Annotated in this window: 103 protein-coding genes (2 of these 103 only partly in view); 52 read left to right on the plus strand and 51 right to left on the minus strand. The window is 36.4% G+C overall.

Going from position 1 to position 115,343, the window contains the following annotated elements:
- On the minus strand, positions 1–949 hold the 5' portion of the coding sequence (locus ACHZAX_RS15775; protein ID WP_101308858.1) for a M23 family metallopeptidase. The gene continues 20 nt to the left of window position 1, outside the view; 949 of the gene's 969 nt are visible here — the first part of the coding sequence; it begins with the start codon at positions 947–949; its stop codon lies beyond the left edge, outside the window.
- Between the two features lie 130 nt (positions 950–1,079).
- Between ACHZAX_RS15775 and alaS the strand changes: the two genes are divergently transcribed.
- Entirely contained in the window at positions 1,080–3,713 is a 2,634-nt protein-coding gene (gene alaS / locus ACHZAX_RS15780; protein WP_320019797.1) for an alanine--tRNA ligase, read from the plus strand.
- Positions 3,714–3,807: 94 nt separating this feature from the next.
- Here the strand turns inward: alaS and ACHZAX_RS15785 are convergent, their stop codons facing one another.
- From ACHZAX_RS15785 to ACHZAX_RS15815, 7 genes are all read right to left on the minus strand, one after another.
- Positions 3,808–4,140, minus strand: coding sequence for a hypothetical protein (locus ACHZAX_RS15785; RefSeq protein WP_320019798.1), 333 nt, complete (start codon positions 4,138–4,140; stop codon positions 3,808–3,810).
- A gap of 1 nt (position 4,141) precedes the next feature.
- On the minus strand, positions 4,142–4,627 hold the full coding sequence (locus tag ACHZAX_RS15790) for a Panacea domain-containing protein (protein WP_320019799.1): 486 nt from the start codon (positions 4,625–4,627) through the stop codon (positions 4,142–4,144).
- Between the two features lie 60 nt (positions 4,628–4,687).
- Positions 4,688–5,473 (minus strand): cytochrome c biogenesis protein CcsA, encoded by a 786-nt coding sequence (ccsA, locus tag ACHZAX_RS15795; protein ID WP_320019800.1) that lies wholly within the window; start codon positions 5,471–5,473, stop codon positions 4,688–4,690.
- A gap of 40 nt (positions 5,474–5,513) precedes the next feature.
- A complete protein-coding gene (locus ACHZAX_RS15800; protein WP_320019801.1) occupies positions 5,514–6,770 on the minus strand; it encodes a cytochrome c biogenesis ResB family protein in 1,257 nt (418 codons plus the stop codon).
- 132 nt (positions 6,771–6,902) lie between these two features.
- On the minus strand, positions 6,903–8,414 hold the full coding sequence (nrfA, locus tag ACHZAX_RS15805; RefSeq protein WP_320019802.1) for an ammonia-forming cytochrome c nitrite reductase: 1,512 nt from the start codon (positions 8,412–8,414) through the stop codon (positions 6,903–6,905).
- 113 nt (positions 8,415–8,527) lie between these two features.
- Positions 8,528–9,127 carry a cytochrome c nitrite reductase small subunit gene (gene nrfH, locus ACHZAX_RS15810; protein WP_320019803.1) on the minus strand — a complete coding sequence of 200 codons (600 nt, stop codon included), beginning with the start codon at positions 9,125–9,127 and terminating at the stop codon, positions 8,528–8,530.
- 38 nt (positions 9,128–9,165) lie between these two features.
- Complete coding sequence (locus tag ACHZAX_RS15815; RefSeq protein ID WP_101308863.1) at positions 9,166–10,425, minus strand: alginate export family protein; 1,260 nt, start codon at positions 10,423–10,425, stop codon at positions 9,166–9,168.
- A 522-nt stretch (positions 10,426–10,947) separates the two neighbouring features.
- Between ACHZAX_RS15815 and ACHZAX_RS15820 the strand changes: the two genes are divergently transcribed.
- Entirely contained in the window at positions 10,948–14,019 is a 3,072-nt protein-coding gene (locus ACHZAX_RS15820) for a cytochrome c biogenesis protein (protein ID WP_320019804.1), read from the plus strand.
- A 237-nt stretch (positions 14,020–14,256) separates the two neighbouring features.
- Here the strand turns inward: ACHZAX_RS15820 and ACHZAX_RS15825 are convergent, their stop codons facing one another.
- Both ACHZAX_RS15825 and ACHZAX_RS15830 read right to left on the minus strand, forming a co-directional pair.
- Positions 14,257–14,703, minus strand: a complete 447-nt coding sequence (locus ACHZAX_RS15825; RefSeq protein WP_320019805.1) for a cupin domain-containing protein — start codon at positions 14,701–14,703, stop codon at positions 14,257–14,259.
- Between the two features lie 26 nt (positions 14,704–14,729).
- Entirely contained in the window at positions 14,730–15,563 is an 834-nt protein-coding gene (locus ACHZAX_RS15830) for an FKBP-type peptidyl-prolyl cis-trans isomerase (RefSeq protein ID WP_320019806.1), read from the minus strand.
- A gap of 64 nt (positions 15,564–15,627) precedes the next feature.
- Here ACHZAX_RS15830 and ACHZAX_RS15835 point away from each other — a divergent pair, with 64 nt between their 5' ends.
- Positions 15,628–15,912 (plus strand): hypothetical protein, encoded by a 285-nt coding sequence (locus ACHZAX_RS15835; protein ID WP_320019807.1) that lies wholly within the window; start codon positions 15,628–15,630, stop codon positions 15,910–15,912.
- A gap of 76 nt (positions 15,913–15,988) precedes the next feature.
- Here the strand turns inward: ACHZAX_RS15835 and ACHZAX_RS15840 are convergent, their stop codons facing one another.
- From ACHZAX_RS15840 to ACHZAX_RS15850, 3 genes are all read right to left on the minus strand, one after another.
- Entirely contained in the window at positions 15,989–16,531 is a 543-nt protein-coding gene (locus ACHZAX_RS15840; RefSeq protein WP_320019808.1) for a hypothetical protein, read from the minus strand.
- 181 nt (positions 16,532–16,712) lie between these two features.
- A complete protein-coding gene (locus tag ACHZAX_RS15845) occupies positions 16,713–17,477 on the minus strand; it encodes a DUF805 domain-containing protein (protein WP_320019809.1) in 765 nt (254 codons plus the stop codon).
- 139 nt (positions 17,478–17,616) lie between these two features.
- A complete protein-coding gene (locus tag ACHZAX_RS15850) occupies positions 17,617–18,792 on the minus strand; it encodes an ATP-binding protein (protein ID WP_320019810.1) in 1,176 nt (391 codons plus the stop codon).
- Positions 18,793–19,753: 961 nt separating this feature from the next.
- Between ACHZAX_RS15850 and ACHZAX_RS15855 the strand changes: the two genes are divergently transcribed.
- The 6 genes from ACHZAX_RS15855 (at position 19,754) to ACHZAX_RS15880 (ending at position 27,925) form a co-directional block, all read left to right on the plus strand.
- Entirely contained in the window at positions 19,754–20,497 is a 744-nt protein-coding gene (locus tag ACHZAX_RS15855) for a DUF6261 family protein (protein WP_320019811.1), read from the plus strand.
- A gap of 279 nt (positions 20,498–20,776) precedes the next feature.
- Positions 20,777–21,646, plus strand: coding sequence for a hypothetical protein (locus ACHZAX_RS15860; RefSeq protein WP_320019812.1), 870 nt, complete (start codon positions 20,777–20,779; stop codon positions 21,644–21,646).
- A gap of 118 nt (positions 21,647–21,764) precedes the next feature.
- On the plus strand, positions 21,765–23,096 hold the full coding sequence (locus tag ACHZAX_RS15865) for an NAD(P)-binding domain-containing protein (protein WP_320019813.1): 1,332 nt from the start codon (positions 21,765–21,767) through the stop codon (positions 23,094–23,096).
- A 119-nt stretch (positions 23,097–23,215) separates the two neighbouring features.
- Positions 23,216–24,799, plus strand: coding sequence for a hypothetical protein (locus ACHZAX_RS15870; protein WP_320019814.1), 1,584 nt, complete (start codon positions 23,216–23,218; stop codon positions 24,797–24,799).
- Entirely contained in the window at positions 24,778–26,238 is a 1,461-nt protein-coding gene (locus ACHZAX_RS15875) for a hypothetical protein (RefSeq protein ID WP_320019815.1), read from the plus strand. Before ACHZAX_RS15870 ends, ACHZAX_RS15875 begins: the two co-directional genes overlap by 22 nt.
- Before the next feature lie 79 nt (positions 26,239–26,317).
- The gene (locus tag ACHZAX_RS15880; protein ID WP_320019816.1) at positions 26,318–27,925 is read left to right on the plus strand and encodes a TonB-dependent receptor; all 1,608 of its coding nucleotides are present in this window, start codon (positions 26,318–26,320) and stop codon (positions 27,923–27,925) included.
- A gap of 292 nt (positions 27,926–28,217) precedes the next feature.
- Here ACHZAX_RS15880 and ACHZAX_RS15885 read toward each other — a convergent pair whose 3' ends face one another.
- Positions 28,218–29,654 (minus strand): sodium:solute symporter, encoded by a 1,437-nt coding sequence (locus ACHZAX_RS15885; protein WP_320019817.1) that lies wholly within the window; start codon positions 29,652–29,654, stop codon positions 28,218–28,220.
- Between the two features lie 121 nt (positions 29,655–29,775).
- Between ACHZAX_RS15885 and recR the strand changes: the two genes are divergently transcribed.
- The 4 genes from recR to ACHZAX_RS15905 all read left to right on the plus strand — a co-directional run bounded on the left by recR (position 29,776) and on the right by ACHZAX_RS15905 (position 35,829).
- The gene (gene recR, locus ACHZAX_RS15890; RefSeq protein ID WP_101311619.1) at positions 29,776–30,399 is read left to right on the plus strand and encodes a recombination mediator RecR; all 624 of its coding nucleotides are present in this window, start codon (positions 29,776–29,778) and stop codon (positions 30,397–30,399) included.
- 303 nt (positions 30,400–30,702) lie between these two features.
- A complete protein-coding gene (locus tag ACHZAX_RS15895) occupies positions 30,703–32,019 on the plus strand; it encodes a dihydrolipoamide acetyltransferase family protein (protein ID WP_320019818.1) in 1,317 nt (438 codons plus the stop codon).
- Positions 32,020–32,345: 326 nt separating this feature from the next.
- Positions 32,346–35,291, plus strand: coding sequence for a hypothetical protein (locus tag ACHZAX_RS15900; protein WP_320019819.1), 2,946 nt, complete (start codon positions 32,346–32,348; stop codon positions 35,289–35,291).
- A complete protein-coding gene (locus ACHZAX_RS15905) occupies positions 35,281–35,829 on the plus strand; it encodes a GNAT family N-acetyltransferase (protein ID WP_394698287.1) in 549 nt (182 codons plus the stop codon). The genes ACHZAX_RS15900 and ACHZAX_RS15905 overlap by 11 nt, the downstream gene beginning before the upstream one ends.
- On the opposite strand, the gene ACHZAX_RS15910 is transcribed toward ACHZAX_RS15905, so the two are convergent.
- On the minus strand, positions 35,810–36,274 hold the full coding sequence (locus ACHZAX_RS15910) for a type I restriction enzyme HsdR N-terminal domain-containing protein (protein ID WP_101311622.1): 465 nt from the start codon (positions 36,272–36,274) through the stop codon (positions 35,810–35,812). The genes ACHZAX_RS15905 and ACHZAX_RS15910 overlap by 20 nt on opposite strands.
- 63 nt (positions 36,275–36,337) lie before the next feature.
- On the opposite strand from ACHZAX_RS15910, the gene ACHZAX_RS15915 reads away from it, so the two are divergent.
- From ACHZAX_RS15915 to ACHZAX_RS15950, 8 genes are read left to right on the plus strand one after another with little or no spacing between them, the layout of a single operon-like run.
- Positions 36,338–37,108, plus strand: coding sequence for an AMP nucleosidase (locus ACHZAX_RS15915; RefSeq protein ID WP_320019821.1), 771 nt, complete (start codon positions 36,338–36,340; stop codon positions 37,106–37,108).
- Positions 37,109–37,119: 11 nt separating this feature from the next.
- On the plus strand, positions 37,120–38,121 hold the full coding sequence (gene holA, locus ACHZAX_RS15920) for a DNA polymerase III subunit delta (protein WP_101311624.1): 1,002 nt from the start codon (positions 37,120–37,122) through the stop codon (positions 38,119–38,121).
- A gap of 53 nt (positions 38,122–38,174) precedes the next feature.
- Positions 38,175–38,849: a T9SS type B sorting domain-containing protein gene (locus ACHZAX_RS15925; RefSeq protein WP_320019822.1), complete on the plus strand. Its 675-nt coding sequence runs from the start codon at positions 38,175–38,177 to the stop codon at positions 38,847–38,849.
- Between the two features lie 2 nt (positions 38,850–38,851).
- Entirely contained in the window at positions 38,852–39,805 is a 954-nt protein-coding gene (locus ACHZAX_RS15930) for a PorP/SprF family type IX secretion system membrane protein (protein WP_320019823.1), read from the plus strand.
- Positions 39,806–39,809: 4 nt separating this feature from the next.
- On the plus strand, positions 39,810–41,894 hold the full coding sequence (locus ACHZAX_RS15935; RefSeq protein ID WP_320019824.1) for an OmpA family protein: 2,085 nt from the start codon (positions 39,810–39,812) through the stop codon (positions 41,892–41,894).
- 10 nt (positions 41,895–41,904) lie between these two features.
- A complete protein-coding gene (locus ACHZAX_RS15940) occupies positions 41,905–42,510 on the plus strand; it encodes a rhomboid family intramembrane serine protease (RefSeq protein ID WP_101311628.1) in 606 nt (201 codons plus the stop codon).
- A gap of 3 nt (positions 42,511–42,513) precedes the next feature.
- Positions 42,514–43,011, plus strand: a complete 498-nt coding sequence (locus ACHZAX_RS15945; protein WP_101311629.1) for a D-glycero-alpha-D-manno-heptose-1,7-bisphosphate 7-phosphatase — start codon at positions 42,514–42,516, stop codon at positions 43,009–43,011.
- Positions 43,012–43,013: 2 nt separating this feature from the next.
- Positions 43,014–43,871: an aminotransferase class IV gene (locus ACHZAX_RS15950; RefSeq protein WP_320019825.1), complete on the plus strand. Its 858-nt coding sequence runs from the start codon at positions 43,014–43,016 to the stop codon at positions 43,869–43,871.
- A 20-nt stretch (positions 43,872–43,891) separates the two neighbouring features.
- Here the strand turns inward: ACHZAX_RS15950 and ACHZAX_RS15955 are convergent, their stop codons facing one another.
- Positions 43,892–44,485 carry a YqgE/AlgH family protein gene (locus ACHZAX_RS15955; protein WP_101311631.1) on the minus strand — a complete coding sequence of 198 codons (594 nt, stop codon included), beginning with the start codon at positions 44,483–44,485 and terminating at the stop codon, positions 43,892–43,894.
- A gap of 148 nt (positions 44,486–44,633) precedes the next feature.
- Here ACHZAX_RS15955 and ACHZAX_RS15960 point away from each other — a divergent pair, with 148 nt between their 5' ends.
- Positions 44,634–46,577: a Na+/H+ antiporter NhaC family protein gene (locus ACHZAX_RS15960; protein WP_320019826.1), complete on the plus strand. Its 1,944-nt coding sequence runs from the start codon at positions 44,634–44,636 to the stop codon at positions 46,575–46,577.
- A 191-nt stretch (positions 46,578–46,768) separates the two neighbouring features.
- Here ACHZAX_RS15960 and ACHZAX_RS15965 read toward each other — a convergent pair whose 3' ends face one another.
- Both ACHZAX_RS15965 and ACHZAX_RS15970 read right to left on the minus strand, forming a co-directional pair.
- Positions 46,769–47,254: an arsinothricin resistance N-acetyltransferase ArsN1 family B gene (locus ACHZAX_RS15965; protein WP_101311633.1), complete on the minus strand. Its 486-nt coding sequence runs from the start codon at positions 47,252–47,254 to the stop codon at positions 46,769–46,771.
- 821 nt (positions 47,255–48,075) lie between these two features.
- A complete protein-coding gene (locus ACHZAX_RS15970) occupies positions 48,076–50,520 on the minus strand; it encodes an alpha-ketoacid dehydrogenase subunit alpha/beta (protein WP_218972984.1) in 2,445 nt (814 codons plus the stop codon).
- Between the two features lie 287 nt (positions 50,521–50,807).
- On the opposite strand from ACHZAX_RS15970, the gene ACHZAX_RS15975 reads away from it, so the two are divergent.
- The gene (locus ACHZAX_RS15975; RefSeq protein WP_245870239.1) at positions 50,808–51,119 is read left to right on the plus strand and encodes a hypothetical protein; all 312 of its coding nucleotides are present in this window, start codon (positions 50,808–50,810) and stop codon (positions 51,117–51,119) included.
- Between the two features lie 93 nt (positions 51,120–51,212).
- Positions 51,213–51,380, plus strand: a complete 168-nt coding sequence (locus ACHZAX_RS15980; protein ID WP_154675801.1) for a hypothetical protein — start codon at positions 51,213–51,215, stop codon at positions 51,378–51,380.
- 122 nt (positions 51,381–51,502) lie between these two features.
- Here the strand turns inward: ACHZAX_RS15980 and ACHZAX_RS15985 are convergent, their stop codons facing one another.
- The 7 genes from ACHZAX_RS15985 to ACHZAX_RS16015 form a co-directional block, all read right to left on the minus strand.
- Entirely contained in the window at positions 51,503–52,510 is a 1,008-nt protein-coding gene (locus ACHZAX_RS15985) for an FAD:protein FMN transferase (protein WP_320019827.1), read from the minus strand.
- A gap of 105 nt (positions 52,511–52,615) precedes the next feature.
- Entirely contained in the window at positions 52,616–53,875 is a 1,260-nt protein-coding gene (gene nqrF / locus ACHZAX_RS15990; RefSeq protein WP_101308274.1) for an NADH:ubiquinone reductase (Na(+)-transporting) subunit F, read from the minus strand.
- A gap of 157 nt (positions 53,876–54,032) precedes the next feature.
- Positions 54,033–54,650 (minus strand): NADH:ubiquinone reductase (Na(+)-transporting) subunit E, encoded by a 618-nt coding sequence (nqrE, locus tag ACHZAX_RS15995; protein WP_101308273.1) that lies wholly within the window; start codon positions 54,648–54,650, stop codon positions 54,033–54,035.
- Positions 54,651–54,670: 20 nt separating this feature from the next.
- Positions 54,671–55,315 (minus strand): NADH:ubiquinone reductase (Na(+)-transporting) subunit D, encoded by a 645-nt coding sequence (locus ACHZAX_RS16000; RefSeq protein WP_101308272.1) that lies wholly within the window; start codon positions 55,313–55,315, stop codon positions 54,671–54,673.
- A 7-nt stretch (positions 55,316–55,322) separates the two neighbouring features.
- Positions 55,323–56,030 carry an NADH:ubiquinone reductase (Na(+)-transporting) subunit C gene (gene nqrC, locus ACHZAX_RS16005; RefSeq protein WP_101308271.1) on the minus strand — a complete coding sequence of 236 codons (708 nt, stop codon included), beginning with the start codon at positions 56,028–56,030 and terminating at the stop codon, positions 55,323–55,325.
- Between the two features lie 113 nt (positions 56,031–56,143).
- Entirely contained in the window at positions 56,144–57,328 is a 1,185-nt protein-coding gene (locus tag ACHZAX_RS16010) for an NADH:ubiquinone reductase (Na(+)-transporting) subunit B (RefSeq protein WP_320019828.1), read from the minus strand.
- A gap of 23 nt (positions 57,329–57,351) precedes the next feature.
- Positions 57,352–58,707: a Na(+)-translocating NADH-quinone reductase subunit A gene (locus tag ACHZAX_RS16015; protein ID WP_320019829.1), complete on the minus strand. Its 1,356-nt coding sequence runs from the start codon at positions 58,705–58,707 to the stop codon at positions 57,352–57,354.
- A gap of 208 nt (positions 58,708–58,915) precedes the next feature.
- Between ACHZAX_RS16015 and ACHZAX_RS16020 the strand changes: the two genes are divergently transcribed.
- The 7 genes from ACHZAX_RS16020 to ACHZAX_RS16050 all read left to right on the plus strand — a co-directional run bounded on the left by ACHZAX_RS16020 (position 58,916) and on the right by ACHZAX_RS16050 (position 66,782).
- Positions 58,916–60,205, plus strand: coding sequence for a type IX secretion system plug protein (locus tag ACHZAX_RS16020; RefSeq protein ID WP_320019830.1), 1,290 nt, complete (start codon positions 58,916–58,918; stop codon positions 60,203–60,205).
- A gap of 141 nt (positions 60,206–60,346) precedes the next feature.
- The gene (locus tag ACHZAX_RS16025; protein ID WP_101308267.1) at positions 60,347–60,706 is read left to right on the plus strand and encodes a hypothetical protein; all 360 of its coding nucleotides are present in this window, start codon (positions 60,347–60,349) and stop codon (positions 60,704–60,706) included.
- Positions 60,707–60,721: 15 nt separating this feature from the next.
- Positions 60,722–61,696 carry a biotin synthase BioB gene (gene bioB / locus ACHZAX_RS16030; protein ID WP_320019831.1) on the plus strand — a complete coding sequence of 325 codons (975 nt, stop codon included), beginning with the start codon at positions 60,722–60,724 and terminating at the stop codon, positions 61,694–61,696.
- Between the two features lie 182 nt (positions 61,697–61,878).
- Positions 61,879–62,643 carry a hypothetical protein gene (locus ACHZAX_RS16035; protein ID WP_320019832.1) on the plus strand — a complete coding sequence of 255 codons (765 nt, stop codon included), beginning with the start codon at positions 61,879–61,881 and terminating at the stop codon, positions 62,641–62,643.
- Positions 62,644–63,008: 365 nt separating this feature from the next.
- Entirely contained in the window at positions 63,009–64,463 is a 1,455-nt protein-coding gene (gene nhaC / locus ACHZAX_RS16040; RefSeq protein WP_320019833.1) for a Na+/H+ antiporter NhaC, read from the plus strand.
- 159 nt (positions 64,464–64,622) lie between these two features.
- The gene (gene pruA / locus ACHZAX_RS16045) at positions 64,623–66,254 is read left to right on the plus strand and encodes an L-glutamate gamma-semialdehyde dehydrogenase (RefSeq protein WP_320019834.1); all 1,632 of its coding nucleotides are present in this window, start codon (positions 64,623–64,625) and stop codon (positions 66,252–66,254) included.
- A gap of 222 nt (positions 66,255–66,476) precedes the next feature.
- Positions 66,477–66,782: an FtsB family cell division protein gene (locus ACHZAX_RS16050; RefSeq protein ID WP_101308262.1), complete on the plus strand. Its 306-nt coding sequence runs from the start codon at positions 66,477–66,479 to the stop codon at positions 66,780–66,782.
- 26 nt (positions 66,783–66,808) lie between these two features.
- On the opposite strand, the gene ACHZAX_RS16055 is transcribed toward ACHZAX_RS16050, so the two are convergent.
- Complete coding sequence (locus tag ACHZAX_RS16055) at positions 66,809–68,080, minus strand: glycosyltransferase family 2 protein (protein WP_320019835.1); 1,272 nt, start codon at positions 68,078–68,080, stop codon at positions 66,809–66,811.
- A 221-nt stretch (positions 68,081–68,301) separates the two neighbouring features.
- The gene (locus ACHZAX_RS16060) at positions 68,302–68,892 is read right to left on the minus strand and encodes an OmpH/Skp family outer membrane protein (RefSeq protein ID WP_124992356.1); all 591 of its coding nucleotides are present in this window, start codon (positions 68,890–68,892) and stop codon (positions 68,302–68,304) included.
- 278 nt (positions 68,893–69,170) lie between these two features.
- Between ACHZAX_RS16060 and ACHZAX_RS16065 the strand changes: the two genes are divergently transcribed.
- The gene (locus ACHZAX_RS16065; protein WP_320019836.1) at positions 69,171–70,082 is read left to right on the plus strand and encodes a proline dehydrogenase family protein; all 912 of its coding nucleotides are present in this window, start codon (positions 69,171–69,173) and stop codon (positions 70,080–70,082) included.
- Between the two features lie 51 nt (positions 70,083–70,133).
- Here the strand turns inward: ACHZAX_RS16065 and ACHZAX_RS16070 are convergent, their stop codons facing one another.
- From ACHZAX_RS16070 to ACHZAX_RS16085, 4 genes are all read right to left on the minus strand, one after another.
- Positions 70,134–70,853: a peptidase associated/transthyretin-like domain-containing protein gene (locus ACHZAX_RS16070; RefSeq protein WP_320019837.1), complete on the minus strand. Its 720-nt coding sequence runs from the start codon at positions 70,851–70,853 to the stop codon at positions 70,134–70,136.
- Between the two features lie 18 nt (positions 70,854–70,871).
- Positions 70,872–71,444 (minus strand): nitroreductase family protein, encoded by a 573-nt coding sequence (locus ACHZAX_RS16075; protein ID WP_101308257.1) that lies wholly within the window; start codon positions 71,442–71,444, stop codon positions 70,872–70,874.
- A gap of 326 nt (positions 71,445–71,770) precedes the next feature.
- Positions 71,771–72,355 carry a superoxide dismutase gene (locus tag ACHZAX_RS16080; RefSeq protein WP_101308256.1) on the minus strand — a complete coding sequence of 195 codons (585 nt, stop codon included), beginning with the start codon at positions 72,353–72,355 and terminating at the stop codon, positions 71,771–71,773.
- Positions 72,356–72,486: 131 nt separating this feature from the next.
- Positions 72,487–73,089 (minus strand): superoxide dismutase, encoded by a 603-nt coding sequence (locus ACHZAX_RS16085; RefSeq protein WP_101308255.1) that lies wholly within the window; start codon positions 73,087–73,089, stop codon positions 72,487–72,489.
- A gap of 189 nt (positions 73,090–73,278) precedes the next feature.
- Here ACHZAX_RS16085 and ACHZAX_RS16090 point away from each other — a divergent pair, with 189 nt between their 5' ends.
- Positions 73,279–74,580, plus strand: coding sequence for an MATE family efflux transporter (locus tag ACHZAX_RS16090; RefSeq protein ID WP_320019838.1), 1,302 nt, complete (start codon positions 73,279–73,281; stop codon positions 74,578–74,580).
- On the opposite strand, the gene ACHZAX_RS16095 is transcribed toward ACHZAX_RS16090, so the two are convergent.
- A complete protein-coding gene (locus ACHZAX_RS16095; protein WP_320019839.1) occupies positions 74,577–75,266 on the minus strand; it encodes a nucleoside phosphorylase-I family protein in 690 nt (229 codons plus the stop codon). The two genes, ACHZAX_RS16090 and ACHZAX_RS16095, sit on opposite strands and share 4 nt — an antisense overlap.
- Positions 75,267–75,377: 111 nt before the next feature.
- Between ACHZAX_RS16095 and folE the strand changes: the two genes are divergently transcribed.
- Complete coding sequence (gene folE, locus ACHZAX_RS16100; protein WP_101308252.1) at positions 75,378–76,007, plus strand: GTP cyclohydrolase I FolE; 630 nt, start codon at positions 75,378–75,380, stop codon at positions 76,005–76,007.
- 295 nt (positions 76,008–76,302) lie between these two features.
- Positions 76,303–77,193: an ACP S-malonyltransferase gene (gene fabD / locus ACHZAX_RS16105; RefSeq protein WP_320019840.1), complete on the plus strand. Its 891-nt coding sequence runs from the start codon at positions 76,303–76,305 to the stop codon at positions 77,191–77,193.
- 54 nt (positions 77,194–77,247) lie between these two features.
- Here fabD and ACHZAX_RS16110 read toward each other — a convergent pair whose 3' ends face one another.
- The 3 genes from ACHZAX_RS16110 to ACHZAX_RS16120 form a co-directional block, all read right to left on the minus strand.
- The gene (locus ACHZAX_RS16110; protein ID WP_101308250.1) at positions 77,248–80,223 is read right to left on the minus strand and encodes a PEP/pyruvate-binding domain-containing protein; all 2,976 of its coding nucleotides are present in this window, start codon (positions 80,221–80,223) and stop codon (positions 77,248–77,250) included.
- 256 nt (positions 80,224–80,479) lie between these two features.
- On the minus strand, positions 80,480–81,520 hold the full coding sequence (locus ACHZAX_RS16115) for a 2-oxoacid:ferredoxin oxidoreductase subunit beta (protein ID WP_320019841.1): 1,041 nt from the start codon (positions 81,518–81,520) through the stop codon (positions 80,480–80,482).
- 2 nt (positions 81,521–81,522) lie between these two features.
- On the minus strand, positions 81,523–83,367 hold the full coding sequence (locus tag ACHZAX_RS16120; protein ID WP_320019842.1) for a 2-oxoacid:acceptor oxidoreductase subunit alpha: 1,845 nt from the start codon (positions 83,365–83,367) through the stop codon (positions 81,523–81,525).
- A 402-nt stretch (positions 83,368–83,769) separates the two neighbouring features.
- Here ACHZAX_RS16120 and tnpB point away from each other — a divergent pair, with 402 nt between their 5' ends.
- Positions 83,770–84,132, plus strand: coding sequence for an IS66 family insertion sequence element accessory protein TnpB (gene tnpB, locus ACHZAX_RS16125; protein ID WP_320019843.1), 363 nt, complete (start codon positions 83,770–83,772; stop codon positions 84,130–84,132).
- A gap of 74 nt (positions 84,133–84,206) precedes the next feature.
- Positions 84,207–85,676: an IS66 family transposase gene (tnpC, locus tag ACHZAX_RS16130; protein WP_320019844.1), complete on the plus strand. Its 1,470-nt coding sequence runs from the start codon at positions 84,207–84,209 to the stop codon at positions 85,674–85,676.
- 167 nt (positions 85,677–85,843) lie between these two features.
- Here the strand turns inward: tnpC and ACHZAX_RS16135 are convergent, their stop codons facing one another.
- The 4 genes from ACHZAX_RS16135 to ACHZAX_RS16150 all read right to left on the minus strand — a co-directional run bounded on the left by ACHZAX_RS16135 (position 85,844) and on the right by ACHZAX_RS16150 (position 91,876).
- Positions 85,844–86,299, minus strand: coding sequence for a transposase (locus ACHZAX_RS16135; RefSeq protein WP_320019845.1), 456 nt, complete (start codon positions 86,297–86,299; stop codon positions 85,844–85,846).
- On the minus strand, positions 86,274–86,768 hold the full coding sequence (locus ACHZAX_RS16140) for a helix-turn-helix domain-containing protein (protein WP_320019846.1): 495 nt from the start codon (positions 86,766–86,768) through the stop codon (positions 86,274–86,276). Before ACHZAX_RS16140 ends, ACHZAX_RS16135 begins: the two co-directional genes overlap by 26 nt.
- Positions 86,769–87,097: 329 nt before the next feature.
- Positions 87,098–88,690 (minus strand): RagB/SusD family nutrient uptake outer membrane protein, encoded by a 1,593-nt coding sequence (locus ACHZAX_RS16145; protein ID WP_320019847.1) that lies wholly within the window; start codon positions 88,688–88,690, stop codon positions 87,098–87,100.
- An 18-nt stretch (positions 88,691–88,708) separates the two neighbouring features.
- Positions 88,709–91,876 carry a SusC/RagA family TonB-linked outer membrane protein gene (locus ACHZAX_RS16150; RefSeq protein ID WP_320019848.1) on the minus strand — a complete coding sequence of 1,056 codons (3,168 nt, stop codon included), beginning with the start codon at positions 91,874–91,876 and terminating at the stop codon, positions 88,709–88,711.
- A 444-nt stretch (positions 91,877–92,320) separates the two neighbouring features.
- On the opposite strand from ACHZAX_RS16150, the gene ACHZAX_RS16155 reads away from it, so the two are divergent.
- Positions 92,321–92,857: a gamma carbonic anhydrase family protein gene (locus ACHZAX_RS16155; RefSeq protein WP_101308245.1), complete on the plus strand. Its 537-nt coding sequence runs from the start codon at positions 92,321–92,323 to the stop codon at positions 92,855–92,857.
- Between the two features lie 76 nt (positions 92,858–92,933).
- Here ACHZAX_RS16155 and murI read toward each other — a convergent pair whose 3' ends face one another.
- The 8 genes from murI to ACHZAX_RS16195 all read right to left on the minus strand — a co-directional run bounded on the left by murI (position 92,934) and on the right by ACHZAX_RS16195 (position 100,903).
- A complete protein-coding gene (gene murI, locus ACHZAX_RS16160) occupies positions 92,934–93,761 on the minus strand; it encodes a glutamate racemase (protein ID WP_320019849.1) in 828 nt (275 codons plus the stop codon).
- A gap of 64 nt (positions 93,762–93,825) precedes the next feature.
- The gene (locus ACHZAX_RS16165) at positions 93,826–94,341 is read right to left on the minus strand and encodes an OmpH/Skp family outer membrane protein (protein WP_101308243.1); all 516 of its coding nucleotides are present in this window, start codon (positions 94,339–94,341) and stop codon (positions 93,826–93,828) included.
- A 30-nt stretch (positions 94,342–94,371) separates the two neighbouring features.
- Positions 94,372–94,893 (minus strand): OmpH/Skp family outer membrane protein, encoded by a 522-nt coding sequence (locus tag ACHZAX_RS16170; protein WP_101308242.1) that lies wholly within the window; start codon positions 94,891–94,893, stop codon positions 94,372–94,374.
- 75 nt (positions 94,894–94,968) lie between these two features.
- Entirely contained in the window at positions 94,969–97,494 is a 2,526-nt protein-coding gene (bamA, locus tag ACHZAX_RS16175) for an outer membrane protein assembly factor BamA (RefSeq protein ID WP_320019850.1), read from the minus strand.
- 24 nt (positions 97,495–97,518) lie between these two features.
- Positions 97,519–98,265, minus strand: coding sequence for an isoprenyl transferase (locus ACHZAX_RS16180; protein ID WP_101308240.1), 747 nt, complete (start codon positions 98,263–98,265; stop codon positions 97,519–97,521).
- A 3-nt stretch (positions 98,266–98,268) separates the two neighbouring features.
- Positions 98,269–98,934, minus strand: a complete 666-nt coding sequence (gene porG / locus ACHZAX_RS16185) for a type IX secretion system protein PorG (protein WP_320019851.1) — start codon at positions 98,932–98,934, stop codon at positions 98,269–98,271.
- Between the two features lie 211 nt (positions 98,935–99,145).
- Complete coding sequence (locus ACHZAX_RS16190) at positions 99,146–100,030, minus strand: NAD kinase (protein ID WP_101308238.1); 885 nt, start codon at positions 100,028–100,030, stop codon at positions 99,146–99,148.
- Between the two features lie 207 nt (positions 100,031–100,237).
- The gene (locus ACHZAX_RS16195; RefSeq protein ID WP_101308237.1) at positions 100,238–100,903 is read right to left on the minus strand and encodes a CBS domain-containing protein; all 666 of its coding nucleotides are present in this window, start codon (positions 100,901–100,903) and stop codon (positions 100,238–100,240) included.
- A gap of 113 nt (positions 100,904–101,016) precedes the next feature.
- Between ACHZAX_RS16195 and ACHZAX_RS16200 the strand changes: the two genes are divergently transcribed.
- On the plus strand, positions 101,017–101,730 hold the full coding sequence (locus tag ACHZAX_RS16200) for a pyridoxine 5'-phosphate synthase (RefSeq protein ID WP_320019852.1): 714 nt from the start codon (positions 101,017–101,019) through the stop codon (positions 101,728–101,730).
- A gap of 306 nt (positions 101,731–102,036) precedes the next feature.
- Positions 102,037–102,846: an alpha/beta fold hydrolase gene (locus ACHZAX_RS16205; protein ID WP_320019853.1), complete on the plus strand. Its 810-nt coding sequence runs from the start codon at positions 102,037–102,039 to the stop codon at positions 102,844–102,846.
- On the opposite strand, the gene ACHZAX_RS16210 is transcribed toward ACHZAX_RS16205, so the two are convergent.
- Positions 102,847–103,260, minus strand: a complete 414-nt coding sequence (locus ACHZAX_RS16210) for a hypothetical protein (RefSeq protein WP_394698288.1) — start codon at positions 103,258–103,260, stop codon at positions 102,847–102,849. It lies immediately after the preceding gene.
- A gap of 283 nt (positions 103,261–103,543) precedes the next feature.
- Here ACHZAX_RS16210 and ACHZAX_RS16215 point away from each other — a divergent pair, with 283 nt between their 5' ends.
- A complete protein-coding gene (locus ACHZAX_RS16215; RefSeq protein ID WP_320019855.1) occupies positions 103,544–103,741 on the plus strand; it encodes a hypothetical protein in 198 nt (65 codons plus the stop codon).
- Positions 103,742–103,795: 54 nt separating this feature from the next.
- Here ACHZAX_RS16215 and ACHZAX_RS16220 read toward each other — a convergent pair whose 3' ends face one another.
- The 3 genes from ACHZAX_RS16220 to udk all read right to left on the minus strand — a co-directional run bounded on the left by ACHZAX_RS16220 (position 103,796) and on the right by udk (position 106,461).
- Positions 103,796–104,911, minus strand: coding sequence for a hypothetical protein (locus ACHZAX_RS16220; RefSeq protein WP_320019856.1), 1,116 nt, complete (start codon positions 104,909–104,911; stop codon positions 103,796–103,798).
- A 106-nt stretch (positions 104,912–105,017) separates the two neighbouring features.
- On the minus strand, positions 105,018–105,740 hold the full coding sequence (locus ACHZAX_RS16225; RefSeq protein WP_320019857.1) for a 3'-5' exonuclease: 723 nt from the start codon (positions 105,738–105,740) through the stop codon (positions 105,018–105,020).
- 103 nt (positions 105,741–105,843) lie between these two features.
- Complete coding sequence (udk, locus tag ACHZAX_RS16230; RefSeq protein ID WP_101308231.1) at positions 105,844–106,461, minus strand: uridine kinase; 618 nt, start codon at positions 106,459–106,461, stop codon at positions 105,844–105,846.
- Positions 106,462–106,551: 90 nt separating this feature from the next.
- Here udk and ACHZAX_RS16235 point away from each other — a divergent pair, with 90 nt between their 5' ends.
- The 11 genes from ACHZAX_RS16235 to ACHZAX_RS16285 all read left to right on the plus strand — a co-directional run.
- Entirely contained in the window at positions 106,552–106,854 is a 303-nt protein-coding gene (locus tag ACHZAX_RS16235; RefSeq protein WP_320019858.1) for a Dabb family protein, read from the plus strand.
- Between the two features lie 48 nt (positions 106,855–106,902).
- The gene (locus ACHZAX_RS16240; protein WP_320019859.1) at positions 106,903–107,880 is read left to right on the plus strand and encodes a type I phosphomannose isomerase catalytic subunit; all 978 of its coding nucleotides are present in this window, start codon (positions 106,903–106,905) and stop codon (positions 107,878–107,880) included.
- A gap of 153 nt (positions 107,881–108,033) precedes the next feature.
- Positions 108,034–108,648, plus strand: coding sequence for a ribosome biogenesis GTP-binding protein YihA/YsxC (yihA, locus tag ACHZAX_RS16245; protein ID WP_101308228.1), 615 nt, complete (start codon positions 108,034–108,036; stop codon positions 108,646–108,648).
- A 174-nt stretch (positions 108,649–108,822) separates the two neighbouring features.
- On the plus strand, positions 108,823–109,755 hold the full coding sequence (locus tag ACHZAX_RS16250; protein WP_101308227.1) for a ribose-phosphate pyrophosphokinase: 933 nt from the start codon (positions 108,823–108,825) through the stop codon (positions 109,753–109,755).
- Positions 109,756–109,873: 118 nt separating this feature from the next.
- Complete coding sequence (locus ACHZAX_RS16255) at positions 109,874–110,446, plus strand: 50S ribosomal protein L25/general stress protein Ctc (protein WP_320019860.1); 573 nt, start codon at positions 109,874–109,876, stop codon at positions 110,444–110,446.
- Between the two features lie 164 nt (positions 110,447–110,610).
- Positions 110,611–111,252: an aminoacyl-tRNA hydrolase gene (pth, locus tag ACHZAX_RS16260; protein WP_245870237.1), complete on the plus strand. Its 642-nt coding sequence runs from the start codon at positions 110,611–110,613 to the stop codon at positions 111,250–111,252.
- Positions 111,253–111,265: 13 nt separating this feature from the next.
- Entirely contained in the window at positions 111,266–111,643 is a 378-nt protein-coding gene (locus ACHZAX_RS16265) for an RNA-binding S4 domain-containing protein (RefSeq protein WP_101308225.1), read from the plus strand.
- 28 nt (positions 111,644–111,671) lie between these two features.
- The gene (locus ACHZAX_RS16270; protein WP_320019861.1) at positions 111,672–112,211 is read left to right on the plus strand and encodes a DUF4924 family protein; all 540 of its coding nucleotides are present in this window, start codon (positions 111,672–111,674) and stop codon (positions 112,209–112,211) included.
- A gap of 20 nt (positions 112,212–112,231) precedes the next feature.
- On the plus strand, positions 112,232–113,098 hold the full coding sequence (locus ACHZAX_RS16275; RefSeq protein WP_320019862.1) for a DMT family transporter: 867 nt from the start codon (positions 112,232–112,234) through the stop codon (positions 113,096–113,098).
- Position 113,099: 1 nt separating this feature from the next.
- The gene (gene lnt / locus ACHZAX_RS16280; protein ID WP_320019863.1) at positions 113,100–114,623 is read left to right on the plus strand and encodes an apolipoprotein N-acyltransferase; all 1,524 of its coding nucleotides are present in this window, start codon (positions 113,100–113,102) and stop codon (positions 114,621–114,623) included.
- A gap of 67 nt (positions 114,624–114,690) precedes the next feature.
- On the plus strand, positions 114,691–115,343 hold the 5' portion of the coding sequence (locus tag ACHZAX_RS16285; RefSeq protein WP_101308222.1) for a hypothetical protein. Its footprint extends 394 nt past the window's final position; only the first 653 of its 1,047 coding nucleotides appear in the window; its start codon is at positions 114,691–114,693; the stop codon falls past the right edge of the window.

Consider the following 115,343-nt stretch of genomic DNA (forward strand, 5'->3'; position numbering starts at 1 on the left):
TGTTGGCGGCATAAGCAACCATACTGTCATACTCGTCGGCTGTTAAATCGTTAAAAAAATAGTTGATCGGATCGATCGTCTTGTTATTCTTCCTTACTTCATAATGGATATGAGGTCCCGTTGAAGAGCCAGTATTTCCAAGGAAGGCAATAACTTCTCCCCGTCTTACTTTCTGTCCGGCTTTCACGTTGTAGCCATTGAGGTGAGCATATACGGTTTTGTATCCAAAACCGTGGTCAATTACAATTTTTTTGCCGTATCCCCTCTCTGTATTCTTATAGGTAACCACACCATCACCAGTTGCATATATTGGTGTTCCAATGGTTCCATTAAAATCCATTCCATCATGGAATTTACGGGTTTTATAAATAGGATGAATCCTCCATCCGTAACCGGATGAAATTCTTCCGAAATCTTTTATGGCAATCGGCATAATAGCAGGTATAGATGCAAGCATTTTAAACTTGTTCTTTACCATTACCTCAACGTCATCGTAAGATTTGGTCTGAACATACATTGATTTAGCTATACGGTCAATCTTTTTATTGGTTGAAATAACCAATTCAGAATTTTCAAGATTCTCTAAATTACTGTATCGGTTTACTCCTCCATAACCCGCTTTTCGAATATTTGAATGAATCGGTTCCGCCTCAAAAATCACACGATAAATATTATCATCCCGCTGCTCAAGATCCGTTAAAACGTTTTGAAGTTTTGCCAACTCTGAATTAAGACGGGTATATTGTGCAATTAACTGCTGATTTTCACGAATGAGAGATCTCTCTTTTGGGGATCCGAAAAAATAAAACAATACCACAACCATTACAATGGCAAGGACTGAACTTGAAGCCATGTGTTTAAGAACGTTAATTATTTTCGTCTTAAAATTGGCCTCTACTTTTTCGTAACTAATAGACTCTGGGTTAAACTGATACTTAGTCTTCGCCATGTAAAATTTTTAGATTTTTTTTATAGAAAAAAGCCTAAACTTTTTCCCTCCACAGCTAACAAAATTAAGGAAATAATCTAACTTTGCAAGCTAAGTATACAAATCAGATTGATATAAAACATAATAGCACATGAATTCTAACGAAATCAGACAGGCATTTTTGGATTTCTTTGCCTCAAAACAACATAAGACTGTTTCTTCGGCACCAATGGTTATTAAAGATGATCCAACTTTAATGTTCACCAATGCGGGAATGAATCAATTTAAGGATATATTTTTGGGTAACACTCCAATAAAATACAAGCGAATTGCCAACTCTCAAAAGTGCCTGCGCGTTTCTGGAAAACACAACGATTTAGAGGAAGTCGGTCACGATACCTACCATCATACCATGTTTGAAATGTTGGGCAACTGGTCGTTTGGTGATTACTTTAAAGAAGATGCTATTAATTGGGCGTGGGAACTTTTAACTGATGTATTCAAACTGCCGCAAGATAGATTGTACGCTTCTGTTTTTGAAGGAAGTGCTGATGATAAATTAGGCCGTGATGATGAAGCTGCAGAATTATGGGCCAAGTTTCTTCCTGCCGAACAAATTATAAACGGAAATAAGAAGGACAATTTCTGGGAAATGGGTGATACAGGGCCATGTGGACCTTGTTCCGAAATTCATGTTGATTTACGTAGTGATGAAGAACGGAAAATTGTTGCCGGTCGTGATTTGGTAAATAAAGATCACCCGCAGGTAATTGAAATTTGGAATCTTGTATTTATGCAATACAATCGCAAAGCGGATAGTTCTCTGGAAGCTTTGCCTCATCAGCATGTAGATACAGGGATGGGATTTGAGCGTTTGTGTATGGCTATGCAGGGAAAAACATCAAATTACGATACTGATGTATTCCAGCCAATTATTCAGACAATTGCAAAAATGAGTGCCAAAGAATATGGTAAGGATGAGGAAATTGATATTGCTCTTAGAGTAATTGCCGACCATATTAGAACCATTGCTTTTGCTATTACCGACGGACAATTGCCCTCAAACAATAAGGCAGGATATGTAATCCGAAGAATTTTGAGAAGAGCCGTTCGTTACGGCTACACTTTCCTTGGCTTTAAAGAGCCATTTATGCATCGTTTAATTCCGGTACTGATTGAGGTGATGGGAAAACATTTCCCTGAACTGATTAAGCAACAAAACTTAATCGAAAAGGTAGTAATGGAAGAGGAAAACTCTTTCTTAAGAACTCTCGAAAACGGAATTCGCCTTTTGGATCAAATTATTGATAAAACAAAATCGGAAGATTACAAAGTTGTATCGGGTAAGGTGGCTTTTGAATTGTACGATACCTATGGTTTTCCATTGGATTTAACGGAATTGATTTTGAAAGAAAACGATTTGGTTATCAACCGCAAAGAATTTAACGAAGAAATGGAAGCTCAAAAAAATCGTTCGCGTTCAGCAACATCTGTTGATACCGGCGATTGGATTGAGATTTTAAAAGATGACGTAGAAGAATTTGTTGGTTACGATTATCTGACAACTGATGTAAGAATTACCCGTTACCGTAAAATTTCTTCGAAAGATAAAGACCAATATCAAATGGTTTTCAACATTACTCCCTTTTATGGTGAAAGCGGCGGACAAGTTGGAGATACCGGATACATTGAAGCAAATGGAGAAAGAATTTCTATTGTAGATACAAAAAAGGAACATGGATTAATTGTTCATTTTGCAAAAGAATTACCAAAAGATCCTACTGTTGTATTTAAGGCTGTAGTCAGCGAAAGTAAAAGAACTTTAATTGCAAATAACCATACAGCAACTCACCTAATGCACCACGCACTCCGCGAAGTATTGGGCGGGCATGTGGAACAAAAAGGATCTCTTGTAAATGCTGATCATTTGCGATTTGATTTTTCGCATTTTCAGAAACTAACCGAGGAAGAAATTGCCAAGGTAGAAGAAATTGTGAATGCTAAAATTCGTGAGAACATCTCTATCGAAATAAAGAATAACATACCAATGACTGAGGCTGTAAACCTTGGTGCAATGGCTTTATTTGGCGAAAAATACGGCGATTTGGTTCGCGTTATTAAATTTAATGATTCAGTGGAGCTTTGCGGAGGAACACATGTGAGTGCTACCGGTCAAATCGGGTATTTCAAAATTACATCGGAAAGTGCAATTGCTGCCGGAGTAAGAAGAATTGAAGCAATTACGGCTGTAAAAGCAGAACAATTTATCAACGATAAGTTGAATACCTTAAAAGAGATTGAACGCATTTTTAAATCAAATCAGAATCTGATTAAGAATATTACTGATTTAATGAATGAGAATTCAGGTTTGAAAAAGGATTTGGATGGGTTCGTAAAAGATCGTTTGAAAATCGTTAAGAATGATTTGAAAGGAAATATCTCGGTAACGAATGATATTAATATTATTGCTGAGCCAATTGCTGTTGCCAGCGCCGGTGACATTAAAGATATTGCTTTTCAGCTAAAAGGAGAAGTTGATAATCTTGTGTTTATTTCGGGTGCCGATTTGGATGGAAAAGCAAACATTACCATCATGTTCTCGGATAATCTGGTAAAAGAATACGGTTTAAATGCAGGAGCAATTATTCGTGAAGCTGCCAAAGAAATTAAAGGCGGCGGTGGCGGACAACCTTTCTTCGCATCAGCTGGAGGTAAAGATCCAAAAGGACTTGAAAAAGCAATTGAAGTTGCCAAGAAAATGGTTCTTCATAAAATTGAAGGATAATTTTTAGCTCACAGCCAATAGCTTTCAGCTACAAGCATAAAAAAAACGCCGTTTCTATTGAAACGGCGTTTTTTATATTATAATTTTATTTACTTTATTCAGAATTAACTTCTGCTGTATTAAAATGCCCTCGCAATACAATAAATGATAAACCTAAAACATTTAAAGTTGTTGTTCCTAACAACGTAACTAGAACAGTATCTGATAATTTTAAAACAGAACTTAAACAGACTATAGCTAAAACTAAAAACAACCAAAAAGTTACTACAATTGCAGTCCATTTAGCTAACCATTTCCTATCATAAGTATCGGAATCAAACCTATTATTTTCTAGTTTTTTACGCTTAATTTGCACTTCTAAATCAGAGGAATCAATATCTTTTTCTTTAGAAATCTTTTGATTTTCAATTAAGCCTTTTAAATCCATTTCAGATGTTTAGATCAGTAAAATAATCCATAATAAACTCATCCGAAATCTGGGTAACGCCCCATTTGAAATCTTTCAACTCTTTCGTCCTTTCCCACGGGCCTCCTTTCATATGTGACCAATCAGATAACTGTGAAGCAGAATAGCCAGCATAAGTATCAATAATTTGCTCCAATTTTAATGACAATTTCTTATCCTTTTTAATTTCATTGAATTTAGGGTCATCTAATGGGAGAATATTGGAGTAATCTACTTTTTTTCTTGTTCTTGGAAAAACAGGACCATATGGCCAAGCTTTAGGAGCTTCTGTTGAAATATGCCTATCTTCAACAGCTAAAAAATAACCATAAGCAATATATAGTAGCTTTTGAACTTTTGTCACATTCAAAACTATCCGCTTATTATATGCTAAAGATAACATGTATTCAGCTATAATAACACTATCATATTGCAATTCAGTATTTTGCATATCATCCTTCTCTTTCACTCTACAAATTAAGACATTTTTTTCCTTTTGTACACATAAAACTAAATAAAAATGTATCAATCAAGGAGCTTGACTGTAAGTATGCACACTAAACTGCGCAGACGGCAGGTAGTTAACTCCAAACCAACAAATCAGAAGAATCACAAATGCAAGTGCCAATATCCACAAAGAAGATTTAAATTTTGACGGCATTTGGAACCGACGATGGATGTAGACCAAATAACCCAACCATGTGATAAATGCCCAGGTTTCTTTCGGATCCCATGTCCAATAGTGTCCCCAAGCTTCTTTTGCCCATAAAGCTCCAAAAAGCAATCCCAGCGTTAGGAATGCAAATCCCAGATAAACCAGATTATCTGCCATGAGCATGATTTTAGGCTGTAATTCGGTTTTGTATTCCTGATACAAACCACGAATCGCAACCAAGGAAGATGCAGCCAAAAAAGCATAGGCACAGATGTAGACCACCACATGAGGTACAAACCACGGGCTTTGTAATGCAGGCATTAAGGTTTTAGAAAAATTCTCAGGATGCAGATAATTAATAAAAAGAAAGAGCATTGACAAAGCCAGGCTGTAATACAGCATCCAGTTGTAACGCCAACGCCAATAGGTTAAAAAACCAATTATTGGTAGAAAGAAAGCATACCACAAACGTGTTTCGCCCAAAGTCCGTAATGGTGGCCGCTCCAGATTAATCCATAAAAAACCTATAAAAATGGCTATACCTGCAATTCCTGCAAGAACCAATATATTTCTAATCAGCTCTCGTTTGGGAATAAACGCAGCCAACAACCATGTGCTTGTACTGATTCCTGCTGCCAATAAAAAATGATTCCATATCATTAGTTAAAACTTTAAATACGACTATAAAAAACAGTAAATTTTAATTCGAAACACCCTTAATCGTTTCCTCGTTTTTCACTTTATTGCCACGCCAAAACATGTAAACCGAACCGATCATCATCATAAAAACTCCTATATATACAAATATCTGCCAAGGATCTTTCACTACCTCTACAATGCTTTTTGTGGAGTAAATTCCCATCTTCTCATCGTAGCTAAGTTGATATATTTTCCAACCATTTACAGTAAATGACTTATTCACTTCCAAAGTTTGTTCCTGTTTTTGTCCATCGGGAGTGTAAATGCTAACTTCTGATGAAAACTTTTTAGGTTCGGGTACTGTCATCAGCAATGAAAATCGTTCATCAATCTTTAAAGACTCATGTGGACGATTAAAGCTGCCACAACTGATCCATCCTGTAATAGTATCTTTGGCTGGAGTTATAAGTCTCACCTTAGCTGCCGGAGCAGCTCCCAAATCAACCATGGAATAGTACTTATCCCCGGCCCTTCCTGATGTCAAAAAAAACTCATCAACCTTAATCTCCCAATCGTGGAGCTGACAGGCAAGCTTATTTTCGATCATGATCATTGATGGCTTGGTGGCTTCGTAAAGCATTCCTGTTGTGTTATCAACAACTGCCAATTTAGGATGAAACTCTTCAATTTTAAAATCGTTCAGCTTTATTGCCAGTGGTAATTCAAAATAATTTCCTTTGTCATCGTAAGCTCTTCCTTCAATTCGGTTCTCGATTAAATCCATACGAAGCCGCTGTAAATCTCCGGAACCCAATCCGGCCGCAAATACTGTTATCCAAAGTCCTAAATGGCTGCATACAAATCCCCAGTTTTTCCATTTTAACGGAAATAGTTTTCGAACCACTACCATTCCTAAAATAAATAGTAAATAAAAATTGATGAATAAAAAAGGAATAGAAGTTGTCAATCGATTAAAACCAAGGCTTGTTACAATTCCCTTGTTATCCATAGGAATTTGAGGGGTAATCCCCATGATCACCACCAAAACACTTAAGCCGGCAATTGCACCGATTGATGCAGGAATCCCGGAAAGGAATTTGAATATTGGTTTCTTCCTTATCAAGACATAAACAAGAGCAATCAATAAAATATATACAGTTCCAAGAATCAGATTTTGAGGAAATACAATTGAACCAAAAGAAGCACTACCAACAGTAAATTCCAGAACAAATCCAACAAGAAGCAAGCCAAAAGCAAACAAAAAGCTCTCAGAATATCCCCAAGGTGATTGCCATAAGGGTTTTGTATTTTTATTCATATTAATTTCGGCGGATAAAAAAAATGATCTTATGCTTAAAATGATTTGAACCTGAAACCAATCTAAGTTTTCTAAATATAAAAATTATGCCGCCCAATATGGACGGCATGCCTAATAAAACATCTATTTAGATTACATTTTAACCTGATAGGTACTTTCGCGTTCTTTCGCTTTTTTCTCCCACTCAGGAACCATAGTTTTCAAGAACTCTTGTTTTTCCTGATTTAACTTATCAATATCAAGACCAATAAATTTCTGAGCTTTTGCTTTTGTAGCGATATCCGGATAAGCAAGCTCTTCGTTAAAACCGTATTTAGCGAAAATTCTTGCCAATGAAATTCTTGCATCCTGAGCACGAACGATACCTGTAGAAATTACACGTCCAATTTCTGTTGGGGCATGAAAAGATCCTCCATGAGAGGCTGCAGCATAATCCCAACGCCATTGAGCGTGACGAATATCCATCAATACAGATTTCATCTCAACTTCTGAAGCACCTAATTCCCAAGCTTTTGCTGCCTCAACATGAGCACGAACGAGTAGTTCTTCTAATTTATCGCGGTTTCCAATAATTTGATCCTGACGGGTATAAACATTCTGAATCAACTTATCTGTCTCTTCGCGGTGACAAACCTGACATGAATTGGCTACATTGTTTAAAGGAGATTGAATATGGTGATCAGTAAATTTCTGTCCACCTTCCGATTTATACGGCATGTGACAGTCAGCACAAGAAACACCTCGGTCAGCATGAATGCCTTTCGAATAAATCTCATATCCCGGATGCTGTGCTTTCAACATTGGCGCTTTACTCAATTTATGAGTCCAGTCACTAAACTCAATCTCATCGTAATACTCTTCCATTGCCTCTACACTAGTTCCTTTATCCCAAGGCAAAGTCAGATAATTAGCTCCTTCAACACGTTTCTTATCGAAGTAATACTCAACGTGACACTGAGCACATACTAAAGAACGCATTTCCTGATGAGTTGCTTTGTTGATATCCTTTCCCTGACGGTCGAATGCTTCAATTAAAGCCGGACGGGAAATTCTTAAATTCATAGTTTCAGCATCGTGACAATCTGCACATCCAATAGGATTTACAATTTCGGCTCCTTTACCTGCCCATTTTCCTTTGTAAAATTCGGCAACACCAATTTCGTTCATTAAGCGAGGTACATCCGGAGACTTACAGGTCCAGCAAGTTGCCGGCATAGGTCCGTCATTTTCATCTTTTGGCCCTCCGGTTCGTAAAATATTTCTCACATCATCAATTGCATAGTAGTGACCGCGGCCCTGATTATATTCTTTCGAAAAACCATATCCAGCCCAAAGTACAACTAGTCTAGGATCAACTTCCAACATGTCGATCATAGCACTACCGTTATATTTACTGCGGAATGTGGTATCAGCTGTTTTGTAATAAGATTCAAATTCTCTTGGGAAATTCTCACCCCAAACTTCGTTGCGGGGCTCCCACTGATCGTGCTTAACTTGAGGAGTATAAGCAAAAACTGATTCTGCTCTTCGTTCCATGATTGATGAAGCTAACAATCCAAGCAGAAATACAACCACCAATGTTACAAGGAAGATCGCCCACCCTAACATTGGTTTTTTGCCTATAGATTCTTGTATTGGTTTCATATGTTTATAATTTTAAGTTTTTGTCATATGTAACTTACCATGCCTGGATATTCATCTTCCTGTGTGTCAAAATACTTTGGCACGGACGTTTCATATGCTTAATTATTTAGGTTTTATTCGTTTTCTAATTTTGATTCTTTCATATATTCCTGTAACCAATCCGGCACCGGACTTTCCGGTAGTGGAACTCTGGCGTTTGGAACACTGGACAGGCTATTAACCCGTCCGTGGGGAACCTCTCTGTGACATTCCCAACATACACGATCCTGTGTATTGTGAGCATGCATAGGTACCTGTGATGCTAGTTTAGGATCAGTAAGTGTTTGACTGTGGCAGCGAATGCAATTGTTGTGAACAACCTTCTTGCCTTCCTCCAAAATAAAGATTACTTCAGGTTCCATTCGCAGGGCAAACATACTTGCATGCCGCAAGCCATCTTTGGCCTTAAAGAAGTACTTGTTGAATACATTGTTATGCGGAACATGACAATCATTGCAAGTAGCTACTTCGCGATGAGAACTGTGCTGGTATGTGGCAAATTGCGGAGCCATAACATGACAGTTTACGCAAGTCTCAGGATTGTCGGACAGATAGGATGCTGCCTTTGAAAGGTAGAGCACATAAAAGCCAAGTCCGACAAATATTCCCAGAGACACCAAAACAGGAAGTTTCCATTGTGGAGGTGGTGTTAGAAATTTGAATAGTTTTCTCATTAGCAAAAGTTTTGATGTATAGGGTTTTTCTTTTGACGCTATTTTTTCAAGAAATCAGGAGTAAAAACAAGCATTACCCATCCCCAGTTCTGAGTTTCGTCTTTGTCGCCACCTTTTAATACCTGCATAGAATCTGTTGCGAATAAATGAGAATAACCAGCCTTAAATAGTACATTATCTGAATATTTATAACCAACTGAAAGATCAAGCTCAGTACCTAAATACTTATCTTGCTTATCCACTCCGCTGTATAAATCGGCTTGTGTTGAAAACAGATGAATCGCCGCAGCAAAAGATAATTTATCCTTAGCATAGTCTAATCCTCCATAAATATCCTGAAGTCCTACACTGCCAACATGGTTTCCAACATAGAAATAATCCATATGACCATTGAATTTATGGTTGGTTCCGAATAATGGATTAAATGCTTTATTTTTTCCTGAGGCGTTTGAGTCATTTCCCGAAAGAACTTCAACTCCAGCGTTACCTTTCCAAGCTTCCCCAATAGGAAACTTCATTCCAAGATTGAACATATACGCACTTAGATTGTTATCATTCCAATCTTTACCTGACTGCCCATACAATGAACCTGTAAACGAAATTTTACCCGGACGATAGCTCATGATTGTACCAAAAGTTTGCTGATACTTGTTTACAAGATCAACTTTATCATCTACCTCATTACTGTGTTGAAAACTTAAATTCATAAACAACAAGCTGAAATCAAATTGATCGCTCTTGCGATTGTACCATGCAAACTGCATGTTCTTATAATTAGTAAAGTACAATTGTTTTGATAAGGTTTCAGCATCGTTATTCACTGCCAAACCAACATGGAACTGACCATTTTCATCTGTTTTATACTTTAACAAAGCCAAATCGTGACTTCTGGCCTGCTGCGCCCAACCAACATTACCTAAAATTCTTGAATCATCGTAAACCAACTCCTGACGGCCCACTTTTAGGGATAAACTTTCATTAAAAATTATCTCTCCCCATGCTTCGTGAAGCATCAACTGGTTTTTATCAGACATATTTAATTGTGCAACATCTCCCCAAACCCGAACATCCTGCAGGGATAATCCTACACGAAATTTTGAATCGTTGTAATTTAAATTAAGACGGGTACGCTGAGAGGTAAACAAAGCGGCATCGTCAGTTGAATTAAATAATGATTTTAACCCGTGGCGATACTCTGTGCGTGGCCGGAGTTCTCCCTTAAAAGTCAACTGTGCCATTGATAGCATAGGCACCAATCCCAAAAATAGGATTAAGGATAAGCAAAATAGTTTTTTCATAGTTTAGGTATAGATTATCTATTTAAAAAACTGTTCATCAAAACAGTTATAATAAAGATTACAATGCAATACTAACCAGATTAATGATCTATGTCAACATTAAAAGATTATTTAAATTTATTATATTTAAATTTTAATATCTTTTTATCCTTTACTATTCTTTATATTCAAGCTTTTCATATCAATAAAGACAAATATGATACATATGTAATTTATCTTTAATCTTAATAAATACTGGTTTTATTGTATCTAGATACAATATTTACCGAAGCACAGCAGATATTTATCTACTATAACAAAGATAAATATCAGATCAAAAAAAAGAGATCATCTTACTAACAACAAGTTACACGATTTACATGAGAAAATGTATTGTAATGTGCACGATAAGTGCAATTTGAGGTGTTTTGTAATTATAAAGAAAAGCGTATCTTGAACTCCCATATTCGGAAACTGACGAAACATAAGGCTTTCATCCGAATGTCAATAAAATTCTTTAAACGAAATAAAATTTTATCAACTATGAATAAGTTTCTGAATTTCCTATTCTCTATGCAAATGATGGGAGTACTCATCATTTTATTTGCTTTCTCAATTGGAACAGCAACCTTTATAGAAAATGATTTTGGCACTTCAGCTGCCCGTGTATTGGTTTATGATGCCTGGTGGTTTGAGTTAATGCTACTTTTACTTTGCATAAATTTGGTTGTGAATATCTTCCGATACAAGCTCTACAAAAAAGAAAAGTGGTCTATATTCCTGTTTCATGCAGCCTTCATTATTATTTTTATAGGCTCGGCGGTTACCCGATATATTGGTTACGAAGGCAATATGCACATTCGCGAAGGACAATCAACCAACCAGATCACCACGATGAGTTCCTACATCAATATTCAGGCACGAACCAATAGCAAGATCAGTCAATTAAGCGAAAAAATTACTGTTTCATCGGTAAAGACAACTGAATTTAGTGATGATTTGAATATCGACAACAAAAACGTTGAGGTATCACTTAAAACAATGATTCCCAATGCTCAATCGACCATTGCACAAGACCTTAATGGTAAACCCATTATTGAGATGGTTGCGGTTGGTTCAACAGGAATGGCAGGAATGCAGAATTTGACTCTGGCTTATAACGAACAAAAAGACATCGGTACTAATCTCTTAGCATTTGGGGGCAATCCCAATACAAATACTATTGTTTTCGATTACTCGGATAGTTTAAGAATAATTTCTCCCTTTGAATTTTCGGAAGTAAGTATGATGGGCGGAGATCCAATTCCGATGGAAGCTAATAAATGGCACGTGGTATTCCCTAAGAAATTATACGATTTAAACGGCACCAAAATAGTAATCAAAAACTTTTTCCCTGCGGCAATTTACAAATACATACAAGGCGGAGATAAGAATGCCCCTACAGTATTGGTATTTGATGTGAAAAGTGGAAATGAGCAAAAGGAAATGATTGTGAAAGGATCAAGTAATTATGTTGGCGTACCCAGTAATTTGATGATAAACGGTATTGATGTTGCAGTGGCTTACGGTCCAAAAACAATTGAAATTCCATTTTCGCTGAAACTAAACAAATTTATCTTAGACCGATATCCCGGCTCGAACAGCCCGTCATCATTTGCAAGCGAAGTTACTCTTGTGGATAATGAAAAAGGGATTGAACAAAACCATCGTATTTTCATGAATAACATTCTAAAATACGAAGGATTTAGATTTTTTCAGGCATCGTATGATACGGATGAAAAAGGAACTGTTCTTTCGGTAAATCACGACCAGTGGGGAATGAGAATCACCTACTTTGGTTATTTTATTCTGATGCTGGGGATGGCCTGGTCGTTGATTAGTCCGGCTACCCGTTTTAAAGTATTGGGTGCAAAATCGAAAAGTATGAAAGTTATTGCCGTAACAGCTTTCCTGATTGCAGGCAGTCTGTTTCCTGCTTCGGCACAAAATGAAATACTGCCAATTGTTCCACTAAAGCAATCGCAGGATTTTGGAGCTTTGTTGGTGCAAGATAACGGCGGTCGTTTCGAACCCATTAACACCATGGCCAGCGAGGTGATTCGTAAAATCACAAAGAAAAGCAAGTTTCAGGGATATACTGCCGAGCAGGTTTTTCTTAGCATGATTGTAAATCCACAACAGTGGCAAACAGTTGCCATGATTAAGGTTGGAAATTCCGAATTGGCTAAGGAACTTGGCATTTCGGGCAAATACGCATCGTTCGGACACTTTTTAGACCAACAAGGTCAATATAAACTTTCGAAGAAAGTGCAGGATGCTTATTCAAGAAAACCATCGCAGCGCACAGGTTACGATAAGGAAATTATTTCGGTTGACGAAAGGGTTAACATCAGCTATATGGTGTTTACTGGTGAATTCTTAAAAATATTCCCTGATCCGAACGATGACATGCATGCCTGGTACAATCCTACTGCTGAACTGGCTTTTTCCGGCGATGATTCTTTGTTTGTAAAAAAATCAATGTTGTTGCTGGGACAAGCCTTAAACAGCGGCGATTTTGCAAATGCAGACAATTATATTGCAGGAATAAAAACCTATCAAAACCGTTTTGCCCAAAATGTGATTCCATCGCCTGCCAAACAAAAAATTGAGATTCTATACAACAATACCAACATCTTTAAAAGGTTATTCCCCTACTATTTATTAATTGGTTTCTTTTTAGTCGTGTTTCTGGTGATCCAGATTATCAACCCGAAATTTTCGGTAAAGTGGATTATGCGTGCAGCCATACTGATATTAGGAATTGGCTTTATCTTACACACAACCGGATTGGCTGCCAGATGGTATATTTCCGGTCATGCTCCCTGGAGCAACGGTTTTGAATCGATGACTTATGTGGCATGGGCTTGTTTGCTTTCAGGATTTATATTTGTGAAGAAATCGGATTTTGCCTTAGCTGCAACATCTATTCTTGCAGGTTTAACTCTTTTTGTTGCACATTTAAGCTGGATGAATCCAGAGGTTACCAATTTGGTTCCGGTTCTTAAATCGTACTGGCTAACCATTCACGTAGCCATTATTACTGCCAGTTACGGTTTTCTTGCTCTGGCGGCAATTTTAGGAATGATCAACCTCTTCCTGTTCAATTTACAGAATAAGAATAACATCGATAGAATTAAAAACACGGTAACAGATCTTAGCCGGATTAGTGAAATGACTATGACCATCGGCTTGTATTTTCTAACTATCGGAACTTTTTTGGGTGGTATTTGGGCCAACGAATCGTGGGGACGATACTGGGGTTGGGATCCTAAAGAAACATGGGCACTGGTAAGTGTTTTGGTATACAGTTTTATATTGCACATGCGCTTTATTCCCGGCTTAAAATCGGTTTACTCCTTTAATATTGCTTCGGTTTGGGGCTACAGCTCAATCTTAATGACTTATTTTGGTGTAAATTACTATTTGGCAGGTATGCATTCGTACGCAAAAGGTGATCCTGTTCCGGTGCCAACCTGGGTGTACTACACCGTTGCAATTGTTCTGATTCTAAGTTTAACAGCTTACTTCAATTACAAAAAACACAATACCGAGCCAGAAGAGGTGGAGGCGTAAAATAAATATATTTCAAAGTTTAAAGAGCTTCACTTGCGTGAGGCTCTTTTTTATTGCCATTTATATTCATCCTCGGATTGAATTTTGAGGCAATTGATGAAGATATATTCCCAAAGAGTAAAACAACTATTTTGCACCCCTCTGTCCTGCGGACATCTCCTCTTAAAAGGTGGAGAAAACAAACAAAAAAAACGGGAATCATTTTTGATTCCCGCCTTGTCTTTTTCAAGCTTTTCTTTATGCCTTATTGGTAGTAATTACAAAAATAATGAGCGGTTCGCCGGTGGTATTTCGTACCGAATGAAATCCCTCATTGCTTACTGCAGTGATGTTTCCTTTCGTGATTTTATGGGTTCTTACTTTACCATCTTCACCTGCCTTATCGGAATACTCTCCTTCGCCATGCATCACTACATAAATCTCTTCTTCGCCTCTTGAGCCGTGATCGTGAAATCCGGCCTGATCGTATTTATTCAAAAAGACCATGAAACAACCAATCCGATTGTTAATCAACTCATCCGCATCAAACATCTGCAAGAGGTAAACAACACCATTGCCGCCATACATTGGCTGACGGGTATCTACACGAACAACCGACCTTTTGTCCTGTCCAAATGGAACAACCGAAAGGTCGATGTACTTCGATACAATATCAATTACCTGATTGGCATCCTTTATCTTCATAGAATCGAATGGAATTTGGTTCCCGTTTAGTTTACAGAGATCAAATTAATATCAAAAATAAGGACTGATCCCCCAGGGATTTTTGAATAGTTGTAACTTCCATATGCCAAGGCTGCAGGAACAAACAACTTCCCCTTACCTCCCTCTTTAAAATAGGTAATACCTTCTTTCCAACCTTTAATTACCTCATCCAATCCAAAAGGAACTCCAGCAGATCCACTTTCGTCGAAAACAGATCCACTCAAAAAATAACCTTTGTAGGCCACTGTTACATTCGACGTACCTGTTGGCTGTGCTCCCGTTCCTTCCTCTTCAATTGTATAATACAAACCTGAATCGCTTCTTACTGCACTTATGCTGTTTGCTTCCAAATAAGCCAATATATCTTCATCATTCTTCTCTGCAATCATTTCAGGAGTGTATACCTCAATCTCAAAAATCAGTACAGAACCACCAGGTATTCCATTAGAGTCTTTACTTCCGTAACCTAAATGTGCCGGAATTAAAAGCATTCCTTTACCGCCTTCTTTAAAATGGGTCAATCCTTCAGTCCAGCCAGGAATAACACCTTGTAAATTGAAGGAAACTAAATTCTCCTTGCTGTCATCTAAAATTGTACCATTGGTATAATAACCTTTGTAGGTAACTGTTACATTAGAACTACTTGTAATGGTGGCTCCTGTACCCTCCTCCTCAATTACGTAATACAGACCCGATGCAGTTTTTTCTGCAGGTAAATTATTTGCGAGCACATAAGCAGCAATCTCTTCTTCATTCTCTGCCCTGTAATCTTTTTCATCATCGGAACCCGAACAGGATACTAAAAAGGCAAAACACAGGGCTAATAAGCTATACTTCATATGATTTTTAATTTGTTTTTAATTTGCCATATGGAACTTACCATGCTGGAATAATTATCCCTCAATGTCAAAACACCTTGGCATGGACGTTTCATATCTATCTTTTTTTATTGAAAAAACAAATATAGTAAAAAGTGGGAATGTTCGGGATTGTGACATTTTAAAACCTCAACCTGGCTCTCTCCTAAAAGGCGAGGGAGCAAAACCAAAGCTGTTTTCCCTTCTCCTTCAGGAGAAGGATAGGTTGAGGTATCGGAATAATTTTAAAACCTCTCCCCAACCCTCTCCTAAAAGAGAGGGAGTTAAAAAAAACAAAGCTGTTTTCCCTTCTCCTTCAGGAGAAGGATAAGATGAGGTATCAAAGCTGTGGAAGAGATGTGTTTAATGCCCCAGCTGAAGTGGGAGACAAGGGAAAAAGAGCCTGTTCAGCTCTTCACAAATTCAACATTCTTTAAAACCCAATAACCCCAAAAACCTTCTTTTATTGTTATTTCAACATTTTTTGATTGCATTACTCTTTTAAATGTAGAATGATGGTAAGTAATTTTATGCTGACGGTTTTTTATTGTTACCAAAATTACAGGTTCGAGAGCCCTGTTACCTCGTTGATGATTATCTTGAAGCTTTACACTTTCTATTGGTACAATTTCTATAGACAGCGGTTTTGTTGATAAGATATCATTTGTAAATACAAATAAATAAACTGCAATACATCCAATTGTTAGATTATGAAATAAGGCCCAAATAATACCAAATTCCCTCTTGTAGTATTTAATAAAAATAACGGTTACAACTATGGATGCAAGAACACCAACTAAAGCCAATGTTTTTAAGGGTACTAACAAATAATTTGACTCTAAATAGATGGTTCCAAGACAAGCCAAACCAACTAACGAAATGTTTTGATAGTACAATCCAAACTTCTCTCTTGCTTTAAACAATCCCATAAAATCAACTAACTTATTCATTTCGTTTATTGTTATACCCACAAGTCGAAGACTTGCGGGAGTTGTGGGGGTATTCGCTCCTGAAAATTTGTAATTTACAGCTAAGGTGTTTAGGATTTATAATCCGATTGGCAACAAAAGAAATTATAAATTTCAATCTCCGAAATCTCAGATCACAAATCTGAGAGAGCTTGGGTTCAGTTTACTCTAAATTATCATTACTATTTTTGGGTCTAATTACCCTAGATATATTAATATCAGTAAGTTCTTTTTTAGACAACACCGCTTCTTCTCCCCAAAAATCACTACTTGATATTCCATTTTCGCTAAGAGCAAAACTTGCATCAGAATCCGTCATATAAGCATAGCTTGCTATTGTTACAAAATACAAGCTATCCGCAACAATTCTATCTACTTTAAAAATGTTGTAATTATATCCGGTGGTATCTTCATAGGTGTAAATAAAGGAATCATTCACTTGAGGATTTTCAATTCGTTCCAATCTTACCTCAATATCCTGTTGCTTTTTAACATCCATGAAATACACTATTGAACTTATTAAAAGAATTAAAAAAATACTATTTGTAACTATGCGTTTCTTGAATACATCCTTTTCTATTTCTCGCGGATCGAATCCAAATGTGTTCATTCCCCTTGTGCCCTTTTCAAATATTAAACTCAACTCGAAAATGATATTGTAGATTGGAATAAGTCTGGCAAAGTACCAAGAACCTTTTTTATCAACATCATGTAGGCGTTTTACTGTTGTAAGTGCATCATAAATAATAAAGCCGAAAAACGCAACAAGTATTGTTACAGCATGAACTCCTCCAATAATTTCATTGTCGGTAGAATCTTCCATAAACTTTAATACAAGTACCGTATTCATTAAAATTGTAAAGGAAATTAGCTTTTGAAAGATATAATCGGTTCTTCTTAATCTGTCATTAGTATTGAATATGCTCATGCCTTTTTTTAATTGATTATTACTTAAGGTTTTTAAATAGAAAGCCTAGCCAGACTTTATCTAATAAGAAATTTCAAACTCTAAAACTTCAGATTACAAATCTGAGGGAGCAGGGATAATTTTATGAGTAGTGGTATTTTCATGAAATTTCCTCTCCAAAACTTTGGGTGCAGTATTCTTTTAAACTTAATTCTTTCCCAAATAATTCGGGATGTCTTTCAATGGAATCAAGTACGGCAATAATCTCATCTTTTGCATCTTGCGTGAAAACTATTTTACTGCGCATGGTATGTTGATCAAGAATTTCTTCCCATAAAAATCTATCATATCCTTTAATAATGGTTCCTTTGGGTGGTTTCTCAACCTTAAAGTTTGGTTCATTAACCCATCCCAAGTCATGAATAACTTGTTTCAATTGAGCGTTTGTAAATTTATATTTCGTTTTGGCTTTAACAACTTTTTCTAAACTACTTATGGTCATGTGATCACCACCACGTGTAATTTCACCAACAATTTTATATATAGGTTTTCCTTCCGTGTCACTGATTTTACCAATTTCACCAGCACTTATTGCATTCAGAATAATATTAAAAACACCATCTTGTGATTTATCAATTTCCACATTACTACCCGATAGTGTTTTATCCTTACCATTAAAACCGTATATTTTATTCTGCTGGGGATTCACGATCAATACTTCTCTTGGATTAATATCCACCATCTCAGGTAAAAGGTTAGACCATATTTCCATAAACTCCTTGCTCTTCTCATTAGCCTTTAATTGCAAAAAACGATTAAATTCTGACGAAGAACTATTTGCATGTTCATTTTTAGCAGAATCTCGATAATATATATCTCCTTTATTAATTTTGTAATCAATGAAATCTTTAATTGGAATTAGTGTGTCAATCGACTTTTGGATATGAAGCGAATAAAATTTTCTGGTAGTAATCTGGAAAGGCTGTAGATCTATCGAAAGTCCTGTCTGTAATATCTTTTTAAACTTTTGCGAAACCAAATTTAAATCAAGTTTTTTCAACAAATCTTGATCAATTGTTTTTAAACCACAGTCTTCAATTTCTCCAGTAACTTTATCCTCTCTAAATCCTAATAGGATAATTCCTCCATGTCCATTTGCAAATGATATAATGTCTTTTGCAAAATTCTTCATAAAAGTTTCTAATTCAGAGTCACCAGCCTTTACAACTAGCATCATTTTGTAATCAAATAGATTATTCTCCTTAGGTGCATTGCCATAATCTTTGAAATCTTTAATTACCTCTTCCGATTTTATTGCTAATTCTTTTAGTGTCATGGTTTATAATTTATATTTAAACCCAAAATCTTAAAATTTTGTCATGAGACCCAATTTTAGGCTACCTCAATCCAATTGGTTTATTTTATTTGTATCTGGGTGGTTTATCACCCCTACTTTGTGTGAATAAATCAACCTAATCAATTGTTTGCGCTCTAAATCTACCAAATTATATTCACCTTACCCACTCCTTAATAATCAAAACACAAAAACATACCTACAAACTAGCTTCACCATAAACCTCTTTACAAACCAAATCCAATAATTCACAATCCCACTCTATTTATAAAGCTTAAATTCTCACCAACTCATCCGAATTCAAAATAACAGCCCTCTTTTAACAACAAACACATCCGCCCTGCAAAACTCAGCTGCAGAAAAGGCGTTCAACAAGGCTGTTGACTGTAAATTGAAGGCAAAATCGGCCTTCAACGAGTTTGTAGTGTTAAATTTCAGGGGCAAAAAACCATTTTCCGCATCTGTAAAGCAGATTTAAGAGGCCGAATGGGTAAAAACCTCATCTGCAAAGGCAAATGTAAGGGGCAAACTGCTGTTTTTCGCGTATGAAATCACTTTTTCAAGACAAAAGAAGGGTGAACAGCCTTGCCGAACTCTCTTTTTACTGTTAAAAGCGTCTATACGGGTTTGCGGAAGTGATTTTTTGCCTTGCAAAGATGAATTAACGGGCAGCAAACAGTCCTCCCGAAACAGAAATAATACAAACAGCCTCATCGAAGGGGATGTTGAGAGCAGAACATCTGCAGACATCTTTGTTTTACATTAAAAAACAACAAAAATTTTACAAGATAGAGATTCATGTAAAATAAACAAGCTGTCAAAGTTGCCAACTTTCAAAATTGACACTTAGCATAAATTAATTAACAGTTACGCTTATTGTTTAGCAATATTTTTCTAAATTAGACCTTCGTTTAGTCCAAAACCGAATTAAAACTTGAATATTATGAACCAAAAAATTTTTCATTACTGCAACACGTCCGAAATAAGTACGCTTGCAACCAATCTTTTAATTGCTTTTTCGAAAGGCGATTGGAGTGCAGATATGGCTTTAAGCTCCATTCTTGCAAATCTGGGCACCGAAAATGTGATTTTTACAAAATCGATTCGTTTCTCGAAGAGTGGTCCGCAGCCAAAAATCCTTCATGAAAAAGATGAGATTGCAGACCAACTCTTTATCTGTACCAAGCAGTTTATTTGGGCAAATACCTATGCGCCCGAAAAAGACATCGCCGAAAAGGCACAGCGTATTTGGAGTATTTTCGATTCGAACAATCTGAATCTGCACCGCCAGAGCTACGAAAGTCAGATGGCCTTAACAAAATCATTAATCGAGAATATCAATCATCCTGATGTTCGTCCGTCTTTAGAGATGCTGGCTGGTGTTCCACGCCGATTTGACGCTTTTACGGCTGCTTCGGAAGATTTCAGAAGTACTTTTGTAGAATTCCAACAATCTGTTGCCGATTTAGAAAAGGTGACTCCTGCATCTACTCAAAAAAATGTGATCCGTAAAATTATTAACGATCAGCTGACTGCTTATCTGGATAGCGTAGCAGTTGCTCTACCCGAAAAGTATGCCGCAATTAATGGTGTAATTGCCCAGCATATCGAAAGTATTAATACCAAAGCCCGCGCACGCAAAACCCGAAATACTGCAGAAGAACCTGAGCTGAACATTACAGAATAACGAACTATTATTTGGACTAAAAGGAAAGAAGGAACGGATTTGATCTGTTCCTTTTTTTATGGCTATTCGAGAATACCTCTCCCCAGCCCCTTCCTGAAGGAGAGGGAGTTTTACAAATCCTTTCGAAAAAAAAACGAAGCTGTCTTCTTGCCCTACCTCATTTATATCCCCTTTCACTTCTTGACCTTACAATCTTATTTAGAAATAGACGCTATCTAAATTACTGATGCCCAACAATATTTTAATCCGAATTACGTAAATTCATCTAAAACCATACCTATGTCGAGATTTATACATGTTCTATCCTTAGTCTTATTTGTACTGATTGTTTTAATTGCAATTGCAGTTCTTTGCTACTATGGATTCACCTACTATCATCTGAATGTTGAGGAGCGTTTCTATCATCCCGATCATCAAATATTGAAACCAAGTGGTATTGTTGGGCATGGTTTGGGAATTATTGGTTCGCTGCTGATTATTATAGGTGTGTTTATGTATATGGTTCGAAAACGAATTGCGCGCTTTTCGAGAATTGGAATTCTAAAATACTGGCTTGAATTTCATATTTTCCTGTGCTCGCTCGGACCTGTTTTGATTCTCTTTCATACAGCCTTCAAATTTGGAGGAATTGTCTCCATTTCGTTTTGGAGTATGGTGGCAGTTGTTATTAGCGGTATTATTGGGCGATTCATCTATATTCAAATTCCCAGGACAATAGAAGGCCGGGAATTGAGTTTATTAGAAGTAAGAGATACAAAAACTGACGTTGGTGCACTGCTGAAGAAAGAGTACAATCTGAATGAAGAAAGCCATCAAATTATTGTGGCATCGGTAGCCGGAAATTCTGATAACAATTCAGGTTTGCTTCTGTTCCGATTACTAAGAAAAATGGCAAAAGATAGAAAGACCTATAAAAAAATAGATTCTGAACTGAAACGAAACAAACTCTCCCGCGCCGAACGAAAAAAAATTAAGCATTTGGTGATTCATGAAATTGCTTTGAACCGTAAGATTGATCGGCTTAACTACATGCAAAAGCTTTTTAAATACTGGCATGTTGCCCATCTGCCTTTTGCACTGGTGATGTTGGTTATTTTACTCATTCATGTAGCAGTTACCATCATTTTTGGATACAAATGGATATTCTGATATTAATAGATATGAGATTCCAGCTGTGAGAAATGAGATTGATATACTCAAATAAAACTCCAATATCTTTCTTCATAAGATGGATAAGAGAAACTAATTAAAAAACATTCTATATAAAATGGATTTGTTGCTGGAAGAGATAATAATTTACGGTTCGGTTTTCTTGCTTTGTTTGTTGGTTGTGTTCATTTACATCCGAAAGCAAAAAAGAGAATCGCGCATTGTTGAGCAAAAAATTACGCAAGCCAAAGCCAACGGATTGTACGAACCGGTATCACTCCATCCGGTAGTCGATCAGCATTCCTGCATAAAGAGCGGTGCCTGCATAACGGTTTGTCCCGAGAAAGATATTTTAGGAATCCGAAACGGAAAAGCTACCGTAATTAACGCATCGCAGTGCATTGGGCATGGTGCATGTTTTCATGCCTGCCCTACTCAAGCCATTAGTTTGTGCATTGGTACCGAAAAACGTGGCGTAGAATTACCTCATGTCGATCAGAATTTTGAAACCAATGTGCCGGGCATTTTTATTGCCGGCGAATTGGGTGGTATGGGACTGATAAGAAATGCCGTTGAGCAAGGCAGGCAGGCAATCGAGAATCTGACATCCTGCATCAAAAAAAACAGCAAAGCGGAATACGATGTACTTATTGTTGGAGCAGGACCCGCAGGAATATCCGCATCCTTAATGGCAAAAAAGAACAATCTAAAGTTCATCACTCTGGAGCAGGATAGTCTGGGCGGAACAGTTTTCTCTTTCCCTCGATCGAAAATTGTAATGACCTCCCCTATGGATCTTCCCCTTTACGGAAAAGTGAAGTTGTTCGAAACAAGCAAAACAGAATTGCTCGAACTGTGGGGAGATGTAATGAACAAAAATGAAATCAGCGTAAGCGAAAATACAAAGGTTGAATCGATAGAAAAGAAGCACGAATTTTTTAGTATTCGCACAAAAAATGGAGAAGAATATACCTCTCAGACAGTACTAATCAGCATTGGCCGGCGTGGTAGTCCGCGCAAGCTGAATGTAAATGGTGAACAGCTGGAAAAGGTAGCCTACCGATTACTCGAGCCCGAAAACATCTCCAACAAGAATATTTTGGTGGTTGGCGGCGGCGATTCGGCCATTGAATCGGCTCTGCTTTTGGCAGATCAAAACAAGGTGACCTTATCGTACCGAAATAATTCTTTTAACCGCCTAAAACCTAAAAACAGTGAGCGAATTCAAGATGCAATCGCTCAGAACAAAATAAACGTGGTCTACAATTCCAATATCGATCTGATACAGGAAAATTCTCTTACGCTTTCGATTACTGATTCAGAAGATAAAATTGCCCTTGACAACGATCTGGTCTACATTTTTGCCGGTGGCGAATTACCCTCTCAATTCCTGAAAAACTCAGGCATACAAATCACCAGGAAATTTGGCGATGCAATGCTAAAACACTGACAAATAAAGTCTGGAAGAGTCTTGAAAAACCGAAAGGTCGAACAAATTATGAATGATGAATTTCACTCCTAACTTATAATTCATAACTCTTAATTGACAACTCATCATTAATAAAACAAATGCACAGATATTCCCTCATCATATTACTCTTGCTTGTTTCACAAGTTGTCCTTGCTCAATTGTCGCCGGGTGATTTATCAAAGCCCCATGCCAATTTGGAAGGTCTTTCGAATTGCACCCAGTGTCATGTTATTGGCGAAAAGGTAAGTAACAGCAAGTGTTTGGATTGCCATACATTACTCAAGAAACGCATTATTTCAAACAAAGGCTATCACGCTTCGGGCGAAATTAAGGGAAAAGAGTGCGTTGAATGTCACAGCGATCATCATGGACGAAAATTTGAAATGATCCGCTTCGATAAAAATACTTTTAAACATGATTTAACGGGTTACAAATTACAGGGTGCACATCAGAAACTGGATTGCAAAGAATGCCACCAAAGCAAGTTCATCGCCGAAAAAAAGAATGCCGAGAAGGAATACACTTATCTGGGATTGGAGCCAAAATGTGTAAGTTGCCATACCGATGTTCATCAGCAAACACTTTCGTCCAGCTGTAATGATTGTCATGATCAGAATCAGTTTGTGCCTGCTTCAAATTTCAATCATAAAAGCACCCAATTCCCTTTACTGGGTAAACATGAGAATGTGGCCTGCGAAAAATGCCATCAGACAGAGATAAAAAACAACCAGCAGTTTCAGCAATTTGCCGGCATCAAATTCAATTCCTGTACTTCCTGCCATACCGATGTGCACAACAACAAATTCGGACCGAATTGCACCGATTGTCATACAGTAAACTCATTTAGAAGCCTAACTGCACTGAGTAATTTCGACCACAACAGTACTAATTTCAAATTAAGCGGAAAACACAAAAATGTAGATTGCAAAAGCTGCCACAAAAGCTCATACACCACTCCCATTGCACACAACAGGTGTTCCAATTGCCATCAGGATTATCACCAAGGACAATTTGCAGCAAAGAAACTTTCACCGGATTGCAATAATTGCCATAGTGTTAACGGATTTGCAGGCTCGGGTTATTCCATCGATCAGCACAACAAGAGTCAGTTTCCTTTGCGGGGAGCACATTTGGCGACTCCTTGCTTTGCCTGTCATCAGCAAAATGAAAAATGGCAGTTCCGAAACATTGGCAAAACATGTGTCGATTGCCATGAAAACATACACAAGAATATCATTAGCGATGGATTTTACCCTAACCAAAACTGTACTGCCTGTCATCAGGAAAATGCATGGAACCAAATCGAATTCGATCACAATTTAACCGCCTTTAAATTAAAGGGCGCACACACTAAACAAGATTGCCGCACCTGTCATTTTACTAAGAACAATCAGGGCGAAGCCACACAAAAATTTAGCGGATTCAATCAAGAGTGCTTAAGTTGCCATCAGGATGAACATCAGAAGCAATTCGAAAAAGAAGGCAAAACAAATTGCCTAAACTGCCACCATCATGAGGATTGGAAAATTACCAATTTTAATCATGATAAAACTGACTTTAAACTGGAAGGAAAGCATGCCACCATAAATTGTTCGGCCTGTCATAAATCTCTGGAAACAAATCAAACTTTTTATACACAATATAAATTTAAAGATTTCTCATGCGCTACTTGTCATCAATAATCTTGATTTTATCATTTTCGCTCAATGCTTATTCTCAATCACCACACGGGAAAAACATGAAAATGGATTGTGAAACCTGTCATACCCAGGAAGGTTGGGAGGTTAACCCTAAAACATTTGCTTTCGATCATCGAAAAACAAACTTCCTGCTCGAAGGACAACACCAAATGGTCGATTGTAAATCGTGCCATACCGATTTGGTATTTTCCGAAACAAAGAATGAGTGTATGCAGTGCCATACCGATGTGCACGCCGGTACACTAGGTTCTGATTGTGCCCAATGTCATACTTCTCAATCGTGGCTGGTGAGCAACACCACCGAAATTCATCAGCAAACCAGCTTCCCGCTTGTTGGTGCACATGCCACTGCCGATTGTTTCGACTGCCATACCTCCAATAATTTTGCACAATTTGAACCCATGCAGGTTCAGTGCATCGATTGTCACCGTAAAGATTATATGGCAACAACAGCACCTAATCATATTACCAGCAATTACCCAACCGACTGCGAAGATTGTCACGAAATGGGTGCTTTCCAATGGTCATCGGGTGGTTTTAACCACGATTTTTTCCCTTTAACAGAAGGTCATGCCATTAGCGATTGTTTCCAATGTCACACAAATAACAATTTCTCATCCTTATCAACAGATTGTATTTCGTGTCATCAGACCGATTACAATTCAAGCACCAGTCCCAACCATGTTTCGGCCGGACTGCCGCAAAATTGTGAATTGTGCCACAACACCAAGCCGGGATGGAAACCAGCCAGTTTCGACAATCACAACGACTACTATGTGATACAGGGAGCACACAACAGAATTGCAGCAGATTGTTTTGCCTGCCACGAAGGCTCCTATTCCAACACACCAAATTCCTGTGTTGGCTGTCATCAGGCCGACTACAATCAAACTTCTGATCCGGCACACAGCACATCAGGCTTTTCAACTGATTGCGTAACCTGTCATTCGCAGGATGCCTGGGAACCTGCAGCCTTAAATCACAACGATTTTTACGTGATTCAAGGAGCACACACCAAAATTGCCACGGATTGTTTTGCCTGCCATCAGGGAAGCTATGTGAATACTCCGAACACTTGTTTCGGTTGTCATTCTGCGGATTACAATCAAACCACAGATCCAGCTCATCAAGCAGCCAATTTCCCAACAGAATGTACCGATTGCCATACCGAAAATGCATGGGAACCTTCCACTTTCGACCACGACGGACAGTATTTCCCAATTTACAGCGGAAAACATCGTGATGAGTGGAATTCATGTACTGATTGTCATACCAACACAAGCAATTACGCCATTTTCTCGTGCATTACCTGTCATGAACACAACCAATCCGATACCGACAGACATCACAGTGATGTAAACAACTACGTGTACAACAGCACCTCTTGTTTGTCCTGTCATCCAGATGGAAGAGAAGATTAACCCGCGAAAAAACGTAAAGAACAAACCTAATTGTAAGGTGATATCAAAAGATGATTAATAGAGCTAAACGGAGATAGAAATGAAAATTTTACCAGCAATTGTCGTAATTATTTTGCTTTGCCTAAGCACCCCGCTTCGGGCACAGGAAAAGTTTTTGGAAGGCGAAGTCTCCTACAAAAGCTCACAAAATATCTATGTGAAATTTTTAAATACCGAAGCAATTTCCATTGGCGATACGCTGTATATTAAAAAGGATTCTGATTTTGTTCCCGTATTGATGGTCAATAATAAATCGTCGATATCGGTAATTGGAATTGCGATCGGAAGCATCAAGCTTGCCAAAGGCGATAAAATTATTGCCTTTGCGGCAGATGAAAAAACACCCGAAAAAGATATTATTCTGACTGAAGATCCCGAATATAATATTGAGACTGTTGAAAAAACAACACCAGCACCCAGAACCAAACAGGAATTGAACAGAGAGGAACAAATTCGCGGTAAAATTTCAGCCTCGTCCTATTCCAACCTGTCCAGTTCATCGGGAGGCAGCAATCACCGAATGCGTTACAGCTTATCGATGAATGCCAAAAACATCGACAATTCGAAATTTTCAGCCGAAACCTACATTCGCTTTTCGCACAATTCGGGCGAGTGGGATGAGGTAAAATCGGATATTTTTAATGCCCTTAAAATTTACAATCTGGCCATTTGTTACGATGCCAACCAGAGCACAAGCATTTGGCTGGGGCGAAAAATAAATCGGAAAGTCTCAAACATTGGCGCCGTTGATGGGGTGCAGGTAGAAAAGCAATTTGGCAATTTTTCGCTGGGAGCTATTGCAGGCTCGAGGCCCGATTACGAAAACTATTCCTTCAATTTTGACTTGATGCAGTTTGGCGGCTATCTGGAACACAGCATGAAAACCAAAGTGGGAAGCATGCAAAATACGGTGTCGTTTTTCGAACAAAAATACAAATCGAATACCGACAGACGGTTTGCCTACTATCAGCACAGCAATTCGCTTTTAAAGAACCTGTTCCTGTTTGCCTCTTTCGAAGTTGACCTGTACAAATTGGAAGAGGAAGTTTCGAAAAACACCTTTGACCTCACCAGCATGTATCTTTCTTTGCGATATCGGGTATCGAAACAATTATCCCTTTCAGGATCGCTCGACAGGCGTAAGAATGTGGTGTACTACGAAACCTTTAAAAGTCTGGCCTTTCAGATACTGGAAAATGAAACCCGTCAGGGAATTCGCTTTCGGGTAAACTACCGGCCAACAAATCGAATTTCGCTGGGTGCAAATGTCGGCCATCGTTCCCGCAAAAGCGAAGTGGAAGATTCAAAAAACCTGTATGCCTTTGTATCGTACCGCAATGTTCCGGGAATTAACAGCAATGCCACGCTGTCAACCTCCGTTTTGCAGACTCATTATCTGGATGGAACGATTTACAAACTAAGACTAACGCGCGATATTATTCCGGGGAAACTCTTTGCAGGCCTCAACTACAGCTATGTTAATTACCAATACAAATTCAACGATAATGAACTGATTCAGCACATTGGGGAAGCAAACATATCGTGGCGAATCAATAAAAAACTCTCTTTCTCAGCCAATTACGAAAGCACATTTCAATCGACGCAAAATTATTCAAGACTGTATTTGAATTTGATTCAAAGGTTTTGATTTGGTCTAAAACCTCTCCCCAACCCTCTCCTGAAGGAGAGGGAGTTTTACAAATCCTTTCGAAAAAAAACGAAGCTGTCTTCTCTTCTCCTTCAGGAGAAGGATAGGATGAGGTATCGGAAAGTTCTAAAACCTATCCCCAACCCTATCCTGAAGGAGAGGGAGTTTTACCAATCCTTTCGAAAAAAAAACGAAGCTGTCTTCTCTTCTCCTTCAGGAGAAGGATAGGATGAGGTGACAATTGTAGTTTTCATCATTTGTCCCCTGCTTTAGCTGGGGCAATATAATTGAATTATTTCCTTCGCACCAACCACAATCCCAAAAACGTTAACGCACCGTTAATCATCAGCAATTCAAACCCAATGGCAATTCCAAACCAATCCATCGAATTATCTTTTAGGATGTAACAAATGATCGGTGATAAAATGGCGACAACAGGTACTAAATTATCTCTCACTTTCAGTTTGGTAAACAAGCCAAAGGCGTATAATCCCAACAAAGGACCGTAGGTGTAGCCGGCAATGGTAAAAATGGCGGCAATTACCGAATCGTCGTTAATGGCACGAAATATCAATATCACAACAAGCAGCAACAAGGAAAACAACAGATGCGATCTAAATCTTAACTTTTTGGTCTGCGCCTCATCATTTTCGTCAGCGCCTAAAATATCAACCGTAAAAGATGTGGTTAGTGATGTTAATGCCGAATCGGCGCTCGAATAAGCAGCAGCCATCAGTCCAATTAAAAAGAACAAGCTAACCACTGGCCCCAAATGCTGCGTTGCCAGTATAGGGAACAGATCATCTCCCCTTTCAGGAATTGCAATGCCTTGGTGTTGGGCAAAAATCAGCAGCAAAGCACCCAAAATCAGAAATAACAAGTTTGCCGGAATAAAAGCAAAGCCATACCAATACATGTTCTTTTTGGCTTCGCCCAGATTTTTACAACTCAGGTTTTTCTGCATCATGTCCTGATCCAAACCAGTCATTACAATGGTAATGAAAGCTCCGGTAAAAAATTGTTTAAAAAAGTTCTGCTTGCTTTGCCAGTCTCCAAACTCAAAAACTTTTGAATAATCGCTTTCGCTGATGGTATTGGCTAAACCAGTGATATCCATATTTAGTTGATCCATTATCAGGTAAATACTGATACCAACTGCCAAAAGCATAAAGAGAGTTTGAAGTGTATCGGTCCAGACAATTGTTTTTATTCCGCCCTTGAAGGTGTACAGCCAAATCAGCAATATGGTTATTGAAACAGTTACAAAAAACGGTACATCCCAGGCATCAAAAACCGTAATCTGCAGCACATTTGCCATTAAAAACAAACGAAAGGAAGCGCCAATGGTTCTGGATAATAAAAAGAAAGAGGCTCCTGTTTTGTAGGAATTTTTACCAAACCGACCATCCAAATAGGAATAAATTGAGGTGAGATTTAACTTGTAGTACAGTGGCAGCAGAATATTTGCCACAACTACATACCCCAGCATGTAACCAAACACCATCTGCATGTAGGTAAAATCAATGGATTTAACCCAACCCGGAACCGAAATAAATGTAACGCCGGAAAGTGATGCTCCCACCATACCGAACGCCACCACATACCACGGCGATTGTTTGTTGCCAACAAAGAATCCTTTGTTATCGGCCTTTCGGCCTGTAAAATATGATATGACTAACAGAAGGGAAAAATACCCGACAACAACAAGCAGAATAGAAACTGGTGACACAGGCTGAATTTTAAAATGCAGATCAAAAATACACAAACCTAAGAGGTTTCGAAAACCTCTCAGGTTTAAATTCAATTCTAAATTGTTACTTTTGAGGTAGACTAAAGAATCAATCGTAAAAATGAGTTACACCAATTTCCCTTCCAAGCTTCTTGAGAATGCTGTTGCTGAGTTTTCAAAACTTCCGGGCATAGGACGAAAAACGGCATTGCGCCTTGTTTTGCATTTACTGAACCAACCCAAGGAAGATGTAAATCTTTTCGGTTCATCCATCATCCAATTGCGCAATGAAATTAAGCACTGCAATTCCTGCTTCAACATTTCCGACACTTCTTTGTGCGACATTTGTGCCAACCCAAAGCGCGATCATGAAACCATTTGTGTGGTAGAAAGCATCCGCGATGTAATGTCAATTGAAAGAACCCAGCAATTCAATGGAATTTACCATGTTTTGGGTGGAATCATCTCCCCTATGGATGGAATTGGTCCCAGTGATCTGAAAATTGAGCCATTAATTCAGAAAGTTAGCGAAGGCAAGGCCAAGGAGGTTATTTTAGCCTTGAGCACAACCATGGAAGGAGATACAACCAACTTTTACCTCTATAAAAAACTGAACAAATTTAAAGTGCCCATAACAACTATTGCAAGAGGTGTTTCTATTGGCGATGAGTTGGAGTATACCGATGAGATTACACTGGGAAGATCAATATTACACAGAACCCTTTTCGATCAAAATTTACAATAAGCAGTTAGGAGTTAGGAGTTAGGAGTTAGGAGTTAGGAGTTAGGAGTTAGGCAAATTTCGGAGTTTCTAACTAAATAGGTAAGACTTTTCAATACTTGTTACTTGAAACTTTTTACTTTTTACTTAATTCTTATTACTTGAAACTTGATCCTTGTTACTTGATCCTTGTAACTTTTTACTTTTTACTTAATCCTTGTTACTTGCAACAATCCCTTTTCGGATGTATTTGTCCGTTTCTGTAATTTTATTAATTTCGTGTAGTATTTAGACTAAATAAACACAATCAAAAAACACAACGCTAACATGGCTAAAATAGAAATCCTGATTCCCGCAATGGGTGAAGGAATCACAGAAGCAACAATTACTCAATTCCTTAAAAAAGTTGGTGATTTTGTTGAGGAAGAAGACCCAATCATAGAAATTGCAACCGATAAAGTTGATTCAGAAATTCCCGCTCCTAAAGCAGGTAAAATCGTAAAATTCCTTTTCAATGAAGGTGACACTCCACAAGTGGGTGATGTGGTTGCCATTATTGCAACCGAAGGAGAAGAAACGGATACTGAAAATACAGAAGAAATCTCTATACAGAAAGAACAGGAACCAATATCAGAAGATTTTGCGGCACCAGTTTTTTTAGAAACAATAACTCCTCAAATCAGCAGTAAAACAGAAGGAGGTAATTTTATTTCTCCATTGGTGAGAACAATTGCTCAGGCTGAAAATATTGGAACAGATGAATTAAACCAAATTCCAGGAACAGGAGAAGCCGGCAGAATCACGAAAAAAGATATTCTTGAATATCTGAAAAATAAAAAATCACAACCAGCCAAAATCATTCCTGCAGAACCGATTGTTGCTCCAATTAGTTCGGATTCCGTTGCTGTTACTGCTCACAAAAGCTACGAAGGCGAAAATGTTGAGATCATTGAAATGGATCGCATGCGTAAACTCATTGCACAATACATGCTCAGTTCAAAACAGACCTCTCCGCACGTTACTTCCTTTATTGATGTAGATGTTACCGGTTTGGTAAATTGGAGAAATAAAGTGAAAGATGAATTTCTGAAAAAAGAAAATCAAAAATTAACCTTCACTCCTATTTTTGTTGAAGCGGTTACCAGTGCTTTAAAAGATTATCCTATGGTTAATGTTTCTGTTGACGGCGATCGGATTATTCGGAAAAAATACATCAATATCGGAATGGCAACAGCTCTTCCGAGCGGCAACTTAATTGTTCCGGTTATTAAAGCAACCGATGAATTAAATCTGATAGGCATTACCACAAAAGTGAATGACCTGGCAGAGCGGGCAAGAAACAACAAACTGCAGCCCGACGAAATAAAAGGCAGTACGTTTACCATTACAAATCTTGGTGCATTTGGCAGTACAACAGGAACACCAATCATTAACCAACCCGAAGTAGCTATTTTAGCGGTTGGCGCCATAAAAAAGAAACCGGCAGTTATCGAAACTCCTCATGGAGATACAATTGGTATCCGGCAAATTATGGTGTTGTCACTCTCGTATGACCATAGAGTTGTTGATGGAGCTCTTGGAGGTCTGTTTCTGAAAAGAATTGCTGAAAACTTAGAAAATTTCGACACAAAAAGAACGATTTAGTATCAATAAAAACAGAGAAAAAAGCCATTGAATCTTCTTCAATGGCTTTTTTATACCCATTCCTTGGCTATTACTCAAAACATCAAACAAAATTATTTATTTTGTACAGTATAAATGTGCAGCAATGATTACTTTAGCAAGAATTTAAAAATGGCATAGAAAGTTGTAAGTTTTTATTAACAATTCTGCTTTTTTATTACATTTGCTATTGGAGTTTGACCCTTATCTACTATATTTAGTTATTGTTAATTAATTTAAACCATATAAACTGTTCAACAGCCCATAAACTGAACAAAAAGACACCTTTTGCACTAAAGGTTTTTTTTATGGTTCTTATCTCTGTTTTAACAGGGATAACTAACTCTCACTCTCTTTTCGCTTCTCCTAAACAGCAAAAAATTAAATCGAAAAGGCAATATCAAATTGCAGAAAAATTTCTGGACAATAGAAACTATTCAAAAGCAGCACTCATTTACAAAGAGTTACTCAATGAATCCTCCCGAAATGCTGATTTAAATTTCAAACTGGGATTGTGCTATCTGAACATTGTATCAGAAAAAGAAAAATCTGTTGACCTGTTGGAAAAAGCCATTCAATACACCAGCTCGAAAAACAATGTTTCGATGGATGTATACTTCAATTTAGCGAAAGCATATCATGCCAATTACCAATTTAAAGAAGCTTTAAAAGTTTACAAGGATTTACTACAGATTATTTCACCTCAGAATACATCCTTTCGAAATGATATTCAGCGCAATATGCAAATGTGCAAAAATGGTATTGAATTGATGAAGAATCCGGTAAACATCTCCATCATCAATCTGGGAAATAAAATAAACACAGAATTTTCTGAACACAGTCCGGGAGTTACAGCTGATGAAAGCACCATGGTTTTCACTTCCAGGAGAAACGGTACCGGAAGCAAAATTGATTCTGACGGTCAATATTTCGAAGATATCTATATCACTCATCGCATAAATGGAATTTGGTCGGATCCGGTGGGGATCGCAAAGCTAAATACCATCGACCACGATGCCTCCATCTCCATTTCGGCTGATGGACAAGAACTTTATATTTACAAAGCCGGCTATGTTAACAGCCGGGAGTCCGAAGGCGGAGATATTTATAAAAGCAGGTTGAATGGCACTGAGTGGAGCGAACCGGAAAAACTAGCTCCTGTTATCAACTCATCAAGCAAGGAAAGTCATATTTCAATTTCTGCTGATAACAGAACAATATTCTTTTCCAGCAATCGTCCGGGCGGATTTGGCGGCATGGATGTTTACACCGTTACCAAACTTCCGAACGGCAAATGGGGACGTGCAAAAAATCTTGGCCCTGCTATCAATACCGAATATGATGATGATGCTCCCTTCATTCACCCCGATGGAAAAACCTTATATTTTAGTTCTGCCGGACATAAAACGATGGGCGGATTGGATATTTTCAAAAGTGTAAACATCAAAGGCCGCTGGACTGCACCGGTTAATGTCGGTTACCCGATTAACTCAACAGATGATGATATTTATTACACTCCAACACCCGATGGCAAAAGAGCGTATTTTGCTTCCTACAGAAAAGGCAGCTTTGGAAGAACGGATATATTTTTAATCAAAACTCCTGACGAAAATACAGCAGGATTATTTGTACTAAAAGGAAAAATTATCAATTCGAGTGGCAACGTGGTTGTAAATTCTAAAATCACAGTGAGTAAAGATGGAAATGTAATCGGAATTTATACACCAAATGCCGCAACGGGTAAATTCCTGTTTATTGTTGATGCCGGTAAAAAATACGATATCGAAATTGTAGCTGAAGGTTACAGAACCCTTCGCACCGTTTTAAATATCCCACCCGAATTTGCAAACAAAGAAAACCACAGTGTTATAACCCTGCTTCCGTTAACATTGAGAACCAAGGATGAGCCGGACTATCCAAACGCTTTGGAACTGATCGATTTGGATGAAAGTAAACTAAATGATATTGGTTCACTTCCTCCTGGCAAAGATTCTATTCCTGAGGATAAAAAATTCATTACTCCTGAAGTTAACGGTGATACAATCAGTGCGAATGAAGAAATTAAAAAGGATATAGTAAGTACAAAAGACGAATCTGGTAGTACCACGATTCTTCCCGGTAAAAATCTGACTCCGATAAAAAATCCGGTAACAATACCGGAAATGAAAAAAGACGAACCAACTAAAAAAACTGAAAATATTAATATTGAGGCGAAAGATGAATTAATTAAACAGTCAATTATTAACGCTCAAAATTCAAAAGTTGAGGTATTAAACTCCGGCGATTTAGCATTCACGTTGGATTTAGGGAATTTTAATTCTCCGCAATCAGAACTTTTTGAAACCCTTGATGGTGTGAAAGAGACTATTGGTCCGGACAAAAAATACCACTACACCTACGGTAAGTTCAAAGACTATAAGAAAGCAGCTAAAGCTCAAAAGGATATTGTTTCTAAAGGATTCACAGCTTCGAAAATCAAAATTCTATCGAACGACAATTTAATTGAAGAACAAACTGGCGGAGAAACCTATTACACCATTCAGATAATGGCGCTGAAACTATACGTTGAAACAGACTTTTTTGATAATCTGGATAATGTAAAAGCTTTCCGCGGAGCCGATGGCTATACCCGATATACCTATAAAAAATACACATCGTATCAGGAAGCCATCACCGAAATGAACAGATTGATTCGAATGGGCTATTGGGACGCTTTTGTTCGTACAGTAATCAACGATCAGCTGCTGTATTCCGGAATGAAATATTCCGAAAAAGACACCTACACCATTCAGGTAATGGCGCTTCGAAATCCTAAACCCTTATCTTTCTTTGCTGATTTGGAGAATGTTACTGTTTTCTCTGATGTGAATGGATTGTATCGCTATACCTATCGGACATACCAAAATAAAGGTGAGGCTGTTAATGATTTAGGATATGTTCTAAAAAGAGGCTACTGGGATGCTTTTGTAAGAAAATCTCTTTCGGGAGAACACGTATTGAATTTCAATACTGATGAAACAGACAACTTCTACACGATTCAGGTAATGGCACTTCGAAACGCCAGACCTCTGTCTTACTTTAACAACTTAGGAACTGACAGCCTTCAAATTTACAAGGGAAACGATGGTTTATCCAGATATACTTTTCAGAAATATTCATCATTGGAAAAAGCCAAAAGCAGGCTTTCCTCAGTGACGAAAAAAGGTTATCTTGATGCTTTCACAAGGGAAATTAAATGGTATAATGAACACTAAAATGCAAATACTTGAAGGCAAAAGTATTCGATTACGGGCTCTTGAACCAACCGATTTAAAACTTCTCTACAAATGGGAGAATGATTCTACTATTTGGGAAGTCAGTCATACCTTAAAACCATTTTCAATTTTTATTCTAAAACAATATCTGGAATCGTCGCATCTCGATGTTTTTGAGACCAAACAACTCCGCTTGGTTATTGAATTAATTGAAACAAATACACCGGTAGGCTTAATAGATCTTTTTGATTTTGATCCATTTCACCAAAGAGCAGGGATTGGGATCTTAATAAACGACACCGAAAACAAGAACAAGGGATTTGCTTCGGAAGCATTACAAATCTTATGTAATTATGCATTTAGTATTTTACAGGTTCATCAGCTCTACTGCAATATTACAGTTTCCAATGAAGTCAGTCTTCGCTTGTTTACCAAACAAGGATTTGAAATTATTGGGAATAAAAAAGATTGGATCCGTTCGAAAAACGGATGGATGGATGAATACAGCTTACAAAAAATTAATCCGGCAAATCCTTAATGCTTTCATAAACAGGAATCTCAGGAATAAATTTAAAACTCTTTTTGTCATAATCCATTTGGCAGCAATAATGCTGTAAACCATTGGTGACAACCAAAAAGGGAACTCTCAGTTTCATATTGTAACGTGCAATTTGATTGAAAACATCCTGAGTTATCTTCACCTTAACCGATTTGCATTCAACAATCATAACAGGTTGTGCGTTGTTATTGTACAAAACAATATCACTTCGCTGAGGAAGAAGATTAACATCCACTTTCTTTTCAATTGCAATTAAAGATCCCGGATACCTCTTTTCATTCACCAAATACTGAATGAAATTCTGCCTGACCCATTCTTCCGGAGTCAATACCACATACTTCTTTCGAATACTGTCAAAAATTAGTTTTCTTTGCAGTTCAGATTTTATTTTAAAGGAATAAGTTGGTAAATTTAAGTTTTCCATGAAATTGCTCTAACAGCCTGTAAAGGTAGAAGATTATTCCTGATATTTAATGACCAAACCTACATGAAAACAAAAGAGGAAATTGTAAAAAACTGGTTAACCAGATATACCGGCAGAGAACTCGCTGATTTTAGTCCATATATACTCCTAACTAATTTTAATCACTATGTTGAGCTGTTCGCTGAATGGCACAATGCTGAAATTCTAGGCGAAGACAAAGCAATGCCAAATGCATCGGCCGAAAATATTACCATAATTAATTTTGGTATGGGGAGTCCGAATGCCGCAACCATTTTAGATTTACTTAGCGCAATTAAACCCAAAGGAGTTCTTTTCTTAGGCAAATGCGGTGGTTTAAAGCGTAAAAATAAACTTGGCGACCTAATCCTGCCAATTGCAGCAATTCGAAGCGAAGGAACCTCTAATGATTATCTGCCGGCAGAAGTCCCTTCTCTACCAGCATTTAGTCTTCAAAGAGCAGTTTCTCAGGTCATTTCAGATCGAAACAGAGACTATTATACAGGAACCGTTTTCACGACCAATAAGCGGGTATGGGAATACGACGAACGTTTCAAGAAATATCTGTCAAAAACCAGAGCCATGGCAATTGATATGGAAACAGCAACAATATTTACCGTCGGCTTTTATAATGGAATTCCCACAGGAGCTTTGCTTTTAGTTTCTGATCAGCCAATGATTTCGGATGGAATAAAGACAGATGAAAGTGATGCCAGTGTGACACTTAATTTTGTAGAGGAACATATCCGTATTGGTATTGAATCCTTAAAAGAAATCATGCACAATAAACAATCTGTAAAACACTTACGCTTCTAACACAAAAACTTATGACATTTGAGGATATCCTTAAAAGCTTAAAAAAGAAAGAATACGCTCCGGTTTATTTTTTGATGGGAGAAGAAAGTTTTTTTATCGATCAAATTACTGATTACATTATTGAAAATGCGCTGAATGAATCTGATAAAGATTTTAATCAAACGATATTGTATGGTAAAGATACTGATATTGGAACTATAGTAACAACGGCCCGAAGATTTCCAATGATGGCTGAAAAACAATTGGTTGTGGTTCGGGAAGCTCAAAACATAAAAAACATTGATCAACTTCTATCCTACATTCAAAATCCATTGCATTCAACAATACTGGTAATTAATTACAAATATAAATCTTTAGATAAAAGAAAAAGCTTTACAAAAGAGGTTGCCAAGAACGGAATCTTATTTGAATCGAAAAAAATTTATGAAAATCAAGTTCCCGATTGGATAAAAAATTACACCAGTAAACAAGGATATCAAATTGATTCAAAAGCGTGCTTTTTACTTGCCGAATTTTTAGGCAACGATTTAGGTAAAATTACCAACGCGATTGATAAATTAACAATAAATACAACGGAAACTAAAACAATATCGCCAGGCGATATTGAAAAAAACATTGGGATATCTAAAGATTTCAACAACTTTGAATTACAAAATGCATTGGGCAAAAAAGACGTTTTTAGAGCCAATCAAATCATAAACTATTTCGCTGCGAATGAAAAAAATAATCCAATGGTTGTAACCATTGCCTTATTACACTCGTATTTCTCAAAAGTTTTAAAGTATTATTTTATCAAAAATAAAACCAATGATAAAATGGTAGCGTCTACTTTACAAATTAATCCTTATTTTGTAAAAGACTATAAACTGGCAGCAAAAAATTATAATCCTAAAAAACTAGTATCTATAATTGCACTGCTGCGGGAATATGATCTTAAATCGAAAGGAATTGGAGATGTAAGTACGAAGCATGGAGATTTATTAAAGGAATTAATCTTTAAAATTCTTCATTAGAAATTTGATTAAAAAGACAGTAACAAAAATTAAGTTGTACATAAATCCCAACTATGAGATTTTATCTACCCATTTGCCTGCTTTCAATGCTTATCTGCCTTAACTTCTCAGTAAGTTTTGGACAAATTACTCCTGTTGCACAAAACGATACGGTTTCAATAACCAATAAAAGCGTCGCAAACGAAGTGGTATATATTGAAGTTGATTTTTTACAAAATGACAAATTTTCTGATGTTGATGAACTTGAGATTTCAATCTTAAATCAAACCGACCAATATGGGAAAATGCATTTGATAGAGAATAACACTTTAATGATTTACTATCCTTATGAAAATTCATATGGCACTGATACAATCCGTTATCAAATTTGTAACGAAAATAAAAAGTGCAGTAAAGCATTGGTTATCGTAAATGTTGTGGATCCAAATCAAGTTGAACTTTTGATCCCATCCTCCTTTACACCCAACAATGATGGAACCAACGAGAAATTTTTCATTAAAGGAATAGAGAACTATCCTGAAAATGAATTTATCGTATTTTCCAGATGGGGAACAAAGGTTTTTGAAAAACGAAATTATTCGAATGACGATGCCTGGGATGGTGGTTACAATAAGGCCGGCGTTAAATTAGGCCCGGGAGATAAACTTCCCAAAGGCACCTATTTCTTTAAGTTGATTATTAAAGACAAAGAGTATGTAAAAAGTGGATATATTGTTATTAAGTACTGATAATGAATTACATATTAAAATCCTCTATTCTCTTTGTATTTGTTCTTTTGTGTTCTGTAAACTTACAGGCTCAGGAAGAAATCCGCTTTTCAAATCATAAATACAACCGTCTTTTTTACAATCCTGCTTATGCAGGCAACACCGGATTTATGGAGGCTGTTCTCGCCTACCGAAACCAATGGGTAGGTGTCGAAGGATCGCCGGAAACAGCAATGGTTTCTTTTCAGGCTCCAATAAACTACACCAATTCGGGTTTAGGAGCTGTTGCTTACCACAACAAATTTGGAATTCAATCCGATATTGCAGTCTTTTTAAATTATGCCTATCAAATTCAAATCAACCGTGAAGGAAAATTATCAATGGGATTGCAGGCTGGGTTCATTAATAAACAAATTAATTGGACTGAGCTGACTTTTTATGATCCAAACCCAAGCAGTCCTAATGATGCAATAATTCCTGATAATAACATATCGACCTGGGTTCCTAATTTTGGTCTGGGCTTTTACTACTACACACCCCAGTATTATTTCAGCCTTTCGGTTCCAAGATTACTTTCGAACGATCAGCCCTCAACAGAAGGGATATCAAATAATGTGAGTTTTAATTCAAAATCCCTTTTCTATTATTTAGGTGCCGGACTTACCCTACCAATTAACCGGGAAATTAATTTCTCTCCTTCGGTTTTATTTGTTGGTTCACATAAAACCTCGAACTTAATAAATGTAAATTTCGATTTTATACACGTCAGCGGGGTATCTGTGGGAGCTGGTTACAGAAGCGATGGCACCTGGGCTGGTTTACTCGGTTATCAACTAACTCAAAAACTAAGATTTTCGTACTCCTACGAAAAATCTTTCGGAAATTATCCGACAAAAGGCTATACAAATCATGAAATAATATTAAATTACAATTTATCATTACGTAAAAGCCAGATTACATCACCAAGATATTTCTAGTAATATGAATAGAAGTCGAATCTTACATTTTCTGTTAATTCTTGTATTTGTTCTTACGGGTGTTTCTGCATCCTTAGCTCAGGATCAGCAGGTACAAAAAGGCGATCGGTTGTACAACAACAAAGAGTTTGCCGCGGCAACCTACTACTACGAAAAATACCTCGAAAATTCTGAAGACGTTAAGATAAAGAGAAAACTTGCCGATTGTTATCTTCAAATACAAAAAGATACCGAAGCAAATTATTTACTGGAAAATATTGCAGCCAGCGCGGAAGCCAATGCTGAAGACTATCTGCATTATGCAAATCTCTTAAAGAGAGTTCGCAACTATGAAAAAGCAAAAGTTTTTTTCAAAAAATATGCCGAATTAAAACCTGAAGACAGTAATGTAAGCAAATTGATTCTTTCCTGTAATTTAATTAAGGAATTACAAGATGATCATTTGTATTCCATTAAATCACTTTCAATTAATTCTCCACAATCCGATTTTGCGTCGGCATTTTATAAAAACGGACTTGTTTTTGTTTCCGGGCGGAAAAATAATACTTCTAAGCAAATTGATGGCAGAAGCGGAGAATACTTTTTGGACATGTATTTTTCAGAAAAATCAGGAGATAATTATTTAAGTCCAGAGCCATTTTCTGATGATTTCAACACTAAGTATCATGAAGGGCCAGCCTGCTTTAGCTCAAATGAAAAATTTATTTTCTTCACCCGAAACAAAGGAACTTTGAATCTGGAGGGGAAATCGGAATTAAATATTTACACTTCAAGACACAATGGTACAGATTGGGATAAGGCTGAAATATTTCAATTTTCAGGTCAGACTTATTCCATGGGGCATCCGAGTATTTCTCCCGACGGAAGACATCTTTATTTTATTTCGAATATGGCCGGTGGCTACGGAGGCACAGATATTTATGTTTGCCGAAAGTCTGGATTCAGCTGGAGCAGACCGATTAACTGCGGCCCTACCATTAATACCGACGGCAACGAAATGTTTCCGTTTATTGCCGAAGATGGCTATTTATATTTTGCTTCCGACGGTCATATAGGTTTCGGAGGTTTAGATATTTTTAAATCAATTTTTGAGCAAAACGAATGGACATATCCGGTTAATTTAGGACCTCCTTTCAATTCCTCAAAAGATGATTTTGGATATCTGATCAGGAAAAACAAAGAAGTTGGTTATTTCTCTTCCAACAGGAATGGAAGTGATGATATTTTTGAGTTCAAACAAAATCCGGAAAAAATACAAAATCTGCGTGGACGATTACTTGCCAGTACTAATAAGAGTGCTTTGAAAGATGTTGAAGTTATTCTTATGGAGAATTTATCCAAAGAAAAATCAACTCTAACTGATGAAAACGGGCTTTTTTCTTTTGATATTTTTAAAGGTAAAAATTATAGTTTAATTGTTAGTAAACCCGGTTACAAAATAAAACGAATTCTCTATTTTGCTCCCGACGAACAAACAACTCCCAAACAATTAAATATTTCTATGGATACAATCCATTGGGTTAAATTCAAAGGGAATATTATAGATCAATTTTCCGCTCATGCTGTTGAAGAAGCATCAATTCAGATAATTAACCAGACCTACAAGAGTAATTCTTTCTGTGTAACTGATGAATATGGTGATTTTGAACAGGAAATTGATCCTTCAAAAGCTTACGATATCATTATCCAAAAAGATGGTTATTTCACCAAAGTAATCAACAATTATAAATATCAATCGGCAAAATTTGAGCAAATCGAACTTCAAAAATTTTCTACCAATCAAGATATGGAACTATATGGAGTAGAGTACGATGCGGGTTCGTGGGAATTAAAAGAAAACACAATAATGGAGCTGAATAATTTAGCCGGTCTTCTAAAAGTAAATCCACATATTTCCATTGAAATTAATGGATTTACAAATCAGGATAAAGGGAAAAAAGAGAACAACATAATTTGCGAACAAAGAGCAAAAACAGCCTCCGAATATATTATTTCCAAAGGCATAACTCCAAACCGAATTCAATACAAATCAGCCGGATACAATTCCGGAAGATCAGCTTTAGTCGTAAAACTAACTGAAGCATTTTAAACTTTAAACAATGACCATTATAATAATTGCCATTACTGTTTTGATATCAGTCGCAGCCTTTAATAAGGTTGAGTTATTGTACAAATACCAGTTTAATGCTTACCAAATACTTAAAAGAAATCAATGGTATCGAATTCTTACCTATGGTTTTCTTCATGCTAATTGGGATCATTTATTGGTGAATATGGTTGTGCTATTTTTCTTTGGAAGAGTACTGGAAACTTATTTCAACTACTATTTTGGGGCTTCAGCGATTCTTTATTTTATTCTGTTGTATATTGGCGCTATTGTATTTTCTACTCTTTACGATTTAAAAAAACACAGAGAGCACTATCATTACAATGCTGTTGGTGCATCAGGTGCTACTTCTGCAGTAGTTTTTGCTGCTATCTTCTTTGCTCCTTTAGAAAACATTTATTTCATGTTTTTTATTCCGATTCCGGGAATCATTTTTGCCTTAGGCTATTTGTACTATTCGTATTATATGAGCAAGAAAAATTTAGACAATATTGGTCACAGCGCCCATTTCTACGGAGCTCTTTTCGGATTTCTATTTCCAATCCTTATTAAACCCCAATTATTCTCCTTATTTTTGCAGCAGATTCTCAATTTTTAGAACATGCAAAAAGCCCTTTTCCTTGATCGTGATGGTGTTATAAACTCTGACGAAGGACATTATTATATATACAAAACAGAAGATTTTAAAATTAATGAAGGCATTATTCCTTCCCTGCAAAAAATTTCGGAAGCCGGATATATTTTATTTATTGTAACAAATCAAGGTGGTATTGCTAAAGGAATCTATTCTGAATCTGATGTAGAGATACTTCATAACCATTTACTTTCTGTTTTAGCGAAAAAAAATATCCACATAAAACAGATTTACTACTGTCCTCATCACGAAAGTATAGCAAAGTGTGATTGCCGGAAACCAAGTCCTTTTTTCATAAAAAAAGCTATTGCCGATTTTAATATTGATGCTTCTAAATCCTATATGATTGGAGATAGTACCAGAGATATTCAGGCTGCAGAAGCTGCCGGAATAAAGGGAATAAAAATTAAATCCAATGAAAACATCAGTATTTATTGTGATCAGATAGTAAAGGGAGAAATATAAAAATGAATACAACTGAAAAAATCTGTTTAGACGGTAAACTATATCCCAAAGACGAATTACTTTTTGGAGCAGGCAATCGTGCCTTCCGTTATGGTGATTCACTTTTCGAAACCATTCATGCCAACGGAACTGAAATTCAGTTTCTTCCTGAACATCTTAATAGGTTGACTAATGGAATGGAATGTTTGGGTATGATTATTCCTCATGGATTCCGTGAAAAAATTAAAACAGATATCACCTTTTTAATCCATAAAAATAAAGCATTTGCGGGCACTAGAATTCGATTAAGCGTTTTCCGAAAAGATGGTGGTTTATACACACCAACAGATAATTCTATTTCCTACTTGATAGAAACTTCTCCTTTAGATCATGATCATTACGTACTAAACCGAAAAGGATTAAAAGTTGGAATTTATGAGGAAATGAGGAAATCTCCCAACCTCACATCAAGATTTAAGACCGGAAATTCACTGCCATTTATTCTGGCTGCAAACTATCGTAAAAAAAAGAATTGGGATGATTGTATTCTACTTAACGACAGAGGAAATGTTGTTGAAAGTATCAGTTCAAACCTGTTTTTAATGAAAGATGGGATTTTAATGACTCCTTCGAATGAAAATGGCGGTGTTTCCGGAATTATGAGAGAACAAGTTATTGAAACAGCAGTAGATTTAAACATTACTGTTTTTGATGATTGCGTTTTAAATCCTGAAAATCTTTTGGCTGCCGATGAAATATTCCTAACCAATGCAATTAGTGGTATTCAGTGGGTTGTTGCTTATCAGGAAAGACGGTATTTTAATAAAACAGCTAAACTTTTAATTGAGGAATTAAACCGAAGAGCATTTAATGAGAGATAAACCCGAATTTAACTAAACAACTAATTCATACCCGGATTTTCGGGGAAATTAGACCACATTTTATATCTTCCTCCCATACGCCGCAAGGATTGTGCCCACAATCTTTCGTTATTACAATTCATTATTTCCTGAACACCAAGCTGACTAACCAACCATGAATTTTCATTAATTTCATCGCTGAGCTGTCCAATACTCCAACCGGAATAACCTGCAAAAAACCGAACCTGATCAGGACGAACTACCTTTTGTTCAATCAAGTTCTTTAAAATTACAAAATCACCTCCCCAGTATAGATTCTCAAATACATGAATGCTGTCCGGAATTAAATCAGGTATTGTGTGAAGAAAATAAATTCGGTTTGTATCAACCGGACCTCCTATAAAAACCTCACCTTCAAAATGTGCAATATTAATCAGCACTTCATCAATAGTTAAATTAATTGGTTTATTAAGAACAAAACCAACGGCACCATTCTGGTTACATTCAACCAATAAAACAAGAGATCGTTTGAAATAACGACCTTCCAAAAAAGGTTCAGCAATCAGCACTTTTCCCTTCTCTGGATTAATTTTGTTCTTTCCAACTCCAAAAAAATCTGATGTCTCGTCCACCATAATTCTCAATTGTTTATACTTCCAAAATAACCAATTTTGCTGAGTAAAAAAAAGAATTTTATTATTTAGGAATTTACTATACCTAATCAATTCAATTAGCATAAAGATTGCAAATTTATTATATTAGAGCCACCCTAAAACTAACTTCATGTACAAACGAATTTATTTATTCTTACTGATATTTCTTATCAACCTAATTCCCTTTTTAGCATATTCTTCCGGCAATGCAACTACTAAAGCGCAGGATAAACTACAGGTTGAACTTCCTAAAATTATTATCGCAAATATTTCAACACGAATTGCAATCTCAATAGATGATACGAGTAGAATTATTAGTGAGAATGACAGTCTTTGGATTCAGGTAAATAACCAGAATACAGCGGCAATAATTGAAGGGAAACAAGTTGTTTTTCATTATACTTTTAAAGAAAAAAAAGAATTTCAAATCTCCTTCCAAAACAAAACCTTCAAAAATACAATAAATCCAATTCCTTTATGGCTCTCTATACTTCCACCACTGATAGCTATTCTTATGGCTCTGTTTTTTAAAGAAGTATTTTCTGCTTTATTCGTAGGTCTGTTTTCCGGAACATTATTAATCTATTCGTATCAGGAAGCTTCTGTTTTTTCAGCCTTTTTTAAAGCCATATTTGCTATTTCAGATACATATGTTCTTCATTCTCTGGCTGACACGGGTCATATTTCCATTATTCTATTTTCAATGTTAATAGGTGCAATGGTTAATTTAATTACCAAAAACGGAGGTATGCAGGGAATTGTAAATAAACTTTCGAAATTCGCCGGCAGTCCGGGATCTGGCCAATTTGTAACATGGCTTTTAGGAGTTCTTATTTTCTTTGATGATTATGCGAACACATTAATAGTTGGAAATACAATGCGCCCTGTTACGGACAAATTAAAAATATCAAGAGAAAAACTTGCTTATATAGTTGATTCAACGGCTGCTCCGGTGGCATCGATCGCAATGATCACAACCTGGATTGGCATCGAATTAAGCTACATTCAATCCGCTGCGGTTCAAATAAATATAGATGAAAGTCCATACAGTATTTTTCTCAATTCTTTACCCACACGATTCTACCCTTTCTTCACCCTATTTTTTATTTTGATGCTTGTGGTTTTAAAAAAGGATTTTGGCCCCATGTTAAAAGCGGAACAAAAATGCAGGCATGAATTAGAACCGGAATCTCTGGAAAACGAAGTTGTATCATCTGAATTAAAAGAAATTCAAATTGATGAAAACACTCCTACCCGTTGGTACAATGCTGGCATACCAGTCTTAATTGTAATTTTAGGAACATTTGCAGGTTTAATTTATACCGGTTGGGATGCAACTATTTGGAACGATACAAATCTTGCCTTTGGTAAAAAACTCTCTCACATTATTGGAGCTTCAGATTCATACCTTGCCCTTTTGTGGTCCTCTCTTTCGGCAGTTTTGGTCGCTTTGGCACTTACTATCGGGCAAAGGATACTTAGCTTAACTAAAGCCGTAGAGGCTCTGATTGGAGGCTTTAAAAGCATGTTGACAGCAATTCTTATTTTAGTTCTTGCATGGGCACTGGCTGACATCACTAAAGACATGCATACTGCTGATTTTATTTCGAATACTCTAATTGCAAGTAATGTTTCACCAATTCTCTTGCCCTCTTTTACATTTATACTTTCAGCATTAATCGCATTTTCAACGGGCTCTTCCTGGGGAACTATGGCAATTCTTTATCCTTTAATATTGCCTGCATCATGGGCGTTGTGCCATTCATCCGGAATGAATGATCCTGAAAGCATGAACATTTTCTACATTACCGTTTCAGCTATATTAGCCGGTTCTGTTTTGGGTGATCATTGTTCGCCAATTTCCGACACAACCATTCTCAGTTCCCTGGCCAGTTCATGCAACCATATTGAACACGTACGAACACAATTGCCTTATGCATTAACAGTAGGTATCGTTTCTGTTTTTGCAGGTTTACTTCCTGCAGCCTACGGAGTTTCTTCCTGGATTTTAGTTCCGGTTGGCTTTGTATGTCTTTATTTAATTGTGAAGTATGTTGGAAGTAAAACGGAATAAAAGCCCGACATATAATAGTGGGTACTAAATATGCCGGGAGTAAACTTTATGCTGATTTGCAATTATCATATCTGACAATTATACCACTAACCACAATGTATCAAACCAACACTAACTAAAAGTTCTATACTTTAAAGACAACTTTATTTATAAAAAGGTGGTATGGAATCATAATTTTTAACAATTATTAACTATTTCAATATCAATTCCCAATATCCGACATCTACCCATTTATTAAATTTATATCCGACCTGCTTAAAGTGCGCTGCTTTTTTGAAGCCGATTTTTTCATGCAATGCAACACTGGCATCATTTGGCAAAGCAATGCCACCAATAGCTGCGTGCAACTCTAATTTTGACAGCTTTCTTATTAATTCCTGATACAACAAAGTACCGATTCCTTTTCCTCTGGCATCAGGATGCAGGTAAACCGTAGTTTCAACCGAGTATCTATAAGCACATCTTGATTTCCATTCACTCGCATAAGCATAGCCATACATTTTTCCATTTTCAGAAAAAACGATCCATGGCAGCTTTGTTGTAATACTTGAAATTCTTGATTCCATTTCTTTGAGAGAAACTTCATCTTCCTCAAAAGTAATTACAGTATTTTTCACGTAATGATTATAGATTTTACAGATGTCTTCAACATCAGAAAAGCATACATTTTTTATCATAAAAGCTAAATTTTGGTTCGCCTTAAAGATACAAAAAAAGAGAAGCCATCTCTTTCGAAATGGCTGTTACCCCAGTATATTTTGGAGCCCTTTTAGAATTGATTTGTTGTCTAAAATTACCACATTGCATCCAACAATCACTAACTAAAATATCCGGAATTTTCCCCTATAGATTCTCCCGAACATATATAGGACAAATAAAAACACTAATAGGGTGAATACTTATGTAGTAAATAAGTAATAATTAATATTGTCCTATATTAAAATCAATGACCGTTTAGAATTTTAATCATTGCATTAAGTTACAATAACATACATAAAAACAGCCATCCCTTTCGAGATGGCTGCAACTCCAATATATTTTGGAGCCCTTTAGAATTAATAATTAATTGAACTACCACATACAATCAATTATTTCCAGAAATCTTGGAATACCCCTAAAATAACCAAGAAAGGTTCTTGAGCGAATGATAAAAACACCCAAATAATATAATGATCAAAATAATAAAAAAGGTTGCGTGAAAATCTATAGTTATTTCGAAAAAGAGAAGCTATCCCTTTCGGGATAGCTGTTACCCCATATATTTTTGGAGCCCTTTTAGAATTGGTTTGTTGTCTAGAATTACCACATTGTATCCAACAATCACTAACTAAAATATTCGAGAATCTCCCCTATAGATCCTCTCGAACAATACTATAACAGGTTGATCAAAAAAAAGGGTGACATCATTATGAGAATAATCTCATAATTAACAATTTTTAACAAAAAAAGAGACTGAATAGGTTAATAATCCAGTCTCTTCAATTAAAAAAATAATTTCTTAATTCGTATAAATAGGTGGAAACTTCTGAGGATTTGATTCTCTCATGATGTCATAAATTATCTCAAATACATCCTCGGCATTAGGATTTGAGAAATAATCTCCATCGGTACCATATGCTGGCCGGTGATCCTTAGCAGTAATAGTTCTCGGTTCTGAATCCAAATAATAATAAGCATTCTGATCCTCCAACACCTTCTGCATCATAAAGGCAGTAGCACCTCCAGGTACATCCTCATCGAAAAATACAATCCGGTTGGTTTTCTTTACCGATTCAAGAATTCGACTATTAATGTCAAATGGTAATAAAGTCTGAACATCAATCAGTTCAACTGAAATATTAAAATCTTTCAATTGCTTAACTGCATCTTCTGCAATTCGCACGCATGATCCATAAGTAACCAATGTGATATCAGTTCCTTCTTCTAAAACTTCAGGTATCCCTAATGGAGTATTAAACTCGCCTAAATTATCAGGCATTTTTTCCTTTAATCTGTAGCCGTTTAGTGGCTCAATTACTAACGCCGGCTCATCCGATTCCAAAAGCGTATTGTAAAAGCCTGCCGCCTTAGTCATATCTCTTGGCACACACACATGAATTCCTCTGATTGAGTTAATCACCATACTTAGAGGTGAACCCGAATGCCAAATTCCTTCCAAACGATGACCGCGGGTACGAATAATTACCGGAGCTTTTTGACCTCCTTTGGTTCTGTATTGCAATGTAGCCAAATCATCACTCATGGTTTGCAGGGCATATAGCAGATAGTCGAAATACTGTATCTCTGCAATTGGACGCAGGCCTCTTAGTGCCAAACCAATTCCCTGACCTAAAATTGTAGACTCTCTAATTCCTGTATCTGTAACCCTAAGATCGCCGTATTTTTTCTGCATTCCTTCTAAACTCTGATTTACGCCGCCAATAAAGCCGGTATCTTCACCAAAAGTCAACAGTAAAGGATATTTACTAAAAAGTTTATCGAAATTATCGCGAAGCACTTCACGTCCGTTTGCCATTTTTGATTCTTCGGAGTAAACAGGAGCACAAGTTTTGATATTTTGCACTCTTAAATCAGTCTCGCTGTATAAATGACTGCTGTATCGTTCATGATTTTCCTCAAGAGAATTTTTAAGCCACAACTGCAACTGCGATTTTAAAGGTTTGAAGCTTTCGCATGAACTACAAATAAAACGCAGTATTTTCTTTGCTGCCGTAAAATTATCCTTTCGAACCGGATGAATAAGCTTTTTGAGATCATTTACAATTTTATCAATTCGCTCCGTTTTTTTACAATCGCAACCGGCATTTTTAACCAATTCAATCAATGCGTCTCTTTCTTCTAATATTGGATCAGAAAAAGACTTCCAAGCAGCTTTTCTTGCCATTTTTACTTCTTCCAGAGCTGCATTTTCAATTTCGTCTAAGCTTTCCTCTGTCGCTAATTCAAGGGAAAGAATCCACTCTCTCATTTTTTTAATTGGATCGTATTCATTTTCCCAATCAAGACGTTCCTTAGTTTTGTAACGCTCGTGCGAACCCGAGGTTGAATGCCCTAAGGGTTGAGTCATTTCTGTCACATGAAATAATACCGGAACATGGTTTTTCCTGCAAAGTTCAACACCTTCCATATACATTTTACAAAGCGAAGCATAATCCCATCCCTTCGCCTTATAAATTAAATAACCATCTCCATTTTCATCCTTTTCAAACCCCTTAAGAACTTCTGATATATTCGATTTTGTTGTTTGATATTTATTCGGAACTGAAATCCCCCAGCCATCATCCCAGACACTCATAGCCATAGGCACTTGCAGAACACCGGCAGCATTAATGGTTTCCCAAAAATGACCTTCGGAAGTACTTGAATCTCCTATTGTACCGAAAGCCACTTCATTTCCTTTATCCGAAAACTCAGGAAAATTGTGTAATTCTTTGTTCTGCCGAAACATTTTTGATGCGTAAGCCAAGCCAAGTAATCTTGGCATTTGACCCGCTGTTGGTGAAATATCAGCGGATGAATTTTTCTGATTTGTTAAATTTTTCCAGCTTCCATCCTCATTTAAACTTCGGGATGCATAATGATTATTCATTAAACGCCCACCATTAGCCGGATTTTTATCCAGTCTGGTCTCACCAAATAATTGAGCAAAAAATTCCTCACTTGATAACATACCGGAGGCAAGCATAAAAGTTTGATCGCGATAATATCCAGAGCGCCAATCGCCATTATTATAGGCCTTGGCCATAGCTATCTGAGCAACTTCTTTTCCATCCCCAAATATTCCAAATTTCGCCTTACCTGTTAATACTTCCTTACGCCCCCATATACTTAACTGGCGGCTAACATTGGCAATTCGATAATCTTCCAGTACCTCAGTTGTAAAATCGTTGAATGACAAATTTTCTTTTTTTGTCTCCTTGTCTTCTTTTACCATTTCCGACATATAATTTTGCGTTATTAGTCTGCAAAGCTTTTCCCCCTTGCAATTGCAAACAAAGATGTGTTAGTGTGTTTATTTAACAGAATATCCATCAGTTAAATTTAGATCAAATTTAGCAAGAATTATTCTAAATAAGAAGATTTCATCCAAGTATTTACAGACCTTTAAATCTGTTTTTGTTTGGAAGAACAATACCGAAATGATATCTTTGTTAGTGAATAATAACTACTTATTATTAATTTATTTGTATTACTAATGTAATACTCTTGTTGTTGTCAACAAATAATAAATTGGTATTATACGAAAATAATTTAAAGGCTTTTACAGCTCTTTTTTATAAAAAATTAAGAACTATTCAAATGATTACAGTCGTACTTATAACAAGCTTTCTTCTGGCAATTGGCTTTGCAGGTTTTGCTATTACTATATTGGTTAAAAAGAATGGTAAATTTCCAGAACTCCATATTGGAAATAATAAAGATTTGAAGAAAAGAGGAATTGGATGTGCCACTTCACAAGATAAAATGGAGCAAGCTAAAGCCAAAAAATCGCTTCAATTCAAACAATTAACACTTTTAGAGAAAGAATTAAAATCTCTATAAGCCGAAAATAAATTTAATTTTTAACATTAGATATAGAACCATCTAATCTTACAATCGTATCCTTAACCGGAGTATCCTTAAATCTAATTTAAAATGGCAGTGTTTTTTAAGATATTACTACTATCACTATTTTTATTGCTGCTTGCTTTTATCGGAATTGGCATTAAGTTGTTATTCGATAAAAATGCAAAGTTTACCGGTGGCAGCTGTGGTTCTTGTAACTGCACCGATCCGGACAAGGAAAATTGTGATACACAATAAGGAATTGAGTTATCGGTTTTTTATTTCCCGTTGTTTGTATTATTTCATAACAACTACTTATTTTCCAAGCTGCGGAAATCGAAAACCGATAATTTTCACCCCCTCCTTATCATCAATTCAATCTACTTTATGAGTGAATCCTTTAACTTTTCGCTTACATAGGTTTTATAATTGCCCAAAGAATCCGCATAAATAAAATAAGCTTCCAATAGTGAATCTTTTTCAACAATTTCAATGCTTTTTTCCAATCCCAATACCATAAAACTGGTTGCATATGCATCGGCTGACATACAATCCGGTGCAAATACTGAGGCAGAAAGAAGACTGTGCTGAACCGGATATCCTATGCGGGGATCAATTGTATGAGCGTATTTTTTCCCATTTTTAATATAAAATTGGCGGTAGTTTCCTGAGGTTGCCAAAGCTCCGTTTTCCATTTGAACTACTTCTTGTATTTCTCTTGACATAGTAGATGGATCATCAATTGGCTTATCAATACCCACACGCCAGATTCTGCCTTTATCATTTTTACCTTTAGCGCGAATTTCACCTCCGATTTCAACCATATAATTACTAACACCATTTAATTCCAAAAGATCGGCAACAACATCAACACCATATCCTTTTGCAATAGCACTAGCATCGAACATTATTCTGGGATCGTCCTTTACAACTTTTCCATTTATCAAACGTACTTTTTCATAGCCAACAATTTCCAGCAAACTATCAACAGGAATCATATCAGGATCGAGCTTATTCTTAAATCCAAAACCCCAGGCATTAACCAAAGGTGCAACAGTCATATCAAATGCACCATTCGTAATCCCCGAAATTTCTTCTCCTCTTTTAAAGGTTGTTAGAAAATAGTGATCCAGCACTACACTTGTATCGTTAGTGTTTACCCTCGAAATTACCGACTGAGGCTTATAAGTGGACAGAGACAGGTCGAATTCTTCTAACTTAGCCATTATGTTATCATGAAGACTCTCGTCGCCTGTGTACTCGTAAGTGATGTGATAAAAAGTGCCAAATATCTGCCCTTCATCGAAATAGTAATTTTTACTATTGTTTTGGCAAGATGATAAGATCAGGATACCGACAAGAACGAATGAATTAAATAAATTTCTCATGACTGAAGAATAGTTCGTATTTTAAAGGATATTAGTGAAACAAAAGTAATCAAGCTTATAAAAACAAACAAGCCTCGAAGAATCCGAGGCTTGTTATATTATAAATTACGATCCGAAATCGTCAAATTCAACCATTTCGTCTGGTACTCCTAATTCATACAGCATGTTTGTAACAGCTGAATTCATCATTGGAGGTCCGCAAAGGTAATACTCAACATCTTCCGGCTCCTCATGTTTGCATAGGTAGTTGTCGTAAATCACCTGGTGAATAAATCCAGTTGGTCCTTCCCAATTATCTTCCGGCTGAGGCTCAGATAGAGCTAAGTGCCACTCGAAATTAGGGAAATCAGCAGCGATAGCATCGAACTGATCTGCGTAGAACACTTCTTTTAATGAACGTGCACCATACCAGAAAGTAGCCTTACGACCCGTTTTCACTGTATGAAACAAGTGAAAGATATGAGAACGCATTGGAGCCATACCAGCACCACCACCAATAAACATCATCTCGTTGTTAGTCTCCTTGATAAAGAACTCACCGTAAGGTCCTGAAACAGTAACTTTATCACCTGGTTTACGAGAGAAAATAAAAGAAGAACAAATACCCGGATTCACATTCATCCAACCACCGTTTACACGATCGAACGGAGGAGTTGCAATACGAATGTTCAACATTACAATATTTCCTTCGGCAGGATGGTTAGCCATTGAATAGGCACGATATGTAGGTTCCGGGTTTTTCATTTTAAGATCAAACATCTTAAATTGCTCCCACTCTCCACGATACTTATCTTCAATAATCATATCCTTAAAGTCAACATCGATTTTAGGAACATCAATTTGAATGTACCCTCCTGATTTGAAATCAAGAATTTCACCTTCCGGCAATCTAACTACAAACTCTTTAATAAAAGTAGCTACGTTACCATTTGAAACCACAGTACACTCCCACTTCTTGATTCCCATAATTTCCTGAGGAATCGACATGCTCATGTCTTCTTTTACTTTTACCTGACAAGCCAAACGCCAATCGTTCTGAGCTTCTTTGCGGGTAAAATAGCCTGTTTCTGTTGGTAATATACTTCCTGCTCCGTCATGAACCTGACACTTACACATTGCGCAGGTTCCGCCGCCTCCACAAGCTGACGGCAAGAATATTTTTTGAGCTCCTAAAGTTCCCAATAGGGTATTGCCTGGCTCTACAACCAATTTTAGGTTTCCTTCATTAATATCAATAGTAACCTCTCCTGATGGAGTCAGTTTCTTTTTTGCATACAAAAGGATAGAAACCAGTACCAGGATCACAAGTAGGAAGATCACAATACTTGTGGCAATAACTGTTCCCTGTGTTGTTAATAATATCATCTCTATTCCAGTTTTTAAAATTATGAATGATTAATTATTAATTAAGAATTAGGGCTTATCTGTACAAATGTTATTGATTTTCGAATCACACAAATAACCTGTATTCTATAATTTACAATTATAACTCATAAATTATAATTCATAATTAGTTAAAAGCTTAGAGTTTGATCCCCATAAAGCTCATAAATGCAATTCCCATTAAACCTGTTACAATAAATGTAATTCCAAGTCCACGTAATGGAGCAGGAATATTTGAGTAGCGGATTTTTTCACGAATTGCAGCGATACCAATAATAGCAAGAAACCAACCAATACCTGATCCAAGACCAAATGAAGTTGCTTCTGCTAAAGTTCCGTAGTCTCTTTCCTGCATGAAAAGAGATCCTCCTAAAATTGCACAATTAACCGCAATTAAGGGAAGAAAGATACCCAAAGAAGAATAAAGAGCCGGAGCAAATTTTTCTACAATCATTTCAACCAACTGCACCAAAGAGGCAATTACTGCTATAAACATGATAAAACTTAAAAAGCTTAAATCAACATCTTTAAATGAAGGATCTACCCAGGTAAGAGCTCCGCTAACCAGAATGTATTTGTTTAGCAGGTAATTTAAAGGAACTGTTATTCCCAAAACAAAAATTACAGCGATACCAAGACCCACTGAAGTTTTTACTGTTTTTGAAACAGCCAGATACGAACACATTCCTAAGAAGAATGCGAACACCATGTTGTCGATAAAAATCGACTTGATAAATATATTAATCAGATTTTCCATGTTTCGATTTTTCTTTACGATTAGTTCGACTCAATTAAAGATTTATCTCTGGATCTTTGAACCCAAATAATAATTCCTACAGTAATTAATGCCATTGGAGGAAGAATTATTAAACCGTTGTTTTGATATCCCATATCATAAAAGGCTTTCGGTACCACTTGAAATCCATAAATTGCACCTGATCCCAACAATTCACGGAAGAAAGCTACAATTATTAAAATTACACCATAACCGGCACCGTTACCAATTCCATCCAGAAAGGCTGGCCATGGCTTATTACCAAGAGCAAAAGCTTCCAAACGTCCCATAATAATACAGTTGGTAATAATCAAACCTACAAATACTGAAAGTTGCTTGCTAACTTCGTAGGCAAAAGCTTTCAATACCTGATCGACCACGATTACCAATGCAGCTACAACTACAAGCTGAACAATAATACGAATACGTGAAGGAATTGTATTTCTTAATAATGATATAATAACATTAGCAAATGCAGTCACAGCCATAACAGACAGGCTCATCACCACTGCTGGCTCCAACTTTGCTGTAACTGCCAGAGCTGAACAAATTCCTAATACCTGTACGGTAATCGGGTTGTCGCTACTCAATGGATTTTTCAGCAATTTCCGATTTTTAGCGGAGAATAATGGTTCTTTATCGCTCATCTCGTGCTTATTTTGAAGATTTTAAATACATTTCATAACTGCTTAGGTTTTCGCGAAGCATTGCCTCTAAACCTTTTGAAGTAACCGTACCACCGGATACTGCATCAAATTCGTGAGGATGACCAACAGCACCACCACCTTTAACCAAAGCTAAAGAAGTAAACTTTCCTGTCTCATCAAAAATTTGTTTTCCGGAAAATGGTTTCTGAAATTCAGGTTTTGAAATTTCAGCACCTAAACCAGGAGTTTCCCCTTTGTTTCCGAATGTAGCGCCATAAATGGTTTTTCCATCCGGCTCCATAGAAACAAAGCCCCAAATAGGTCCCCACATTCCTCTACCTCTAATTGGAATAATCATTTTCTCCCCAATTCCCTCTTTCTTAAAAATGAAAACCGGTAATTTTCTTTCTTCCAATTTCTTTTTGTTCTCAATTTTCAAGTCCACAGCAAAAGTTGCGTTCTTATCTTCCGAAGTAATATCTCCATTCGCATTAACAGTAAAAGATTGTACAATAAATTGATTGTATAACTCTTCTGCATTTTCAGGAGTGGAAGCAATATTGACAGCTTTTAAAATGTCTTGCTTTTTCTCTATTTCGATATTCCTCGTTTGGCGTGGCTTAAGTTGCAAAGCAGCAAAAGAAAGAACCGCCGCAACTAACACCACCATAATGGAGGCATAAAGAAATGTATATGTATTGCTTTGAGTATTCATGTGATTAATAATTTATATTTTTAATTGCCACATGGAACTCGCCATATTTTACCTGTACTTGTTCCGATAAAATTTCAGTCATGGCTCGTTTCATTTTCTAATTGATTATTTGTTTAAGCACTCACCTTAACCCGTTTCAATCTTCTTTTGATATTTCCTTGAACCACATAATGATCAATTAGCGGCGCAAAAGTATTCATCAGTAGAATCGATAACATCATGGCTTCCGGGAAACCTGCATTCAATACGCGAATCAAAACAGCAAGGAAACCAATTAGGAAACCATAAATATATTTACCTCTGGCTGTTTGCGCCCCCGATACCGGATCAGTAGCCATAAATACAGCTCCAAAAGCAAAACCTCCCATAATTAAGTGTTGCCATGCAGGAATTAACTCCATATAAGCATTACCGCCAATTAGGTTGAAAAGCATTCCCATTACATATCCTCCGGCAAATACCGAAACGATAATTTTCCAGCTGCCAATTCCTGTTGCAATTAAAATGACTGCTCCAATTAGAATAGCGATCGTAGATGTTTCTCCTATTGATCCTGGAATGAAACCAACAAACATATCCCAAACATTTGAAAGATGTTGTTGATAAAGAGTAACTGCAGCGTCACCTTTTACATCAACCAAATTGGCAGCATGTGCCAATGGTGTTGCTCCTGAAAAGCTATCCGCTTTTTCTGCAATCCAAACTGATTCACCAGACATTTTTGATGGGTAAGCAAAGAAGAAGAATGCACGGGCAACCAAAGCCGGATTCCAAATATTCATTCCAGTTCCGCCAAAAACTTCTTTACCAATAACTACAGCGAATGCAGTTGACACAGCCACCATCCAAAGAGGAGCCGTAACAGGCATTATTAAAGGTATCAGCATACCGGAAACAAGGAAACCCTCGTTTACCTGATGACCCCGCATTTGTGCAAATGCAAATTCAATACCCAAACCAACCACGTATGAAACAACGATAATCGGAAGGATTTTAATCAAACCATAAACGCAAATATCTAAAAAATCAGTATTCGCAAGCTCGCCAACAGATAGAAAATGCTGGTATCCTGTATTGTAAATCCCAAATAGTAATGCTGGAATTAAAGCCATAACAACAATCGACATTGTACGCTTTAAATCAATGGCATCTTTTATATGTGTACCGGTATGGGATGTAATATTGGGAACGAATAGAAAAGTTTCAAATGCCTCGAAAGACGACTGCAACTTTGCAAACTTCCCACCCTTTTGAAATAAAGGCTTCTTTTTATCAAGAAATTTTCTTAGTGCTTTCATTATATAATATTATCCGTTTTTTCTTAGCTCATTTCTTTAATCATCAGATCAATTCCTTTACGAACCAAATCCTGTACATTAATTTTCGATGTACAGACGAATTCGCATAAGGCAAGATCCTCCGGAGCAACTTCGTATATTCCCAATTGTTCCATTTGATCGATATCCTCAATCATAATCGATTTAACCAATTGTTGTGGAAGCACATCCATAGGTAATACCTTGTCGTACTCACCTGTCATTACGAAAGCACGATGCTCCCCATGAAGATTAGCATCCAAACGGTATTCTTTATTTGGTGTTAACCAAGAGAAGAATGTTTTCGACATTGAGAATTTCTGTAAACCAGGTAATGCCCAACCTAAAAATTCGAATTTATCTCCTTCTGGAATAACGGTAATTTGTGAGTCGTAAAAGTTAAGAAATCCATCTTCAGAGATTTGTTCTCCTGTTAAAACATTTCCTGAAATAACGCGGATTTTCTCATCATCTTTCAATTTACCTTTTAAGATATTTCGTACAGATGCTCCCAAAATTGTTTCAAAATAACATGGGGTTTTTACTTCAGATCCGCAAAGTGCAATTTTACGACTTACATCGTAGATGCCTTTTGTGAATAATCTTCCGATGAAAACAACTTCCTGCGGACGAATAACCCAAGCCACTTCACCTTTATTCATCGGGCTAATGCAGTGAATCTGAACACCAACATTTCCTGCAGGATGAACACCTGTAAATTGTCGTATTTCTACATTTTTAGCTCCCGAAAAAGTTTTACTTTGGTTCAGATTAGGATTCGTATTTAAATATAACTTTCCATCAGTCAATTTTGCCAAAGCATCAAGACCCGCCTGAAATGCTGCGGCTTCATTCTCCAAAAGGAAGTCAATATCCGCGGCCAATGGAGCCGTATCGAAAGCTGAAACAAAAATTGCTTTCGGAGTATCTTCAGGTTTCGCAATCACATCGTAAGGACGTTGACGAACAAATGCCCAAAGACCACTTTTCAATAACTCTTCCTTTATCTCCTCACGGGAAAGTACGTTAGGGTCAGCCTTTTTAAACTCCTGGTATTGAGTCTCAGCATCAGCTTGAATTACTACCTCTAAAATCTTTCTTCGCTCTCCACGATTTACGGCAATAACCTTACCACTAACCGGAGAAGCAAAATTAATTTCAGGACAGTACTTATCGAAAAACAGAGAATCTCCTGCTTTTACTTCAGCATCTACCTTAACTTTTAATTTAGGTGTTAATCCGGGAAAATTGGATGGTTTAATGGCGTATGTCTCAGAACGATCAGCTTTTTCAAGTACCTTTTCAGCCTTTCCTGCCAGCTTAATATCTAAGCCTTTTTTGATCTTTTTAACTTCAGACATGTTAAACTATTTGAATTTATTAATTTGCATCAAAAATAACTAATTTAATCTCTAATTCACAATCTTTACTCTGATACACTATATGTTATTGAACGCTATGCACATCATTTTTAAGGAGTCGTAAAATTTTCGAACACAAATATATAAAGCAATTTTGTATTTTTGAAGTCATTTGTTCTATTTTTAACCAGCATATATACATATTCAAATGCATAAAAATCTAGTTGTTTACATAAGCATTGTATTTCTTATCCTGCCAAAGGGATTGTTTGCTTACAATTCTGAATCTGAGACTGTTTATTTTAATGAAATAATAAAAAAAAGCATCCATACTGTTCAGATGCATCCGGTTAACTGGGAACTAACAGAACCAATTATAGAACTTAATGGAGATAATCAACTCCTTTTTTCTTTTGATGACATTACAGAAAATATTCAGGATTACTCCTACAAAATTATCCATTGCACATCAGATTGGCACAATTCCGGCTTAAGTGAATTCGATTTTATTGATGGTTTTACAGAAAACCAGATTCAGGATTACGAACATTCCTTTACTACCAATATTGGTTTTATTCATTATTCCCTGAAAATCCCCAATAACGAGATACAATTAAAGCTATCAGGCAATTACATCCTTGAAATTTATGAAGATTTCGATCCTGAAAAAGTAATTATCCGGCAACGGTTTATGCTTTTGGATTCGAAAGTTGAAATTAAAGGAGATGTAAAACATCCAATTGCAATTGATTTAAGAGAAACACATCAGGAGGTCGATTTTAGTATTCTTCATCCAAATTTTAATATTGATAATCCTCATGCTGATTTACAAGTTGTGCTAACGCAAAACGGAAGATTGGATGGAAGTGAGAAAAACCTAAAACCTCTTTTTATCCGTAAAAATGAATTGGTTTTTGATTACGAAATGGAAAATGTTTTTCCGGGAGGCAACGAATTTCGAAATTTTGATTTGAAAAGTCTGAGATATCAAACCCGCTATATCAAAGAAATTACCAAAGAGAATGAACAAACAAATGTTCTGCTGACAGCCGGAAACAACCGTCATTTTAAACAGTACATTTACGAGCAGGATTTAAACGGCCGGTTTTTAATTGATGTTCAGGAAAGAGACGAACCATCTACCGAAGCAGACTATTGCAATGTCACATTTTGGCTGCCGTTCGATAATGAAATTAAACATGGAGACCTTTATGTGTACGGCAACTTCTGTAATTGGACTTGTTCGGATAAAAACAAAATGGAATACGATTTTGATACCGGCAGCTACCGCAAAACAATTTTCTTAAAACAAGGATACTACAATTATCAGTACGCCTTACTTGAAAATGGAAAAAAGACACCTGACCTGACTTATATTGAAGGCTCGCATTGGGAAACAGAAAACAACTATGTGATTTACGTTTACTACCATGATATCGCCCTGAATTACGATATGCTGATTGGCTGCCAAACGCTTAATTCAACTGCCAAATTTTAAAGCATAAATTGCAATGTCCCTACCCCACAAATCTGTTTATGTTGTAAAAGCATTTCGATCTTAAAAAAAAAGAATACTTTTGACTCCGAAATAGAGAGAATCACTATCTTGTTTTCTCTTTAATAAAAAAAAATATAAAATATGAACCCTGTTACAAACAAAGGTCGATACAAATCGGACCCGCAGGTATTCAGACGATGGAGCCGAAAAGGCTATGCTGCTTTTGCCAGCATGAACAAGGAAATTACAATTTCCTGTATCAACACCAGTTATAATTTACTGGTTCCATCAACTGAGTGCGGCTTTTCCGGATTTTGCTATGTACCATTAAACAGCAGGGATAAGAATGAGACTGATGAATTGGAAGCCTTGTGCTTCGAACTCATGCAAGTTATGCTGCTGCAAAACCAAAATGCAGCCAAAACCAGTCAGACTGAACCTCATCAACAAACGAATAAGGTTCTTTCTACTATTTCTTATTCCAGCAATTTTAGAAACTAAAAAAGAACCTAAGTTATGAGTGATATCAGAAACAACTGGACCTACGAAGAGGTTAAAGAAATTTACGACCTGCCATTACTGGATTTGGTGAACAAAGCAGCCAACCTTCACCGAAAGTACCACGATTCTACAAAAATGAACATGAACACCTTAATTTCGGTTCGTACCGGAGCATGTTCGCAAGATTGCAGATATTGTGCCCAGTCGGCCCGTTACAACACACATGTAAAACCTGTAAAATTAAGCTTGGAACAGGTTCTGGAAGAAGCCAAAATTGCCAAAGAAAACGGTGTAAAACGTGTTTGTTTGAGTTCTGCCGGCAGAGATGGAAACCGGGATGACCGTTTCGACGAAATGGCTGAGATGATTACCGAAGTGAAAAAGCTTGGACTTGAGGTTTGTTGTACCATGGGAATGATCAACAAAGAAAAAGCTGCAAAATTAGCTGATTTGGGAATTACTGCCGTAAATCACAACATCGATACTTCGGAGCGTCACTATCCAAACATTACCACAACCAGAACCTACGGTGAAAGACTCGAAACTCTTGCCAATTTGCAGGAAGCGGGTATCTCTTACTGTTCCGGCGGCATTTTGGGGATGGGCGAAACCGACGAAGATAGAATTGAAATGCTTCGCACGCTATCCAATCAGGAAAAACATCCTTACAACGTGCCGTTGAATTCACTGGTGCCGGTTGAGGGAACTCCCTTTTTCGGAAAAGAAACCATCGGTATTTTTGAAATGGTGCGTGCCGTTGCAACTGCCCGTATTCTAATGCCAAAAGCAGTAATCGCTTTTGCTGCCGGCCGGACACATTACAGTCAGGAAGGACAAGCGCTTTGTTTTCTTGCCGGAGCAAACTCCATCTTTTTCGGAGATAAACTGCTTACCGTAAAAAACATGACCGTTAACGAAGATCAGCATTTGCTGGATACCATTGGAATGATACCAACCCGTTATCAGGAGCTGACTACTTTGGAGGGATAGAAACATACCAATACATTATAATTTAGAAGGGATATGCTTTTTGCATGTCCCTTTTTTTTTTTCATTCTAAATTTTCTCTTAAAATTGCTCCATACTTTAACATATGTTTTATACATTTAATCGCCAAAATGAAATAAAACAATGAATCTGATTATTAAATCAATCAAAAAAAATCAGCAAAAATGACGAATACAACAGCCCCAAAAACGATTAAAGAATTGGTTCTTGAAATTCCTGAAGACAAAATTGTTTTGCCAACAATTCCTGCCGCAGTTTGTATTGGCGAGGCTGGAAAACTTCATCAATATGCAATGGAAGATAAAGAAGACCTTTTGACAAAAGGATTAAGCGAAGATTTAATTAATGATCTTACACCAAGAGCTAAATTTCTGCAAGACAAACAATCGGAATGGACTGCGGTTTATCAAAAGGCTTTAACCAACACTAAGGAATGGAGTGTGAAAATAAATGAAGCCAGCCAGCTGCAACAAGAATTAAAACACGATTTTCAGTTTGCCTTCAGAAACCATCCTGAAATTTTAAAGACGCTAAAAAATATACTCGGTGGCAATGGCAATATGGATTTGATTCAGGACATGAGCGACTACCCTGCTTTTGCAAAACAATATCCTGATCCATTGAAAGCCATTAATTTTAACACCGCTAAAATTGACCGTGCCAGTCAACTTTCTCAGGAACTTCTCTATTTGCTAAATAAAGTAGATGGTGTGAAAAACAGTAAAAACAGACCAGAAAAACAGTTGCGCGACAGAGCCTATACCTACCTTAAACAATTGGTCGACGAAATTCGCACCTATGGAAAATATACCTACTGGAACGATGAAGAAAAACTAAAGAGGTATTCGAGCGAATATCAAAGAAAATTTTACAAAAAATATACGCAGGAAAAAGCGACAAAAAACAAGCTAAAAGCCCACAATAGTTGACTTGTTTTACAATAGGATAATCAATCTGCCAATAGCACTCACTATTTTCCAATATGATTATACATTATGGCAATAGGAATCAATTTACTACAATAGGAATAGTAATTGTTCCAATAGGCTCATAAAATTAACAATAGACATATCAAAATATCCAATAGTAATTGCAATTGCGACCATTGGGCTTTGTGGAAAGCCCAATGGGTAATAAAAAAACTTATTACCGGTCTAAAAAACCGATCAAAGGAAAAATAGTTTGAAAAATAATTAAGCTCAATAGTAAGAAAGCAATAATTAAAACATGACATTTCTTTTCCAATTGTTTTTTCGTAAGTTCACCCCCTGTATTAACCGACCCTAAACCACAAATGAATACAAAAAGCAAGACCATCTCCCTTTGGGAATCCCTTATTCCTATTTTTCTGCTAATTATTCTGCTAAGTGTAAATGCAATTGTTTTTGGAGATGGAGCCATTGAAGGAGCCAATCAGTTTTCACTTTTAATTGCTGCGGCTATAGGTGGATTAATTGCTCTCCGACATGGAAAAAACTGGGATGATCTTCAGAAAGGGATTGTGGAAAGCATTGGTACTGCAATGCCATCGATGTTGATATTGCTGTTAATTGGGTCTTTAGCGGGAACATGGATGATAAGCGGTGTGGTGCCTGCAATGATTTACTACGGTTTGGAATTCTTAAATCCGAAGTTGTTTTTAATGCTCTCGGTAGTGATTTGTGCCATCGTTTCTGTCGTAACCGGAAGTTCATGGTCCACCATTGCAACCATTGGAGTTGCACTTTTGGGAGTTGGTAATGCAATGGAATACAATAACGCCATTGTAGCCGGAGCAATTATATCGGGAGCGTACTTTGGTGATAAAATTTCGCCTTTATCGGATACAACCAATCTGGCTTCGGCAATGGCTGAAGTTGATTTGTTTGTGCACATCCGTTACATGATGTATACAACGGTACCTTCCATCATTATTACTCTTTTGATTTTTCTGGCCATTGGTTTTAATAAAGAAGGAGAAATTAATCCGGAAAGCATTCGTGAAGTTCAAACAGCTATAAAAGCAACCTTTACAATTACTCCCTGGCTGTTTTTGGTTCCTATATTGCTTTTTGTGATTATCAGCAAAAAAGTGCCCGCCCTGCCTGCAATTTTTGCCGGCACATTAATAGGAGGCGTATTTGCCATTATTTTTCAGCCGCAAATTATTCAGCAAATTTCGGGAAGCAGTTCTTATATACAAGCTTGTTATCATACGGTAATGCAATCCATCTTTACGGATATTAGTATTCCTGTTCAAAATAAAAATATTCAGGACTTATTATCGACTGGTGGAATGGCGGGTATGCTCAATACCATTTGGCTGATTTTAACAGCAATGGTATTTAGCGGTGTTCTGGAAACAACAGGCATATTGCACAAAATCACCGAAACCATGCTGAAAGCGGTTAGTTCCACCGGATCGTTGGTAACAACTACAGTGGCCAGTTGTGGATTTTTGAACCTTACTGCTTCGGATCAATATATTTCTATTGTAGTTACAGGAAGAATGTTTTCGGAATCGTACAAAGATCAGCATTTAAAACCTGAAGTTTTGAGCCGAACCCTTGAAGATGCAGGAACAGTTACCTCTGTGTTAGTTCCATGGAATACCTGCGGAGCTGCGCAGGCTGGTGCATTAGGTGTAGCTACTGTTGCTTTTGCCCCTTTTTGTTTTTTCAACATCATTAGTCCTGTAATGACCATAGCTGTTGCTTACCTAAATATTAAGATTAGAAAAACAACTGATCCTGCTGTAAAATCAGCATAAGTGCAGATTTATTAACCTCTTTAAAAACTTGTGAAATTCTTAACCTAAAAAGTTTCTTTTCTTTTTTAAAAGTATGACAATACTCATTACTGATGCTTTGTGTTTTCTTTAAATTTGCAAAGAAAGAAAATAATAAATAACCCTTAAAACCACATCATTATGCCCAAAGGTATATACAACGTTCCTGCCGTAACTAACGAGCCAATTTTATCTTACGCTCCCGGATCTCCTGAAAGAGCTGAATTACAAGCTGCAATTAAAAAAATGCGTTCCGAAGTGATCGATGTGCCAATGTATATTGGTGGCGAAGAAGTGCGTACAGGCAATTTATTTGCAATGACTCCTCCTCACGATCATCAGCATGTGTTGGGGCATTATCACCAAGGTGAGAAAAAACATATCCAGATGGCTATTGATGCTGCTTTAGCTGCAAAACCAGCTTGGGAAGCTATGGCCTGGGAGCATCGCGCTTCTATTTTCCTGAAAGCGGCTGAGTTAATTTCGGGTCCTTACCGTCAGAAATTAAACGCTGCTACCATGTTGGGACAATCGAAAAATGCATTCCAGGCTGAGATTGATTCTGCTTGTGAAATTGCTGATTTCCTTCGTTTCAATGTTCAGTATATGACTGATATTTACAAACAACAACCTATATCTTCAAAAGGAATTTGGAATCGCGTTGAGCAACGTCCGCTTGAAGGATTTGTATTTGCTTTGACTCCTTTCAACTTTACAGCTATTGCCGGTAACCTGCCAACAGCTCCTGCTATGATGGGTAACTGTATTGTTTGGAAACCATCTAAAACTGCTGTTTATTCAGCTCAGGTTTTAATGGAAATCTTTATGAAAGCCGGTGTTCCTGCCGGGGTTATCAACTTGGTATATGTATCAGGTCCTGCTGCTTCTGAAGTTCTATTCAGTTCTCCTGATTTTGCAGGTATTCACTTTACAGGATCGACTGGAGTATTCCAGGACATTTGGAAAAATATTGGTGAAAACATCCATAAATTCAAATCGTATCCACGTATCGTAGGTGAAACCGGTGGTAAAGATTATATTTTCATGCACCCGACTGCTCCTGCTAAAGAAGTAGCGACTGCAATTACCCGTGGAGCATTCGAATATCAAGGACAAAAATGTTCTGCTGCATCCCGTGCTTACATTCCTGCCAGCAAGTATGATGCAGTTATGGCATTTGTAAAAGAAGATTTGAAAAAAATTAAAATGGGTGGAACTGAAGACTTCACCAATTTTGTGAATGCTGTAATTGACGAAGCTTCTTTCAACAAATTATCTTCAGCTATCGACGCTGCGAAAGCTTCTCCTGATGCAGAAATTGTTGCAGGTGGTACTTACGACAAGTCGGTAGGTTATTTTATTGCTCCAACTATTATCAGAGCTTTAAAACACGATTATATAACTATGGAAGAAGAGCTGTTTGGCCCTATCCTTACCATTTTTGTATACGAAGATGACAAGGTAGATGAGACTTTGGATATTTTGGATAAAGGTTCAATGTATGCCCTTACCGGTGCTATCTTTGCTGATTGTCGTTACGCTATTGAAAAATTGGTGAAACGTTTGACTCACACAGCAGGTAACTTCTATATTAACGATAAACCAACAGGTGCTGTTGTGGGACAACAGCCATTTGGCGGTGGAAGAGGATCCGGAACCAACGATAAAGCGGGTTCTATGATCAACCTATTGCGCTGGGTTTCTCCACGTACAATTAAAGAAACTTTTGTTTCAGCTACAGATTATATGTATCCTAACTTTTTAGAGGATTAATCTTATAAAGATGAGATATCAGATGTGAGATTTGAGAATAAGAAAATCAATCTTTTGATATCAAAATATAACAAAATAGAATAAAACGACCGGGGTTCTCTTCGGTCGTTTTCCTTTTACTTAGCTTTCAACAAATCAAACTTCTTACTCTTTTACATTTCACCCCTCCTACTTTCAAACTTTCACTTATTCTTTGTAATTTAGCAAGCAAATAGAAACAAAATGAATCAGAAAAAAGCACAAATTATAATTCTCAGAATTGTACGTAACAAATACGTAATCACTTTTCTGATATTTTATTTTTGGCTTTTCTTTTTCGACCAACACTCTGTTTGGGAACGAAAAGGAAATGAAGATACTATTGAATCTCTTGAAAAAGAAAAGGCTTACTTTATTGAGAAAATTGAAACTGACAAGAATCGGATTCACGAACTGAAAACCAATCGGAAAAATCTTGAAAAATTTGCCCGCGAACAATATTTAATGAAGAAAAAAGGCGAAGATATATTTATAATGATAGAAGAATAAAGACGTTGCCTGCAACGTCTTTTCTATTATTCATGGTTTTTTTCGTATTCTCTGTAAATCTCCAGCAACTCTTTAGCAGAATAAATCCCTTTGGTTTCGATACCAAGATCAATTAGTAACTGTTTGGCACAAACAACAATGCTCTCCTCATCAATAAATTGTTCGTGAACATTATTCAGGTATTTTAGTACTTTAAAAGCATTAAAAGCCCCAAAGAATTTCTTTCGAAATGATTCAACACTGGAACAGTTTCGGTTAATTTCATCCAAACTTTCAAAGAAATTATCCTCTTTTAAATAGGAACGTACGGAACCGGGAAGATCAACAATCAATTTATTTAAATAGGTATCGTAATCAACACCAAAAAAATCATCAGCACGATCGAAGAACTTTTTCACATCCTTAAAAGCAGAGTAGTTGTAGGTTTTGTAATCGATAATTCCCTCTTCCATAAAGGTGGAAATTGCTTTACCTGTTCCAAATGGAACCCGATCTGACTCTCTTGGTGAAGGAATTACTCTGGTGGTTTTAATCTCATAGAACTTACCCAAAGCAATAATTTTCTGTAAAAAATAAAAATCTTCACCTGCTTGCCGGCGATTCATTCCGCCTTGCATGATATAAGCTTTCGCTGTAACAGCAAAACTGGAACCTACCGTATGAAAGGCGTGCGGATGACCGGCATACCGCATGGCCAACATGTAATACCGCAGGTAAAGTTCGTACTGAGCAATGGCATCGTAAATTGGCTGATCGAATTCTGTTCCCTCCAAAGGATGCTCGTAAAATATATTAGCTCCATTCGCCTTTGGATGCCTTTTGAACATCTTCTCAATCTCAACAAAATAGTTGGCATCACATCCCGAATCGGCATCAAAACCAGTAATAATTCCATTTGGTTTGTCAATTTTATTGAAACGGCTTACCGCCTCATCCATGGCAATTTTTCGTGCCAAACCAACTCCTGCAAATTTCTTAGGCAAATTTGGCTGATGAATTAAATAGAATTTCAACTTCTCATCCTGATGATCAGCCATCCAGTTCGCTGCATCAGCAATGGTTTTCTCATTTTGTGCAAGTATTTCCTTACCGGCCAACTCTCCTGAATTCACCATTACGATTACCTCCGCATTGCAATCCGGACGTTCGCAATTCCACAAAGCTTCTAAACCTGAAATCAAATCAGGCTCATTAAAGCACGGAATAGTAACAATGATATTTAGTTGTTCCGAAGCTATATCTTTAATATAATCAGGATACAGACGTTGTTTTTTCAGATATTTATCAGCAAAAGCCATTATTTTTTTGTTTTGATGTGAGAAAAGAGATTTGAGAAATGAGAGATTGCTAAACATTTTTATCCTTACTTAAGAGGAAAAGTAGATTCGAGCTTATTAATTGCGCCTGTAATCTAACTTCTCACATCTGATATCTCAAATCTGTTGCAAACGCAAAGATATAAAAAAGGGCAGATAGCTTGTGTAGCTGGTCTGCCCTTAAAATATTTTGTTGTTGAAATTTACTTAGCTGCAGGTGTGTATCTGCTGTTTAAACCAGTAATTATTTCCGCTGTAATATCTAATCCATCCTGAGAAAGAAGAACATTTCCTCCTTTTGTTGTACTTAAAATTAAGCTGTAATTATGAGCAGCATTGTATTCTTTCAAATAGTTGGTAACACTATCGAATAATCTTTTGCTGTTTGCCTGTTGTTCACCCATCAATTGGTTTGAAAGCTCACGATCCAATTGTTGTAAATTCTGTTGTTTTCCAATCAATACACGCTGAGCTTCTTCAGCTCTCTCGCGACTTAAGAATCCTCCGTTTTGAACTTTACGCTGAAATTCACCTGCTTCTTTCTCTAACTTCTGAGCCTTGAAGTTGAAATCAGTTCTTGAATCTTCCTGCTTTTTAAGAAATTTTTCATTCAAATCACGGGAAAAATTATAATTAGTTAACAATGAATCGGTGTTAATATAAACAACTGCACCTTCACCTGCCACCGACTTCACCTTTTTAGAATCTGCTGACGAATTAGAAAAATGAAGTACATAAAGAATACCAACTGCTACAATTAGTACCGCATTTAAAACAATAGATAAATTTTTCATAGGTATTTTAAGATTTAATTATTCAAGACTATTTCCCGGTCAATTGAAACACAACAGCCATTGCCGGTAATATTTATTTTTTTGATTTTGCCTAACAAATATAAGCTTAAAATGGAGACTAAAAAATACTGTAACATCAAAATTCACATTAGGGAATCCTTGACAGACTTAAAATCCGGAAATAATAATTGCTGATAAACATCATTCTTTTATTTTGGAATACTATTTACATTGACCCCATAAATAAACCCGAATAAACAATTTAAAAACCTATCCCAATGTTTAATAAATTAATAGCAGCTACCCTGCCATATATGCCTAAAAAGCTGGTTTGGATCTTTTCTAAAAGATACATTGCCGGCGAAACCATCGAAGAAGCCATTAATGCTTCAAAAGAACTGAATAAAGAAGGTATTAAAGTTACTGTAGACCTTTTGGGTGAATTTATAGAAGATTTAAGTCAGGCAACTGAAAACACAGAGGCTTACATTAATATTATTGAGGCTTTTCAGGAAAATAAAATTGATGGCAACTATTCGGTGAAGCCTACCTTTTTTGGTTTGCTGATTGATGAAGAGGTTTGCTATCAAAACATCCGAACTGTTGTGGCAAAAGCTGCAGAATATGGCAACTTTGTTCGTGTAGATATGGAAGATTCTCTTTGTGTGGACAGAGAAATTAAACTTTTCAGAAGATTAAAAGCAGAATTCCCGAACAATGTTGGTTTAGTAGTTCAAGCTTATCTAAAAAGAACTTTAGATGATTTAAGTAATATGATGGACATGCAAAACGGCAGTTCGAAATTGAATTATCGTCTTTGCAAAGGAATTTATGTGGAGCCGGCAGAAATAGCCTACAAAAAGTATGAAAAGGTAAATGAAAACTTTATTAAGGGATTGGAATTCATGTTCCAAAACGATGTTTATCCTGGAATTGCTACTCACGATAAAAATGTAGTTGAACCGGCTTTTGAATTAATAAAAAAATACAATGTTCCTAAGGACAAATATGAATTCCAAATGCTTTATGGGGTTACTCCTGAACTTAGAAAAATGATTACAGACAAAGGTCACACCATGAGGGTTTACGTTCCATTCGGAAAAGATTGGTTTGGATATTCTACCAGAAGATTGAAGGAAAATCCTAAAATGGCTATGCTAATTATAAAAGCTTTATTTAACAGAGGGTAGTAACACTCTGAGTTTTGGCAATGAAAAAGCGGTGAAATATCACCGCTTTTTTTATTCCTTTTTCTTTACACCATACTTATACATTTGCTTTAAGGTCGTTATCTCCTTATCTGTAATCAAGTTATCTGGAATCTTCAATTCTCTTTTTCTCTTCATCCGCTGCACCTCAGGCAAAGTTCTTGCGACACTAACACCAACCATCATATCCGGAGGCACCATCACATGGTGCTCATTCATAATAACATGATGTTTTACCAACATGTCTGTATTCGCCTTTGCATCCATCTTTTCGGGCGCCTTGGTAAGAGCTTCGTAAGTGGCCGAATTGATATTGTTTTTAGCCCGAACATATTCCGGAGTATTTACCTTTGCATTGATGAATGCTTCTCTAAAATCACCAAATCGCGGCAAAATAAGAACTTCCTGCAAAGCTATTGTATCCTTTGCCATAAACACGCCAAACAAGTAAGCATTCTGTTTTAAGCTGTCGCTCACAATAATCTTTACATCATGATACCCTACATAGGTATATTGAATGGTATCGCCGGAGTTCACCCAAAACGAAAACCTTCCAAAAGAATTGGTAGTTCCCGCTCTTTTATCATTTACCCGAAAATGAGAATAAGGCAGAGGGGCTAATTCTTCCTGATCCATTACAGCACCGGTAAAAAAGATTGAATCAGTTCTTATTTTCTGAGCACTTACATCTTCTATTATAAGCAGAAGCAGAAACAGAAGCACAACAAGCCAACTAACTAAGTTTTTTTTCATATCTCAAAATTTTTCTCTCTATAAGTCTCCTATTATCAGATCCTCTAATTTTCGTTTTGGAACATGATGAACCTGATTTTCGTCCCGCCAATATTTTATATCTTCATTCTTCATCTCATCAATCACAATCACCTCCTTAGGCTTCCCTAAAGCTACTACTTGTATAATTTTGTAATTCGAAGGAATTTGCAACACTTCCCGTAATTCCTTTTCTTTAAAAGCACGAATAATACAACCGCCAAACCCCATCTCTACAGCTCCAAGCAGTAAGTTCTGAACAGCAATTCCATCATCGCTAAAATAATTCTTTCCTAACTCTTCATCGTTCAGCATGATTACATAAGCTGCTGGCCTCTCTCCTTCAACAGGTCCAGCCCAATCTGACAGGTAACCAGCCCATGCTAAAGTCTCAAATACTTCTTTTCGTTTCTTCTCACTTAAAACGATTTGATATTTAAGCGTTTGTCCATTCCGACCGGATGCACCCATCCTTGCCAGATCAATCCAATGCCGAATATTTTCTAAAGATATTTTCTCTTCCTCATAAAATCTTCGGTAGCTTCTGTTACGTAAAATAAGTTCTTTTAACATTTGATAATTGTAACTATGATTCAATTAAGTTTTATTACTCAATTAATAACTTCCATTCTCCTTAAATTAAGGGATTTTTCCTTATCAATCAAGGAAAACAAAAATCATTTTAGGATTTAAACAATTCATTAAAACTACATAATTTTTGGAACAAAATTAATTTTGAAGGCAACCACCTACCAATAAAAAGAAAGAAAATTTCTCTTGAAGATACTTGTTGGAAGCATTGCCGACATAGACATTCAACAAAAAGGTCAAATTACTGCAATATAAAAGCGGTGACAACTACTCAGTATATCACCGCTTTATTTATTATTCACTTTTTTTTACAATTCATCATATCGTTTTTCAATCACTTTCCAATTTACCAAATTCCAAAAGTTCTCAATGTATTTCGGACGTGCATTTTGTGTGTCCAAATAATAAGCATGTTCCCAAACATCCATTGTTAATATCGGGGTCATTCCATCGGTAATAGGGTTGCCTGCATTGTTTTTCTTCATAATTCTAAGCTTATTATGAGAATCGGCAACCAACCAAACCCAACCCGATCCAAACAAAGTTGCTCCGGCATTCGAAAATTCTTCTTTAAATGCAGCAAACGATCCAAATGTCTCTGCAATCGCACTAGCAAGTGCACCTTTAGGTTCTCCTCCTCCTTTTGGACTTAAGGCCATAAAGTAAAAGGTGTGGTTGTAAACCTGAGCTCCATTATTGAAAATTCCACCTTCGGAATGCCGGACAATTTCTTCCAAACCAGCTTTTTCAAAAGCAGTTCCTTTAATTAAATTGTTCAAATTGGTAACATAGGCCTGATGATGCTTTCCGTAATGAAACTCTAATGTTTTTTGACTAATTGAAGGTTCAAGCTCATTTAAAGCATAAGGCAATTCGGGTAGTTCGTGTATCATAATTTCGTTTTTTTGATTTACTATACAATTTCACAATAATTCTTCACAAAACCAATAATTAACAATACTAAACTAAAAGACCGGCTTTCCAAAGAAAGCCGGTCCCAAAATCAAAAAAACAATAAACAAAACTAATCCTGAAAGCGTTTAGCCACTTCCTCCCAATTAACTACATTCCAGAACTCCGAAATGTAATCAGGTCGTTTATTCTGAAACTTCAGATAATATGCGTGTTCCCAAACATCCAATCCTAAAATTGGAGTTCCTTTTACTTCTGCTACATCCATTAACGGATTATCCTGATTTGGTGTTGAACTCACAACAAGTTTGCCATTTGGCTGCTTCACCAACCAAGCCCAACCTGAACCAAAACGAGTAGCCGCAGCTTTGGAAAATTCTTCTTTAAACGAATCAAACGATCCAAAATCTTTTTCAATTGCAGCTAATAATGAACCTGAAGGTTTTCCTCCTCCCTTAGGAGACATTACCTGCCAAAATAAATCGTGGTTAAAAAACCCTCCTCCATTATTTCGTACAGCAACTGATTGCTTTGAAATGTTCGCTAATATATTCTCTATACTTTGCTCTTCGATATCTGTTCCTGAAACCGCAGCATTCAAGTTATTTGTATATCCTGCATGATGTTTCGAATGATGGATCTCCATTGTTCTTGCATCAATATGTGGCTCAAGAGCATCGTAAGCATATGGTAACTTTGGTAATTCAAATGCCATATTTTGTATTTATTTTAATTGTAATTACTATCTGTTTTTTTAACACTAAAACAAAGCTAATTTTTATCTGGATTAGATCCAAATAAATTAAAGACTTTTTTGTCTTTTTATTTTCAACACTCACCAAAGCCTGTCAGATAAAAGATTTTTAGTTACTTTCGTGTCTTCAACTATTCTCAAAATTCTTTCGTGAACAAACGGATTCTAAAAATAGCGCTTCCAAATATTGTCAGTAATATTACTATTCCTCTGCTTGGCATTGTTGACCTGGCTCTAATGGGCCATTTGGGAAAAGTCGATTTCATAGGTGCAATAGCCCTTGGTGGAACCATATTTAATTTTCTTTATTGGGGATTTGCTTTTTTACGAATGGGAACTTCAGGAATTACGGCGCAAGCATATGGTGCAAGAAATCTAAACGAAACTATTCTATCCTTATCGAGAGCTCTTCTTGTAGCGTTAATTGGCAGTATTTTCATATTAATTCTCCAAAAACCAATTGCTGATTTAAGTTTTTATGTAATTGACTCGGAAGAATCGGTTGAAACAATCGCAAAATCATACTATTACGTTAGAGTTTGGGCGGCTCCGGCAACTATCGGTTTGTACGCCTTAACAGGATGGTTTATTGGAATGCAGAATTCTAAAATTCCAATGGTGATTGCCATTATCAGTAATATTATCAATATTGCTTTGTCGGCCTTCTTTGTTTACGGAATGAATTTAGATGCTCGAGGAGTTGCATTAGGAACTGTTATTGCCCAATATTGCGGTTTATTTCTGGCTTTGTTTTTTATCTTTCGCTTTTACCGTCGGCTGTTTCGTTACTGGAGCATTCAAGGAATGATGAAAATTAAAGAATTGAAGAACTTCATTGCCATTAATAAAGACATTTTCATTCGAACACTCTGCATTATATTCGTTTTCACATTTTTTACAACTGAATCAGCAAGCACCAACAAGAATATATTGGCAGTAAATTCACTGCTGCTTCAATTTTTATTCATCTTTTCCTACTTTATGGATGGCTTTGCCTTTGCCGCTGAGGCATTAGTGGGAAAATTTATTGGAGCTAAAAATCAGACCGGATTGAGAAGTGTAATTCGTCTCCTTTTTATTTGGGGAATTGGAATCAGCCTGGCCTTCACATTTTTTTATGCTGCAAGCAGCAATTGGATATTATCTGCATTAACAAATAATAAATCGACAATATTAGAAGCACAAGCCTACATAAAATGGATTGTATTATTACCAATATTAAGCTTCGGCTCTTTTCTGCTCGATGGAATTTTTATTGGTGCCACAGCCTCTAAGTACATGAGAAAAACAATGATGGCCTCAACTCTACTTGTATTTATACCTTGTTACTATTTTCTGAGTGAAAGTTTCCAAAATCATGGATTATGGATTGCCATGCTTGGATTTATGCTGGCCCGGGGAATATTTCAAACTATTTATTACAAAAAGGCAATACTTCTGAAATTTAATTAATTCACAATCAACATCTCACCTAAAGTTATTTGCAATGCTTCCGTTAATTTAGAGACTTCCTCTTCCTCTATTTTATATTTTTTACTTGCATTTTCGAGCCGGTCAACCACGTAGAAAAGCTGAATTAATTTCACTTTCTCTTCCAGACAAACATACAAAACACTGGCGCCGTCCCGACTAATTACATCGGGCTGATTTTTTTGATACATACTGGATATTGAAAACAGGTTATTAGGGATTGAATTACAACTAATACCACTTACTTTCCGATATTCAATATGAAATTCAGGCAACAGCAGATTGTTTTCAAGAATTTCATTTGTAAACGGATATTCATTCTTATTCCGTATCCCCAAATCAAATACCGAAGAAAATGCATCTTCAGTTTCAAAACCCAGATCGCCAAAGTAATCATCAATTAAATTGATTACAATGCCTGATTCAAGTTGATCTTTTAATGAAAAGCACCTTCCCAAATGAATTACAACATCATATTTCTTTAAATTTAAAGCTTTACACAAATAATAGGAGGTAACACTCCCTCCCGTACCCGAAATAAGTATATCCAGGTCTTTATCCTGATACTTAAAACGAGCATAGTTTTTCCCTAAATTTTCAACCAAAACCAGTTGACTAATAAAATTTTGCATGGCTGAAAATGCGCCGGCAATTATCAAAATCTCCATTGATGCAAGAACTTAGCCTAAACAAAAGCTTCGAAAAGTTTGTTATATAGGTGAAATTTATACTTATTTTGCAAGTCAAAATTGCGACTTAAATTAAAACACTAAATACAGATGGAATTTTCAACCAACGGAGACAATAATAAAGGTTTTACAAAAATAGAAAAATACAATCAGGATACTACTGAACAGTTAATGTTTCACTATAAAAAAGTACTTGAATTATTAGGTGAAGATGCCGAACGCGAAGGTCTTTTAAAAACCCCCTTACGGGTTGCCAAAGCAATGCAGTTTTTAACGCAGGGATATCACAACAATCCTGAAGATATATTAAGATCTGCCATGTTTCAGGAAGACTATCGTCAAATGGTAATTGTTAAGGACATTGAAGTTTATTCAATGTGCGAGCATCATATGCTGCCGTTTGTGGGCAGAGCACATGTTGCTTACATTCCCAATGGTACCATTACCGGACTAAGTAAACTTGCCCGGGTTGTGGATGCTTTTGCCCGTCGCCTTCAGGTTCAGGAACGTTTAACCACTCAAATTAAAGACTGCATACAAAATACTCTGAATCCACTAGGTGTGGCTGTGGTTATTGAAGCTCAGCACATGTGCATGTCGATGCGTGGAATTCAAAAACAAAATGCAATTACAACGACCTCTGATTTTACCGGTGCTTTTGAAAAAGTAGCTACAAGAGAAGAGTTTATTCGTTTAATTGCAAACAAATCAAACTACTAATTAGTTAATTATAGGAGTCAAAGAATTACCAATTTACATTGTACTTATGAAAATTGCACATTGTAAATTGAATAGATATCTTTGTGCCCGGAATATTTTTTAAATCTTATCCTAATAATCAATTCATTGCTATTAAAAAAATACGAATGAATTGAAATTTATTAATTGAAGAAGAATATGAAACGTCCATGCCAGGTAATTATGGCACACAGGGGGATGATTATTCCAGCATGGAAAGTTCTCCCGAAACAAGTTCGGGACAGGCTATATGGCAAAAACTTAAAATTATAAACACATGAAAGCATATGTATTTCCAGGGCAAGGAGCCCAATTTGTTGGTATGGGAAAAGACCTGTACGAAAATTCAGACCTTGCTAAAGAGCTTTTTGAAAAAGCCAACGATATTTTAGGTTTTAGAATTACTGACCTAATGTTTGAAGGTACTGATGAAGATTTAAGACAAACAAATGTTACGCAACCAGCAATTTTCCTGCACTCAGTAATCTTAGCCAAAACTCTTGGCGATGATTTTAAACCAGAAATGGTAGCGGGTCACTCTTTAGGAGAATTTTCAGCTTTGGTTGCCAACGGATCATTGTCTTTCGAAGATGGTCTTAAATTGGTTTCTCAACGTGCTTCAGCAATGCAAAAAGCTTGCGAAATCGAGCCTTCTACTATGGCTGCAATCATTGGATTAGATGATGAAACTGTAGTGAAAATATGCGAGGAAATTAACGAAATTGTAGTTCCAGCTAATTTCAACTGTCCGGGTCAATTGGTTATTTCGGGCAGCATGAAAGGGATCGAAATTGCATGTGAAAAATTATTGGAAGCTGGTGCTAAAAGAGCTCTTCCTTTAAAAGTTGGCGGTGCATTTCACTCTCCATTAATGGAGCCTGCACGTGTTGAGTTGGAAGAAGCTATTGAGAACACAACTTTCTCAACTCCAATTTGTCCTGTATATCAAAACGTGAATGCCATGCCAATATCCAATCCTGATGAGATCAAGAAAAATTTGGTTTCGCAGTTAACTGCTCCGGTACGTTTTACACAAACCATGGTTAATATGATTGCTGATGGTGCAACATTGTTCACTGAGGTTGGTCCTGGAAAAGTAATTCAGGGATTGGTGAAAAAAGTTGACAGAAAAATGGAAACTGCGGGAGTAGATTCATTTCAAGGATAAAAAATTACAACTGATAAAAAAAGCCGTTTCAAAACTTATTGAAACGGCTTTTTGCTATTTATAACTTATAACACTGGTTTGTTTTTTACCATCCATTAAAATATCCAGCGGTTCTTTAAACCGAACATGTTTAAAATAATGAATCTGCTCTTCGAGTTTTTGCTTGTCAAGAATTTCAGTATTCACAAAACTTTGTTCAGTGTTGCTCCTTACCGAGAAATACCCTACATTCATTGAAGTTACATTGTGAAAGAAATGAGACCCCAAGGAAGCATCTAAAGGAAAATCTTCCAAACCTTGCTCTACAATTACCTTTGCATTGGATATTTGAGACCAAAGTACAGGGATACCGGTAAACTTATCTCTTGTTCCCCAACGGCCTGGACCAATCAACACATATTGACGATCCTGCTCTCTCATTTTCTGATTCAATTTCTCAATTTCAAGAGCCATTTCTTCAGTTTTGGTCCGATCAAATTTCTCAATATCCATGTAAATTACATCACGAACATGGTCTATTTTTCCGTTACCCATACCTTTACTTGCCAATAAAACAAGCTTATCCTTATCAACCTTAGTCATATCTATATCAATGCTCATCTCCTGACGAATCAGAGGTTTAATCTGAAGGAGCTGGAAAGTAGGCAAATCATTTTTTCCTTTTGAAAGATCAACGGCAAACTCAATTTCAACAGGAGCACCCATTGCTTGTTTAAAAATATTCAGAAGTACACTCAAAGCATGAGCAACAGGGACTTGATTGTATTTCAGAATATTTGCAAAGTTTACCACCCTAGGCCCCCGCAAATTCAAATCCGGTTCCAATCTGTCATTCTGGTAATCGTAAACTGAAGCACAATGCAGTAGATTCCCATCCTTTTCGGCATCTGCAAGTTCATATTTAATCGTAACAGCATCCTCTCCATCCTTTAAAAGATTAACATCTTTCTTTTCCATATTGATCGCATAAAAATACTTCTGCGAATCTTTCATCTGATCTTCAATTGATGCCAATTGCAATTTTGGGTGTTCCGGGCAAAAACGATGTGTTTTTTCCCCTCCCACAACATATTTACCCAGTCCAACAGCTATCACTGCAAAACCATCCTCAGGTTTCATGTAAGAAAAAGGATAGTAGTTGTATGATTGGGCTACACCACTGATATTTGGATAATACCTGCCGTTGGTTTCCTGTCCTACCACTTCCTGAATAATTACAGCCATTTTCTCCTCTTCAATTTTATAATCAACCGCACTAAAATACGATTGAGCTTCGGGTGAAAAAATAGAAGCATAAATAAGCTTGATTGCCGTTACCAATTGACGAAACCGCTCCCCAATATCCGGATGATTATTTGGAAGCAAATAAGTCGCATAAACCCCTGCAAATGGCTGCATTAAAGAATCCTCAAACAAACCGGATGAACGCACAGCCAACGGACATGTCATTTCCTCAAGATAATCCAGAAGCCTTTCCCGTAATTTATCAGACAACTCACCTTTCGCAAATAAATCACGTACCTTTTTATAGTTCTTATCCAGATAAATCTTATTGTAAAGATTATTCTTCTCAATAAAATTATCGTATTCATCAACACCAATAACAGCTGTTTTAGGAATCGAAATATTAATGTCCTTAATCAGCTTTGCGAAGTAAATATTCTCTATAAAGTTACTCAGGAAAGCCAGGCCACGGCCTTTCCCTCCTAAAGATCCACGTCCCAAACGAACCACATAATGATTCGAATTAACAATATTAGGCCTGAATTTAATAATCCTGCCCCGCAACTGTTTTATACGTGAGGCTTCAAATACATCCAAACAAAATTTACGTAAATCCTTTACTGATTTAAAATCCTCTATCTGATATCTTCTTAACTTTTTAGCAATATTAATTTCACCTCTGGCCATTAACCATGTCGAAATTCCATTTCTTTTCGAATGAAAAAGAAGAGATTCATCCGGAACATATTTCAATTTTTCTTCAAATTCTTCAAGGGACTTCGCTATTGCAACCTTAGTTCCACTTTGGTTTCTGAATACAAAATCACCAAAACCCAGTTTAGTGTAGATGAAGTTATAGATATCCAAAGCCAAAGTATCACTGTTCTTGTTAATAAAATCGGCTTCAACCTGCATGGCACGAATTGCATTATCGGTATCATGCGATTGCATTAAACATGGAATTTTCATGTTTTTTTCCTGCACGTATTTAATCAGATCTACACCTGAATCATCATCCAATTTACCATCCCGCGCAAAACGAACATCAGAAATTACACAAAGCAAGTTTTCCAAATAATTATCGATAACTTCAACTGCATCTTCATAAGTGCTCACCAAAATGACTTTAGGTCTGGCCCGCATTTTCAAAATCTTATGCATTTCGTCAATATCCCCTTCATCCGAAATCACTTTTTGGGTTTGAGTCATTACTGATGTATACAGCAACGGAAGATATCTGGAATAATACTTTACTGAATCTTCAACTAACAAAATGACTCTTACATCTCCACTTTTTGTATCGGGTTCCAGATTCATTCTATCCTCAATATACTTGGTCATGGCCATAAAAATTTTGGTGGAACCATTCCAAACAAAAACCCGATCAATATTATTCTTAATCTTATCTGCAGCTCTGTCAAAATAAGCCAGGTCGCTATTGTTATTTACCAAAACCAAAACAGGAATCTCGGGCTGAACCCTTTTTATTTCCTGACTTAATTCCAAAGGGGATTGTTTATCCAAACCAGCCATTAAAATGACCACATCGTAATTTCTGTTTTTTAAAGCATCCAAGGCTTCATCATTAGTGGCTACACTCGTAAAACGTGGTGCCGCATATAAATTTAATTGTAGATATTCCCCAACAATTTTATCAGAAAACTGTCCTTCCCTTACAATAGTATAAGCATCGTAATAAGTCGCGATAAGAAGAATTTCTTTCACTTTAAAAGGCATCAATTCCTGAAAAATATCTCTATCACTCTTTTTCCGTTTGTATATCTTGGAAATCGAAACTTCTTCCATGTCAATTGCTATTTATGTTTTTTGTTGTCTTGTATTCAGAAATACAAAATAATATAAATTTCTGGTTTGATATCAACCTTTTACAAACAAGTACTGATTTCATTTAAAATCAATTAATGAAAAGGAAAAATATCTTTTAGTATTCATTATTCCCTAAAAAATGGTGCCGAAAATAATAAAAATAAGGGATAAAAAACAAAGAGGAAACTTATGGTTTCCTCTTTTAGGTATTGATGAATTAAATATTTCAATCTAATTATTTAACTTCCCAGGTATCACCACTATTAAGCAGATCATCCATACACTTAATTGATGATACAGCTTTTACATCTTTAATTTGCTGCACCATTTTTTCTTCATAAGAAAGCGCTGCAACATCTCTTATTACACCAAGTGCAACAGGATACTCAGGAGCTGACATATTTGACAACAGCCAAGCCATATGAGGATCAGGGTTATGGGCATCATGAACTAAAATATCCTGCTCAGTAATCCCAAATTCACCAATTGTAACAACAATTAGTTTACCATTACCTCCTAAAACTAATCCTTTGTTTCTATTCTTTCCGAAAATCATTCGCTCTCCGTGATGCAAAATCAACTGGAAATCATCCTTCGTTTCCTTATCAGTAATCAGGGTATGTGCTCCATCATTATAAATCACACAATTTTGAAGAACTTCAATAATAGATGTTCCTTTGTGTTTTGCTCCAGCCAAAATCAACTCTGTGGTCAGTTTAATATTAGTATCAATAGATCTCGCATAAAACTTCGATTGAGCCCCTAAAGCTAACTCTGCTGGTTGGAATGGTTGTTCAATTGTTCCGAATGGAGAGGTCTTGGTGACCATTCCCTGCTTCGATGTTGGTGAATATTGCCCCTTGGTAAGCCCATAAATCTCATTATTAAAAAGAAGAATTGTCATGTCAATATTACGACGAATAGCATGGATAAAATGGTTACCTCCAATTGCCAAAGCATCCCCATCTCCAGAGACTTGTATTATTTCAAGATCAGGATTCGCTGATTTCACTCCCGAAGCAACCGCTGCTGCTCTTCCGTGAATTGTATGAAAACCATAGGTATCCATATAATACGGAAAACGGGAAGAACATCCAATACCCGAGATAACTGCAAATTTTTCCTTTGGAATGTTCATTGCAGCCATTGCCTTTTGAACCGAATTCAATACACCATGGTCTCCACACCCGGGACACCATCTTACTTCCTGATCACTTTTAAAATCTTTTGGAGTCAGATTAACAGGACTATGTGATTTAAGAATTGTATCTGTCATGATTATTTCTCCTCCAATAATTGGTTAAACCTCTCTTTTAATTCCAACACAGTAAAAGGCAATCCTTGTAATTTATTGTATTGATTGAATTTAACATCCTGAAAACCTGCCCGTAAATACTCAGCAAATTGTCCTTCATTCAACTCACAAACAATTACCTTTTTATGACGTTGTAAAACCTCTTTTGTATTCTTTGGCAGAGGGAAAATATAATGAAAATGTGCCAAAGCAATGCTCTTTCCTTCAGCCTGAAGTTCCCGAACCGCTGTTGTTAAGTGACCATATGTTCCTCCCCAACCTACAACCAAAACTTCAGCGTCATCATTCCCTTTTACAGGAACATCTGGAATAAAATTAGCAACCCTTCTAATTCTTTCCGATCGAATATCTGTCATTACCTGATGATTTTCCGGCACATACGACACGGTACCCGTAATATCCATCTTCTCTAAACCTCCTATTCGATGCTCCAAACCTTTTGTACCTGGAACAGCCCATTTTCTAGCCAGTTTCTCTGTATCTCTTGCATATGGTTGATAGTTATCTCCCTCCTTAGCGAATGGCACCTCTATAGGTGAGAGATCGGCCATTTTAGGAATTCGCCACGGTTCAGCTCCATTAGCAATAAAACCATCCGTAAGCAAGATAACAGGGGTCATATGCTCTAAAGCAATTTTACCGGCACTATAGGCGTATTCAAAACAATTTGAAGGTGTACTTGCCGCAATTACCGGCATAGGACATTCTCCACTGCGTCCGTGAATTGCCTGCATTAAATCTGATTGTTCTGTTTTAGTTGGTAGACCTGTTGATGGCCCCCCACGCTGAACATTCACAATTACCAAAGGGAGTTCTGTCATTACAGCCAAACCTGCCGCTTCTGTTTTAAGAGCCAAACCCGGTCCCGAAGTGGTTGTTACAGCAAAATTTCCCGCAAAACTAGCTCCGATCGATGTACAGATTCCTGCAATCTCATCTTCTGCCTGAAAAGTTTTTACACCAAGATCCTTACGGGCAGCCAGCTCCTGCAGAATTTCTGTTGCCGGTGTAATTGGATACGATCCACAAAACAATTCCAAACCCGCTTTTTCAGCCACTGCAATTAATCCCCAGGCTGTAGCTTTATTTCCTGTAACATTACGGTAGGTACCTTTCTTAATTTTTGCAGGAGCCACACTGAAATTATATGGCAAAGCTTCAATTGTTCTTGCAAAATTATAACCCGCCCGCAATACCATCTTGTTGCCCTCAACAACCAATGGATACTTTTTGAATTTCTTCTCAATAAACTCTTCTGTATGCTCCAACGGACGATCGAACATCCAATAAACCATTCCCAGAGTAAACATGTTTTTACTCCTAAGGATACTTTTCTGATCCAGTTCTGTATCCTTCAAACATTCTTTCGTCAGTGAAGTTACTCTTGCTTTAATCAGATTGTAATCGGAAAGATTCTCATCGTCTAATGGATTAGAATCATAGCCAGCTTTTTCAAGGTTCTTATCCGTAAAACTATCTTCATTTACAATGATCGTTCCACTAGGTTTAACCCATTTCAAATTTGCTTTTAATGCTGCCGGATTCATTGCTACCAGTACATCTGCAAAATCGCCGGGAGTATTTACCTCCATCTGCCCGAAATGCAGTTGAAAACCTGATACTCCACCTACCGTTCCTTGTGGAGCCCTAATCTCAGCTGGATAATCAGGAAAAGTAGCAACATCATTCCCAAACAATGCGGAAGTATCCGAAAATTGCGTCCCTGTTAGCTGCATCCCATCTCCGGAATCGCCGGAGAATCTTATAACAACTTCTTCCTTTTCAATGACTTTTGTCTTTTGACTCATGACTATTTTGAATTAAGCTTGAAATTAATTCCTTTGTTTAGTTCGTTGTTTTTATTTCTATACAACACTGTGCTAAAATCATGTTACATAGCATGGTAAAGGTAGCGTTTCCCAGTTTTTAGACAAGTAAAGACAAATAAAATTATTGATTTTTTGCAAACGTTTGTATTCTAAAAAGTTACATCTCACTCGCAGTTAAAAACAGGCTTGATTAATAGTTGATTAAGTCTTAATAAGGGGAAGGAAAGGAGAGGGAATGGTGATTTTTGAAGAGAACTGTTGAGAGTTGATTATCGTTGCATAAAAGACAAAGAACGTATCCGTCTCTACAATAGCGCATATGGATTTTCGATAAGATTTTAGATTTTTACATTCTTAAAATTCACATAAAAAGAATGTACTATGATTTTTAATTTCACGGCAACGACACGTTTTTATTTTTTTCGCGAACCAGTTGATATGCGTAAGGGAATCCATTCGCTTTATCATCTGGTAAAGACTTTAGGTAAAAAGGATGCACTAAATGGCAATGCTTATGTTTTTGTTGGTAGCACGCGTAAATCAATTAAGGTTTTACGATGGCAAAAAGAAGGATTTGTTCTTTACAACAAGAAGCTTGAATTGGGCTGCTATACTCTGCCACAACAAGTTGGCGATGCACCTTTCTTTGAGGTAGAAAGTACTATTCTTGATCAAATCGTCAACTCAATAAAACACAAAAGCAATTCGAACGAACTTCGCTTAAAAGTCATGATAACGACTTGATACAGAGCGTAAAAGATACAAAAATAGTGTGTGTTTTGCATGGTGAAACCCTACTATTTTTGTACCTTTATATCATGACAAACAGAGAGTTAAGCGCTTTTTATCAGGAACAGATTTCAGAATTAACAGCTGTACTGGCATCTTTGACTAAAACCATAGAAGAACAAGCTAAAGAGTTAGCTGCTTTAAAGGCAGTACTTTTAGAGAAGGATAAAGATGCCCAGAAGTTGAAGCGATTTGCGAATATCAACCTTCCTAAAAAGACCGAAAAACGTAAATATACAGCTCCTGTTGCAGACGATAAAAAACCAGCTCCTTCCCCAAAAGAAAGAGGTAATAATGGTGCTAAACGAAAGGTTTACGATAATATTGAAGAGCTTGTAGAAGATGTACTGCCTTGCGATGCCGGCTTTGATGAAAAAGTTGCTGTTTACTTGTTTCACCGTGACGTGATAAGGTATACATATATACCACCCCGACTGATCAAACATATTTATCGCTGCAGGAAATATCGGATGGGTGATAACTTTTTTGAAGGAAAAGCTCCAGTGGCGCCATTTCAGAACTCCAACTTCGATAGCTCGATACTGGCACACCTAATTCAACAAAGATATGTGTACGGCATGCCCGTAGAACGCATTATGAAATACTTGAACGAGATGGGCATTGATATCCCCAAAGCAACTGTTCATGGCTTAATCGAAAAATCAGCGGACCTGCTCGATAGATTGATGCCACACCTTAAGGATGCTATTCTTGCAGATCCTTATATCCATTTCGATGAAACCTATCATACCGTATTAGACGGCGATAAAGGAAGTCGCAAAGGTTACTTTTGGAGTGCTTTGTCCCATCAAAATAATTTGATTCAGTTCATTTATGAAAATGGATCAAGAGCCAAAAAGGTATTTACAAACTACCTGTCCGAAGATTATAAAGGAGCCGTTCAGACTGATGGTTACAGCTCGTACAAAGTACTTGAAGGGTGGAATTATCCAAAAGCAATGCGATTAGGTTGTATTCAACATTGCAAACGAAAATTTATAGAGATTCAAGAACAACCAAAAGCACAAAATATTATTGACCTGTACAACCAGTTTTACATGATCAGAAAAAAGAAACCAAAAGAAAAATGGAAAGAAGAATCCTTGAAAGTTTACACCGATTTAGAAAAAAAACTCAGGACTATTGATCGAGACCCTGAAATACTACCCAACCATATTTTAAATAAAGCCACTGCATACTGTCTCAACGAACTGGAATCGATTTACAATATTATAATATCTACAGATTACGATTTGGATAATAATAGGATTGAACGACCGATGCGTTACATTAGCATTAGTCGTCGCAATTCGCTTTTCTGTGGCTCTAATGCTGGAGCTGCCAGAACTGCGAAACTATATTCTCTGGCTATTTCATGCAGACTGAACAATGTGAATACCTTTTCTTATTTCAAAGATGTGATACAGCACCTGGCAGAACACCAAACCATGACCAACGAACAAATGAGAAACTTGCTTCCTGATAAGTGGGCTGAGTAATATCTGATATTTTAATACCATTTTACAGACTAATTTACTCACAAAAGCAATTTGTATAAATTGGATAACCAGTAATGGATTTGATTAAATCGGGATTCAACTCATTTACCATCATTGTAATCTTTTCTTGTAGATCTGATATTTCTGAAAAAAACTTCATGGATACCTTATCTTTCATCCATTGCCATACTTTTTCTGCAGGATTTTAGTTCAGGAGCATAGGCTGGAATTCTTATTAGCCTTATATTTTCAGGGACTTCTATGCTTTGACAGGCATGAAACCCTGCATTGTCAATTATCAATAGTTTTAGTTCTCTTGGATTTTGATCGCTAAGAACTTTTAGGTATGCTTCAAAAATATCATTCCCAACATTGGATGTTTCCCAATAGAATGCATCTCCTGTCAAAGGTGAAAAAGATCCCCAAAGCCATAACCACTTGTAACTATGCTGATATTTACCCACCGGCTCTACACCTTTGGAAACTAATACGCGTTTCTGTTTGGTCATTAATCCAAATCGACTTTCATCTTGAAAATAAATATTCAGGGAGTCGTATTTATCTTTATCCAGTCCAATTCTAAATGAATTTATCAGATCAGGAAGTTTTTTTGAAGACCTCAACGGTCTGCTTATCTTTTTTGTGGTGAGATTTACGGGCGATCTTTAATTTACTATTGAGTTTGCTCCTGCAGTAGTGATACAAAGCATGATAGGGAATCTTTTCCTGACAGTTCTGTTCCGCCCACTGAAGTAATTCTACATAACTGGTAATATCAGTATAGGGATTTTCAAGTTTAGTGGCTAAACACTCTTTTGTATAATCGCTTAATTGTTCCTTTCTGGATCCTCGACTGGCAACTTCCAAATAAGCGTGAATTCCTTCATTTTGATACAATTGAAGCCAGTTGTAAATACTTTTTCTACTTCTATTCAGCTTAGTTGCAATTTCACTTGTATATTTTACTTTTCCCTGTTTGATAAAAAGAAGGGTTTTAACTCTACTATGCTGAAGAATTTTTGTCTGCTTTCTCAGAAGGTAAAGTAATTCTGATTCACTTTCGGTGATTTCTACATCTATAATTTTTGGCATATACTAAGATAAGTTTTTTTTGAGTAAATTAACAAATAGAACCGTATAATACCCCGTCAATTTGAACCAAAATTTGACGGGGTGTTTTTTTTTGACGGAGTGGCGACGCGGAGACGCTTACTTTAAGACCGTATTTGAATATGAAAACACCTAATTTTATACATGAAAAATCCAGTGAAGCTAGCCTCACTGGATCATATATTAGTTTTTAAAACTGTACACTTATTTTACGATGACTCATACAGGTTTTCGAATTACTTATAAAATGCAGGTAATTCTAATTATACTAATTTTCATATAATTTAATAAAACCTGAATCAATAATAAATTTATTCTGAAACTGGAGATGGTGCTGCTGCTGCTGGGTTATTATCACCATTACTTATTACAGGATTAGCCTGAATCTCAGCTTCAGGTACTCGCCATAATAAAATGTCACTTCCAGCTGGAATATTGAATATCATGGTAGCATTTGGATATCCACCTCCACGACGATCAATACCTTTGTTTAAACGCATGATATCGAACCAGTTCATACCTTCACCCCACAATTCAATTCTACGTTGACGGAACACTTCTTCCTGAACGTCACCTGAAAATGAATAAGATGGATCACGATAAGTATTAACAAAATTCACAAGTGTACTTAAACCATCAGCACCACTCATAGCTTCAGCCTCTGCTTTAATCAAATACATTTCTTCAATTCTCATTAAAGGAATATCATTTGCATTTGTGGAAGTTTCAATCTCACCCTTATAAGGTGCAAATTTCACTTGAGTGTAAGGTCTGTAATCATAATCCACCATGAATGCATTTTCTGCATCAGTTAAATTAGCTGAATTTAGATTTTCATCAATCCACCATCCTTTTCGAATATCAGTACTCGAGATACTATTGTAAAGTGCCTTATTGATTTGTCTACCACCACTATACCAACAGTACCCATAGTTAAAAGAACCCATATGAGAAATCCAGTTGACAATACCAGAGGTAACCACATCATCCGTTTCAGCAACAAAAATGCCCCACATCCAGTTAGAGTCTTCTATATTTGAAAAATAAGGATCACTTACTTCATCGATACTCGCCGGCGTAGCGTCACTGGCAGCAATTGCACTAGTTGCATCTGCCGCGGCTTCAGCATACTTATGCATAGTTAGATTTACACGTGCACGAAGTCCATAAGCAACAGCCAAACTAATGTAACGTTTATCTGAACGTATAGAACCACCTTCTTCTGCTGATTTTAATAATGTAATAGAAGCGTTAAGATCACTTAATATTAAAGAATAAACCTCTTCAACTGTGGCACGTGGTGCACCACCGGCCAAAGCCGTTTCAAGTGCGTTTTCAGCAGTAATTATAGGAACACATAGTGCTGATTCATGACCAACATAATTGAACTGATACAATTGAGCTAAAACCCAATAGCTAAAAGCTCGTGCTGCCATACCTTGACCTAGATAAAACTGAGTCACAGGCTCTTCTGTTGCTGGATCAATAGAACCAACTACATTATTAGAATTACTAATAATCGCGTACATATCATTCCAAATAATCTGTGTCTCTCTTGATGTATAATCGCGATCAGAATACTCAAGAGAACCTGACATCCAGTTATAACCATTATCCTCTTGTACTACGTCACAACCATTAGCATCAGAGAACATCATTACAGATCCATAGCCAATATCAAAATGATTAACTCGACCTAGAGCATCTTCATTAGGTGCATATTGAGAAAACTGAGCAAAAATACCGTTAACCCCAGCAGCAGCTTTTGAAGGATCGTTTTCTACAACTTCAGCTTTTTGCTCTGTTGTAATTTCATCTCCTAAAGGCGCTGTATCTAGATCTTCACACCCAAAGAATGTTAGTAAAACGGGTACTAACAAAGCATATATATATTTATTTTTCATATCAATCATTTAAAATTGTTAAAACGACAAATTAATACCAGCAGAAATTGTTCGTATTGGTGTGTAACGAGCAGTTGTAGCTGATGTATAACTTTGACGAGGATCTAAACCTTCTCTTTTTGTCCACAATGCCACATTATCTGCAGCGAAATAAATACGAAGTTTTTCAATATGCAATCTCTGAACAAATTCATCAGAGAAAGAATAACCAATTGTCACATTATTAAGACTTAAATAATCTGAACTTGTTATAAAACGTGTTGATCTCGAATTAGCATACTTATCATTAGCATCCAAACGAGGAACATTAGTATCAGTATTATCTGGAGTCCATGCGTTCCTAATATCTTTATGATAGTTTTGTCCTGCATTGCTTGCCATACCACCATGCATTAAACGTTCGTATCCTGAGTCATAAATTTTACCACCCAATTGATAAGCACACTGTACTGATGCATCAAAACCATAAGCTTTAAAAGAAGTACCAAAACCACCATAAACAACTGGCATTAGGTTATCAGTCGCTACTTTGTATCCTGAAGCAATAGAATACTCTTCTGTTTTATAACGTTCTCCTGCTTCATCCTCAGCCCAATACAAAGCCTTTCCAGTAGCAACATCTACACCCGCATAATCAACTAAATACATACGATACATCGATTCACCTTCTGAATATATTCTAGTACCATCAATTAATTCGCCTTCCAATTCAGAAGCCAACTCATTAATTTCATTCTTAATGAATGTAGCATTACCAGTAAATGTCCAATCAAAATTGTTGCTTTTTAAGATAGTATAAGATAAATCAACCTCTACACCAGAATTGGTCATTGACCCAATATTCATTGGAAGAGAAGTATATCCTAAACTAGCAGCAACAGGCTTGTAGTATAACATATCTGATGACTTACGTCCGAAATACTCTAATGTACCATTTAATTTATTATCTAACAATGCAAAGTCAACTCCTACATTATAAGATACCGAAGTTTCCCATGAAATATCTGGATTTCCTTTATAAGATAAAGTACCATCAGAGAAAACTCCATCTGCTCCAGAAACCTTATACTGGTCCAAATAAGCATAGTAATTACCTATATCATCATTACCTTGTTCACCAAAAGAAGCTTTTAATTTCAACATATTAACCCAAGAAGTCGATTCCATGAATGACTCATTAGTAAGAATCCATGCAGCACTAGTTGACCAAAAATCTCCCCAACGATTGTCTGGACTAAAACGTGATGATGCATCACGTCGATAAGCTACATTAAAGAAATAGGTATCTTTAAGAGAATAATTGATACGAGTAAACATACCTTCAGTTGAGTAAGTGTCTTTTGAACCACCACCTTGAATCTGATCAATAGCATTATCTACATAATACGATTCAGGGTTATATAGATTTTGCCCATTTGCCCAAACGTTTTCCTTTTCGTATTTATAACCATCATAACCTGCAGTAATATCAAATTGACCCTCAAAACCTGCAGCAAACTGATAATTTGCTACATATTGCTGATTAAAACCATATGTTCTTGTTTGCTCCTGACCAGCAGTTCCCCCATAAGAAGCACTTTGTCCCTGATAAGCGTTACCTAGACTACCATTTCGTTTATTGTTAACATTCAATCCATAACGAAGATTCACAGTTAATCCCTTTATTGGGGCAATTTCAGCGTACCATGTAGAATTAATAACATCACTTCTATACTTTTCAACGTTATACGTTAAATCCCCTGCTGGATTAGCAATCGACATAAATGAACGGTTCATGTTTGTACTCTGACCATCTCCGTAATCATAAACCTTACGTCCTTTATTCAGAAGAATATTTTTGTCAATACCACGTACATACATTGGATATATTGGCGCAATGTAATTTGCGATAAAGAAAGCGTTACCACTAGAAGTGGTCTCTGTTTGCTCATCTGGATCAGAACTTGTAATATTATTAATATTTACATTTGCTCCAACTTTTAACCAATCTTTAACTTGGTGATCTCCCTTAAAACGTCCAGAAATTCTCTCAAAACCAGATCCAGAAACAACTCCTTTATCATCAAGATAACCTAAAGAAAGGTAATAAGTACTTTTATCGTTACCACCTGAAATAGACAAATTGTAATCTTGTCTTGCATTATTTTGGAACATTTCATCTTCCCAATCATCTGGTGTATAATAATAATCACCGTCGCTATAACCTAAAGTTGCATTCGGATTAAGCTTACCATCAGTTCCCATCAATCCTTCACCATCAGGAAAAGTATAAACTTGATAACCAGTACCACCTTCAGTCTTAGTTAAAATCTTACTATTTGCATAAGCATGTGCTACTTCTGGAGTATAATCCAAATTATAGATACCAGCATTGTATATTGCTGCATATGTATTCTCCAAGTATTCCTCTTTACTTGTTAACACATCATAATTTTTAACAGAACGAGAATTTACTCCGACTTTCATATCAAAATTAACTCTTGTCTTACCAGCCTTAGCTTTTTTAGTTGTAATCATGATAATACCATTGGCTCCACGAGCACCATAAAGTGCTGTAGATGCAGCATCTTTCAATACAGTCATCGATTCAATATCGGTAGAACTGATAGAATTCAAATCACCATCAAAAGGAATACCATCTACTACATATAAAGGATTCGTACCCGCATTGATAGAACCAACCCCACGTACACGAACAGTTGCTTCAGCACCTGGCTGTCCATTATTACTAAGAACTTGCACACCAGATACTGAACCGGATAAGGCTTGCGAAACATTAGAAACCTGACGTTTCTCAAGTGTTTCAGTACCTACAACTGCGGCCGAACCAGTAAAAGAACCCTTTGTAGAAGTACCATAAGCCACTACAATCACTTCATCCATACCAATAGACTCAGACTTCATAACAACATTAATTGTGGAAGATGTGATTTGTCGCTCCTGCATAGTCATTCCAACAAAAGAAAAGACCAAAACCTTTCCATCAGCTGGAACATTTAAAGAGTAGTTACCATCGAAATCAGTAGTGGTACCGATGGTTGTACCTTTAACAATTACGGAAACTCCCGGGATAGACAGCCCATCATCGGCTGAAGTAACCACCCCTGAAACTTCTCGACTTTGAGCTAGAACGCTCTGTAATCCTAAAACGAATAGGATTAACATCGAAAACAAACTTTTTTTCATAAACCTTTAGTTAGTGGTTAATTAACATTAATACACATTTATATATAAATTCATTCATCACATAACAATGAGATGAAAGCAATAAAATGCACCCTTTAGAATTGTTCAAAGAAGAAATTTTACTTTAATTCCTAAAAATAACTTCTCAAATTGCAGATTTCAAAATACCCCTATTTATATCTGCGTCATCAAAAGTGTGAAAAAAACTTAAATTTTCAAACCTTTTTTATCGTAAACCTTTTAAATTTAAGTTGAAATAGACTTCAAAACTAACAAATTACCAATATGCAATACATTTTGCTTTCAAATTAACACTATGCTATTGCTCTCATTTTCAATTTCATTCACGTTAACGTTTGCGTAACTTTTTTTACAACATATTTATAAAAAATCTCTCGAATATTTTTTTAATTATCTTTGTATTTATAATCAAACTAAATAAGAATGGCATTTATTAGAGAATTAAATGGAAAAACTCCGGTATTCGGAGATAATTGCTTTTTAGCAGAAACCGCTGCCGTAATTGGTGATGTGGAGATGGGTAATGATTGTAGTATCTGGTACAGTGCTGTTTTACGCGGTGATGTTCATTCTATTCGTCTAGGGAACAATGTAAATGTTCAGGATAATGCGACTATTCATGCAACCTATAAAAAATCACCAACCACAATTGGAAATAATGTATCTATTGCCCACAATGCAGTAGTGCATGGTTGTACAATTAAAGATAACGTTCTTATAGGCATGGCTGCTGTAGTTCTTGATGATGCGATTATTGAAAGCAATGCGATTATTGCAGCAGGATCAGTTGTTACAAAAGGTACACATGTTGAATCAGGAAGTGTATATGCAGGATCTCCGGCAAAAAAAATAAAAGAACTAAGTCCGGAATTATTAGAAGGTGAAATCAATCGAATTGCAAATAGTTATGCAATGTATGCCAGCTGGTACAAAGAGGATGAAGAAACCATCAAAAAGTAATTCAGCTTAAAAAAACAAAGCCTTTCAATATAAAATTGAAAGACTTTGTTTTTTTATACTATTACACTTGCCACAGTTAATAGCTAATATGCCGGGCCTTTAAAGTAATATTAAGAAATCGACTGGCTTTTTCCTCAAAACTATCTACAAATTCTGTAGTAAAAAACTCACAATTTGAGTTTTTACTGCATCTAACATCCATTTCGGGATGTCTAAAAAGGTAATCTTTTAAACTTCGGGCAACGATCTCTCCCTGAGAAATCAACTGAATGTGATCAGGAAGCATTTTCTTAATCTCCGACTGCATCAAAGGATAGTGAGTACAACCCAATATTATCGAATCGATAAGAGGGTCTTTAGCCAATAAACTATCAATGTTCTTTTTAATGAAATACCTTCCACCTTCCGTGTTAATCTCATTATTTTCAACCAAAGGAACCCACATTGGACAAGCTTCCTGGACAACAACAACATCCGGGAATAATTTAGCTATCTCCAATGGATATGAATTAGAACGAATTGTGCCTACAGTTCCCATTACACCAATATGTTTGGTCCTCGTAATTTTGGAAACCTCTTCAGCACTAGGGCGAATAACTCCAAGAACCCTCCTGTTGGAATTTATTTTTGGTAAATCATTTTGCTGAATGGTACGAAGCGCTTTGGCCGAAGCTGTATTACATGCAAGTATTACCAACTCACAGCCCATTGAAAAAAGTTGCTCAACCGCCTCTAGTGTGTAATCATATACAACATCATATGAGCGGGTACCGTACGGACTTCTGGCATTATCTCCCAGATAAATAAAATCATATTCAGGTAAGTTCTTAAGCAGTTCATTTAATACGGTTAAACCTCCATATCCTGAATCGAAAACACCAATGGGCTGACTATTTTTTATCATTCTCGTAAAAATAAGAAAAGGTGGTATTAAAAATACCACCTTTTCACAATATCCTGAAAAATATCTACAGTATTCCTAATTTTGTTTTTACCAATGGCATAATATCAACACTGTTATTTGAGTTGAACAAGATAACACCAGTACTAATATCAAAAACATAAATGAATCCATTCTCAGCACCAACAGCCTTTATTGCAGCTGAAGCTTTATCGAAAATAGGCTTTAACAATTCATTTTGCTTTTTTTGAAGTTCTTGCTGAGCAAATCCATCAAATGTCTGCATACGATTTTGCAAATCCTGAATTTCTTTTTCTTTATTGGCTCTTACAGCCTCCGAAAGAGTTTCTCTTTTCTCTACATAAGCATTTACCAAAGTTTGATACTCTTCTCTCATTGCTTTAATTTGAGCATCATACTCCGCTGCCGCAGCTTGAATTTGTTTTTGTGCCTGCTCTTTTTCAGGCATAATCGACAGTAATTTATTCGAGTCGATATGGCCAAATTTTAAGGTTTGCGCAAATGTACTTGAACCTGCAGATAGGATAATGGCTAATAAAGTTACTTTTAAAAAATGTCTCATAATATCACTCAGTTAGTTTTTATTTTAATTTTAATTAGTTCTAATACCTAACTTATACAGTACCTTATCACTTAAATCAAACTTTTGATTACTGTATATAATTGTTGGCCCGTTAGCACGATCAATAATCATACCATAAGTTCCGTCTTTTGCAATTTCTTTTATTGCTTCATAAATATCATCCTGAATTGGCTTTATTAATTCCTGACGCTTTTTATAAAGATCTCCATTTATTCCAAAATACTTTTGCTGCAATTTTTGAGCTAAAATTTCCTTGTCAAAAATCTCTTTTTCTCTTTTTTCTCTCATTTCTGAGGACAAAAACACTTCATCAGCTCTAAACTTCGCTTGCAATTCTTTAATTTCAGAAGCTATTTTCTCAATTTCTATTTGCCAATTGCTTGAAATCTGATCCAATTGTTCCTGAGCATTCTTATAATCAGGCATTTTATCGAGAATATATTCTGTATCAACGAATCCGTAACGTTGCTGAGAATACAAATTCCCTATCAATATACATACACATCCAATTATTAATACTAAACGCTTCATTCGATTCTTATTTAGAATTAAAATCTAAAATAACTTAAATTATAATAGCTCCAAAGACGAGTGACATAAAATATGCTAAAATTGTTGACCAATTACAAAATGGAATTGACCACCGTTCTGTCCTGCCTGATTCGCTTCATCAAATCCATATCCGTAATCAATTCCTAATAATCCAAACATAGGAAGGAATATTCTAAGCCCAACACCTGCAGAACGCTTCAAATTGAATGGTTGAAATTGTTCAAAATCATACCAGGCATTTCCTGCTTCGGCAAATGCCAATGCATAAATTGTCGCAGACTGGCTTAAAGATAGCGGATAACGAACTTCTGCAGTAAATTTAGAATAAATATTACCTCCTAATCGTCTGCCTGTCGTACTTACCGGGGTTAAAGATCCATTTTCATATCCTCTTAGTCCAATATTGTCACTTCCGTACATGCTGTATCCCGACATACCATCACCTCCTACTTCAAATCCTTCGAAAGGTGATCTTTTATCTTTATTATAATACCCCAAATATCCAAACTCAGTTCCTGTATATAAAACCAGTTTATCAGTACTATTCAATAAGGATGTATACATTTTTCCTTTAAATACCCATTTGTGATATTCAATCCATTTATATCTTTCCTGATCGCTTGTATTTCCACTCGAGTAGTTAACATTATCGAAAAATGAAAATGGTGGTGTCAATTTAACACTTAAAGAAAATGAGGAACCTCTTCTGGTATATAATGGATTATCTATAGAACTCCTTGATAAAGTAGTTGTAAAACTGAAATTATTGGATGTTCCGTCAGAGATTAAATAATACTGCCAATCTTTTAGTCTGTAGTTCTGATAACTAACCTCGTTATACAAAGAAAAATAATTATCAGGCCATTTTAAACGACGAGCCAACCCAACACTTGCTCCAAATACCTTCTGGCTTTGATCTGAATTGCCATTCATTCCAGCACCATAACTATAGTTTCTGCTATAAGAGCGACTATATCCGGTTTGCTGAGAATAATAAATTGAAGTACTTAATGAAGTTGGTTTTTTACCTCCTAACCAAGGCTCGGTAAATGACATACTATAAGAATTGTAGTATGAACCATTCGTTTGAGCACGTATACTCAATGTTTGCCCGTCTCCAGTTGGCAAAGGACTCCAAGCCTCTTTATTAAACATATTTCTAATCGAGAAATTAGAAAATTTCAAACCAACGGTACCAATAATCATTCCAGCACCCCATCCTCCTGAGAGTTCTATCTGGTCATTCGCTTTTTCCTCTAACTTATAATTAATATCCACAGTTCCACTTTCAGGGTGAGGCTTCACATCCGGACTAATAGTTTCCGGATCAAAATGACCTAACTGAGCCAATTCCCTTACACTTCGAATGATATCCGACTTGCTAAACAATTCTCCAGGATATGTATACAACTCCCTACGGGCAACATGCTCATGAGTTTTTGTATTTCCAATAATATTTACTCTATCTATGGTTGCCTGTTTTCCTTCAACAATTCTCATTTCAAGATTAATAGAATCCTTACCAATAACTGTTTCTACCGGATTCACATTGAAGAATAAATATCCTTTGTCAAGATACTGATTACTAACAGCATCATCATCACTGCTCAATCTCTTGTCCAGTAAAGTCTGATTGTAAACATCACCTTTTTTTATCTGCAAAACCCTTTGCAGCCAATAACCTGTGTACACTGTATTACCGACCCAATCTATATTATTGAAAAAATACTGATTCCCTTCTTTCACTTTCACATGAATATTCACTCTATCCTCTGATACCTGTTCAATACTGTCTGACAAAACAAGCGCATCCCTATAACCTTTTTCGTTGTACTTCTCAATTAAAGTCAATTTATCCTCGTTCCATTTTTCTTCAATATACTTAGAAGATTTTAAGAAATTTCTGAATGTTTTCTCTTTTGAATCCTTGATTGCTTTTTTCACCTTTTTATCGGAAAAAGCTGTATTTCCCTCAACAAAAATATGCTTAATCTTAATTTTATTGTTTCGATCAATATTAATATCGAGTATCACACTATTTTCCTCTGCTGAATCATCCCTTTGAATAACGGAAACACTAGTATTGTAAAAACCCTTTTCTTTAAAGTATCCTTCAACTATAGTTTTTATGTTTGTAACCAGATAATCGGTAACCTGAGTTCCTTTCATCAGCTTTAATTTCTCTTTCAGCTTTGTTGTCTCACTTTTAGATGTTCCGTTATAATTTACCAAAGACAATCTAGGACGTTCCTGTAGTTGGATATTAAGGTAAATCTTGTTTCCTATTTCCTTGGTTGCTGTAATTTGAATGTCCGAAAAGAGACCTTGTTTATACAATTTATTAATTGCGTTTGTCACCTTTTCGCCAGGAACTTCAATGGTAGTACCAACACGAAGACCTGAAATTTGCACCAAAACATTATTTTCCAAATGTTTTACTCCTGTTACTGTAACGCCACCCAATTCATAACTTTTTGGAGAAGAATAATGAGTTACCGGATTATAAATTGTATCGGTTTCCTGCGCTAACGCACTAAAACTTAAAAATAGAGTAAAAATGAAAGTTAATCTTTTAATCATTACTTGAATTATAATGGTTAATGCTTATTTATCTTTAATTTGTTCACTAATCTTACCAAATCGACGCTCTCTGTTCTGATAATCAAAAAGTGCTTTATAAAGCTCTTCTTTATTAAAATCAGGCCAGAACAATTCAGTAAAATACAATTCAGAATAAGCTATTTGCCACAAAAGAAAATTGCTTATTCTGTTTTCTCCGCTCGTTCTTATCAAAAGTTCCGGATCAGGGATACCTTTTGTGGTAAGCTGATTAGAGAACAAGTCCGAATTAATTTCATCCAGAGATATATCTCCGTTTTGAACCTGACTTGCAATATTTTTAACTGCATTCACAATTTCCCACCTGGAGCTATAACTTAAGGCTAAAACTAAAGTCAAACCTGAATTCCCGGATGTATTGGAAATTGTTCCCTGTAATTTCTCCCTTACTTCAAGCGGCAAACTTGCCAGATCGCCAATTGCCTGCAGGCGAACGTTGTTCTTCATTAAAGTAGGAGTCTCATTTTCTATTGCTTCAACCAACAAGGACATTAATCCTAAAACCTCATCCTGAGGTCGATTCCAATTCTCGGTAGAAAACGCGTACAGGGTTAAATAAGAAATTCCAAGCTCACCGGCAGCTTCAACAGTTTGCCTTACTGCTTCAACGCCGTTCTGATGACCAACAATACGATGTTCTCCCCGCATTTTTGCCCATCGCCCATTCCCATCCATTATAATGGCAAGATGAGTTGGCAGCTTTTCCTTTACTATTTTATTTTTAAATGACATATCTTATTTTACAAAGCGATCGTATGAATGGCATTCTTCATTATCAGGGAATAATTTATAACTTATCATTACTCCAAAAAAAGATGCCCAATCGTTATTGTGTACTAAACTACTTTTATTAAGATCATTTGGATCATCAAGATGATCCAGATCATCGGTAAAACTCTTTCTAAAACTCCATTCCAAAGCTGCTGTCCATCGGCCTGTTAAGTTCGTTTTCACACCAACTCCCATTGGAATTGTGAATGAAGAGCTGGTACTGCTTGGAGCAATGTATCCAATCCCTCCTGTAACATAAGGAACCAGAGTCTGGCTTTTCGTTTTTTTAGGTGACCAAAAAGACTGAAAGTTAAATTCTACCTGCAGGGATAGATCAACTAAATCTGTTTTGAATGATGCACCTCTTGCTTGTTGATATGAATTATTAAAATCCCTATCCTCTGCTTTTAAACCTGAAAACAACATGCCGGCCCTTAAAGCATACCGTGAATTAAAATTATACCGGTAAATTCCTCCCAAGGCAACTGAATTTGAATAAAACTGCTTTTGAGGATTAATATCACCCATATAATAGGAGACTCCGCCAAAGAAGCCTAACTCTGCTTTAGTCTGCGAAAAAGCTGAACTTCCTATCGCAAAAAACAGTATTCCCAATATCAGTTTATACATGAAATCAAGTTTGTGTTTTCCTTCTTGCAAACAAAGAGAAGTTGTTGCTTAAGCTCCTAAAACCGTTGGTTTGAAGAGGATGTATTCCAGCTCAATTTATTCACAAGCTACAAAAGTAACATATAATCTTAAAAAACCTTATCAATGAAAAAAAATAACGCCAACCCGTCGTTAAATTTTGTTAAAATGAAAACCCAAATAAAATTGTTCTCTAGTTACGTTTATCAACACCCCACATGAGCTTGTTTCTCAAGGTTCCGTAAAAACTATGTGTTTTTAGTTTTAATACCTTAATCTGAAAATCAGCCCTCCTGATTTTCAGTTCAATTGATGATTCAAAAGTACATGAGCGGGAATCAAGCGAAGCCAAATAACTATCACTTCGACCTTCAACCCGAAGTGTTATTTCATGATGATTGGGCACAACAATCGGTCGAACTGTAAGGTTGTGCGGAGAAATAGGTGAAATGATAAAATTTTGTGTATTGGGGATTAGTATTGGCCCGCCAACACTTAACGAATATGCTGTAGATCCGGTTGGAGTCGCTATAATTAAACCATCGGCCCAATAAGAATTCAAATACTCATTATTCAGATAGGTATGAATCGTGATCATCGAAGCCGAGTCTGTTTTATGAACGGTAAATTCGTTTAAAGCATAATTAAATTCCTCAAACAAGCCATTCCTTGATGTTTCCAACCGTAGTAAGTTCCGCTCCTCAAAACTATATTCTCCGGCCACAATATCGGCCAATGCCTGCGGTATTTCATCCTGAGCGATATCGGCCATAAAACCTAAGCGACCACTATTAATCCCCACCAATGGAATCCCCGAATCGCGCACAAATGTCACCGCATCCAAGAAAGTACCATCGCCGCCAATACTAAAGAAGAAATCCACTTTCTTATCCAAATCCTTATTACTATGAAAATAGGACTGAACAGGAGGTTTAAAATTAATTTCCCTGATTAGAAAATCATAAAAAGGTTCATAAATGATTACTTCGATATTATGACTGGTAAAAACGTCAAACATCATAATAAAACTTTCGGTAAAGCTTTCGTTAAATGATCTGCCAAAAAGTGCAACTTTCATACTTCACAAATTTGTGTTTTGTTTATTTGCTTGTGTAACAGAATCCAAAAAATTCTAAAACCTTTTTAAATTTACATTCTCTTAAAATCCAATAAAACCATAAGATTGGCTTGGTATGTCTATTTAAGTAATGTTTAGCACAAATATAGAGTAATCTGATTAGTGGCAAGAATTCTATGCAGAAAAAGAAGCCGAAACTTAAGCTTTTTAGATATTTAGAAACCTCATGAACGAATTGTATCGATCCTCCATCATATCTTTCATGTCATCTTCACGAACATAGGTAGTTTTAATGGTGTAATCGTAACGCAAAAAAGTTTGTATTATTGAAGTAATATTGGTTCGGTTTATTTTAATTGTCAATTCAATTTTTCTTGAATCCGTAGATGATGTCACATACAGACTGAGAATTTTTGCATCATTACTCTCTACAATTCTTGATATTTCGCTTAAAGAATAATCTACAGAATTAAGTTCTAACACAACGATACCTCCAGGTTCGCGAACGGAAAAAATTCTTTCAATGTATTGCATCAAATCATTTAAAGTTATAAGACCTACATAGGTTTTCTCATCTTCCAAAACCGGTATCACAGTCAATTTAAGCCTTGAAATTATCTCTATTACTTCGTAGATATGATGATTTTCGTTTACATAGGGACTAAACAGGGATAATTTTTGATCGCCGATAGGTTCTTCCGCCTTGTTTAAGTCGTAGATATCGTTGTCTGAAATTAAGCCCAGAAACTGATCCCCCTTTACTATTGGCAAATGAGAAACTCTGAAAATCTCCATCCAGTTAAGAGCTTGAATCCCCGTATCTGTTTCCCGTAATACCGGAACTACATCAGAAATTAAATCTTTTGCTATCATACATACCTGTTTTCTAGGAATTACTTTTAATTTTGCCTTAAGGAGAATTTAATTACACAAAGAAAATTTGTACTTATTTTCACCTATTTATTCTATCAATAAAGTTATATAAAATGACCAGACTTAGTGTAAATATAAACAAAATTGCGACAATTAGAAATGCCCGGGGAGGGAATACTCCTAATGTTTGCAAGGTAGCTTTAGATTGTGAAAGATTTGGAGCTGAAGGCATTACAGTACATCCTCGTCCTGACCAAAGACATATTCGTTATCAGGATGTTAGGGATTTAGAATCTTTAGTTACCACCGAATTTAATATTGAAGGGTATCCAACCCGTGATTTTATTGATTTGGTTGTAAAAGCAAAACCGGCACAGGTTACTCTTGTTCCTGATCCTCCGGAGGCATTAACTTCTAATGCTGGATGGGATACAGTTAAAAATCGTGACATTTTAATCGAAATTATAAAGGAATTTAAAGATGCTGGCATCAGAACTTCCATTTTCGTTGATACTAACCTGGCAAATATAGAAGGTGCTGTTGCCACTGGAACAGATCGTATCGAATTATACACAGAACCGTATGCGACAAATTATCCTAAAAATAAAGAGGAGGCCATTCGTCCTTTTGTAATTGCAACAAAAAAGGCTCATGAATTAGGCTTGGAAATTAATGCCGGACACGATTTGAGTTTGGAAAATCTTAAATATTTTAACGATAACATTCCAAATTTAACTGAAGTGTCAATTGGGCATGCCCTTATTTCTGATTCATTGTACTATGGTTTGGAAAATACCATTCAGATGTATCTTAGGTGTTTGAAATAAGCCTGAACTCGTTATATATTTTCAAAAGGATGCTCTTAAGGCATCCTTTTTCTATTTCTGAATCTTCTTAAAAAACTCAACTTAACCAATCACTTTATTGATTTTGGTTCTTATCTTTATAACAAATTAACATCAAAACGCATCTTTTAAAATGTTTCTTTTCAGCTATATCTTCGTTAAAAAAGATGCAAGGTAACTCGGCTATCTTTTACTTTTTTGCCTTGATACAGCAGAAAATTATTCCATTTTATTTAAAGATAATTTTGAAATTAAATTGGTATTATTTCCGAAATTAATCTCACGTAAATGAAACTCAATTACAAAAAACTTGGCAAAGGTTATCCTTTATTAATTCTTCATGGTCTTTACGGCGCATCGGATAATTGGCTGACTATTGCCAAAGAGCTTTCGGAGAACTTCGAAGTTTATATCATCGATCAAAGAAATCATGGAGACTCTCCTCATGCCAATTCACATACTTATCAGGATTTAAAAGAAGATCTTCTGGAATTTATGAACGATCACAAAATTGAAAAGGCCATTTTACTTGGGCATTCGATGGGCGGGAAAACAGTTATGTTTTTTGCTGCCGATCATCCCGAAAGAGTAATCAGTCTGCTTGTTGTGGATATTGCTCCCAAAAACTACAGCAAGATTTCCGATTACGCCCCACAAACAATCGATCACTCCTGCATCGTTAAAGCCATGCTTAATTTGGATTTATCGCTTTACAAAAACAGAACCGAAATTGATGCAAAATTAACAGAAAGCATAACCAGTAAACGTGTCAGACAATTTCTTCTTAAAAATTTGAAAAGAGACGAGAACAAACAGTTTATCTGGAAACTAAATATTAAAACCATTAACGATTACTTACCGCAAATAATGGACGGTATTGATGGTGATCGTTTTGCAGAAGGCAAAGGAATTACAGCATTTCCTGTTCTATTTATCCGCGGCGAAAAATCGAATTACATAAGCGATAACGACCACAATTTAATACGAACGATATTTCCAAAAGCAGAAATAACAACCATTCCCAATGCCGGACACTGGGTACATGCCGAACAACCAAAACTACTGGTTAAAACGGTAGAATATTTTGCGTTGGATTAATTATTTGTACTTATCGGTAACAACTTGCGTACTTTGCCCGAATGTGTACAACATTAAGTGCAAGTTTGAAAGTGCCTCTTTTTTTTTGGAAAGTATGTCTTGTAAGCTTACAAAGACTGTTTGGATTTTTAAAAGTATTCTTTGCTGGCTTACAATCACCATTGCTGTTTTGAAAAGTATACTTTGCAAGATTACATTGAGCATTTCGATTTTGAAAAGTATGCTTTGCAAGCCAACAAAAGGCATTTCGATTTTGAAAAGTGTGTATTGCAGCCTTACAAAGACCATTTCTATTTTGAAAAGTGTGGTGTGTAAGCTTACATAGCCTGTTTTAATTTTGAAAAGTATGCCTTGCAAGCTTACAAAGACTATTTTCATTTTGAAAAGTATACCTTGCAGGCTTACAAACATCATTATTATTTTACAAAGTATGCCTTGCAGGATTACTTAGCTAACTTTTCAGATTTCGAAACATTTATTCATCGATTAACTTAGTATTTTCCCTGATGCCGCACACTGGGTGCAAGCAAAACAACAAAACCTTTTATAAAAACAGTAGATTGTTTTGCGTTGGATTAAAATGTGCTATTTCAGGAGAAGACACCCGTTCGTAAATTGACCATCTCTATGCACTGACTGAGGTCTTCCGCTTGGCATGAATGGGATTCCGTGCGCAGGTTGAGATACTCCGTTCGGTATGAATACCCTTCCGTTCGCGAACGGAACAAGTGAAAATACGAACGGAACACTCGCCTTCACGTACGGAGAATTATTTTCAGGTAGCGGAAAGAATCTGGAAGCGAAACAAATTGTGGGGACAGGCTACATTTGTTTGGGGACAGGCAGAGCAAGCAAAACTATTGATTATAACAGTGGAGTATTTTGTTTTGGATAAAATTAAAACCCCGAAACGAATTCGTATCGGGGCTGAAATTCAATTATTTTCATACTACCACTGACCACCTTTTAAAACAAAGCGTGTCATAGCTTGGATGTTTTCTTCCTTGTTTGAACTATTATCTGCATGAATGCCGTCTTCGTATTTGAAACCAATAATCTTCACAAAATAGTCTTCACCTACTGTTAATTCAGACAACAAATTCAATTCATTAGCAGTAGAAGAGCTAATTACAATTTCTTTTTCCTCTCCTGCCACTGCTGATTGTCTTGCGCTTCTGAATTTAGGAGCATTTTCATTCGCATTCTTATCTAAAATCTCAACATAGTAGTAAATATTATCCTCATCTATCGCCTTCCACTTTACAGTAACTTGTGAGCTACCACTTGCATGTGATGCTGTAATATCAAAATTACTTAACGCTTTAATATCTGAAGCATAAAGTTGTTCCTCCAATTTATACTGCTCTTTATTAGCCAGTTTGATATAAAATTTGATCGTTTGAGATCCCGCAAAATCATTAACATACTTAAACCGATCATTAGCTGATAACTGAAATGCCTTCTCCCCTTTAAAATTGGTAAATTCTTCTAACTGATAGGAACTTGAAGCGTCAGGCAACACAGTTACATTTGAAAGACTATTACCACTAACAATATATTCTAAACGGTAAGCTGACTCATATGCATTATTCACTAAACGTAACTCATTCACAACATAAGCATCTGCTTTCACATCATTTATTCCATCTATATCTGTATAAAACTCTCTGGATCCTGTCGAACTATTAAGCTTCAAATAGGAATTAGTTGATTTATCCTGTATGAACCATTCTTGTCTGTCATCCGAAGAAATAGATTCATCCTTGATCACCAACAGATTATCTATCAAACTCCATTCTCCAACAACTTCATCTCTCCTACCACTAAATTCTTGCTTTTTCAACACTCCTCCGCCTTCAAAACGATATACAATCAAAGCATCATTGCGGTCATAAGCGGATGACAAAAAAGGATTTGCATACCAATACTTATTGGTTAAATCGGAAGATTTGAATTCAAAAACGTCCTCTTCTCCACCTCCACTACTGCTTCCGCAGGAGGTTAAAAACAGGCTTCCAGCAATCAATATTGCAAAGGACAATTTATTATAAAATGAAGTATTCATCAGTTTAGTATCTTTTAGTTTTTAAAATTTTTTTGAATAAAATTAGGATTTACATCCTGATATACAAACACGAAAAAAGCGAAACTATTGTACAATAGCAAGACATTTATAACAATACCCGCTCAAAATTGGTTTCCGGAATTAAATCCTCTCCCTGATAACGCAAAAACACCTGCGCTGTGGCCAGAATATCTTTCTCACAATATACAGCAATGCGTTCCAAATCATTATCCTGCCAATATACTTTCCCCACCATCGATCCGTCAATATCATCTTTTGGTGTAGGGATACCGAAAATTTCACAAAGCAAAGCCAAAGATGTGTAATGCTTATAATCACCGAATTTCCATAGTTCCATGGTATCTAAAAACTGTACTTCCCAAGGTTTTTTCCCTGCAATATCCAGAACTGAAGGTAACACAACGCCGTTTATCAGCATTCTTCGGGCTATGTACGGAAAATCGAATTCCTTTCCATTGTGTGCACACAGGTTGCGATTCGGTTTGCTGCAAAAACGATCCAACATCAAAGCAAATTCCTCTAACAATTGCTTTTCATCGTCACCATAATATGATTTCGCAACAAACTTTTTCTCTCCATTTTTTTTAGTCACCAAACCCGTTGAAATACAAACAATTTTACCAAATTCGGCATAAATTCCTGCCCTTCCATATACATCAGATGGCGACTCTTCCTCTTTTCGAAAATAATCAGATTTTTTCTCCCACAGCTCCTGCAACTTAGGCGACATTTCCTCAAAAGCTGCATTTCCTGAAACTGTCTCGATATCTACAAAAAGTAAGTTTTCTACTTTAATTTGATTCAGCATAATAAAAGACTTATCATAAATAAAAACGAAAAGTTATAAAAAAAGGAGACAGTAACAAAGTCTCCATTCTAAATTTTCTTATTCAGAAATAAAAATAAACAACTTACTGATGCTCGATCAGGTTTTTCTGAATAAAATGGGTTAAAATATCTATAGCCACAATATTATTACCTCCTTGTGGTACAATAATATCAGCATAACGCTTGCTTGGTTCTATAAACTGCAGGTGCATTGGTTTTACCGTTTTTTCGTAACGATCCAATACTTTTTCAACAGACCTGCCCCGTTCAACAATATCTCTTTTAATTACCCGGTTTAAACGATCATCAGCATCGCAATCAACAAATACCTTTAAATCCATTAAATCCCGAAGAACCGGGTCGGTTAAAATCAAAAGTCCTTCTACAATAATTACCCCTTTGGGTTCAACTTTAATCGTTTCATCGGAACGCAGGCAAGTGATATACGAATAAATAGGTTGACTTATTGAGACACCTTGTTTTAAATTCTTTACATGCTCAATTAACAATTCAAACTCTATTGATCTTGGATGATCAAAATTTATTTCCTGACGTTCTTCCAGTGTAAGCTCTTCATTCGACCTGTAATATGAATCCTGCGGTAAAACGGCAACGTCTCCATGATTTAACCTTTCAATGATTTTTCTAACCACTGTAGTTTTGCCAGAGCCTGTTCCTCCCGCAATTCCAATAATCAACATGTTGTATGATATTTAGATGTTTGATTCAAAAATGCTAATTTTGCATTAACTTCGGCTGGAAAGTTACTAATAATTTAAAAAAGAATTAAAATGATCAAGCACATTGCAATGTTTAAGTTTAAAGCTTTCGAATCGGCTGAAGCAAAAGAGAATTACTTTAACAGATTAAAAAAGGCATTTGACGGATTGGATGAAAGAATTCCTGAAATTAAATTTTTACAAATTGGTTTTGACCAACTTCATTCTGATGCTTCATTCGATTTTGTAGTGAATGTTGATTTAGAAAACATAGACGCCTTACCTTTATACGCTAACCATCCTGAACATTTAACAGCAGCATCGGTTGTAAAAGAAATGGCCGCAGAACGCAAAGTAATTGACTACGAATTTTAAGATTAGCCAAAAGCCAATATAGCAATCAAATTAATAAATTGTACAAAAATGAGTTTGTATCCATTGAAATTTACGCCCATCCTTAAAGATAAAATTTGGGGTGGAAGCAAATTAAAAACAGTATTGAATAAAGATTTTTCGCCACTGCCTAATGCTGGTGAGAGTTGGGAAATTTCAGGTGTAGAAGGAGATATTTCGGTTGTTAGCAATGGCTTTTTAGCTGGAAATGATCTGGAAGAACTCATTGAAATTTATATGGGTGACCTTGTTGGAGATCATGTTTATGAAAATTTCGGGGTTGAATTTCCTTTACTGATAAAATTTATTGATGCCAATGATGTCCTTTCCATTCAAGTACATCCTGATGATGAACTTTCGAAAGAAAGACACAATGCATATGGCAAAACAGAAATGTGGTATGTTATTGAAGCCGACAAAGGATCTGAACTGATTGTTGGGTTTAATCAAAACATCACCAAAGAACAATATTTAGCGAAGTTGAAGGAAGGCAGACTGGAAGAGATTTTAAACAATGCACCTGTAAAAGAAGGAAGTTGTTTTTATATCCCTGCCGGCCGTGTTCATGCAATTGGAAAAGGAATTCTGTTGGCCGAAATTCAGCAAACATCTGATGTTACTTACCGGATGTACGATTTTAACAGAACTGATGATGCCGGCAACCCAAGGGAACTGCATACAGAACTTGCTGTTGATGCCATCGACTATAGTTTTGAGAAAAAATATGAAACCAGTTACCAAACTGAAATTAATAAAACTTCAGAACTTGTTCGTTGTCCCTATTTTACAACGAATATTCTGGAATTTGACAAACCACAGGAAAAAGACTACATAGAATTAGATTCATTTGTGATTTATATGTGTTTGGAAGGTGATATGATTATTACCTGCGGTGAAGATTCTTTACCTGTTGCAAAGGGAGAAAGCGTTTTAATTCCAGCAATTATTAATAATTTGACTCTTACTCCGAAAGCAAAAACAAAAATTCTTGAAGTCTATATAAAATAGACTGATAATAAATTATACGATCCTCTTTTTAGACAATTAAAAAGAGGATTTTTTTATTCCCATACAATATGGGATGATCAGTCAATAAAGTTGAATCATTTTTCGGAAAAGATAAGAATCTGTATAACTTTGCAACGTAAAATAAAATACTCCATGAATATTACTAGTGCTAAATTTGTGATGTCCAATTCGGATATAAGAAAATGTCCGACCGATAATAAAGCAGAATATGCTTTTATCGGGCGTTCGAATGTTGGAAAGTCTTCACTTATAAACATGCTGACCAATCATAAAGGTTTGGCAAAAATTTCTACCAAGCCTGGTAAAACACAATTGGTTAATCATTTCTTAATTAATGATGAATGGTATTTGGTAGATTTACCGGGATATGGTTTTGCTAAAGTTGCAAAGAATACCAAACAACGGTTTTCCAAGTTAATTTTCAGTTTTATTGAAAGCCGTCCCAATCTTATCAACTTATTTGTACTTGTGGATTGCAGACACGAACCTCAAGCCAAAGATGTTGATTTTATGGAATGGTTAGGTGTAAACGGAATCCCTTTCTCTATTATATTCACAAAGGCTGATAAGCTTGGCAAGCAAAAATTATCTGAAAACATTAAAGCCTACAAAACTGAGTTATTGAATACATGGGAAGAAATGCCCCCTTACTTCATTAGTTCGGCATCAAGTGGATTAGGGAAAGACGAAATATTAAATTCTATTGATGAAACCAACAAAACGGTTTTGCTTCAAAAGCGAAAATAACAATAAAGGAAGATCTCGTAAAGACATCTTCTTTTTTATTTAAACAAAATAAATTATCCTTTAAAATGGATAAAATAAATTGCGGCACCTTGACTAAAATCAGTTTTTTGGCGCAATAATTCATAAATTTGCACAGTACAATAGTTATCTGATTTATAAACAAATAATATTTTAATGAAAGCCCCGATTAAAATCTTTTCTGGTTCGAACAGTGAGTATTTAGCAGGTGAAATTGCAAAAGCAGCAGGATTGCAGTTAGGAAAATCAAGCATCACAAGATTTAGTGATGGTGAATTTGAAGTCTGTTACGAAGAAACTGTAAGAGGTGCTCAAGTATTCATTATCCAATCAACTTATCCCCCAACTGATAACTTGATGGAGCTATTGCTAATGATTGATGCGGCCAAAAGAGCATCTGCTTATAAAGTTATTGCAGTAATCCCTTATTTTGGATTTGCCCGTCAGGATCGAAAAGACCGTCCAAGAGTTGCGATTGGAGCCAAATTAGTTGCCAATTTACTTATGGCTGCAGGCGTTGACCGTGTAATGACAATGGATCTTCATGCTGACCAAATTCAAGGATTTTTTGACATTCCTGTTGATCACTTGTATGGTTCCTCTGTACTTCTTCCTTACATCGAAAATTTAAAATTGGATAATCTGGTTGTTGCTTCTCCTGATATGGGTGGTAGTAAAAGAGCGAATACTTACGCAAAATATTTAAATGCAGGTTTGGCTATCTGCCACAAATCCCGTGAAAAAGCGAATGTTGTTGGTGAAATGACTGCAATTGGCGATGTTGATGGCAGACATGTGGTAATTGTTGATGACATGATTGATACGGCAGGCACAATTACAAAAGCCGCCAACATGTTAAAAGAGAAAGGTGCTCTTAGTGTACGTGCTATTGCAACACATGCTGTTCTATCCGGTCCTGCTTATGAAAGAATTGAAGAATCGGCTTTGGAAGAGGTTGTTTTCACAGACTCAATACCTTTAAAAAGCGAATGTTCAAAAATTAAAGAATTGACTATTGCTGATATTTTCGCAAAAACAATTCTTAATGTTTATAATTGCGAATCAATCAGTTCCAATTTCATATTATAATTTATATCTTTGCTCAGATTTTTTCGGTAAAATATTTTATAAACGTGTAATGGGAAGTAAACGGAGCTTTTTTACCGGGTGATGACGTTTATTTTGAGTAGCACATAATTTCAAGGAAATGAAAGTTTTTGAATTAAAAGGTTCTTTAAGAACAGATTTAGGAAAAAAAGCAAACAAAGCTCTTCGTAAAGAAGAAATGGTACCATGTGAAGTATATGGTGGTGGTGAAAATATTCACTTTGCTATTAACGAAAAAGTATTGGGTAAATTACTTTTTACGCCAGATGTTTACGTTATCAATGCAGATATTGAAGGAAAAAAATTCTCTTGTGTATTAAGAGATGTTCAGTATCACCCGGTTAATGACAAAGCTTTACATGCTGATTTCTATCAGGTATTTGAAGACAAAGCATTCGAAGTTGAATTGCCAATTCGAGTTGAAGGATTCGCAATCGGTGTTCAGTCTGGTGGTAAATTAGCAGTTATCTCAAGAAAACTTAAGGTAAAAGGTCTAATGGCTGATCTTCCGGAAAATCTTCTTGTTAAAGTCAGCCATCTTGGACTTGGAAAAAGTATTCAGGTTGGAGAACTTACTTATGATAACTTAGAGCTTCTTAATTCTAAGAAATCAGTAGTTGTTCAAGTTAAGCTTACAAGAGCTGCCCGTGCTGCTGCTATGGCTGCAAAATAGATTTCAACACTATTTTGCTCAGCACAATGAAGCAAATAAATATAACCTCCCATTTATTGAAGAATGGGAGGTTTTTTTAATATCCTTCGTTCCTAAAATGAAGGCTGGAATGAATGCAAAGTTTTCATGGAAAATGCCGTGAATATTCTAACTTTGGATTTGTTATGATACAATTTCTAAAAAAACTATTTGGGCAGACTAAACATCCGCTGCAAGAAAATAATATTGAGATGAAATATCTGATTGTCGGACTTGGCAACATTGGTGCTGAATACGCAAACACAAGACACAATATAGGATTTCGTATTTTGGATGCTCTTGCCGAGACAGCTAATATAGAATTCAAAGAAGCAAGATATGGAGCTGTTGCTGAATACAAGTTTAAAGGCCGGATCTTTGTACTTGTAAAGCCAAACACTTACATGAATTTAAGTGGAAAATCGGTTAATTACTGGCTTCAGAAAGAAAAAATACCCGTTGAAAACATGATGGTTTTGGTTGATGACCTTGCCTTGCCGTTTGAAACTTTACGATTGCGTCCGAAAGGAAGTGATGCCGGTCATAACGGATTAAAACACATCAACGAGATACTGGGACACCAAAACTATAACCGCCTGCGTTTTGGAATTGGTTCCGATTTTAGCAAAGGACAGCAAGTAGACTACGTTTTAGGTGAATGGTCGCCTGAAGAGCTGGAAAAACTACCTGAACTCTTTAAAATCTGTATCAACATGATAAAAGGAATGAGTACCATTGGTATCCAGAGAACCATGACAGCATACAATACAAAAAAATCAGGCAGTTAAAAAATAAGAAGCCATGGATGATAAGGTTAGAGTAGACAAATGGCTGTGGGCTGTACGTATTTTCAAAACCAGAAGTATGGCGGCCGAAGCTTGTAAAAAAGGAAAAGTTACCATTGGTGGTGTACACGTGAAACCATCGCGCGAAGTAAGGTTAAACGAACAAATTGATGTGCGTGTACCACCTATTACCCGCAGTTATTTAGTTACAGCTATATCCGGCAAACGGATGGGCGCAAAATTGGCCGTTGACTTTGTAAAAGACATAACTGCTCAGGATCAATTGGATTTATTGGAAGCAACCAATACACGTGGTTTTGAATCACGGGACCGAGGTATTGGAAGGCCTACAAAATTAGATCGCAGATTAATTGATAAGCTCAAGAAGGAATAAACATATCAGGAACCGACAAGAAAAAAATATGATAATAGCACAGGATAAAAAGAAAACGAATTTAGCAGAATACATCCTTTACATGTGGCAAGTTGAGGATATCATCAGAGCTTATCAATTCAACATCGATAAAATTGACGAAAATATAATCAAACAATTCAATCAGCCGGAAGCTGCTCAAAACGAAATTAGAGACTGGTACGAAAATCTGATTGAAATGATGAAGATTGAAAAGGTGGAAGAAACAGGACATCTTCAAATCCTTAAGAACAACGTAAACGAACTTTACGATTTCCATGTTTATCTACTAACAAAAGGCAAAGATTCAGCCTACAACAGCCATTATCAGCAGGCTCTTGGCAACATAACCGAATTTCGCGAAAAATCGAAAGCAACCCAGGAAAACAACGATATTGAGGTATGCCTTACTGCTTTGTATGGTATTTTAATGCTTAAACTTCAAGGAAAAGAAATCTCGAAAGACACCCTCTCGGCGATTACTACTTTCAGCCAAATGATTTCTGAATTAACTGCGAAATACAAGGCTTTCGAGGAAGAAAACGAATAATTAAACAACACCCCAAGATAATGATACTGCCCCAAAAATATAACAATTGGATATTACTGATTTTAGTTTCTTTTATTTGGGGAAGTCCATATATTTTGAGGGAGATTGCATTGGAAAGTTTCAGCCACAATCAAGTGGCTGCTTTTCAGGTATTTTTTTCATTCCTGCTATTTATTCCTCTGATTATTAAAAACATCAGAAAACTTTCGAAAGAAAACATACTTCCGTTACTACTTTCAGGAATCACAGGAAATATTGGCCCGGCCTACTTTTTCGCCAAAGCGCAAACCCAAATCAACTCTTCGGTGGCAGGCATGCTAAATGCTATGCTACCAATGATTACATTGCTGATTGCCATTCTTTTTTTTAAAGCAGGTACGAATAAAAAAGTGCTGGTCGGAATTTTACTGGGATTTGCAGGAACACTTATCATTAGCTTTTCCGGAGATTCTTTCGGATCATCGTATTTCTGGGGTGTTTTTTACGTATTTATGGCCATTTTATCGGTAGCAATCAGCATAAACATTGTCAGTTTTTCATTGCCTAAACTTACCGGAACCGAAATAGCTTCTCTGGCATTTCTATTTGTTGGCCCCATGGCTGGAATTTTTCTGGCTTTCACCGATTTAAGTGCACCTTTGCTATCAAAAAGCTTATCGAAAAGTGCATTAATGCTTGGTTTGCTGGCTGTATTAACTTTCGCAGGAGTTATTTTATACAATCAGCTAATCAAAAAATCCTCGCATGTTTTTGCAGCATCAATAGCCTACATTATTCCCATTATTGCCATCTTTTGGGGCATTGTAATTGGCGGGGATCATATTTCTATTGCTCAAACCGCATCCATATTTATTATCTTAGTTGGAGTTCATCTAACTCATCGATAACGTGAAAAAAAACATATTATTTGCCATTGCATCAGGTCTTTTGCTGGGCATGCCTTTTTGCATACCACAACTTTTTCCGCTCATTTTTTTTGCATGGATTCCTCTTTTATGGCTGGAGGAAAAAACAATCAATCACCACAATCCGTACACACTTTTCAACTATGCTTTTCTGAGTTTTTTAGTGTGGAATATTCTGGCATATTGGTGGGTGGGCAAAGCTCAAATCACAGGTGTAATCCTCATCATACTTATTAATTCTCTTTTGCTTGCGCTGATTTTCTGGCTGATTAGCCGATCGAGAAAGCACTTGAAAATTTCTATTCTCTTTCCCTTCCTGCTTATTTGGCTGGGCTTTGAATATTTCGATACCTGGTGGGATTTAGCCTGGCCCTGGTTGAATTTGGGGAATGCTTTTGCTTCAGCACCGAAATGGATACAGTGGTACGAAATTACAGGCACAAGAGGCGGAAGTTTATGGGTGATCTCAATAAATATCGGATTCTTTTCTCTGATAAAAAATCAAAAAAAGAACATCGTTTTTAGATCTGTTGGAATGTTTCTTTTAATTGGTATTCCTTTCCTCTACTCCATTTTTCTGTATCACCAAAAGGAAAATGGAATCGGAACCAAAAGCTTCGTACTAATTCAGCCAAATTTAGATCCGTACAACGAAAAATTTGTTCCCGAAAATGAAGAAAAACACTTTGCGGATTTTATGACCACAGCAGATTCGGTGTGCGGCATTCACCATCCCGATTTTTTATTGGCGCCGGAAACCGTAATTTTAAAATATATCGATGAAAATAATCCAAAACAATCTTACAACTATTTACGATTACTCGATTTAAAAAAGAAATATCCTAAAACGAAAATACTAGTTGGAACTCACAGCAAAATTGAATCAGAATCATTCAATTCAGCATTATTTTTAACCGACACAATAACTCCTCAGTTTTACCACAAAACAAAGCTTGTTCCTTTATTTGAACGAGTTCCGTTCGATAAATACCTTAGCTTTTTAAAAGACTATTCAATTGAAATTGGTGGATACCAGGGAACCTATAGCAGCAGGAATGATATTGACTATTTCTTATCTGATTCCATGGCATTAGTTCCTGTTGTCTGCTTCGAATCAATTTTTGGAGATTATTGTGCTCAAAGAGTTCCGGAACTTCCTGGTTTTCTTTGTATGATTACCAATGACGGATGGTGGAAAACAACTCCGGGATACAAACATCATTTCAATTTTAGCCGCTTAAGAGCCATTGAAACCCGCAGAGACTATATTCGGGTTGCCAACAATGGAATTTCTGCTCACATCAACTCAAAAGGCATAATTATTGCTAAGAGTACATGGTGGAAAAAAGAGGTGCTGACCGGCAGGTTAAAATTACGGGAAAATAAAACCTTTTACTCCGAGCATGGAGATTACATAGGCCGGATTTGTCTGTTTATAGCCACTCTTTTATTAATCTTTGTTAAAATTCGTATTGCAACACAATCTAATACTTCAGGAAGTAGTTAAATATTTTACATTTACTATCAGGTTAAACATTGTAAACAGTTCATTTAAAATAATAAATACAAATACTATGAGACGATTATTATTTGCACTTTTTGGCATCTGCCTTTTTGTTGGATCAGCAAATGCAGTAACCAAACACAAAAAAATTGAGAAGACGTTTAAAGCCGGAGAAAATCTTAAAATTGAATCAAAATACAGTAAAATTCAGATTAAACACTGGGACAATCCTGAAATTAAATTCGAGGTACTTATTAGTGTAGAGGGGTCGGATGATGAGAAAACAAAAAGGATGACCGATGATATCAATATCGATTTTACAGAAGGAGAAGCTCAACTATCTGCTGAAACCGTATTTGGAGATTTTTTCACACTAAAAAAACTCACCAATTCTCTTTTTAACAAGGGAGAAATAAAGATCAGTTACACCGTACAGTTACCTTCCAACGTTAAATTAGAAATTATCCAGAAAGATGGAGATGTTTTTATGGATAGTCATGATGGCAACCTAATTCTTGATTTAACAAATGGGAATTTTACTGCAGAGAGCTTATATGGTGAAAACAGCTTTACAATTACAGGATGTACTTTTAAAGTTGAACAACTGAGTGATTCCAAATTAAACGTGGCCAACTCTAAAGTAAATATCGAAAATGCCGGCAAATTAACCGGTGAGAGCCGCGATTCTGAATTTACGATTGGTGTTGCCGATAACATTAGCAT

Source organism: Labilibaculum manganireducens, from assembly GCF_963665805.2.
Taxonomy (GTDB): Bacteria; Bacteroidota; Bacteroidia; order Bacteroidales; family Marinifilaceae; genus Labilibaculum; species Labilibaculum manganireducens.

Excerpts from the sequence above, each read along its gene's own strand:
- alaS (WP_320019797.1), top strand. The coding sequence starts at position 1,080 with ATGAATTCTAACGAAATCAGACAGGCATTTTTGGATTTCTTTGCCTCA.
- ACHZAX_RS15785 (WP_320019798.1), bottom strand. The coding sequence starts at position 4,140 with ATGGATTTAAAAGGCTTAATTGAAAATCAAAAGATTTCTAAAGAAAAA.
- ccsA (WP_320019800.1), bottom strand. The coding sequence starts at position 5,473 with ATGATATGGAATCATTTTTTATTGGCAGCAGGAATCAGTACAAGCACA.
- ACHZAX_RS15800 (WP_320019801.1), bottom strand. The coding sequence starts at position 6,770 with ATGAATAAAAATACAAAACCCTTATGGCAATCACCTTGGGGATATTCT.
- nrfA (WP_320019802.1), bottom strand. The coding sequence starts at position 8,414 with ATGAAACCAATACAAGAATCTATAGGCAAAAAACCAATGTTAGGGTGG.
- nrfH (WP_320019803.1), bottom strand. The coding sequence starts at position 9,127 with ATGAGAAAACTATTCAAATTTCTAACACCACCTCCACAATGGAAACTT.
- ACHZAX_RS15815 (WP_101308863.1), bottom strand. The coding sequence starts at position 10,425 with ATGAAAAAACTATTTTGCTTATCCTTAATCCTATTTTTGGGATTGGTG.
- ACHZAX_RS15820 (WP_320019804.1), top strand. The coding sequence starts at position 10,948 with ATGAATAAGTTTCTGAATTTCCTATTCTCTATGCAAATGATGGGAGTA.
- ACHZAX_RS15825 (WP_320019805.1), bottom strand. The coding sequence starts at position 14,703 with ATGAAGATAAAGGATGCCAATCAGGTAATTGATATTGTATCGAAGTAC.
- ACHZAX_RS15830 (WP_320019806.1), bottom strand. The coding sequence starts at position 15,563 with ATGAAGTATAGCTTATTAGCCCTGTGTTTTGCCTTTTTAGTATCCTGT.
- ACHZAX_RS15835 (WP_320019807.1), top strand. The coding sequence starts at position 15,628 with ATGTCAAAACACCTTGGCATGGACGTTTCATATCTATCTTTTTTTATT.
- ACHZAX_RS15840 (WP_320019808.1), bottom strand. The coding sequence starts at position 16,531 with ATGAATAAGTTAGTTGATTTTATGGGATTGTTTAAAGCAAGAGAGAAG.
- ACHZAX_RS15845 (WP_320019809.1), bottom strand. The coding sequence starts at position 17,477 with ATGAGCATATTCAATACTAATGACAGATTAAGAAGAACCGATTATATC.
- ACHZAX_RS15850 (WP_320019810.1), bottom strand. The coding sequence starts at position 18,792 with ATGACACTAAAAGAATTAGCAATAAAATCGGAAGAGGTAATTAAAGAT.
- ACHZAX_RS15855 (WP_320019811.1), top strand. The coding sequence starts at position 19,754 with ATGAACCAAAAAATTTTTCATTACTGCAACACGTCCGAAATAAGTACG.
- ACHZAX_RS15860 (WP_320019812.1), top strand. The coding sequence starts at position 20,777 with ATGTCGAGATTTATACATGTTCTATCCTTAGTCTTATTTGTACTGATT.
- ACHZAX_RS15865 (WP_320019813.1), top strand. The coding sequence starts at position 21,765 with ATGGATTTGTTGCTGGAAGAGATAATAATTTACGGTTCGGTTTTCTTG.
- ACHZAX_RS15870 (WP_320019814.1), top strand. The coding sequence starts at position 23,216 with ATGCACAGATATTCCCTCATCATATTACTCTTGCTTGTTTCACAAGTT.
- ACHZAX_RS15875 (WP_320019815.1), top strand. The coding sequence starts at position 24,778 with ATGCGCTACTTGTCATCAATAATCTTGATTTTATCATTTTCGCTCAAT.
- ACHZAX_RS15880 (WP_320019816.1), top strand. The coding sequence starts at position 26,318 with ATGAAAATTTTACCAGCAATTGTCGTAATTATTTTGCTTTGCCTAAGC.
- recR (WP_101311619.1), top strand. The coding sequence starts at position 29,776 with ATGAGTTACACCAATTTCCCTTCCAAGCTTCTTGAGAATGCTGTTGCT.
- ACHZAX_RS15895 (WP_320019818.1), top strand. The coding sequence starts at position 30,703 with ATGGCTAAAATAGAAATCCTGATTCCCGCAATGGGTGAAGGAATCACA.
- ACHZAX_RS15900 (WP_320019819.1), top strand. The coding sequence starts at position 32,346 with ATGGTTCTTATCTCTGTTTTAACAGGGATAACTAACTCTCACTCTCTT.
- ACHZAX_RS15905 (WP_394698287.1), top strand. The coding sequence starts at position 35,281 with ATGAACACTAAAATGCAAATACTTGAAGGCAAAAGTATTCGATTACGG.
- ACHZAX_RS15910 (WP_101311622.1), bottom strand. The coding sequence starts at position 36,274 with ATGGAAAACTTAAATTTACCAACTTATTCCTTTAAAATAAAATCTGAA.
- ACHZAX_RS15915 (WP_320019821.1), top strand. The coding sequence starts at position 36,338 with ATGAAAACAAAAGAGGAAATTGTAAAAAACTGGTTAACCAGATATACC.
- holA (WP_101311624.1), top strand. The coding sequence starts at position 37,120 with ATGACATTTGAGGATATCCTTAAAAGCTTAAAAAAGAAAGAATACGCT.
- ACHZAX_RS15925 (WP_320019822.1), top strand. The coding sequence starts at position 38,175 with ATGAGATTTTATCTACCCATTTGCCTGCTTTCAATGCTTATCTGCCTT.
- ACHZAX_RS15930 (WP_320019823.1), top strand. The coding sequence starts at position 38,852 with ATGAATTACATATTAAAATCCTCTATTCTCTTTGTATTTGTTCTTTTG.
- ACHZAX_RS15935 (WP_320019824.1), top strand. The coding sequence starts at position 39,810 with ATGAATAGAAGTCGAATCTTACATTTTCTGTTAATTCTTGTATTTGTT.
- ACHZAX_RS15940 (WP_101311628.1), top strand. The coding sequence starts at position 41,905 with ATGACCATTATAATAATTGCCATTACTGTTTTGATATCAGTCGCAGCC.
- ACHZAX_RS15945 (WP_101311629.1), top strand. The coding sequence starts at position 42,514 with ATGCAAAAAGCCCTTTTCCTTGATCGTGATGGTGTTATAAACTCTGAC.
- ACHZAX_RS15950 (WP_320019825.1), top strand. The coding sequence starts at position 43,014 with ATGAATACAACTGAAAAAATCTGTTTAGACGGTAAACTATATCCCAAA.
- ACHZAX_RS15955 (WP_101311631.1), bottom strand. The coding sequence starts at position 44,485 with ATGGTGGACGAGACATCAGATTTTTTTGGAGTTGGAAAGAACAAAATT.
- ACHZAX_RS15960 (WP_320019826.1), top strand. The coding sequence starts at position 44,634 with ATGTACAAACGAATTTATTTATTCTTACTGATATTTCTTATCAACCTA.
- ACHZAX_RS15965 (WP_101311633.1), bottom strand. The coding sequence starts at position 47,254 with ATGATAAAAAATGTATGCTTTTCTGATGTTGAAGACATCTGTAAAATC.
- ACHZAX_RS15970 (WP_218972984.1), bottom strand. The coding sequence starts at position 50,520 with ATGTCGGAAATGGTAAAAGAAGACAAGGAGACAAAAAAAGAAAATTTG.
- ACHZAX_RS15980 (WP_154675801.1), top strand. The coding sequence starts at position 51,213 with ATGGCAGTGTTTTTTAAGATATTACTACTATCACTATTTTTATTGCTG.
- ACHZAX_RS15985 (WP_320019827.1), bottom strand. The coding sequence starts at position 52,510 with ATGAGAAATTTATTTAATTCATTCGTTCTTGTCGGTATCCTGATCTTA.
- nqrF (WP_101308274.1), bottom strand. The coding sequence starts at position 53,875 with ATGATATTATTAACAACACAGGGAACAGTTATTGCCACAAGTATTGTG.
- nqrE (WP_101308273.1), bottom strand. The coding sequence starts at position 54,650 with ATGGAAAATCTGATTAATATATTTATCAAGTCGATTTTTATCGACAAC.
- ACHZAX_RS16000 (WP_101308272.1), bottom strand. The coding sequence starts at position 55,315 with ATGAGCGATAAAGAACCATTATTCTCCGCTAAAAATCGGAAATTGCTG.
- nqrC (WP_101308271.1), bottom strand. The coding sequence starts at position 56,030 with ATGAATACTCAAAGCAATACATATACATTTCTTTATGCCTCCATTATG.
- ACHZAX_RS16010 (WP_320019828.1), bottom strand. The coding sequence starts at position 57,328 with ATGAAAGCACTAAGAAAATTTCTTGATAAAAAGAAGCCTTTATTTCAA.
- ACHZAX_RS16015 (WP_320019829.1), bottom strand. The coding sequence starts at position 58,707 with ATGTCTGAAGTTAAAAAGATCAAAAAAGGCTTAGATATTAAGCTGGCA.
- ACHZAX_RS16020 (WP_320019830.1), top strand. The coding sequence starts at position 58,916 with ATGCATAAAAATCTAGTTGTTTACATAAGCATTGTATTTCTTATCCTG.
- ACHZAX_RS16025 (WP_101308267.1), top strand. The coding sequence starts at position 60,347 with ATGAACCCTGTTACAAACAAAGGTCGATACAAATCGGACCCGCAGGTA.
- bioB (WP_320019831.1), top strand. The coding sequence starts at position 60,722 with ATGAGTGATATCAGAAACAACTGGACCTACGAAGAGGTTAAAGAAATT.
- ACHZAX_RS16035 (WP_320019832.1), top strand. The coding sequence starts at position 61,879 with ATGACGAATACAACAGCCCCAAAAACGATTAAAGAATTGGTTCTTGAA.
- nhaC (WP_320019833.1), top strand. The coding sequence starts at position 63,009 with ATGAATACAAAAAGCAAGACCATCTCCCTTTGGGAATCCCTTATTCCT.
- pruA (WP_320019834.1), top strand. The coding sequence starts at position 64,623 with ATGCCCAAAGGTATATACAACGTTCCTGCCGTAACTAACGAGCCAATT.
- ACHZAX_RS16050 (WP_101308262.1), top strand. The coding sequence starts at position 66,477 with ATGAATCAGAAAAAAGCACAAATTATAATTCTCAGAATTGTACGTAAC.
- ACHZAX_RS16055 (WP_320019835.1), bottom strand. The coding sequence starts at position 68,080 with ATGGCTTTTGCTGATAAATATCTGAAAAAACAACGTCTGTATCCTGAT.
- ACHZAX_RS16060 (WP_124992356.1), bottom strand. The coding sequence starts at position 68,892 with ATGAAAAATTTATCTATTGTTTTAAATGCGGTACTAATTGTAGCAGTT.
- ACHZAX_RS16065 (WP_320019836.1), top strand. The coding sequence starts at position 69,171 with ATGTTTAATAAATTAATAGCAGCTACCCTGCCATATATGCCTAAAAAG.
- ACHZAX_RS16070 (WP_320019837.1), bottom strand. The coding sequence starts at position 70,853 with ATGAAAAAAAACTTAGTTAGTTGGCTTGTTGTGCTTCTGTTTCTGCTT.
- ACHZAX_RS16075 (WP_101308257.1), bottom strand. The coding sequence starts at position 71,444 with ATGTTAAAAGAACTTATTTTACGTAACAGAAGCTACCGAAGATTTTAT.
- ACHZAX_RS16080 (WP_101308256.1), bottom strand. The coding sequence starts at position 72,355 with ATGATACACGAACTACCCGAATTGCCTTATGCTTTAAATGAGCTTGAA.
- ACHZAX_RS16085 (WP_101308255.1), bottom strand. The coding sequence starts at position 73,089 with ATGGCATTTGAATTACCAAAGTTACCATATGCTTACGATGCTCTTGAG.
- ACHZAX_RS16095 (WP_320019839.1), bottom strand. The coding sequence starts at position 75,266 with ATGGAGATTTTGATAATTGCCGGCGCATTTTCAGCCATGCAAAATTTT.
- folE (WP_101308252.1), top strand. The coding sequence starts at position 75,378 with ATGGAATTTTCAACCAACGGAGACAATAATAAAGGTTTTACAAAAATA.
- fabD (WP_320019840.1), top strand. The coding sequence starts at position 76,303 with ATGAAAGCATATGTATTTCCAGGGCAAGGAGCCCAATTTGTTGGTATG.
- ACHZAX_RS16110 (WP_101308250.1), bottom strand. The coding sequence starts at position 80,223 with ATGGAAGAAGTTTCGATTTCCAAGATATACAAACGGAAAAAGAGTGAT.
- ACHZAX_RS16115 (WP_320019841.1), bottom strand. The coding sequence starts at position 81,520 with ATGACAGATACAATTCTTAAATCACATAGTCCTGTTAATCTGACTCCA.
- ACHZAX_RS16120 (WP_320019842.1), bottom strand. The coding sequence starts at position 83,367 with ATGAGTCAAAAGACAAAAGTCATTGAAAAGGAAGAAGTTGTTATAAGA.
- tnpB (WP_320019843.1), top strand. The coding sequence starts at position 83,770 with ATGATTTTTAATTTCACGGCAACGACACGTTTTTATTTTTTTCGCGAA.
- tnpC (WP_320019844.1), top strand. The coding sequence starts at position 84,207 with ATGACAAACAGAGAGTTAAGCGCTTTTTATCAGGAACAGATTTCAGAA.
- ACHZAX_RS16140 (WP_320019846.1), bottom strand. The coding sequence starts at position 86,768 with ATGCCAAAAATTATAGATGTAGAAATCACCGAAAGTGAATCAGAATTA.
- ACHZAX_RS16145 (WP_320019847.1), bottom strand. The coding sequence starts at position 88,690 with ATGAAAAATAAATATATATATGCTTTGTTAGTACCCGTTTTACTAACA.
- ACHZAX_RS16150 (WP_320019848.1), bottom strand. The coding sequence starts at position 91,876 with ATGAAAAAAAGTTTGTTTTCGATGTTAATCCTATTCGTTTTAGGATTA.
- ACHZAX_RS16155 (WP_101308245.1), top strand. The coding sequence starts at position 92,321 with ATGGCATTTATTAGAGAATTAAATGGAAAAACTCCGGTATTCGGAGAT.
- murI (WP_320019849.1), bottom strand. The coding sequence starts at position 93,761 with ATGATAAAAAATAGTCAGCCCATTGGTGTTTTCGATTCAGGATATGGA.
- ACHZAX_RS16165 (WP_101308243.1), bottom strand. The coding sequence starts at position 94,341 with ATGAGACATTTTTTAAAAGTAACTTTATTAGCCATTATCCTATCTGCA.
- ACHZAX_RS16170 (WP_101308242.1), bottom strand. The coding sequence starts at position 94,893 with ATGAAGCGTTTAGTATTAATAATTGGATGTGTATGTATATTGATAGGG.
- bamA (WP_320019850.1), bottom strand. The coding sequence starts at position 97,494 with ATGATTAAAAGATTAACTTTCATTTTTACTCTATTTTTAAGTTTTAGT.
- ACHZAX_RS16180 (WP_101308240.1), bottom strand. The coding sequence starts at position 98,265 with ATGTCATTTAAAAATAAAATAGTAAAGGAAAAGCTGCCAACTCATCTT.
- porG (WP_320019851.1), bottom strand. The coding sequence starts at position 98,934 with ATGTATAAACTGATATTGGGAATACTGTTTTTTGCGATAGGAAGTTCA.
- ACHZAX_RS16190 (WP_101308238.1), bottom strand. The coding sequence starts at position 100,030 with ATGAAAGTTGCACTTTTTGGCAGATCATTTAACGAAAGCTTTACCGAA.
- ACHZAX_RS16195 (WP_101308237.1), bottom strand. The coding sequence starts at position 100,903 with ATGATAGCAAAAGATTTAATTTCTGATGTAGTTCCGGTATTACGGGAA.
- ACHZAX_RS16200 (WP_320019852.1), top strand. The coding sequence starts at position 101,017 with ATGACCAGACTTAGTGTAAATATAAACAAAATTGCGACAATTAGAAAT.
- ACHZAX_RS16205 (WP_320019853.1), top strand. The coding sequence starts at position 102,037 with ATGAAACTCAATTACAAAAAACTTGGCAAAGGTTATCCTTTATTAATT.
- ACHZAX_RS16210 (WP_394698288.1), bottom strand. The coding sequence starts at position 103,260 with ATGATGTTTGTAAGCCTGCAAGGTATACTTTTCAAAATGAAAATAGTC.
- ACHZAX_RS16215 (WP_320019855.1), top strand. The coding sequence starts at position 103,544 with ATGAATACCCTTCCGTTCGCGAACGGAACAAGTGAAAATACGAACGGA.
- ACHZAX_RS16220 (WP_320019856.1), bottom strand. The coding sequence starts at position 104,911 with ATGAATACTTCATTTTATAATAAATTGTCCTTTGCAATATTGATTGCT.
- ACHZAX_RS16225 (WP_320019857.1), bottom strand. The coding sequence starts at position 105,740 with ATGCTGAATCAAATTAAAGTAGAAAACTTACTTTTTGTAGATATCGAG.
- udk (WP_101308231.1), bottom strand. The coding sequence starts at position 106,461 with ATGTTGATTATTGGAATTGCGGGAGGAACAGGCTCTGGCAAAACTACA.
- ACHZAX_RS16235 (WP_320019858.1), top strand. The coding sequence starts at position 106,552 with ATGATCAAGCACATTGCAATGTTTAAGTTTAAAGCTTTCGAATCGGCT.
- ACHZAX_RS16240 (WP_320019859.1), top strand. The coding sequence starts at position 106,903 with ATGAGTTTGTATCCATTGAAATTTACGCCCATCCTTAAAGATAAAATT.
- yihA (WP_101308228.1), top strand. The coding sequence starts at position 108,034 with ATGAATATTACTAGTGCTAAATTTGTGATGTCCAATTCGGATATAAGA.
- ACHZAX_RS16250 (WP_101308227.1), top strand. The coding sequence starts at position 108,823 with ATGAAAGCCCCGATTAAAATCTTTTCTGGTTCGAACAGTGAGTATTTA.
- ACHZAX_RS16255 (WP_320019860.1), top strand. The coding sequence starts at position 109,874 with ATGAAAGTTTTTGAATTAAAAGGTTCTTTAAGAACAGATTTAGGAAAA.
- pth (WP_245870237.1), top strand. The coding sequence starts at position 110,611 with ATGATACAATTTCTAAAAAAACTATTTGGGCAGACTAAACATCCGCTG.
- ACHZAX_RS16265 (WP_101308225.1), top strand. The coding sequence starts at position 111,266 with ATGGATGATAAGGTTAGAGTAGACAAATGGCTGTGGGCTGTACGTATT.
- ACHZAX_RS16270 (WP_320019861.1), top strand. The coding sequence starts at position 111,672 with ATGATAATAGCACAGGATAAAAAGAAAACGAATTTAGCAGAATACATC.
- ACHZAX_RS16275 (WP_320019862.1), top strand. The coding sequence starts at position 112,232 with ATGATACTGCCCCAAAAATATAACAATTGGATATTACTGATTTTAGTT.